Here is a 90,743-nt window from a genome sequence, read left to right as displayed (position 1 = left end):
CAGAGTTTGGCGAACGCCTCGTCGACGGCACGTTCGTCATCGCGCTCGCGGTCGGCATGAGCGTCATCGATATCTCGGTCAACGCCACGGCCAATCTCGGCTACGACGATATCCGCCACCACAGTCCCGTCTTCCACGGGGACACGATCTTCGCCGAAAGCGAGGTGTTGAGCAAGCGTGAACTCGAGTCCCGCGACCACGTCGGCATCGTCGAAACCGAACTCAGAGCGTACAACCAACACGGCGACCTCGTGCTCTCGCTCGAGCGAACCCCGATGGTCCTCAAACGCAGTCACGCCGAGCCGTCGGCCGCCGAGCCGCCGGGCTGGCCCGAGGGAATCGGAACGCAGCCGGAGGAACTCTAGCGTGCTCGCACTCGAGGATATCACGGTCGTCAGTCTCGAGAGCGGGATCAGCGCGCCGTTGTGTACCCGACTGCTGGGTGATTTCGGCGCGGAGGTCATCAAGGTCGAACGCCCCGGTGTCGGCGACGTCAACCGCCATTGGGATTCGGTCGTCGACGGCGACTCCTCGGCGCACGTCTGGGTCGACCGCAACAAGCTGAGTGTCGAGTTGAACCTCAAGAGCGACGAGGGAACTGCAATCTTTCACGAACTCGTCGACGAGGCCGACGTCGTCGTCCAGAACTACTCGCCGGGCGTCGTCGACCGCCTCGGTGTCGGCTACGATGATGTCGTCGAGACCACCGAGGACATCATCTATCTGAACATCTCCGGCTACGGCCGGGACGGTCCCTACAGTGATCGGAAAGCCTACGATATGGTCATGCAGGGCGAAACCGGCCTCATTCTGATGAACGGCTCGCCGGACGATCCAGCGAAGATTCCGCTGAGCGTCTGTGACATCAACGCCGCGACCTACGGCACGATTTCGACCCTGCTCGCGCTCTTCCATCGCGAACGCACCGGCGAGGGACAGGAACTCGACGTTACGATGTTCGGCGGGATGCTCTCGTGGCTCGGCTACTTCCCACAGAAGTACTGGCACAACGACGAGCTTCCGGAGCGAATCGGAATGCGCCACCACCTCTTGACACCCTACGGCCCACACGAGACGGCCGACGACCAATACATCAACTTCGCCATCCTCAGCGAGGCCCATTGGGAACTGCTCTGTGAGGCCGTCCTCGAGCAACCCGACCTGCTCTGTGACGAGCGATTCGCGACTAACGAGGACCGTGTCGAACACCGCGACGTCCTCGAGCCGACGATCGAGTCGCTCATCGTCGACCAGCCTCGGGACTACTGGGCCAACCGACTCGACGAGGTGGGCATTCCGTGGGGTGACGTCAACCAGCTCGACGACGTCCTCGAGCATCCACAGACGGACCATCTTGACCTGGTCAAAGACCTCGAGACCGAGGACGGTCCGATCCCCTACATCGACACGCCAATTGACTCGGATACGCTCGAGTTTGCAGCCGAACCGATGCCCAACCTCGGTGAGGATACGGACGACGTGTTAGCGGCACTTGGCTACTCGAGTGAGGAGATCGAACAGTTGCGGGCCGACGACGTGGTCTAAGCGTTGTGGATAGCTGGACTAGGTAGGTTGAGACACCCCCGATTTTCAGTGAAACGTGTTCGGGGACACCCCTCGTTTTCAGTGAAAAACAATACCTATATAGATAACTGGCTCTGGATATCTCGCTGTGTTTCTGAAGACTCGATACAGGCGGACATGACAACGTCTGGATCATGCAGCAGTCGATGGGTTCGATAACTTCCTTGCCCTTTCCCACCGCCCGTGTGACGACTTTCCGTAATTTCAGGGAGTGTCCACTTTTTCATTAAATCCAAGACACGTTGATGGGTAAGCGATTCCCCGACTGCGATTTCAGCCACGATACAGTAGGCATCGTATAGTTCGCCAGTTGAAAATGAATCCGCGAGTCTTGTTTTGGTAAGATACGCAAGTGCATACAGTGCGTACCGCGAGTGTGGTGTTCCATTCTTAATTACCTGAATTGACCGATTCAGATCACTGTACTCGTCGGCATCGCGAACGTGATCCTCGGTTACATGCTCACTGTCATCTTTTTCTGCGAGTTTACCAGCTGATCGGAGAATGTCAAGTGCGCGACGTGCATCACCGTGATCACGAGCGGCGAGCGCAGACGCTAGCTCGATCACGCCGTTCTCGAGCACATCATCCTTGAACGCGTCGCTACGACGCTCAAGAATCGCTTGTATTTGATTGGCGTTATAGGGTGGGAAAATAATCGGATCGTCCTGAAAACTCGATGCTACACGCTCATCAGGAGCATCGGTGTAATCGGTCTTGTTGCTGATCGCGACAACTGAGATATAACATCCTGTTTTCCCTGCTTCTTCCGATCGAGAGAGTTTCGAGAGGATTTCAGCAGTGTCATTTCCAAGTTTGTCAATTTCGTCAAGGATGACTATCAGCGAATCGGACTCGTGAAGTAGTCCATCAGAATCCCATAGAGAATCATAGTAGCGACTTGCACCTACTCCCTCTTTCGGAATATAACGGTCGGGATCTATGGCGTCTCGGACCTCAAACGCCATTTTTCGAGCGGCTCGTGTTTCGGTGTTGTATTGATCACAGTCAACATAGGCAGCAGTCAAATTCGTGCCCTGCAGTTGTGCAACTCCTCGAGCACGACCTGTGACGTGTTTCGCCACAAGTGATTTACCAGTCCCTGTCTTTCCGAACAGAAATCCGCTCTCGGGCGGATCACCGAAAGCAGCTGGTTTGAGTAGAGCTTCTACAGTCTCTATTTCGCGGTCACGACCGACGATCCGGTCTTTCTGTGGAACGTGCTGTGGCCGAAGAAGTTCTCGTCGTCGAAAAATAGATGTGGCCGCGTCAGCCAGTGGATCATCTTGAAGATCCTCGACCGATGGTGTCGGGATTGGATCGTTTCCCATTAGTACAACAATTCAAAACAACCAACATAAATTCACCGAACCTCATTTTCAGTGAAAGTAGCCTTGACTGTTTCTTTGAGGGCTAAAAAGGCTATTTTAAGAAAGTGGTCTGCAACACACCCACCCCTCGTTTTCAGTGAAAGCGTTCGAAAACGCATACCTGCTTTTCCACTTGAGTTCGAATAGCCTAATCGCATTATTATATTTGTTTTGGTATAGGTAAAGTAGAAATGATAGAATGCATAGAGAGTCGATCTATCCTATACATTGGTAGACCTATCTTCAGTTCACCCAGTCTTTTATTATCGCTGGCTTTGGTAACCGTGATTGTAGTTAGACTGTTCACGGCTTTCACTGAAAACGAGGGGTGTGTCTGTTCCACCTCACCAGTGTATAATCGAATAATCCAGATAGAAACTCTCTACAGTGACTTTGGATCGGAAGTGAGGTGTGGTCAGAGAGATTTTCGCTCCACATCGACTCCATCTGTCCCGTCGCTTGGCACTCGAGACTCGAGCACCCAATCTCCAACCAGGTATGTCCCTGGAACAACATTAATGCGGACTCACGTGGACGGCCCACCATGTCCGATACTGAACCAGACATCGTCCTCGTTGACGGTGCGCGAACGCCACACGGAACGCTACTTGGCTCGATTGCGGACGTCGAGGCTGTCGACCTCGGCTGCACGGCCATCGATGGCTTGCTCGAGCGCGTCGTCATCGACGGCGCGGACGTCGACTGGGTGAGTCTCGGCAACGCGATTCAGGCCGGGATCGGACAGGTGCCCGGACGACAAGCGGTTATCAAGTCGGAGTTGCCAAACGAGACACAGGCGACGACGGTCAACGAAGCCTCCGGCTCGGGGCTGCGGGCGATCACGCTTGCGGCCGATCGGATCGCGGCTGGCCGGGCGACGTTCGCGATCGCCGGTGGGTTCGAGTCGATGTCGAACGCGCCGTGGATTCTGCCCGGGTATCGAAAGGGACGCCGCCACGGCAACGTCGAACTCGAGGACTCGATGCTGTTGGACTCCCTGTGGGACGTCAATCTCGACCTCCACATGGGCGAGATCACCGAACGGCTCGTCGACCGCGAGGATGTCGATCGTGAACGCCAAGACGAGTACGCCCTCGAGAGCCATCGGCTGGCGGCCGAGGCGATCGACTCGGGCGAGTTCGACGACGAGATCGTTCCCGTCAAGACGCGCGCGGGCAGTGTCGAGCAGGACGAAGGGCCACGACCCGACTCGACGCTCTCGGAGCTGGCCGAGTTGCCGACGCCGTTTCGCGATGGCGGCACGATCACGCCCGGAAACGCCTCGAAGCTCAGTGACGGCGCGGGCGTGGTGTTACTGGCCGACGGCGACACAGCCATCGATCGCGGCCTCGAGCCGATGGCGACGCTCGTCGACTACGACCTGGTCTACCGAAATCCGGATGAGTTCAACGAAGCCGTTAGCGATGTCGTCGCAACCTTGCTCGAGCAAAACGACCTCGCGGTCGACGATATCGATGCGTTCTGGATCAACGAGGCATTTGCCGCCCAGTCGGTGTTCGTGATGGACCGCCTCGAGATCCCACGCGAGAAAATGAATCCCTGTGGCGGCGCAATCGCGTTCGGCCACCCGATCGGTGCCTCGGGTGGGATGCTCACTGCCAGTCTCGGTTATCAGCTGCGAGACGATCCCGACGTTTCGCGCGGGCTCATCGGCATGAGTGTCGGTGGCGGCGGTGCGATCATGGCTCTGTTCGAGGAGCGTTGACACCGCTTGAGTCGGATCGGCTGCCGTCCGATACTATATACCATTCCACGCAGATAGGACGAGCATGACAGATACAGACATGGGTCGGGCAGCTACGGAACTCGCGACGTTCACCACGTCGCTATCTCCCGACGACATTCCAGAACAGGCCCTTCGGCTCGCCGAACGGGCCATTCTGGACACGGTCGGGGTAACACTCGCAGGAGCGGCTGCCGATGCCGGTGCAATAGCGACAACAGCGGTCAGTGACGGGACCGGCGAGACGACGCTGCTCGGGCGAGACGAAACGCGTCCGCTTTCGGATGCCGTCTTCATCAACGGGACTGCTGGCCATGCGCTCGATTTCGACGATGTTGCGCTCGCGGCGATGGATGGCCACCCGAGCGTGCCGATGGTCGCACCACTGCTTGCCGTCGCCGAACGGGAGAACGCGTCGGGACGCGACGTCCTGACGGCCTTCGTCGCCGGCTTCGAGACCCAGTGTTATCTCTCGCGGCCGATCAGTCCCGGCCACTATGAGGATGGGTGGCACGCGACGTCGACGTTCGGCGTCTTCGGTGCCGCTGCGGCCGTTGCAAAACTGCTCGAGCTACCGCAGGTACGCGTCGAACACGCCCTCGGGATCGCCGCTTCCATGCCGGCTGGCCTCAAACGCAACTTCGGTTCGACGACGAAACCGATCCACGCCGGGCAGGCCGCCCGATCGGGGACAACTGCAGCCCTGCTCGCTGCCGAGGGCGCAACGGCGGACGCTGCGGCGATCGACGGCGAGCGCGGCTTTTTTGACTCCTATCAAGGCGATGGAAAACCGGACCTCGAGCGACTCCCCGAGTTGGGAACCCGATGGTCGCTGCTCGAGGACGGCATCGACGTGAAAAAATACCCCTGCTGTTACTACACCCACGCTGCAATCTACGCTGCGAGCGAGCTTACAGACACACACGGACTCGCGCCCGAGGAGATCGACGACGTAGTCGTCACGGCCTCTCAGGGTGCGGCTGACGCACTTGCTCACGACGATCCATCGACGGGACTCGAGGCGAAGTTCTCGATGCCGTATCTCATCGCGAGTGCCATCGCTCGAGAGCGCGTCGACCTCGCGGCGTTCGACGACGAGCGCATCCACGACCAGCCCGTCCAGTCAGTCCGCGAACGGGTGTCGCTGACCGTCGACGACGACCTTCCATACGACTCGAACGCAGCCACCGTCGAGATCACGATGCGCTCGGGGGAGCGCCACGAACAGTTTCGGGCGAAGCCGCCGGGAACGCACGACGACCCCCTTTCCGACGACGAACTCCACGAGAAGTTCCGGCTGTGTGCCGAGCATGCACCCGACGCTGTCGACATCGACGGCGCGTGTGCCGACCTCGATGCGCTCCGAACGCTCTCGGACGTGCGTCGCCTCCTCGAGAAACTGTAACCCACTCGCCTGGATGCGCCAGTCGTTCGACAGCTTCGAGACGTTTACTTAGCCGCCGGTCTGAATAGCTGCCAATGACGCTCTATTCGCGGGTTCGGCCGCTCGCATTCAAGCTTCCAGCCGAGACGGCCCACGACCTCGGCAAGCGGACGCTTCGGGCGGCGCAGTCGACGTGGCCGACACGCAAAGCGCTTGCAACGGCCTATCAGTACACCCATCCAGCACTCGAGGTCGATCTCTTTGGCACCACGTTTCCGAACCCGGTTGGCGTCGCCGCGGGCTTCGACAAAAACGCCGACGTGACCCACGCACTCGAGGCGCTTGGCTTTGGCTTCGTCGAAATCGGCACTGTTACGCCCTATCCACAGTCGGGCAACGATCGCCCCCGACTGTTCCGACTCCGAGAGGACGAGGCGATGATCAATCGGATGGGCTTTAACGGCCAGGGAATGGAGCGCGTCAAATCGCGACTCGAGACCGATGGCACGCCCGGATTCCCGCTTGGGGTGAACATCGGAAAGATGAACTCCTCGAGCGAGTCGGAAGCGATCGAAGACTATCGGCGGGTGTTCGACCGCCTGTCACCGTTTGCCGACTACGTCGTCGTCAACGTCTCCTGCCCGAACACGCCCGAGGAGTTCGACGAGGGCTCGCCCGAGCATCTTCGCGCGATCTTCGAGATGCTTGAGGCCGAAAACGACGCCGAGAAACCGATTCTGGTGAAGATCGGCCCCGATTCACCCGACGACTCGATTCTGGACCTCGTGGATATCGTCCAAGAGTTCGGCCTCGATGGGATCGTCGCAACGAACACCTCGACGACTCGCGAGGGCCTCGAGTCCCCGAACCGGGAGGAGTGGGGCGGCCTCAGCGGGAAACCGGTCGAGAATCGATCCACTGCGGTCATCCGAATGATCGCCGAGTACACCGACGGTGACTTGCCGATCATCGGTGTCGGCGGCGTCGATTCGGCGGGGGCGGCTTACGAAAAGATCCGTGCCGGCGCCTCGCTTGTCGAACTCTACACCGGGTTCGTCTACGAGGGTCCGTCGACGGCAAAACAGATCAACCAGGGACTCGTTGCGCTGCTCGAGCGGGATGGCTTTTCATCGATCGAAGACGCCGTGGGCGCGGACCTCGAGTAGCGACCAGTCGTTTCTCTTGGCCAATCACACCCGCAGTTAGTCGCTGGGGCCGGGATCGTCGATCGCATCGTCGAGTCCGTGTAACTCTGCTGGGCCGACGGCTTCGCTGGCGCGCTCCGTCTGGATTTCTCGACTCGGCGAATCCTCTTGCTGTGATTCGACCACAGGTTCGGCGTCGCCGGTTACGGAGAGATATACTGATCGGAGTTGTTCTGTTCGGGTCGTCTCGTCGTGTTCGGTGGATGATCCTGTCATTGGATGTGACCGCTGCCGGAACCAATTGGTTCGATAATAAATATAAACCGACTAGCTATTTCATGACGTGAGAACCGCTGTAAGCAGACTCGCCGATACTAACTGAACTGGCGCAATTTCTGGTGTCGCTTTGTGTTCACAATCACGTGTGACGAGAGTAATCTGCTCTGAACTGTCTCTAGTGACCACCAAACCGCCATATATCGTGGTCGATGACGTTCTACATAGCTCATAACTATTCATAATTGACGTGATGCTCGAGATATGGGGAGGAATGGACGAGCGAGCGAGCGCACTGCGACTGTGCTCTCCAAGGCTGTACTGACGTGGGGAATGACCAATTCGGGAGCGACTCTCTTGTGTCGACACTCGAGGCCATAATGTCGACGAGCGTTTCACAAGCGGCCAGTGACCCCGAATCGGTGGACCGAAGGCCACAGCTCTCACAGGACGTGGCCTTCGAGATGTTGAGCTGTCGTCGACGGCGATACGTGCTGCACTATCTCAAGCAAGCAGACGGGGTTGCCGACCTTCGTGAACTTGTCGTGCAGATCGCAGCTTGGGAAAACGACGTCTCGACGACTGAAGTGACCTACGAGCAACGAACGCGCGTCTACACCGCGTTGCGACAGTCACATCTGCCAAAACTGGACGACAGTGGCATCATCACGTTCGACGCAGATCGCGGAACCGTCGTCCTCACCGACGCCGCATCGGAACTCGAGGTGTATCTCGACGTCGTCCCACACAACGACATTCCGTGGAGCAAGTACTATTTCGGGCTAGGTGTCCTCTGTACTGGCTTCGTCGCCGGAACGTGGATGGGGCTGCTTCCGTTTTCGTTGCTTTCACCGCTGGTGGGGATGGCACTCGTGACGGCGTTGTTTACCGTTTCGGCCGCTGTTCACGTCCGGCATGATACCCGAATGCGCCTCGGTACGGACGGGATGCCGCCGAATAAGAACCGAGGTGGGGGCGAATGAACATGCACTCGAGCGTCAAAACCGGACTCACTGTCCTCTTCGGCGGCGGCCTGTTGATCCTACTGTTGCTCGTTGGCAGTATTGCTATGCCGGGGCTCGTCGGCGGCGACGATACGTATATCGTCACATCTGGCAGCATGAGCCCGACGATCGAGCCGGGTGATGTCATCGTCACGCAGGATGTCTCGCCGGACGAGATCGAAACCGGCGATGTCATCACCTTCCACGACGGGAGCAGCGCCGATTCGGGCTATGTCACCCACAGAGTCGTCGATATTGTCGAGGAAGATGGCGAGCGCTACTTCGAGCTACAAGGTGATGCCAACGACAATCCAGACGAGGGACTCGTCCCGGCCGAGTACGCACAGGGTGATCTCCACTGGCACATTCCGTATCTCGGCCACTTGCTCCTGTTCGCTCGCTCGAGTCTCGGTCTGCTCGTTCTCGTGATTGGGCCGGGACTCGCGCTCGTTGCATCGGGAAGCTGGCAGTTGCTCCGTGAACTGGGTGTCGTTGGCACCGATCCCATGCCAGAACTCGAGGCAGCCAAGGAGCCGCCAGCACTCGAACCCGCCGACAACGGAGCGCTCGAGGACAAGCCGAACGAGCAGACGACCGACCCGAACGCGGACGCCGCCAACGGACAGCCGAGTTCTACGGACACCGCCGACACAGAGACGGAGAACGACCAATGACCCACACGCATGCAACTCGATTCGTCGTCGCGGTCGTCCTCCTCGCTACAGTCGTCGCCGCAGGCTCGGTAGCCCCGACTGCCAGCCACGTTTCGGATTCGGAGTCCTTCGAGGGCAACCATATGAGCACTGCGGATGCGTGGGGGATCGACCTTGCCGTCGAAGCGGGTGAGCCCGACCTCTTGATGGCCGAACACAGCACCGATACTCTCGAGATCACGGCCACGGTCACGAACGATCACAGATACACCAAGGAGGTGACCGTTTCTCTCGAGGTTGGAACCGAATCCGAGACCGAGGTGATGACGCTCGAGGGTGGTGAGTCAGAGAGTGTCACGTTCGTCCTTGACGCTGACGAGCTGGGTGAGGGTGATCACGAGTACGTCGTTGCTGCCGCAGAGGAGGAAGACCACGGACAAGTGACCGTCTCCGGTAGCGAAGCGGATGACGATAACGACACGGAGCCAGACGAAGACGACAAGCAAGAGTCCGAAGGTGACGACCTCGAGGGTGATGATGGTGACGACGCTGATGGCGACGAATCGGACTCAGAAGATGAAACCGAGAGTGGTGATGACGAGGCGGAAATCTCCGACGATGGGCAAACGGACGGCAGTGATTCCGGCGAAGAGAACAACGATGCGGACAATGATGAAGAAAATCCGGATTCCGAGAACGCGGGCGGTTTTGAGGACGGCGAAGCCGATGACGAGGATGAAAGTTGAATCGCTGACCGGTCCCCGAACCGGATGAACGGCTTCGCTCCGGTTCCCAAGCCGTGTAGGTTCTCGCGGTCTCTCGGTCCATGTCCGAGCGTGATGGCCTTCGAGGCTGTTTTTCTCTTAGTTTGACGGAAATACCGTTTCAACTCTTGTTACATACCTCGTCCGTGAGGGTGCCTGCTGCTCGGAGCTCGCTATCCGCTGCGGGTTGGGTGACCCCTGTGAATCTTGGCTGGTACGGAAACGTCAGCAAACATCGTCGTAGTACCGTGTACTGATCGACCATGAGACGAGTCGTGCTCGTCGGAACGAACTCATAGTCGTGTCGTCCGGTCTGGACCTCCCTATCGTGAGGTGTGTCCGGCGGTGACAGTCGATAGGGAGGCAAACAGAGGTTGCGTGGACGAGATCGGAACGCTCGATGGTCTTACCGACGTCGACGTCACCGAGTGTGTCCGGCCGCCTCGCAACGATTGAGGAGACTAGATGGAACTGATCGTGGTATCATCCGAGAGAATGGATATGATCTGCCCGATTGCTCATTTCGTTACCGAACATAAATTGGTGAAGAAAACCGTGATATCGACGAGAGTCGCTCAGTCGCTTTCTTCTTCCATCCAGTACGGGGTCGGGTCGTCGTTGTGGCGGCACTGCTCAGTGTAGAACCCGAAGTCGAACTCGAGTGCGTCGCCTTGTACCTCGTTGCCGACGCCTTCCGGGAGACACCACTCGAAGCCGATGTAGTGGGTGGTCGATGCCTCGAAACACTCCGGTTCTTTCGGCTCATCGATGCCCTCACAATACCAGAACTGGAAGTTACTGACGCCGTAGCGTTTCGTTCCTTGTGCAGCACCGAACGGCGCGACTGACGTTCCTTCGAAGGCACAGTCCTCGACGGTGAACTCGCCACCTCTCGGCTCGCCGGGACCACCTTTCACTCTCGTCTGGCAGATTCCGTGGTTGCTCTTCCAGTCGAACCCGACGACATCCGAGGTATCATCTCCTACATCCTGGTAGACGAGGCCGGTGATCCAGATTCTGATTGTGTCGTCTCCTTCGCCCTCGAGTTCGATGGATTCTCCGTCCTGTCCATCGGCCTGGTAGGACGCAAAGAGGTCACGCAGGTACTGCTGGACGTCGTCGACGTCCTCGAAATCGTCGTCGATCGTCTCGAGTTCGACGCAGTCGTCGATTTTGTTCTCATCATTAGTATCTGGATCGACCAGCGGATCGGGCTCGAGAAGGAATCCACCGTTGGTCTCGTTGAGTTCCTCAAGCACGTCACGCAGCGATCCCTGGGCGATCACCGGTTCTTTCTCCTCTTGATGCTCGTTGTCTCCCTGTTCTATACCGTTGTCCTCGTTTTCGTACACGTCGTACCACACCTTCGCCTCGATCGCGTCGACGAGGTGTGGTTCTTCACTCGGCTCTGGGTAGTCCTTGTTTTTTGTTCGGAACCAGATCCACCCGTCGTTATCACAGAGGTGGTAGCTAAAGGTAATCTCGCCACAATCACCTGGCTTGATGTCGTCGAGCTCGATCAGTGAGTTTTGATTTTCGCCGAAGTAGAAATCTTGATCGAGATCTGCACAGTAGTCAATCTCGTCGTCGCCGATGTTTCGGCCAAGTTCATCGTATCTGTACTCCGTGTCGTTCACCACGATCGACTGTTCGCCGTCTTTGTCGTGGTCCGGGTGTGCGTTGACGTACGGCCGTCCTGCACCTCCGTAATCCTGCGGTCGCGTCTCCTGTGATGCACCGTAGTAGCGCTGTTGCCAGTCGAGTTTGAGCTTGAGTTCGCCAGCGACTAACTCGTTTGGCAGCTGCTGTTCATCACTGAAATATGCACTCGTGCCTGCACCCACGAGTGCCCCACCGACACCGATAGTACCGAGTCCTGCGAGCACGTTTCGCCTCGAGATCGAATTTGGTTCGTCTGTCATGGTTGTCTCCCCCACATCGGAGCCGGATCGCCGCGACACGATATCCCGCCGCGGTGAGCCGTCGGCAGTGCCGACGACGCCTAGCTCCGAGTGAGACACCAGAAGCAACCGGATGAAGGGGTGTATATATACACAGCCATGCAGACCGCTAGACGGAGCCTCGGAGGCATTCAAGAAACGGTAGCCGCCTCGTTACGAATTTCGTGACTGTTCTCGAGCGTGTCAATCACGGGCTACCGATACCGAACGCGACCGTTCGAGTGCCGTCGCTGCTCGCCATACCCACCGAAGACAGTGGCTGAAAACGATTCAGTTCAGTTATACGTCGTCGACGTCGACTCGAGTCCCGTGTCCAGCGTCGCCAACCACGGCGCCGTCCTCGTACACCACGTTACCGCGAACGACGGTCGTCGTCGCTTTGCCCGTAAAGGACTCTCCGATGAACGGTGTCACGCAGTTTTTCGAGTGGAGGTCGTCGCTGTCCTCGAGTGTCCACTCGAGGTCGGGGTCGACGATCGTGAAGTCGGCGTCGGTGCCGACCTGCAGCGACCCCTTCTTGGGGTACATCCCCCAGATCTGGGCGGGTCGGGTCGAGTGGCGGCGGACCCACTCCTCGAGGGTGAGCCGGCCCTGGTCGACGAAGGTCAGCAGCGCTGGGACTTCGGTTTCGAGGCCGACGAAGCCCGAAATCGCGTCCCAGGTGTTGCCGAAGGGGTCGTCGACTTTCTTTTCTTCGGGGGTGTGGGGTGCGTGGTCGGTCGCGATGCTGTCGATCGCACCGTTGTCGATGCCGACGTTCCAGAGCCGCTCGCGTTCGTCGGCGTCTCGAATGGGTGGTTGAATCCGTGCTGGATTTCCTTTCTCGCGCATGACCTCCTCGGTAAACCACAGGTAGTGGGGGCAGGTTTCAGCAGTGACGTCGACGCCGCGATCTTTTCCACGGGCGACGGCCTCGGCGGCTGAACCCGAAGACACGTGGTACATGTGGATCTTCGCGCCGGTCTCCTCGGCGAAGGTGATCATCCGCTCGACGGCTTCCTGTTCGGCGATGACGGGCCGCGAGTGGGAGTGGTCAATCGGGTCGTTCTTCCCGGCTGCTTTGAACTGCTCCGTGTAGTGGTCGATGATCTCGCCGTTTTCCTCGTGGAAGCCGAGTCGCTTGCCCGTCTCACGGATTCGCTCCATCGCCTCGAGGATCTCGCCGTCGTTCGGTGGCGGCACGTCGCCAACTGTGGAGCCGAGGAAGATCTTGTAGCCGAGCGCGCCGGCCTCGTCGAGATCCGGAATCAGGTCGAGGTTTTCGGACGTGATGACGACGTAGCTCTGGAAGTCGACGTGGGCCGACGCCTCCCCGCGGTCGAATTTCAACTCGAGGTGCTCTGGGCGGTCGATCACTGGATCGGTGTTTGGCATCCCGACGACGGTCGTCACGCCGCCGGCGGCGGCCGCACGCGTGGCCGACTCCCAGTCTTCTTTGTACTCAAGTCCGGGCTCGCGGTTGTGGATGTGGCCATCGACGATACCGGGGACCAGAACATTCCCGTTCCCGTCGAGAACTCGGTCTGCGTCGGGCAGTTGGTCGCTTCTGCCGACGGCAACGATGGTTCCGTCCTCGACAGCGACGCCCGCGTCGGGCGTTCGCCCGGCAGGGGTGACAACGGTACAGTTGCGTACGACGAGGTCGACACTCATTGCCGGAAGTTGCCAACCGTCGCGCATATACCTTCTGTTGACCGATCGAGCAGGGATTGGCGTCTTCGAGTCGTTTCCAGCGATCAAACCACACGAGTAATCGAGTCATACTCGAGCGATCCCCGTGGTACGAGTGTTATACTAAACGGAGCAGAGGTGATCGACCGAGTCAATGGACTCACAAGTGATTCGCGACAAGACGGTACTCGTGACCGGTGGTGCGGGTTTTATCGGCAGTCATCTCGTGGCCGCGTTGGAACCACACAATGAGGTTCGGGTCCTCGATAACTTCTCGTCGGGTGACCGCTCACACCTGCCCGAAGCGGTGACCGTCGTCAAGGGAGATATCCACGATCCGATCGCGCTCCAGCAGGCAGCCCGTGGCGTGGATATTATCTTCCATCATGCTGCGATGGTCAGCGTCTCCCAAAGTGTCGATGCGCCTCGTCGAAGCAACGAAACGAATCTCGATGCGAGTCTGCTCGTCTTAGAGCAGGCTCGACAGGAGGATGCGCGGGTCGTCGTTGCCTCGAGTGCAGCAGTGTATGGCCACCCCTCCGAACTGCCAGTTCCGGAGACGGCGTCGACCGATCCGACATCACCCTACGGCGTCCAAAAACTCGCTCTCGATCAGTACACTCGACTGTACGAAGACCTCTATGACCTACCGACGGTCGCTCTTCGATATTTCAACGCCTACGGGCCACGCCAGCAGGGACCCTACAGCGGCGTCATCTCGACGTTTCTCGAGCAGGCCCGGGCAGACGAGCCGATCACGGTCGAGGGTGATGGCGAGCAGACTCGTGATTTCGTCCACGTGAGCGATCTCGTTCGGGCGAATCTGCAGGCAGCGACGACTGACAATGTCGGCGAAGCGTACAACATCGGGACTGGAACCCGGACGTCGATCAGGGAGCTAGCTGAACTCATTCGCGACGCGACCGACTCGTCTTCCTCGATCGTCCACCAGGAGTCTCGTCCAGGGGATATCAGACACAGTGGCGCGGACATCTCCAGAGCGAAGCGGACGCTTGGATTCGAGCCACGGGTGAGCCTCGAGTGTGGAATCCAATCACTCGTCGAGGGGACACGACTGTCTCCGACAGGTGAGGACACAGACGTCGTCTTCGAGCCTGCCTCCGAGGAGCGCCCGTACAGCTAATTCGATTCCACATAGTTGTGCGCTATTTCTATGAGTGTAGGTGAAAGATAACTAACGGCAGCGACGGCCTCGGAGTGGTACATGATCGATAACCTCGTCGTCTTCGTCGTCAGCTTGCTCATCGGTGCGATCGGCATTTATGCTGGATCAAAACTGATCGTCGACGTCGAAAACTATACCTACGCCATTGTCACGGCCTTGTTAGGCGCGGTTGTCTGGAGCGTTGTCGGGCTCTTTTTCGGCTGGGTTCCACTCCTTGGTCCGTTGCTCGTTTTCATCGCCTATCTCGCGGTAATCAACGCTCGATACCCTGGTGGCTGGGTCGACGCCGCCGCGATAACCATCGTTGCATGGCTCTCAGTGTTGATCGTTCTCTACGTCCTTGCACTGCTTGGTGTCACCGGATTCGACGCTGTCGGTGTCCCAGGCACGTAATGTCGATCCGTGGCTCCATCGCTGGAAGCGGTCTGGAACCGAATCGGTAGTTATCGACGTTTGCGTTCGGCTTCAGCCTTGAGCCTGTGCGTACCGAGTCAGTATCGGGCAGGCGTTCCAGCATGTCTCGCTTTTGACTTCGTGTTGACACTGGTAGTGTGAGGCCATTCTGTCTAATCGGAGTATCATAGCAATACGCTCTTACCGACTGAATTGGAGAGAATCCGCGCTAGCCATTGCGAACGTCCGACTGAGTTTATCCAGTTCCCCAGAGTACGTCGCTTTGAAGTTCCACAGACCTGTCATGGCCGCCGAACTGTTGGTTGGCAACTATGACAGTCTATGTCAAGGATCAAATTCCATGACTCATCAACGCCAATGACCTACAGAATACTACCAATAAATGACTGATAGAAAACACTTTCACAAGTGATGTCGACGATACAGAGCAGTGTGAGTAGCGTTGATTGCCGGGACGACCGCTGCGTCGCGCCCGCGGCACAGGCTAGAGACGCCACTAGCCCCATCGACCCCATATGAATACTCACGTCCAAACCTCCACAACGATACTCGTTCTCACCGGGACAACGAGTGCGTTCTCCGGTACTGTGGGCGAGTACGCTGCGATACGTACCCTGCTCGACACATCCAGCCACGTGTATCCACTCCAGGTCGAATGGAGTGCACATCTTGCAGCTCTTCTCGGCATTCTTGCACTCGCGATTCTCGGTGGTGTACTCATGGCCCGGAACCGATTTGCCGAACAAAACGCACTCGTTGCTGATCCACATCCTCCGAACGAAGAGTACCTGACTGACCAAGAAAAAGTCCAGCAGCTCATTCGTGACAACGGTGGTCGGATGAAGCAGTCGAAGATCGTCGACTCTGTCGACTGGTCGAAAGCCAAGGTCAGCCGACTCCTCGCCGACCTCGAAGAGGAGGGTCGAATCACGAAACTCCGTCTCGGTCGCGAGAACTTGGTCTGCTTGCCTGGACACGAACCGCAAGCGTCACAGACACCCGAACAGCCGAAAGGCGAATGACTGCATCCGCTGTCGAATACTCGATTCTCGCCCCGGTCGCACACGAACGGCTACTGATGCCGACCGGTCGCTGTTGGACGCGGTCTAACGCTGGATCTGTTGTTCGACATCTGATAAGTGTCTCTGTCAGCAATCGTTGTTTTCCACTCGAGACAGCGTGTCTGAAGCCATCTCAGATGTCGTAGTATGTGATTAGAAGCCGGAAGCGTTGTCTCAGTTTATGCAGTGAACTCGCGAGTACCGACTGCCCTTAGGCAATAGACATGACTGCACGCAATCAGCTACTTGTGGTCCTTACTGTGTTGATGCTCGTGTGCTCGAGCGGGGCGATGGTTGCCGGTGCGACACCGGCTGCAACCGTCGATGAGGACACAGATACCAACGAGAGTGAGGATCCTGAACCTAGTGATGAGACAGAGACAGCACCGGATGAACAGCCTGATGACGAAGCGGTAATGGAGGATGATGAAGACGATGCTCAAGACGCCACCGTAACGTTCTCCGACCAGACGACCGATGGCGAGACGGTCGTCGTTGATGAAGTCACGATGGCAAGTGGTGGATTCGTCGTCATCCACGACAGCAGCCTGCTCGTCGGCGAGGTCATCGAGAGCGTCATCGGCACCTCCGAGTATCTCGAACCAGGCACTCACGAGAACGTCGAAGTGACTCTCGATGAGCCACTCGAGGAGGACGAGACGCTGATCGCGATGCCACACCGCGATACGAACGATAACGAGACATTCGACTTCGTCGAGACCGAGGGTGAAGACGACGGTCCATACCTGACGGCCGATGACGAACCCGTGACTGACCGGGCTGTCGTCACTGTCGACGACCCAGCTGATCTCGAGGAAGAACCAGTTGAAGAGGAGCCAGTTGAGGAAAAACCGGTTGAGGAGGAACCAGTCGATGAGGAACCGGTTGAGGAGGAACCAGTTGAGGAGAAGCCAGTTGAAGAGGAGCCAGTTGAGGAAGAACCAGTTGAGGAAAAACCGGTTGAGGATGAACCAGTTGAAGAGAAGCCGGTTGAAGAAGAGCCAGTCGAGGAGAAACCAGTTGAGGAAGAGCCAGTCGATGAGGAACCGGTTGAAGAGGAGCCAGTCGATGAGGAACCGGTTGAAGAGGAGCCAGTCGAGGAGAAACCAGAGGAAGAACCAGTTGAGGAGAAGCCGGTTGAAGAGGAGCCAGTCGAGGAGATCGAAGATGACGTGATCGATATCGTCATCGAACAGGCGACTATCTTCGTGTACATCGGTGACCTGTCGGACGATGAGCACGCTGTTGCTGTCGATACTGCCAACGACGACGTTGACGCTGCATCCGGCGTGGACGACGACATGGCCACCGAAAACCATCTGAACGACGTGGAACTCTCTCTCACCACCGCTGACCTCGAGGTCACTGTCACTGTCACCGAACTCACGGTCGTCGTGGTCGATGATAAACAGCTGCCTGACATGGAAGACGAGTCCGGTGAGGATGCTGTCGATGGCCTCGAGGACGAGTCAGCCGACGATGAAGCTGTGACGGATGCGGATGATGAAATGCCTGCTGAGGCGGACGAAAATGCCGAAATCGTCATTGAACAGCTAACCATCTTCGTGTTCATCGAAGATGTCCACGACCTCTTCGAGGAACCGACTCACGAGGAGTCTGACGAAACCACTGCCGAGTCGATGATCGGCGTCGGCGCCGCATAATACACTGACGGCTACTGACGGACAGCCATCAGTGATCTCTGTTGACAGTCCCAGCGGTGACGGACTGCAACTCTGTCTGTCCGGCAGTATCCCCGTCCCCGTGGACAAATCCTGACGGCTTTTTCCGCGTCGAAGCGGCTGCGATGTCTCCACACCGCAAACACGAGAACCGAATCTCATTTCGAGTACAGCGATCATCCCATTAGCTGATAGAGACTGCTCGCGGCAACGACCAGCAACACGAGCACACTCGAGAGAACGGAATCGATGCTCGAGAGCAACGGCACCCCCAGTCCGGCGAGTGCGATCACTACGAGCCCGAGAACACAGAGTGCCAGGTGGAGTTTGAGGACTGACGAGTGACGCTCCTGGTGGCCGTCGATATACTGCAAGACGTCGTTGAAGTTGGGGCCTGGTTGGATCGTCTTCGCATCAGAGTCGTACTCGATCACGGCGTCTTCCTGCAGTTGTGGGAGGTGTGTTTGCTGCAAGGAGACGTAGACACTCTTGTAGAGATTGTTCGGAACGGGGGTTGTGTCGGCTTCGCTGGCGGCGATTTCGGAGGCAATCTCCGAAACGTCTACCTGACCGGATTCGTCGCCAAGCAACTGGACGATGGCTCGGCGTCTGTCATTACCGAGGATGTGAAAGACCTCACTTTCAGCAAGTGACTCGGTACGATTGGTTTGGACAGACATCGGTCAGGAAGAGTGAAAGTTATCGACGGATCGTCCACCACCAGCTACCATGCACAGTAGCAGTTCGTAGACCACTAACTTTAACTTTTGCAGACTAACCCTCGCCTGTTAGGCTGCTGTTGAAGATAACAGCACGAGCAGTAGAGTAGGTGTGGGATACGCTCGACATCGTTCCAGAAGAAGCCTGCCGTATTGGCAGTTGGCCGCAGTGGCTGTCACTCGAGCCGTCCGACAGGATCTCACTCGCCCGGGAGATGGTTTCCGGATTGCATTTCGCGATAGGTCGTGCAGGATGGACAGCCATGGACGATATCACCGTTGTCACCGAAGACACGAGCGAACTGTTGGGTGACGTGTGTACCGCAGTTTCGACAGCGTGCGCCTGCTGTCGACGATTCCATGGGTTTCCAGTCTTGGCGTGTGGATTTCATGGGTGTGGTGGGGGTGGTACGCGGACGAATTGTGGCAGTATCTTCTTGCGTGGTTGGTCGTCGGTCCGCGCTGGGAACCCAACGGGGCCATCGAGACCAGCAATACTGCCACGGCCGTCCGAGCATCGTCATATCGAGGGGGGCAAATGCGAATAAAGGACGTAGACTGTTCACTCAGAGAGGGGGTATGAGAACCGCGAAATACGCAATTTCTGGCCAATAAATCGCAATAGAAGCGCTGAGACGTCTGTTGACGGCGTTTCGACACAGAAATTGCTGCGTCGAATTTAGCTGTATTGGCCTGTATTTGGACCCCCAAATATAATATTGATCGATCTGGGAGGGTTCGAAAGCAGTTATTTCTCGATAGAAATATAGAATTTCGCCAAAGAACGATCTTATTTCTCTGGATAAGGTACATCGTTATAAAATACCACTATCGCTTACCGATCGTTGTGCTGGAACATAATGGTGGTGCCCGCGATCGAGATGGATTGTTCTCTGAGCCGATCTGTACCGACTCCTCTCGTCTGAGAGCGAAGAGTGCCGTGCTTCCAAAAACTGATACCGACGAAAATGTCAATGCACGCAAGTAACACACGATCGGAATCGACACCTGACCCATCAGCTCAGCTTGATGTCCTTGGCGACGAATGCGCACGAACGATTCTCATCGCTACAAGTGACGGGCCAAAGACTGCAAAGGAGTTGACGAAACGAACGGACAGTTCGTCAGCAACGGTGTACCGACGAATCAATAATCTCCTCGAGAGCGATCTGCTGGCGGAATGTGTGCGGTTCGATGAGGACGGCTCACATACGACGGCGTACGAGGCGACGGTCGAGACGCTTCAGGTCCAGATCGGTGCGGAGGGAATCGATGTTTCGGTATCGCGGACCGACGACTGAGCGAGACGAGCGGTCCCACCGATGGGTGAAAAAGCTCAGTTTAGTTCTTAGAATATGTTTTGAAAGGATCTCTAACGTTGCTGTATGGTCCGGATAACAAATATCTATTCAGTGGAATGGTCACTGTGATTGATCAATGCACGATCTGACCGGCTTCCAACGCGACCTCCTGTACGTGATCGCAGGCGCTGATCAACCGTCCGGACAGACTGTCAAAGACGAGGTCGAGAAGTACTACAGTTCGGAAATCAACCACGGTCGGCTGTATCCGAATCTCGATACACTCGTCAACAAAGAACTGGTCGAGAAAGGCCAACTCGATAGGCGAACAAACTACTACGCGATCACGGGTGCTGGTCGGGATCAGATCGACGAACGTCGCGAGTGGGAAGAACAGTACGTCGATTTCTAGGTGAGGGTTGCTCTGACTGAACCGAAGTCAGTTACATCGCCGAGAAGCGTGTTGCTCGCCCACGATATATATTAATACCAATAGGTTTTGAATTCGCTATTGTGGTAATTACTTGATCTGGCGGTAATACGGGCATAACAAAGCAATAGAGAGTGCATTGAACTAATGATTCGAGAATGACATTCACGTCGCCGTTAGTGAGGCTGATGGCTGACACTCTCGACCAAACATCAGCTGCGCCGGTCAGCAACCCGATCGGTCGACGGATCTTCAGTTGGGATGGTCGATTGTCTATTCAGCAGTATCCGGTGTCCAATCGATGAGTCACGGAACGAGTACGCTCACACGGTTTGGAGCTGTTCGGGAGTATCCCGTTGATCTCGCAGCCGTCTCAATCGGGGCACTGCTAGCCTATGGAATCGTCACATCGTTTCAAGACGGCAGCACGCTGCGGCTGCTGGTAACGTTCCCGCTTGCGCTCTTTTTACCCGGATACGCACTGATCTCCGTGCTGTTTCCGGCAACCAAACGGAGTGCACGGGAGGCAACGTCGACGGCAGTCGACACCCGCGGGATTGACCTTATCGAACGACTCGGGTTATCGTTTGCACTCTCGCTAACGATCGTTCCGATCGTTGCAATTGTCCTGCCTTTCACCCAGTGGGGATTCAACACTGTTTCGACTGCTGCAACACTCGCTCTCGTTACCGTCGTGCTGGCTCAGATTGGTGTCGTCCGTCGACTCAGAACGCCGAAAGAAGATCGATTTACCGTCTCCCCCATGGCGTCGCTTGCACGTCTTCGGCGGGACGAAAGCGCTGCTGTGACCGCGTCATCCGTTGTTTTGATCCTCGCAATCGGGCTGGCAGCAGGCGCACTCCTCATCGGATTTCTCGCCCCGATGTCGACGGGCGGCTTCTCCGAACTGGCACTGTATGGTGAAAACGAAGACGGCGATCTGATTGCCGGTGACGTCGAGTCGGAAATCGAACTCGGCGAGTCAGTTCCGGTCACCGTTTCAGTTGAGAATCAGGAAGGTGAGGAAACCGAGTACACGGTCGTCGTCCAGGAACAACGCCTCGAGGACGGTGACGTCGTCGAGCGAACCCAACTCGAGGCATTCGAGACGACACTCGCCGATGAGACGACAGAAACCAGTGAGGTGAGCGTCACGCCAACGGCCGTGGAGGGCCAGACCGTCCGTATTAGCGTGTTGCTGTTCCACGATGAGCCACCAGCCCAGCCGACGAACGAAAACGCTGCGGAAGATACCTACTTCTGGGTGACGATTGAAGAGTAGCTGCTCGTGCGACTCGACTCGGCTGGTGAGCGTCTCACCGTGTTCAGCTGCTGGTGGGCGTAGCCAGCCGACGCGACGATGATCCGACACACCTTGCTATCGTGTCTTCTCTCTTTTTCTCGACTTGACGACGAACCTGTCGAGCGTCGGTTTCTCGACTCGCGGTGCTGGCAGCGCGGTCGACCGAACAGAGCGAGATCGGATCTGGGGACGAACAACGGACACGGACCGTGCTGAGGTTCAGAGAGCGTCGAAGCGGTTCGATGACAGCGCCTACAAAGACATGAAACACCGTCTCTGAGTGGGTGGACACGACACGCCCTGATCAGCGCGGCGAGACAACGTCAGTGATGGAAACTCGAGGGGTGAACGACCTATATCCTACCTGTGGTACGGGAAGCCTCGCCGTTGTCGGGCTTTGCCCGACTGCTTGAGGGATCTCTGATCCCTCTCCGTTTACGGCGAGGAGGATGTCACTCACAGGGCCGTGGCATGGAACCTGGGTCGTCGCGAGACGTGCTGTGCGACTGAGACTGCGAGAACAAGAAGACACAGCGCCAGTGCAACCGCCGGTGCAGCAGTCGCCGTCAGGGGACCGACCGAAAGCCAGGATAACGCGAGTGCGATCACACCAAGTGTCGTCACCGACATGTAGACCTGATGCCACGGACGGTCGTCCTCGAGTCGCTGATCGAGGTACGGTTCGAAGACCTCGTCGCCTGGAAGGAGCTCGATGGCGTGGTCGTCGGGGTCCCAGTCGACGATGCCGTGTTCTTCAAGCATCGGAAGATGGGTCTGATACAGTGAGATGTACACTCGCCGACGCTGTGTGCGTGTTACCTCGTTTGGATCAGTCTTGTTCTCCCAGGCGGCGACCTGCTCGACGAGTGGTGAGAGCTCACAGGAGCCGCCGTGTCGTTTGAGATACTGGACCGTCCGTCGTCTCCGAGCGTTGCTGAATACGTCGAACAGTTCGGCTTGTGTTAGTTTGTGTTCAGACATAAGCGTCCTCGCGTTCCCGAATCGGCGCCCATTTTGGGTGTATGGGTGTGTTCGGATTCCTCACGTCATTGAATGACAGACTGTGACACTTTACTATCACTCGGCTACCCGATCGAAAGGGGATTATACCAGTTAGCGTTCATGACTGACGCCCAATCCAATATTTCTTTGTGGATAACTACCGGAAGCGCCCGAACACGGGTGTGAGCGGCTGTTTCACAGCTGTTTCCATGTGTCTGGGTTGATACTGGTGTAGTTCGTGACTACAGATCCGTCAGGTCAGGGATAACAAAGCCGTGTTACCGGTTGTATCTGGACGACTGCCCACACGGGTATCGGGTATCAATCATGTATCAACGACACATACGGTTTCGGCGATCTGTCATCGACTCGAATTACACTACTGGAGGTGTCGTCCAATGAGCCGGTTTGTCCACGGTGATGACTGTCTCATCGACGACGATGCGACGGTCGGGCACGGCGAGTTCGACGAGCCGACACGAATCGGTGACGACGCGACGATTAGGTCGGGTTCGATCGTCTACGGAGACGTCACGATCGGCGACGGGTTCACGACGGGCCACGACGTTCTGGTCAGGGAAGCAACGACCATCGGCGACGACGTCCTCGTTGGAACCAAGACGGTTATCGACGGCCAAACGACGATCGGTTCACACGTCAGTCTGCAGACGAACGTGTATGTTCCGACTGAGACGACGATCGAGGACAACGTCTTCGTCGGACCGGGTGCTGTCATGACGAACGACGAGTACCCGATCAGGACGGACAACGGTCTCGAAGGGCCGACGATCAAAGCGGGGGCATCGATCGGCGCCAACGTGACGTTGTTGCCCGGGGTGACCATCGGCGAGAACGCTTTCGTCGCAGCTGGATCGGTCGTGACCGAGGACGTTCCCCCTGATACACTCGCTGTCGGAGCGCCAGCAACAGCCCAGACGTTACCAGAGCCACTCGAGGGTGCAAACCAGCTCGCATGACTGATACGAACATCGATACCGAGATTGGCATCGACACTGGAACGGAGGCTGAAACCAACCAGCGAACGTCGGAGACTGACCGGGTCGATGGCTCCGTCTCGATTGCAGACCCTGATATCGGGTCGGATGCCATGCAGCGAGTCCAGTCCGTTCTCGAGAGCGGCATGCTCGCTGATGGGCCCGAAGTGAGAGCCTTCGAAGAATCGTTCGCTGCCTACTGCGGGGCTGATCGGGCCGTCGCGACGTCCAACGGGACGACTGCGTTACACACCGCACTCGAGGCCGTTGGTCTCGAGGAGGGTGATGCAGTCATCACGTCGCCGTTTTCGTTTGTCGCGAGTGCAAACGCGATCAGACTCGCCGGCGGAAAGCCGGTGTTTGCGGATATCGACCCCGAGACGTACACGCTCGACCCGGCCGATGTCGAACGAATACTTGCGAAACGAGATGACATCGCCGGCCTGGTTCCGGTCCACCTCTACGGGCTGGCAGCCGACATGGACTCGCTGTGTGCAATCGCTGACGACCACGACCTATTCGTCGTCGAGGATGCCTGCCAGGCTCACGGTGCTGCCATCGACGGCGATCGTGTCGGCGCGCTCGGTGACGCTGCGTGTTTCTCGTTTTACCCGACGAAAAACATGACCACTGGCGAGGGTGGGATGGTCACCACCAACCGTGACGATGTTGCCGACCGGGCTGCGAGCTTCGTCAACCACGGCCGGGACGTCGGCGACGGTGGCAGCTACGAACACGTCGCTCTCGGCCACAACTATCGGCTCACGAGTCTCGCCGCCGCAATCGGGCGTGCCCAACTCGAGCGCCTCCCCGAGTTCAACCGGGCACGTCGAACGCACGCGGCGTACTACGACGATCAGTTGGATTCACTCCCACTCGAGACACCGACTGAACCGGCCGGCTATCGGCACGTCTATCACCAGTACACCGTCCGGACCGAGAACCGCGAGGCGCTTGCAGCGACACTCGACGATCACAACGTCGATACTGGTGTCTACTATGAGACACCGATCCACCAGCAGCCAGCGTACGAAACCGTGAGTACGGCCGCTGCAACACTGCCGAACGCGGAGCGGGCAGCCAAGACCGTCCTCTCTCTTCCCGTCCACCCGACTCTTTCGGAGCGCGACCGGCGGACGGTCGTCGAAGCAGTGCGAGACCACTACTCCCAATGACCCGAACCCCCTCCTCACGCCCGATCCAGGCCGGCGTTGTCGGCGTTGGATCTATGGGTGCGAACCACGCGCGCGTGTACAGAGACTTACCAATTGTCGATCTTGCCGGTGTCACTGATCACGACGACGATATTGCACGCCGGGTTGCCAATGAGTACGACACCGAGGCCGTCTCGTTCGAGACACTCCTCGATCGTTGTGACGTCGTCACCGTCGCCGTTCCGACACGGGCACACTACGAGGTCGTCTCGGACTGTCTGGAGGCTGGCGTCCACGTGCTCGTCGAGAAGCCGATCGCTGAGACGGTCGATCAGGGCCGAAGATTGGCAGCGCAGGCCCGAGAACGTGGACTCGTCTTGCAAGTCGGTCACATCGAGCGGTTCAACCCGGCCGTTCGGACCGTCACCGACCTGATCGACGACCTCGAGGTGATCAGCCTCGAGGCCGAACGGCTGGGGCCACCGATCGATCGAACGGCTCCGGGGAACGTCATCTTCGATCTGATGGTCCACGACGTCGACATCGTCGATTCCATGCTCGATGATCAGCTGGATTCGGTGACTGCAATGGGGACTGACGATGGCCAGTACGCCACGGCGACGATGCAGTACGACGACGTCGTCGCCTCGCTGACTGCGAGCCGCGTCACCCAGAAGAAAGTCCGGAAACTCACCGTCACCGCCCACGACTGTCTCGTCGAAGTGGATTACTTACAGCAGTCGGTTCTGATCCACCGCGACTCGTACCCAGAGTATCTGACGGACGACGGCACGCGTCGCTATCGCCACGAGAGCGTCGTCGAACGACCACGGATCGACAACGGCGAACCGCTTCGCCACGAACTCGAGGCGTTCGTCGAGGCCGTCCGTACCGGTACGGAGCCGGTCGTCACTGCCGAAGACGGCATCGATGCCCTCGAAACGGTCCAACTAATCGATTCGATCATCGGCAACGGAAAACAGAAACACGAGGTGAAAGTGCGATGAGTCCTGACGACACGATTACGGGACTCTACGACTCCGGAGCCTCGCCTGACCGACAGCGCGAACTGCTGACGGCCGGCGACGTCCCTGTCGCCGTCTACGGGCTCGGAAAGATGGGGCTCCCACTCGCTGGCGTCTACGCCGAAATGACGGGGAACGTCACCGGCGTCGATATTGACCCGGCTGTTGTCGAGACGATCAACAGCGGAACGAGCCACGTCGTCGGCGAGCCGGGACTCGAGACGCTCATTGCCGAGCAAGTCGAGCGCGGTCGACTCGAGGCGACAACAGATGGGCCGACTGCGGCGGCCAACGCAGCCATTCACGTGATCATCGTGCCGACGCTGCTCGATGACGACGGCGAGCCGAATCTCACGACCGTCGAAGCGGTGATCGACGATATCGCGGCTGGACTCTCACCCGGCGATCTCGTTATCGCCGAATCGACGCTGCCGCCGGGAACCTGCCGCGACGTTCTCGAGCCACATCTGGTCGAGAAAAGCGGACTCGAGACTGACGAGTTCGGGCTCGCCTTCTGCCCGGAGCGAACGTCCTCGGGGACGGCGCTGCGGGACATTCGCGGCCAGTATCCGAAGGTCGTTGGTGGCATCGACGAGGAGAGTACACGGGCCGCGACAATCGTGTACGATGAACTCTCTGACAACGACGTCCACCCAGTTTCGGACGCGACGACAGCGGAGTCCGTCAAAGTGTTCGAAGGGGTTTACCGCGACGTCAACATCGGACTGGCGAACGAACTCGGTCGGCTCGCCGACGAACTCGAGATTTCGGTCCGCGAAGCCATCGAGACGGCAAATGATCTGCCGATGTGTCAGCTCCACGATCCTGGCCCGGGTGTCGGCGGCCACTGTATCCCCTACTACCCACACTTCCTGTTGTCCCAGATGGACGAGCCAATGGCGCTCACACGGACTGCCCGACAGGTCAACACCGAGATGCCGTCGATCGTCGTCGACCGGCTCGAGCGCCAACTCGCGGCGACCGGGACTGACCTCGCCAACACATCAGTGGTCGTCCTCGGCATAACGTATCGACCAGGCGTTGAGGAGACACGTGCCTCGCCGGCACTCGACGTTATCGACGAGTTGGCTGCTCGCGGTGCCGAGGTCGCTGGCATCGACCCACTCGTTGACCCGGCTGAGTACGGCGCTCGCCCGGTCGAAATCGGTGACCTCGCTGATGAGGCGTTCGACGCAGCCGTGATCGTCACGCCACAGCAGGCGTTCGAAGAGATCGCCTGGACCGATCTCGAGCCGATGGTCGTCGTCGACGGCCGAGACGCAGTCGATCTCTCGGGAACGCCACACCAGGTGTACACACTTGGGGGCACAGCAAGCGGTCGAGCACCAACGGGTGGGAACGATGGCGACGAGATCGGCACGACTGATGACCAGTCGCTGACGGCAGATGGCGGCTCGACCGACCGATCAATCGGGTCCCACACCGACCGCGACACGACTGAGGGAGCAAACGATGTATAAAGGCAACCGAATCGGCGTCGTCGTTACGGCCTACAACGAAGACGCGTTCGTCGGCAGTGTCATCGAGACCGTTCCTGACTTCGTCGACCGGATCTACGCCGTCGACGACGCATCGCCGGACAACAGTTGGGACGTGATCCAGCGGGTTAGCTCACGGATCAACGAGTGTGCTGAATCGGAACCCGAGCTTACGGTTACTGACGGTGGTGAAGGGCGACGTGTCGTCCCGATCCGCCACGAGGAAAATCGGGGGTACGGCGCTGCGGTCAAGACGGGATACAAACACGCCGCTGCGGACGAAATGGACGTTGTCGCTGTGCTGAACGGCGATGGCCAGATGGATCCCGAAATCTTAGACCGAATCATCGACCCGGTCGTCGAAGGAGAGGCAGACTACGCCAAGGGCAACCGACTGCTCAACCCCGAAGACCGCGATGGCATGTCGACGTTCCGGTTTTTCGGCAACGCGATGCTGACCGGGCTCTCGAAGTTCGCGTCGGGATACTGGACGATCGGTGACCCCCAAAACGGCTACACCGCGATCTCTCGAGAGGCGATCGAAGAACTCGATCTCGAGGCAATCACGGATCGGTATGGGTTCCTGAACCATCTCCTCACGCATCTCAACGTCCACGAGCGCCGTGTCGCAGACGTTCCGATGACTGCGATCTACGGTAACGAAGAAAGCAGCATCCGGTACGTTCCATTCATCCAGTTCGTGTCGCTGTTGTTGCTGCAGAGCTTTCTCTGGCGACTGAAGAGACGGTATGTGGTCAAGGAGTTTCATCCAGCCGTCGTCTTTTATGCCACTGGCGCTGCCGGACTTGCCGGTGGAGTCGCTGGAATCGCTGGGTCTGTCGCTCGTGCGCTCCGTGGAGAAGACGGCTTCGCCGGCGTGGTCGGCTCGTTCGTAGCTACGTTGCTCGGTCTGATCGCACTCGGAATGGGGATCTGGCTCGATACGGAAGAAAACAAATCACTCGAAGTAGTGAGCGACGAGCACGCCGGGGCGGGGCTTGACACCGAACCGACGCCGTCTCAGTCGATCGAGTAGCGTACGATATCGTCTCCGGCACACGCCGGACAGCAATCCGTGTCGGCCGACACGTTCGTCCCGCAGTGTCGGCACTCGTAGATGACTGTCGTTGTGTGCTGATTTTCATCATCCTGGACCGTCGCAGGCGATTCAGCACTCGGTTCTGATTCGGAGAAAAATCCGGAAAGGAGGCGAGAGAGACTCATTGAACGTGAATATCCTCAGTACCTTCGATTCGTTGATAAGTCTTTCGCGATTTACTGTCAGGTTTTATAGAACATCCCCTCCATTTGAGAAACACTGACGTCTCTGTCTGTTTTCGTCTCTTCGTCGATCGAATCCTCGCGATCAACAGTATCATGTACTGTGGTGCCCTTCCACCGCACGAACCCTCTGTGTTCCATGGGGATGATAGCTATGGACGACTCTAACTCACCAGACGAGAACGACGAGCCGGACGTCAGTGCCGAGTGGATGGCCCCCGTCGACGGCGACATCGTCGAGCTGATGCAATCGGACGATATCTTTACGCCCGACCACCTCAGCGACGAAGACGTCTGTCGTGCCCCCGACGCAGCCTACCGCTGTCGGGAGCTCACCAAATACGGACTGCTGAAAAAATATGCACCGGGAATGTACGACATTACGGAACTCGGTGAGCAGTATCTCGCCGGCGAGGTCGATCCGAGCGACCTCGAGCCCGACGAGTAAGCGACCGCGCGATCAGGCGTGGTCGACGGCAGCCGGAACGTGTTCTTCGAGAAAGTCGACGACGCCATCGCCACCGATAAATCCCTCCGCACGTCGTGCGATTTCGGTTCCGTCTTCGTACAGCAGTAGCGTCGGCACCGAACTGATCTCGAGTCGCTCGAGAAGCTCGATATCGTCGCCTGGGTTGACCAGTCCGATAGGGATGCCAGTCGCTCGAGCGACGTTGCCTAACACCGGCTCCATCGCCTGACACTTCGAGCAGCCCCTCGTATAACATTCGACGAGTGCGACATCGTGGTCGTCGACGAACGCATCAAGCTCGGCACCGCCCTCGAGATGAGTCGGTTTCGCTGTCATACGACCTGTACTGGCTCCATCCAGAAACCGATATCGCATGAGATTGGTTGTCAGTGGCTAAGTGCAGTAGACTCACTTCTCATCTGCTAACACGGTCAAGAGTGCGAACAACCAGAGATAATCTACTCAACAGAGAATTTGAATTGTCTAATACAAAAATATAGTTTGTAGGGTCCAACTTTAGTAGCTTGCTACCCAAAGAAAGACTGTAGATGGTAGAACAAGCAAATCGAATTGACGAAGCGACGACTGACGTACCTGGCATTGGAGATACGTTCCCCGAACTAACCGTCGAGACAAGCATGGGTGAGCGCTCGCTGCCCGACGACTACGAGGGCAAGTGGCTCGTCCTGTTTAGCCACCCCGGTGACTTTACGCCTGTCTGTACTTCCGAGTTCGTTGCTTTCGAGCAGCGCCGTGAGGAGTTCGAGGAGCTGAACACCGAACTGCTCGGGCTGTCGATCGACCGTGTCCACTCGCACATTAAATGGACGGAGTGGATCGCCGAAAATCTCGACGTCGACATCCAGTTCCCGATCATCGCCGACGATCAGGGCACGATCGCTCAGCAACTCGGCATGCTCCATCCCGGTGCAGGGACGGCAACCGTTCGAACCGTTTTCCTCGTCGGTCCTGAGGGAGCAGTTCGCCTGCGGCTGACCTATCCGATGGAGATCGGCCGTAACATCGACGAAGTCCTCCGCTCGCTGCGCGCGCTCCAGAAGAGCGACGACGATGGCGTCGCTGCCCCCGCAGACTGGCCGAATAACGAGAAGTTCGGTGACCAGGTCCTCCTGTCACCGCCGGGTACCGAATCGGACGTCGAGGATCGAAAAGCAGCTGCTGCTGACGATGATAACCTGAACTACTACGACTGGTGGTTCGTCACCCGCGATCAGTAACAGATTTGCGGCCCCTCTGACCCACGAATGGCAGTCTGCTGGTGACACTCGAACTCTCGTGTCGTCACAAAACAATACCACTCTTTTTCGGGTTCGGTAGTACCGTCGTTCGAGGCGTCACACCAGAACGACCGTGACTGCACTCTCGAGGAATCCAGCGGTGACAAACCGATTAACCAATCTGAGAAAGACAGCCAGACACTACATCCTGACATAGTCTGGCGATCCACTAACCCCAATGAACGGACTGGGTTCTGGTTCACTCGAGTGAATTCACCTGAACCGTGCCAATATCGGGAACGCGAGTCGACCGTCTCATAACTGCTCGACGACGCTGGTTCCGTCAGAGAGCCGGTCTTTCGAGGACTTCGTTTGCGCTGTTTCAGCCGTAATATGTGATGTATTCGGTGGACGGAACACAAGGATAGACAGGTGCTTTAACGCTCAGCCACTAGATACTGTCAATGACCCCTCCCGAAGCCGCCCACGACGATCAGCTGCCAGTCCGTCGAAAATCGACGCTGTTTTGCTGGGGCTGTGACCACGAGAGTCCTGCCGACGGCGACTGGATCCATCGAACGACAGCACACGATGTCGAGTACGTCTGCCCGGTTTGTGAGACAACGATTGCAAACCGTCCGCTGCCCGACGCGCCCACATGCGAACGGCAGACACCATCGGCGGCGTGGCACCGCACACTCCGCACGGCGATGACGGTGTGGCAGGCACACGTCTCCATCGGTGTCTCCAGCGTAACAGCTGCCGCTGCCTGCCAGCCGCTGTACGCGAGACAGTAAGCGACGGTCAGCCACAGCTACTCGAACTGTTTTCTTGAACGTCCGTTCTCAACCGGACACAACAGGCCGATCAGTATGCTCCTGTGTCAGTAGGTTCACGATTATCCAATTCGAGCGCTCGGTTTCCGGCTACTGTCAGTCGTATGTATTCATACACCTTATTCTAACCCACATATGTCTACTTTTTTCTCGCTCTGCGTATATTCGCCCACAACAGTAGAGCTTTAATAGTAGAATCCAATGTCTTACTCGAGCAAAAGATGACAAGCGGAAACCTGACGTCTACAGAAGAAACGGTGCTGGACGAAATCGAAGAGAAAGAGATCGACTTCCTCAGACTGCAGTTTACGGACATTTTGGGAACGGTCAAGAACGTCTCTGTGCCTGCCCGACAGGCAGAGAAGGCGTTTACCGACGGAATCTACTTTGACGGCTCTTCGATCGAGGGCTTCGTTCGTATCCAGGAGTCGGACATGCGACTCGTCCCTGACCCGGACACGTTTGCCGTGCTCCCATGGAGGCAGAGCGAGGAGGGCGCGTCGGCCCGGATGATCTGTGACGTCTACGACACCTCCACGGGCGAACCGTTCGAGGGCGACCCGCGCTACGTGCTCAAGCAGGCACTCGAGCGCGCCGACGAGATGGGTTACGACGTGAACTTCGCGCCCGAGCCGGAGTTCTTCATGTTCGAGGAAGATGAGGACGGTCGGGCGACGACCGAGACCGCCGACTACGGCGGCTACTTCGACCTCGCACCGAAAGACCTCGCAAGCGACGTGCGCCGTGACATCATCTACGGATTAGAGGACATGGGCTTCGAGATCGAAGCCAGCCACCACGAGGTCGCTCGCGGTCAGTACGAGATCAACTTCGAGTACGACGATGCGCTCGCGACGGCCGACAACGTCGGTACGTTCCGTACTGTCGTTCGTGCCATTGCGGCCCAGCACGGCTACCACGCGACGTTCATGCCGAAACCGATCCCGAAGATCAACGGCTCGGGGATGCACACCCACATGTCGCTGATGGACGAAAGCGGTGAGAACGCCTTCCACGATGAGGACGACGAGTTCAACCTCTCGGAGACCGCCCACTCGTTCCTTGCCGGAGTGCTGGAACACGCACCCGCGATCACGGCCGTCGCAAACCCGACGGTCAACAGCTACAAACGCCTTGTCCCTGGCTACGAAGCTCCCGTCTACGTGGCCTGGTCCGACCGCAACCGCTCGGCCCTCGTCCGTAAACCAGCCGCCCGCGTGCCTGCAGCCTCGCGTATCGAACTGCGCTCGCCTGACCCCTCGTGTAACCCATACCTCGCCTTTGCCGTCATGATCCACGCCGGACTCGACGGCATCGAACAGGGTCTCGAGGCTCCCGACCCAGTCCGTGAGAACATCTACGAGTTCGACGAAGCGAAACGTGAGGAGTACGGTATTGAGACGCTGCCGTCGAACCTTGGTGCAGCCGTCGACGCCCTCGAGGAAGACGAGGCGATCTACAGCGCACTTGGCGAGCACATCGCGCCGAAGTTCGTCGAGGCCAAACGCCAGGAGTTCGAGGAGTACCTCATCGACGTCTCCGACTGGGAACTCGACCGCTACCTCGAGACGTTCTAAGGCCCCGTCGCGAACTGCCCAAGACTGTCCCACCTTTTTGACGCTGTGTGAGATCGGTTGAACTACTGTCGAAAGCGATGCAAAGCGGTGTCCCGGGCTCGACCCAGTAACTCACGACTGACAAGTAATGCCACTGATGGTGACGCCTCTCCAGTGTGTTGGTACGCCGCCACCCGACAGTATCCGATCAGTTCGAAACGACGTACTCGTCGCCGTCCTGTTCGACGATTCCGGCACTCGAGAGCGTGTTCAGGACGCTCAAAATCGAGAGTTTTTGCATGGCCAGTGTTGCTCCTAACTCTTCGACTGTCGCGCCATCAGTTGCCTCGAGATAGATGTAGACGAGTTTCGCCTGGGCCGAGTCGAGGGTGTCTGGAACGGGGTCGATCCGTGATGCGGGTCGCCGTTTCTGTGTTTTCAGTGTCATCACCAACATGGACCTCGTTCCTGTATATAAACGCACACGTCGATTGTGTATATATGCCATGGGGGGATCTAGAACTGTCTGTCGGTACCGATTCTCATGACCCTCGAATCCAGACCGTCGGTGGCACGAGTCGCATCGACCAGCGTCGGGACCAAGACCGTCGAGTGTTTGAGGCTCCCCACACGAACGTTGCGTACGAGTCATGACGAGTCAGAATCGGCCTACGCCACCATCGACACTTGAGCAAAACATCGCTGACTCACTCGCGACGCTCGAGGACAGCGACGCCGAACAGCTTCGTGCCGCGGCCAGCTATCTCGAGGCGCTTGCGGCGTGGACGGAGTCACGCGACGACGAGCAGGGTTCGGACGCGACTGCGGACGCCAGCGTCGACGAAGCGGGCGATGCCACTGGCGACGCCGAGTATCCGCCGGACGTCCCGGAGCGAGCGAGTGTCACGGTCAAGGAAATCGCCGGGACGACCTATCACTACTACCAGTGGCGCGACGGCGACCGGATCGAATCGAAAACGGTCCAACGATAGCATCGAGCGCGACTGACTGCTTCCGACCGGTCGTGTTCTGTCAGCAACACTTACATTGGCGTATGGAAAATACTCGAGTATGCTCGCTGCCATTTACGGCCTCTTCTCGCTCGTGCTCGTCCTCGGTGGTGGCATCGTCGTCTACGATTCCCAGTTGTACACCGAGGCACAACGCGCTCGAGCGCCGCGACTCTCGCAGGCGTATCTCGGCTCCGGCGTCCTGCTGGTCCTTGTCGGAGCGATCGGACTCCTGTGGATCTCGAGCGGGCGTTCGGTCTGGGCACTGAACGCTGTCCTGGTTGTTGTCGCTGCGCTCCCATCTCTCGTCCAACATCTGCTCCACCGTCGACTGGATCTCGATCGGAGTCCACTGGAGAACCGGATCAGAAGTGCTACTGGACGGACAACACCGAACTCCGAATAGGCTTTTGAAGCCGCCTCGAGTCGCACTGCGGACGGACAACGCCCCCTCTGGTCGCCGTCGCAGTCGTCTGCGGTGGCACGCTTTCAGTTTGGCCCCACTATAGTAATAACTGAAACTGTTTGCACACCGATCGCACAGCTGTCGTGCCATCGGGTGCGCACTGACTTGCAGTGGCTACTATAGATTTCAAACGCCGACTCACACCGACTCGTAGGGGCCGAGTCGCGTCCCGTCTAACAGGTAGACATCGGCGGACGCCAACCCGGACGGTAGAAACGGCGAAAGAAACGATTGCTCTGAGAGATTCACCCACGTTCCCCCGACGAGATCGTTGAACGCCGGCATGACGATGACTCGAGGCGACGAGTCACTGCCCTGCTCGAGCCATGGAATCCCATCGTACTCGGGCCGGTCGCGAAACGGTGCCGGGTTGAGACGGCCACGAAGCCACGCTCGCTCGATGCGACGTCCGCCGATTTCGTCCTCGAGCCGAACACAGGGATGTTCGTGTCCGAGACAGATCACGTCACACTCGAGGACTGACGGTGCGGGCCACGTATGGCCATGGCAGACACCGACGGCGGCGTCGCCGAGCGCGATGCCGTCGCCGGGAACGACCGTCACGGATTTGGTCTCGAGAGTGGGATCGTCGCCACCGGTGAGCCACGTCTCGATTCGGCCGTCATGGTTGCCTTTGACGACCGTCACGTCCAGTGTCGGCGGCAGCGACTCGAACAGGACCTCGAGTTCACCACGTTCGGCCCCGCCCGGATCGCCGATCGAGTGCATGAGATCTCCGAGCACGATGAGTCGGTCAGGATCGGTCCGTTTGAGCAGCGAGCAGAGTCGTTCCCGGCGTTCTGGGGCGCGACTGGGGATGTCGACACCGCGTTCGTCTCGCAAGCCGGCCTCGTAGCCGGCGTGGTAGTCCGTGATGAGTAGCGCGCGTTCTGTCCCGATGGTCGCCGTCGCGGCTGGCTCGCCGGGAACGGGTTCGACACGGGGCGCGCTGGGACGGGACCGCTTGGACATCGAGAGCCGTTAGATTGCCTTGAGCATCTCGTCGTTTGGCTCGTAACACTCACCGCCCATCAGTGCATCCTGAATGGCGTCTTCGATCTCGGCTTCAGGGACACCGAGCTCTTCGGCGACCGTCTCGACGAGTTCGGTTCGATCAGCGCCCTCACCCGCGTCGAGCTCTTCCATCGTTTCGACGACGTACGACTGGAGATCGACGTCGTCCGCGGGCGTTTCGTCGGGCTCGTCACTCTCGGAGTCGTCAGCGTCGGTTTCGTCGGCGGTGCGCTCTTCGGCGTCGGACTCGTCGCTCACGTCGTCAGTTTCGTCAGCCTCGAGCGCTGCCGACTCGTCCGCAAGATCCTCGGGCTCGGTTTCGGGCTCTGGCACGTCGATGTCGGCTGCACCTGGGTCGTCGACTTCGCTCCCGGTCGTGAACTCGGCGCCGAACTCTGCCTCGAGCTCTTCGCGCTCTGCTTCGTCCATCTCGTACATGCCACTGTCACCGGCGTCGAAATCTTCGAGTTCGTCGTCTCCGCTGCCGTCGTCATCAGTGGTGGCGCTCTCGGCGGTGTCGAGAGCGTCGTCGAGGTCGGTGGATTCGTCGACCGTCGTCGGCTCGTCGTGGCTGTCGTCGACAGCCGTCACGCTGTCGTCGGGCTCGGACGCTTTGGTGTCGTCCGATTCGGCATCGCTGTCGAGAGTCGATTCCGCCGACACGCTCGAGTCGGTTCCGAGGTCGGTGGTGGACGCAGTCTCGGCTCCGTCGTCGGCTGTGGTCTCTCGGTCCATACTCGTTGCCGTCCCGGTGGCTGCGGCGGTGCCAACCGGCTCGCTGTCGACATCAGCAGTGGTGTCAGTACCGGCAGCTGTCGTCGAAGGTGCCTGCTCTGGCTGTGTACCAGTGTCCACGTCGGAAGTCGACTCGATTCCGGCGTCCGAAAGCGCCACGAGCGATTCGAACGTCGCAGACTCGTCGGTAGAGTCACCGGGTGAAAGCGGGAGGCCACTGACCTGATCTCGGTCACCAGCAACGACTTCGACTGCCTCGAGGGCGCAATCGCGCAGGGCTGTGAGATACGACGGCGTCGTTCCGTAGTGGTCCTGTGCAAGCGGGACACCCGCAGCGAGCCCGGATTCGACGCCGGCCTCGCGGAGCGTCTCCGTCAGGACGTCGCCATCGGCCTCGAGTTGGCTGGCCTCGGCGTAGGTGCCGATTCGGTCGAGGGTCTGTTCGGCTGCGTTGATGACCCAGCGGTCGCGGGTGTCGGCGTCGACCGTCGCGATGCTCTCGGGGCGGATTGAGGTGTACACCTGATCCGAATCGTCGGGCTGGAAGGTCCGTGCCTTGCCCGTTACCGCGACGAACGCGGGTGGCTCGAGCTGTTCTAACGCTGCCAGCTCGTCGGGCTGGTACTGGCCGGCGTAGACGACGAACGCGCCAGTCGGATCGACGACGCGGGCACGGACCATCTCGTCGTTAACTGCGGTCACTTCGGTGAGCGTACCGACGACGAACAGTCGGTTGAGTCGTGCTCCGGTCGGTGAGATGACGTAGTTCGGCGCGCGTTCCTCGTCGCTTTCGGCGTAGGACAGCGATGCGTCGTCGTACTCGGCGGCAAAGAGCCGGTAGGCGATTTCACGCCCTGGGATCTCCTCGTCGCCGGTGTCGGATGTGCTCATGAGTGCACCTCCTCGAGGAAGGCACTCGCACGGACGGTCGGATCGTCAGTGCGCTCCTCGAAGGACTCGGCATCGAGATTGGCTCCATACTCGTCAACTGAGAGATGTCCGCGCACGCGATACTCACGACCGACGATGTGTTCACGGATCGTGTCTGCGACGACTTCTTGATCCATTGCCTCGCGGGCCTGTTCGAGTGCATCCTCGAGCGTGCCGTCGTAGACCTGCTCTGTGAGTTCGTCGTCGAGAACGACGGTGACGGCTCCTGTGCCGTCGTCGAGGATCGCTTTGACACGGAGGTCATCGATCCCGTCGACATCGCCGTGGGTTCGACACTGCCCTTTCTGAATGACACGGTAACACTCCGGACAGCGCTGGATCAGCCCGGACCCCTCTCGGACGGCGAGTACGTTGCCAGTAACTTCGACGTCGTAGATCCCGCCAGTGTGGACGGCCGCGCTGATATCCATCGTCGTCGTTTCGACGCCAACGTCGACCGCACGCTCGAGGGCGGTGACAGTCGAAAACTCGGAGACGTTGACTTCGGGAACGCCACGGAACTCCTGGACGTAGGCGTTCTCGATGCGAACGGTGCTTCCCGCTTCGATCTCCGGTGCGGGGTCCCAGTTCGTGAAGGGAAGACGGCCACTTTCGTCGCCGAAGACGCCGCTCAAAATTTCGGTTTCACCGTCTCGGCCGTCGATCGTTCGCCGTTCACAGTCGACGACTGCAACTTCGACGTTCACTGCGCGATCGCCCGTCTGGAGATCGGCGAGTTGGGCGTCGCCACCGGTTTCGTAGGGGACTTCGATCGAGTCCGCTTCGAACGACAGCGAGGTGCTCTCGCCGAGATTGAGTTCGGGTTCGCCATCCCATTCGCGGACGCTTGCGTTGCCCGCGGTGATCGTATCGCCTGCCGAGAGGCCGAAGTCCTCCCAGGCGGTGTAGTCGATCGTGCCAGTCTCGTCGGCCAATCGGCCTTCCACGATGACGTGATCGTCGCCCTGATATCTGATCGATCGCTTCCCCGTCGTTAGCACGACGCCCGTTACGGTGACGTTGCTGTCTTCGGGCGTGATCTCGGCGATCTCCTTACTCGAGGGCGCGCTGCTCCCGCCGCTGCTCCCATCGCCGTATTTCCGGCGAAGGCTCTGTTTGGCTTCGTCGATCGGGACGCTGTACTCCACCAGATTCTGCAGGTCGGCTTTGACCTCCTCTTTGTCAATACCGAGGTCGGAGGCGAGATCCTCAGCATGGTTATCGAGTTCCATCACTCGGTTTTTTGTTCGGAGGCTTAAAAAGCGTTCCCGCAGCGGAGTGAAAGTAAACTGAGCGCTGAGGCCGTACTGGACAGCCAGCAGTAGGTTCATTTCGTTGCCGGCGAACGTGACTGTATGGAACGTGTCGGCGCCGCACTCGGCGGGCTTGCGTTTGTCGTCGCGATTTTCGGTGGTATCGTGCTCATCAGAATCCTCACTCGAGCCCTGTATGCCGCGATCTGGTTCGCCGAAACCGTCGCAACGTTTGCGTTCGCGTTGCTCGTCGGCTATCTCGTCTATCGGATCTTGCTCGGCTCGAGCGACGATCCTCGTCGGATCGGATGAGGGGAGTACACTGAACTGTTCTGCCGTGGAACGAACACTGAGCAGCCGTGACCTCTCTCGTCGACGTCGTCTGGATCGCGTTTCTTGCGGGTGCAGCGACCGGGCTCGGTGCACTGCCAGTGTTCGTGACGGATCGCATCAGCCATCGGTTCTACGACGCTGCAGTGGGGCTCGCTGCCGGCATTATGGTCGGCGCGGCCGTCTTTGCACTCGTGGTTCCGGGCCTCGAGCTTGGCTCGCTGTGGGAGGTCGCTGTCGGCTTACTCCTCGGTGCCGTCTTCTTGCTCGTGGGAAACTGGGCGATTCCACACATCCATCTCGTCGTCGCCGGCGAAGGAGAGGAGACGTATCCGTCCGCGGCTCGGTCCGAAGCAGTCGTCGAAGCCGATATCGAATCCGACACTCCGATCACGACCGACGACAGTGAGGACGACGGTCGACGGGCGCTGCTTGTCGGCAGCGCGGTCACCATCCACAACGTTCCGGAGGGGCTAGCGATCGGTATCGCGTTCGCGGGCGGGCTCGAGGGTGTCGGTACCGCACTCGCGATTGCCATTGCGATTCAGAACGTTCCCGATGGGTTTGCGATGGCGATTCCGGCGAGTCGCACAGGGTTGTCGAACGCGAAAACCGTCCTCTATACGACGCTTTCCGGGGCGTTCCCTGAGCCGATTGCAGCCGCGTTCGGCTTCGCTCTCGTTGCCGTCGTTACCGGCCTCTTCCCCATCGCTGCCGGGTTTGCCGCCGGGACGATGATTGCCGTCGTCTTCCGAGAAATGATCCCCGCCAGCCACGGGCACGGCTACGCCGATATCGCGACGCTGACGTTCGTCGTCGGCTTCGTCGTGATGGTGATCGTCGATGTTGGATTGGCCGTCTGAACTGGACTGCGAACGTACTGAACCGCGAACGTACTGAACCGCGAACGTGTTGGTACACAGGTGAGGCCAGCTGTGGCCGCCGAATATACAGCTATTTCACGCTGTTGTCCTAACCGCACACATGGGATTTCACACGTTCCCGATCGATCGGGCCGACGCCCTCGAGGACCCGTCTCGTTACCGCTTCTGTTCCCGGGAAGAGTTGCTCGAGATGCTCGATCTCGACGATGACGCCGTCGTCGCCGATCTGGGCTCTGGTACTGGCTTTTACACATCTGACGTTGCGCCGTTTGCAGGGACAGTACACGCCGTCGACGTCCAGTCGGAGATGCACGATCTCCACCGAGAGAACGGCATGGAACCGAACGTCGACCCCGTGACGGCCGACGTCTCGTCGCTGCCGTTTGATGATGGCCAACTCGACGCCGCGTTCTCCGTCATGACCCATCACGAGTACGCCACCGAGGAAACGATGGCAGAACTCGCCCGCGTCGTTCGCTCGGGCGGGCGGCTGGTCACAGTCGACTGGTCAGCCGACGGCACCGGCGAGGACGGCCCATCGATGGACGAACGCTTCGGCTGTGAGGACGTGACGGCTCATCTCGAGGACGCTGGATTCACCGTCGAGTCCGTTCGAGATCGCCCCGAGACGCTCGCCATCGTCGCGCGTCGGTAACAACACCGCTGGTCAGCGACCGGGCCAAATGGCACGGACGCCCTCTCGAGGAGGAGCCGGCCAGTACGCGGTGTCTTCTTTAGGGTCCACCACGCAGCCACGTGTATGCACGTCGTCGTCAATGCCGCCATGAGTGCGGACGGCAAACTCTCCTCGCGCCAGCGCGATCAGATCGCGATCAGCGGCGAGGCGGATTTCGCTCGCGTCGATCGACTCCGCGCCGACAGCGACGCCATCGTCGTCGGCGTCGGCACCGTTCTCGCGGACGATCCACACCTGACTGTCAAAGACGAGCAGTTATGCCAACAACGTCTCGAGCGCGGCGAGCCCGAACAGCCGGCTCGAGTCATCGTCGACTCGAACGGGCGGACACCGGACGATGCCGCGATCCTCGACGACGCGGCGACGACGTACGTCTGTCTGAGTGAGACGGCACCGATCGACCGACGCATGGAGCTCGCCGATCACGCGGAACTCGTGACTGCCGGCGATGATCGGGTACATCTCCTGCGGGCGTTCGCGACGCTTCAGGAACAGGGTCTCGAGCAGGTCATGGTCGAAGGCGGCGGCGAACTCATCTTCTCGCTGTTCGAGGCCGGGTTGGTCGACGAACTCCTCGTCTTCGTCGGGCCGAAGGTGATCGGCGGTCGCGACGCGCCGACGCTGGCCGATGGCGACGGGTTCATCGACGAGTTCCCGCTGTTGAGCCTCGAGCGCGTCGAGCGACTCGACGATGGTGTGTTGTTGTGCTGGACGGTCGATAGCTAAGTAGCAACTGAAAATCTAATGCTGGTGGGTGAAACGGCCAGAATATGTGTATTTGTCGTTGCATCATAACTGATGTGTATGGATTGGTCGGGGGGACCCGGGGTCGTCCAGAAAAACCGGGAGAATACACCCCTCTCCCAGTATTCTAATTCTATTTTTTTGCTAATTTAACCTATAATATACTAAAACCCATTTTAAATTCAAAAGATATAAATATTGCACTACGGTAGAAGACCGTAGTACAGACAAGAGAATGCAAGGGAGGATGAATATCCGACCGCTTCCAGTTGCTGTTCTCTAATTCCCAGTGTTCCGAGTTACCAGCAGAGTCGATATTTTATCCCTGGTCTTCGACAGCTGGCTCACTCGTTTCTGTGGTGGTCTCTTTTCCCGCTAATTCCGGACGCCCCCGGGGGTGGGGGCTAGTTTGAATCCATTCTCGTATTTCTGGACATTCCGGGGTATTCTAGACACTACGGTTATTTATACAATGAGTGTTTTATTCCCTATCATGACCGAGTACTTTCAGGACAGATCAGCAATCTTCGAGAGTGAGCGCATCCTGAAAGAAAGCTATACGCCGAACGACCTTCCAGAACGGGAAACACAGCTCAAACGACTAGGATTGGAGGTCCTTTCTCCCGTTCTGAACGATGCGCCACCGCATAACGCGTTTCTGTATGGTAAGCCTGGACAAGGGAAGACGGCGGCCGCACGATTTCTCCTCGAGGAACTGCAGGACGAAGTCGAAGACCGGAGCGAAATTAGCCTGACCACAATCTTTCAGACGTGCAAAGGCCATCATTCCTCGTATCAGGTCGCGTGTGATCTTGTCGAGCAACTAACCGGTGAGAACCCAAATGGCCATCCGAAGCGAATGGTGTTCACGCGGCTGTATGATGCGTTTCAAGAGATCGGTGGAATCGTCGTTATCGTCCTCGACGAGGTCGACAATATTGGCAACAAGGATATGATCCTGTATGAACTGCCACGGGCACGTGACAATGGCCATATAGAGGACATGGATGTCTCCGTGATCGGAATCAGCAACGACATGACGTTCTACGACGAGCTTGACCCCCGCGCCAAGGATTCGCTCTGTGAGGTCGAAATTCACTTCCCACCGTACGATGCCAGTCAGTTACGGAGCATTCTCAACCGTCGATCAGAGAAAGCATTTGTCGATGGTGCCGTCACGCAGGAGGCGATTGCACTGGCGGCGGCGCTCGCTGCTCAAGACTTGGGCTCGGCGCGGCAGGCGATCCGGTATCTGTACAAGGCCGGCGAGTTTGCCGCACTCAACGACGAATCGAACGTCTCTGAAGAGCACGTCCGCGAAGCTGAAGACCACGTTGAGCAGATGAATATCGCACAGAGTATCCGCGACCTGACAATACAGGATCAGTTGGCGCTACTCGCACTCACTTCATTAACGGCTGAGGATGAGACTCCTTCTCCAACACCAGAGGTGTACTCGCGGTACACGGATATCACGTCGCACGTGGATACGAACTCGATTGCAATGCGAAGAGTACGGAGCCATCTTCATGATTTGGATATGATCGGTGTTGTCTCGGGTGCAAAACGAAGTGGCGGGTCACGCGGCGGTCCGAAGTACTACTGGGAAATAAATACGGACCTCGATACTACGGTCAACGTCTTGAGGGAGAACAACCGGTTTGACGATGTTCTTGATCTAATAGATATATCTTAACAGACTTTCCGGACATTCTGGGGTCAACTGGACATAACTGTTCTATCAGTTCGAATTTCGACCACCCGTTCAAGTGATTCAACTGTAGCCGCTCTTTTATATACTTCCACCATGCTTTGTGTCCCCATCGTTCGAGTGAATTCGTTTCAACTCATGGGGTCGGATATGGTGGAATTTATAATATAGTACCAACCGAACCGATTTACACACGTATCGCACAGCCACCGTGCGGTGTGGTGTTCATTGATTTTCAGTGGCTACTGTAACAACTGATACGGTTGGCTGTCAATTAGTGCCGGCGCGACCGCACGCGGTTCGCGGTCGCGCCGGGAAACAGGGACAGCAAACCATGTGAAACGATCCATCACATTTCGTCGTTGCAGTGTGATAGGCGTGCAGTACCGTTCAGCGACGTGCCGTCGTTACTCGAACTCTGGATCTCGATTCTCGACGAACGCCGTCATCCCCTCGCGCTGGTCCGGCGTACCGAACAGACTGGCGAAGGCGCGCTGTTCGTATGTGAGTCCGGCCGCCTGTGGGCCCTCGTGGCGCTGGTTGATCGCCTGCTTGGCCGCGCGCATCGCGACGGCTGGCTTCGCGGCGATCTGTTCGGCGAGTTCGGTGACGGTGTCCTCGAGATCTTCATCAGCGACGACCTCACCGAACAAGCCGGCTTCGGCGGCCGATTCGGCGTCGAGTCGCTCGCCGAGGAAGATCATCCGCCGTGCGGTCTCGTCGCCGACGAGTTCCGGCAGGCGCTGGGTGCCACCCCAGCCGGGAATGATGCCGAGATCGATCTCCGTGTTGCCGATCAGAGCCGACTCACTCGCCACGCGCAGATCACAGGCCATGGCCATCTCACAGCCGCCGCCGAAGGCGTAGCCGTTGACGGCGGCGATCGTCGGCGCGGGGAACGCCTCGAGGGCGTCTGCAACGTCGTGGCCGAGTTCGCCCCACTCCTGGGCTTTCGGTGTCTCGAGGTCCTGCATATACGCGATGTCCGCCCCGGCGATAAACGCATCATCGCCAGCACCGGTCAACACGAGTGCGCGAGCGCCCTCGTCAGCGGCTTCGGTGAGCGCTTCGCCCATCGCCTCGAGCGTTGGGACGTTCAACGCGTTAAGCGCGTCCGGTCGGTCGACGGTCAGTGTTGCAACGGCTCCATCCCAGTCGAGTTGTACGGTTTCCCATGACATACGTCCGGGTTTCTCGGCCACCGTGAAATTCCTTGCCACCGAGGCAGAAACGGAAGTTGGGGCAGCCGTCACATCTTTCCTCCAGCGTCCCCGAAAGCCGATATGGAACGTGCAACGTTCGGCGGCGGCTGTTTCTGGTGTGTCGAAGCGGCGTTCGAGGAACTCGACGGCGTCGAATCCGTCATCTCTGGCTACGCGGGTGGGCATACCGACGATCCAAGCTACAACGCGGTCTGTTCGGGCCGGACTGGCCACGCTGAGGTCGTCCAACTTGAGTACGATCCCGAGACGATCGCGTACGAGGATCTCCTCGAGGTCTTCTTTACGATCCACGATCCGACCACGAAAGACCGCGAAGGACCCGACATCGGCTCCCAGTACCGGTCGGCGATCTATGCCCACAGCGACGACCAACTCGAGACCGCTGAGGCGTTCGCTGCAGAACTCGAGACGGAGGGACTGTACGAGGGGATCGTCACCGAAATCGAGCCACTCGAGACGTTCTACGAGGCAGAGGAGTATCATCAGAACTACTTCGAAAAGAATCCAAACGACGCCTACTGCTCAATGCACGCAGCGCCGAAAGTCGAAAAAGTTCGCGAGAAGTTTTCGGAGAACGTGACACCACGTTCTCACTGAGCGCTTGAGCATCCAACGACTTTCCGTCGGACCCGATTCGACTATCGTAACAACTGAAACTGTTTGCACACTGATCGCACGACAGTTGTGCGATCGGGTACGCACTGACGGTCAGTGGCTACTGTAGCCCTCGATACGGCCGCTTTCTCGTCGCATTTTTGTTCGACCGCGTACGACCACACCGACTCTCGGATCCCGGCCAGTGAACACGTGACTGCACAGTGGCTGTGTGGTCGGTGTGTCCCGTCGATGCTGTTGGAGTGTTGCTTAGAGGCCATGACGGCGTTGCCAACAGGCTGTTACGACGTTGCCAACCTAACAACCGAGTAAAAATCAGCCACTAATCAGTCCGAAAAACAGTTATCGGATTCCTCAAGCGCTATCTGTGGACAAACATCTATCTTAAACTCGGATAGATAGATACTGCCTAATCAAAAAGATTTATTATTGGACGTATACTAACTGTGGTTGAGGTGGTGATGATAACGAAGCACAACACAACGACCCCACCGAACCGATAACCATTTCAGCCTGTGAGATTGTCCCTCTGTGGATCCCGAAAACGGAAACACGATGGGCATGTCAGCCCCAGACCATCATGCGATCCTCAGCTTTTGCTTTCAGCACTGTTCGTTCGACGGCTTCCCAGCACAGCTCGAGTTTGTATACACCGTATTCTGGAACAACGTTTTGAGAAACTGAACGGCGTTCACTCGAAAGCTGTAGGTTGAATACCATTCCTGCCATCGGTGCTCGTGACTATGTCTGTCGGCAAACTCGGTCCCGAAACCGTCGTAACGACGAATCGAGACAGCGAACTGAGTGACGTCACTGAGATGTTGGACAGCGAAAACGTCGGGTCAATCGTCATCACAGAGGACGACGAACCCGTCGGAATGATCACCGACCGTGACGCCGCGCTTGCGATCCATGAACACGATGACGTCGGGTCCGTCTCGGTCGAAGACGTGATGACCGAAAACCCGGCGACGATCCACGAGGAAGAAGACCCGATCGCGGTCTCGAACGCGATCGCCGAACACAACGTTCGCCGGTTCCCGATCGTCGACGACGACGGCGAACTTGTGGGGATCGCAACGCTCGACGATCTCATCGCGACGATCGGTGAAGAACTCGACAACGTCGCCGAGACGATCGAAGCCCAGTCGCCGGAGTACAGTCCCTAGAGGCGCTATTTTCGACACCGACCGACTCGCTTCCTCGCCGCTCGAGAGCCAGAACAACGATGCCGTCCATCTCGCCGGCAATGAAAGGTTCGTCCGTCTGGAACCCGTCGTTCGAATATGACTCGCCAAACGGCCGTCCTCGTCATCGGTGGTGGCGCGACTGGGGCAGGGATCGCGAGAGACCTCAGCCTTCGAGGCGTTGATGTGACGCTCGTCGACCGTGACGGGCTCTCGGCTGGCGCATCGGGTCGCTCGCATGGGCTGCTCCACAGCGGTGCTCGCTACGCTGAGAGCGATCCCGAAGGCGCACTCGAGTGCCTCGAGGAGAACCGAATCCTCCGCGATATCGCAGGGGAGTGTCTCCGGGAGACAAGGGGCTTGTTCGTCCAACTGCGCGAGGACGACCCTGCCGTCTTCGAGGCAAAACGTACGGCGTGCGAAGAGCTTGGGATCCCAATCGAAGTGGTCGACGGCAAGACGGCTCGAGCCGCGGTTCCAGGCCTCACTGACGCCGTCGAGCGAGCCATGTGGGTTCCCGATGGCGTTGTTCTCCCATCTCGACTGGTTGCAGCGAACGCCGCCGATGCTCGCGACCATGGTGCGCGGATCTATCCACACGCACCGGTGACGGAGATGACCGTCGAGAACGGACGAATCGCGTCAGTCTCACTTGGTGGCGACGTCGACGACACCATCGAACCGACGTACGTCGTGAATGCAGCCGGTGCTCACGCCGGAGCAGTCGCCGGGCTGGCAGGTCTCTCAGTCGAGATGCGGCCGACGAGAGGTGTCATGATCTCGGTCGAATACGACGGTCTCGAGCCGGTGCTCAACCGATGTCGCGATCCGGCCGACGGCGATATTATCGTGCCACACGACGACGAGGTCGTCCTCGGAACGACGAGCGTCCCGGTTGACGATCCGGACGAGTACGAACGGAGCGACTGGGAGGTCGAACAGACGGTGACCGAGTGTGCGGCGATGCTTCCGTCGGTCGCCCAGGTCGACCACGTTCGAACGTGGTGGGGTGTCCGACCGCTGTACGAGCCAGAGGAGGCCGCTCAGGGTGGCCGTGGAATCTCTCGCGGATTTCACCGACTCGATCACGCCACTGACGGCGTCGAAAACTTCGTCAGTATCGTCGGCGGCAAGCTGACGACGTACCGAGCGATGGCGGAGGCGACGGCCGATCTCGTCTGTGACCGACTCGGCGTGGATGCGGCGTGTTCCACGACAGAGACACAACTTCTGGGTGCGACGAGGCCGTCGAAACTGGATGCCTTCGTGGACGAATTCGATGGGCAGGGACCGACAGATTCAGATCTCGTTGGCCGGCGTGGAATGTGATCACGAGGGCCAAACGTTATTCGGCCAGCGTCCCTAGCTTGCATGATGAACATCTTGTCACTCGGGCCCTTGCAGGTCGGTGATCCACTGCTGACTGTCGGGGCGATCGCCCTCGTGGTTGTCGCCATCACCGTCTGGCAGTTGGTCGAGATCGTTGACGCCTATAACAAGGGTGCACTGACCGTCTTCGGTGAGTATCGCAAACTGCTCGAGCCAGGGCTCAACATCGTGCCGCCGTTCGTCTCACGGGTCTACACGTTCGACATGCGGACCCAGACGATTGACGTGCCGAGGCAAGAAGCGATCACCCGCGACAACTCGCCGGTGACTGCCGACGCTGTCGTCTACATCAGAGTGATGGACGCCAAACGAGCGTTCCTCGAGGTCGAGGACTACGAACTCGCGGTCTCGAACCTCGCCCAGACCACGCTGCGTGCCGTCATCGGTGACATGGAACTCGATGATACGCTCAGTCGGCGCGAGATGATCAACGAGCGGATTCGGACCGAACTCGACGAGCCCACGGACGAGTGGGGTATCCGCGTCGAAAGCGTCGAGGTTCGCGAGGTGACGCCATCTCAGGGCGTCAAAGGTGCGATGGAGCAACAGACCTCCGCCGAACGCCGACGTCGAGCGATGATTCTCGAGGCACAGGGAGAACGCCGGAGCGCCATCGAGAAAGCAGAAGGAGACAAACAGAGCGCGATCATCCGCGCACAGGGTGAGAAACAGAGCCAAATCCTCGAGGCACAGGGTGATTCGATTTCGACGGTCCTGCGCGCTCGTTCGGCCGAATCGATGGGTGAGCGTGCCATCATCGACAAAGGGATGGATACCCTCGCTGAGATCGGTCACAGCGAGTCGTCGACGTTTATTCTCCCACAGGAACTCTCCTCGATGGTCGGCCGCTACGGCAAGCATCTCTCCGGGAGCGATGTCAAGGCGGATGGCCAGCAACTCGAAAGCCTCGAGTTCGATGCGGAGACGCGCGAACTGATCGGCCTAGATGATATCAGCGAGATCATCGGTGAGATTGAGGATACCGAGATGGATATCGAGGCGATGGAACAGGAAGCGCAGGCGATCAAGGAAGGACAAGATCTCGGGATGGAGTCGTCGTCGACCGACACTGGCGCTGGTGCCGAGTCGGACTCGTAGCGAACTCCCCATCTGGCAATCAAAACTTCCGTGTGGCGTTCGACCAGATCTCGAGTGACTGATCGTCCGAGCGACCGATATCGACACAGAGCTCCTGTTTATCGTCGAAGCTGATCGAAATCTGGTCGAACGTCGACACGTAGCGTGATTTGTGATGGCGGCCCTGTCGAACCCCGACGGTTTCGTTGACCAGTTCGGCCTCGGTCAGCCGGTCGAGTTTGCGATAGGCCGTCGAGAGCGGAAGGTCGGCCTCGTCTGCGATTTTGTGGACGGTCTTTGGCTCCTCGAGTACCGAGATAATCTTCCGGCAGTCGGCATCGTCCAGCACGCTAATGACGCGCTCGAGGTCGGGCGTGTCGCCGGACGATGAGAACTCGAGTGGCATCTGGGTGCCACTACCTTCGCGGTGGAGACTAAAGACGTATTTGGTCCGTCCGATCCGGGTGGTCGGGACACGGATCAATGGGCTACTTACATGTGCAACCGGCCCGACGGCAACCGTATGAGCGACGATCAGCCATCCAAAGCGGGGATCGAAAACACACCTGGGCAGGGACGAACGCCGGAAGCCGAAGTAATCGAACCGTCCGCACCCGAGGAGTTCGGCCTCGTGCAGGTCTGGTGGGGTGATGGCAAAGGGAAGACGACAGCCACGCTCGGGATGGCACTGCGCGCTGCCGGCCACGGCTACCGCGTCCATATGCTTCAGTTTATGAAAGGCGGGGCCTCGAGCGTCGAAGCGGTCCGTGGTGAGTACAACGCGATCGAGGCGCTGCCAGGGCTCAGCTACGAGAATCTCGGCCACTACGGCTGGCACGGCATGGCCGATGGGAGTGACGAAGCGGATCACGAGGTGGAGGCGCGGGCGGGCCTCGAGCGCGCCCACGAACTGCTCGAAGCGGCTACAGACGCCGACCTTGACGCGCCGATCGACCTCGATTCGCCGCCGGAAGATGGGGTGCACATGCTGATCCTCGACGAAGTGCTGTACGCCGCGGACCGTGGACTGCTCAGTGAGGATGACGTCCACGGCCTGATCGACGCCAAGCCTGCGGGGCTCGAACTCGTCCTCTCTGGGAGCCACGCCGAGCCGTCGTATCTCGAGGAACGGGCAGACCTGATCACGAACGTCCGGAAAATGAAACACCCGATCGACGATGGCCAGCGGGCACGTCGCGGGACGGAGTTCTGAATCGGCCTGCCGAACGTGTGGCTAGCACGCTGTGGAGTTCGGTGCTTATCGATCTCAGTATTGTCCACAGCCAGTAACAGCCGACAGTATAATTATCAGCTCCTGTGAACCATCGCCCAGTCAATGGGTGTGATTCAGGTCGATGGGCTGGTGAAGTCCTATGGTGACGTTCGGGCAGTCGATGGATTGAGTTTCGGCGTCGAACGGGGCGAACTGTACGGCTTTCTCGGTCCGAACGGAGCCGGCAAGACAACGACGATTCGTGTTCTGACCGGCCAGATTCGGCCGGACTCTGGAACGGTCCGAATCCTTGGAACAGATCCCGTCGCAGACCCACTCGAGACGCGACGTTGTGTCGGTATCGTCCCCGAGCAGGGATCGCCGCCGAGCTTTCTGACGCCGCGGGAGTATCTCGAGTTCGTCGGCAGCGTTCGCGACCTCGACCCCGACACTGTCGCCGAGCGAACCGATCGCTGGGCGACCCGACTCGGGTTCGAACGCAAACTCGAGACGCTTCACACCGATCTCTCGCGGGGCCAACAGCAGAAGGTGATGCTCACACAGGCGTTCTTACACGAACCCGACGTCGTCGTGATCGACGAGCCGCTGGCGAACCTCGACCCGCTCGTCCAGGAGCAAGTCAAGCAGTTTCTCGTCTCCTATGCGGCCGGCGATAACGCTGTCTTCGTTTCCACACACAATATCGACGTCGCCGAAGAGATCTGCACGCGGGTCGGCATCGTCGCCAACGGCGAGCTTGTGGCCGAGCGCTCGCTTGAGGGACACACTGCGCCACGTTCGACGACCAGTCGTGCATCGACTGCAGATGCCGGCGACGATTCGTTGCTCGAGGTATTTCTCGAGCAGGTCAATGAGACGGACGTCCGCGATGCGCCGTCGCTCGAACAGCTTGGGTCGGACCGATGAGTGGCGCGTCCGCTCGCCAGGGGCCGACGACCTGGCAGCTGTTTGCCGTCCTCTTTCGTGAGGAGTGGCGGCTCCACACGCGTCTGTTCGGCGGTTGGCGATTCGCACTCTTTCCGGCTGTGATCGCCACCCTCGCTGTCGGCGCGACGATTGCGCTCCGTGAGACTGGCACCGCAGACGGGACGATCGTAACCGGACTGCACGTTCTCGCGCTCGGTTTTGGCCTCTACAGCGGGACCGCCGGCTTCGCGGGCTCGGATATGCTCGAGAACGTCTTTGGGAAGCTGTCGCTTGTCCTCTCGACGCCAGCGACGCTGCCGCTGTCTCGGCGTCGGCTGCTGGGGCTGTTCTTGCTCAAAGACGCCCTGTTCTACGCGGTCGCGTTCGTGTTACCGATGGCGGCCAGTAATGCGGTGCTGGTCGGACTCTCGGCACGGACGCCGGTTGCCGTGGGTGCGCTCTGGCTCTCGCTGTCGCTGTCGTTCGTCGCCGGCATGGTCTTGACTGTCGCCCTGATCGCGCTGCGGACTCGCGGCGTGCCGGCGTGGGCACTTGTCGGGACGATCGTTTTCAGTGCTGGCAGTCTGTGGGCGATGGGTGGGACTCGAGCGGCCTGGACCGTCTTCGTCCCGATCACTGGCTCGGTGGCCAGCGCGGGCGGGTTGGTACTCGGAACCGTTCTCATCGGCGCAGCATCGCTGACGCTGTATGATCCCACCTACGGGCGTCCAGCACGCACGGCCGGTGATCGGTTCGCCCAGCTCAGCGACGGACTGTCACTCGAGGCGGCGACGAGTGCTCTCGTCTCGAAGACATTACTCGATCTGGCGCGCTCGTCCGGCGGCGTCTGGAAACCGTTCGTCTCGGCTGGGATCCTGCTCGCGCTCGTCGGCCTCGTCGAGACGATCACCGGTATCGCACCCGCGCCGGGGATTTTCTTCGGTGGCGTCCTCGGGCTGACCGCCTTTACCACGTACAACTGGCTGACCCAGTTCGATTCGCTCGAGGCGTATCTCATCTACCCGGTCTCGATTGCGGATGTGTTCCGGGCGAAGCGGATCGCCTTCGTCCTCGTCGGTGCGCCGACTGTCGCGGTGCCGTATCTGGGGGCAGTCTACTGGTTCGAGGCGACCCTGCTCGACGCCGTTGTCGGCGCGATCCTGCTGGCGGGCTATGCGCTGTACTACTACGGGCTGACCGTCTACATTGCTGGCTTCGATCCTAACGAGTTCCTCTTCGATGCCGTCCGCTTTACGCTCTTTACCGTCGGCGTCGCCGTCGCGCTCGTGCCGACGCTGGTCGCCGGTTTCGTCGTTGTGCCGCCGTCGACGACGGTTGCACTCGCACTCGTCTTTTCCGGGTTCGGGTTCGGTGGGATCGGGTTCGTGCTCTCGAGTCGTGCCGGACCGCGGTGGGATGAGCGGTATCGGAACCGGGACTGAGTCCCACAGCGAAACATGACCTGTCCGATTTCGGCGTTCGGCTCCCTGATTTCTCGCTGGTTCAGGTAGACAAAATCCATGGTACGATCCATCGAAAATATACTAGTGGGTAATAGTGGGCAAAACTTATTCGGTAGTAGAATCTATCCAGTAACATGACGAAAGTGGATGCGCGAGACCTCCAGACCAACGAGACTGACGACCGAGGCCGAATCTACCTCGGGACGGAGTACGCGAACAAGCGTGTAACCGTCGCTGTCGTCGAAGTAGAATCTGACCATCCCGACGAGGACGAACTGGCTGCCGCATATCGCGAGGCTTCTGAAAGTGCGGAAGAGCTTGCAAAAGAGTGGGACGAGGCGTCGGACGGGGCGTGGAGCGGGCTGGATAAATGAGCGAGGGCTCCGAAATTCGTCGCGGCGACGTTGTTATCGTTCGGTTTGATCCTGCTGAAGGGCACGAGATGAAGAAAACTCGCCCCGCAGTAGTCGTCCAGAACGACGTTGGGAACAAAAATGCCAGCACGACTATCGTTGCGCCTGCGACAGGGACGTACAGGGGCTATCCGTTCGAGGTTCTCGTCAAAGCAGCGGAGTCACCGTTCGAGAAAGATTCCTCGATCCGCCTCGACCAGATTCGTGTCGTCTCTATCAAAAAACGGATTCACTCAGTGCTTGGAAGCCTCGACGGGGAGACGATGGAGGCGGTGGACGGGGCGTTGAAACTGAGTCTCGGACTGGACTGACGTATCTGCTGTGATCAGTTTAGAGCGTGCGTGTACTGGTTGGCACTCCTTGGTTTACAGAATGATTATAATTCAGTCTACCTAATCAAACAGTATGTCCGCGCTTCGGTCCGCCCTTTTTGATTGGAACCTGAATCGAGTGGCAAGAGTTGCTGTGAGCGGTATTGCAGTCTTCCTCGCAATTCGACTCACGGATGGGTTACTGGTTGGACTCGGAGTAGCAGTCGCACTGGCTATGGTACTTGATGTTCCGTGGTGGCTGTACGACCGATACGCTCACTCAGACAAGTGATGTATTTGCACGTGTAGTGTCCGCTGGTTCTGGTGATCGGTCTACTGCTCAAACCATTCAACACGAACCAACTGAACAGCAACCGGAAGATTTCCAATCGCTTATTGGGCGTTACACGCGCTTAGAAACTCGATTAGTGCTATCTACTATCCCTTTGTTCGACCTTGTTCAACTCGATCAGCAGTCGGAAGATCGCTTTCACAAGGTTGGCGTCGACGTCGAACTGCTCTGCGTTGTCGCCTGCCCGATCCATGACCTGCTGTTCCTGTGTTTCGTCGGTCGTCGGCAGTCCCTGTTCGTCTTTGACCTGGGCAATCGTGTCCGCGACGTACGTTCGCTGGGCGATCAGTTCGACGATTTCGCGGTCGATCGTTTGAATCTCCTCGCGAAGTTCGTCGAGGCTCATTTCGTCCGGCGTTCGGTTCTCCGTCCCTTCGTTCGTGGCTGTTTCTCGAGTCATTGGATCTGTGTCCCGTCGGTTCGCGTCTGCAGTAATCGTGTCGTTCCGTCGCGTTCGTTCCATCGGTCCTGTACCGTCTCGAGCGTCTCGCGCTCGCCAACGGCGACGTAGCTCGGCCCGGTGCCGGACAGCGAGACGCCGGCGACATCGGGCAAGGCATCGATCATCGGCCCGGTCGAAAAGTCGAGGGCACCGCAAAATGCGAAGCCGTTGACCGTCATCGCCTCGCCGTAGCGCCCATCCAAGGCGAGCTCCGCGACGAGGTCGGCCATCGGTGCGATTCGCTCGCAGGCGGAGACGTCGGCGTCGGCGCTAAATGACTGTTCGGGTGGCGTGTAGACCAGTGCGTGCCAGTCGACTTCTTCGCGGGCGAGCAGTTCGTCGGCCGTGTTGTCGGTGACCGTCACGCCGCCGAGCATGCTCGCGCTGGCATCGTCGAACGCGCCGGTGACGGTGACGCCGGCGTCACGGGCTGCTCGGACACCGAGCCGACAGGCGTCAATTCGGTCGACTGTGTCGGCAACCGCGAGTGCATCGAGCGTCGCCATCACGGTCGCGTTCGCCGCAGCGCTTGAACTCTTCAATCCCGAAGCCATCGGGACGTCGCTGTTCGTCTCCACTCGAGCACCCATAGCTGATTCGTCGACTCCTGCAGCGTCGGCGTAGTCAGCGATCGTGAACTCGGCACAGCGCTCGACGAGTGTCGTATCAGCGTCGGGCTGGCCGGCGATCTCGGCGTCGACCTCACCATCGTCGGTGAGTTCGACTGTGGCTGTCGTCTCGAGATCGATCGCAAACGCCGAGCCGGTTCCGGTTGCAAGCGCGTTGAGAACCGTCCCAGCTGCTGGGGCAACGGCGCGGCCGTCCATACCGGAATCGTCTCAGAGCGCGTATTTACGGCTGACGGTCTCGACGTCGCAAGCCGACGTGGCGATGGAACCGGTCGCTTTTCCCCATCCCGGCCGAATCGGTGGCTAATGAGCGCACGAAACAACGTCGCCCCGAGTACGATCGGTGTCGACTTTGTCGAGGGTGGCATCGTCGTCGAGTATCTCGACGGCCGGGACGTCTTCTATCACGGACCGCCCAAACCTGTCGAAGGTGGTCTCAAGACGCCACCAGGCAAAGAGGTCCACGTCCTCGTCACCGACCCCGACGGCGTCGAAGGCGTGATGACGTACGTCAACGATCGCAACACCCACGACGAGATCCTCGAATCAACCGGCGTCGGTCGCGTAATGCTCGAGGGCGACGACGAAGAGGTCCTGTTCCCCGGCGTGACGGTGTCGACGGCAGCGTACTCGATCCGTGTCGAGGCCGACCTCTCGCTGGTCGATGGTCGGGTGTTCGTCTTCGCTGAAGACGAGATGAGCGAACACGCCTACGAACTCGTCGCAAGCGAGGACAGTTCCGACGACGTCGACCAGCACGACTGAATATCATGCCGCTTCAGAAACCATGGCGCGACCTCGATCGAAGCGCCGTTGCCAGCGCCCCTGATCGGCCGGGCGTCTACGAACTCGGCGATGGGTCGGGAACGGTGCTCGCCGTCGACCACGGTGTCCTCCGCGACGAACTCAAGACGGTCCTCGCCTACGGCGACGGTGATCGCGTTCGCTGGACAGAGACGCACACCCTCGAGCAGGCTCGCGAACTCGCTGCCGAGCATCGCACCCGACTCGAGTGACGGCCTTTCTTGAGACGGCACTCGCGATCAGTCCCGTTGTTATGATAGCTGTGTAACTCGGTTGTACTCGCTGAAACGCATGCTGACATCGTTGTACAGCATTTTTCGAGTGACCTGTGAGACAGGAGTGTGTCGAACAGCGCAAAACAACCAGACGGAACGGTGTTACGGCAGATCGAAGAATGCTGTAACACTCACCGGTCGGGGAGACAATGGCGTACATCCTGTAAAGCCGCTACAGAACGGCCAGAATGCCGGCTTTCGGCATCTGTTACGGCAAAAACCAAGTGAATAAGACCGGGAGGTGGCCATTGGAACTGCTCTTGAGACGGCGCACACTGAGGACGACCGATTTCGACGCCCATTGATGGGACAATTCTCAAGATGACCCGCCCGAAAGGAACAGTGTATGAGCCAGTCGGATTCGGATGGCGTGTCGCTGACGGTCCGCGCCGCCGAAAAACGGGACGCTGGACGGGGTGTCGCACGAATCCCGGAACTGGCACGCCGACAACTCGGCGTGTTGAGCGGCGACACCGTAGTAATCGAGGGTGAACAGGCGACAGTCGCGAAGATGTGGCCAGCGGATCCGTCGGTGCCGGAGAACGTCATTCAGATCGACGGCGACACCCGCGCAAACGCCGAGGCACACGTTGGTGATACGGTTACTGTCCAAACGAAAGATACGTCGACGATCGCCGAAGCGGAGCAGGTGACACTCGTTCCGCCGGCGTCGTTTACCGCCAGCCAGCAAGGTGTTGCCGAACGCAAGGCGGCTAAGACGCTCCGAAATCGTCCGGTGCGGGCCGGTGAACAGATCCGGATCGAAGGGCTCGACCAGAACCCGTTCAAAGTCACCGAGACCAATCCTGACGGGGACGTTCGGATTACGAGTACAACCACGGTTCGAATCGTCGGAACTGGCACGGAGTCGGAACGGAGTGGTTCCTCGAGTGCCAGCCGAGACCGGAAGCAAACGCAGAGCGACAAACCCAGTTCGGCGAGTTCGTCATCCGACGACGCCGAAGCGACGCTCTCACCTGGTGTCACGTATGAGGATATCGGCGGGTTAGACGAGGAACTCGAGCTCGTTCGCGAGATGATCGAGCTCCCACTGTCGGAGCCGGAGCTGTTCCAACGACTCGGCGTCGAGCCGCCATCCGGTGTGTTGCTGTATGGGCCGCCCGGAACGGGCAAAACGCTCATCGCCCGCGCCGTCGCCAACGAGGTCGATGCGCACTTCGAGACGATTTCCGGCCCGGAGATCATGTCGAAATACAAAGGCGAGTCCGAAGGGCGACTCCGTGAAGTGTTCGAGACGGCCGAAGCGAACGCACCGACGATCATCTTCTTCGACGAAATCGACTCGATCGCCGGCACCCGCGACGATGAGGGTGACGCAGAAAACCGGATCGTCGGGCAGCTACTGACCCTGATGGACGGCCTCGACGCTCGTGGCGAGGTGATCGTCATTGGGGCAACCAACCGCGTCGATACGATCGATCCTGCACTCCGCCGTGGCGGCCGATTCGACCGTGAGATCCAGATCGGTGTCCCCGATGTTGCGGGCCGCAAAGAAATCCTCGAGGTCCACACGCGCGGGATGCCACTCGCAGATGACGTCAGTATTGACGCGATTGCTCGCCGAACGCACGGCTTTGTCGGCGCGGATCTCGATGCAGTCGCAAGCGAGGCAGCAATGGCTGCGATCCGTGATCGGCCGACCGACGCCGACGACCGCACGGCGTGGAATCGCGACCCTGCCGTCACGAAAGCCCACTTCGATGCCGCGCTCGCGGCCGTCGAACCCTCCGCGATGCGCGAGTACGTCGCTGAATCGCCGACGACAGACTTTTCGGACGTTGGCGGCCTCGAGGAGGCAAAACAGGTCCTTCGAGAGTCTGTCGAGTGGCCGCTGACCTACGAGCAACTCTTCGAAGAGACGAACACCAGCCCACCCTCTGGTGTCTTGCTCTATGGCCCGCCGGGAACTGGAAAGACGCTGCTTGCACGAGCACTGGCAGGTGAAACCGACGTCAACTTCGTCCGTGTGGACGGCCCGGAGATCGTCGACCGCTACGTCGGCGAGAGCGAGAAGGCGATCCGCGAGGTGTTCGAACGCGCTCGTCAGTCCGCGCCGTCGATCGTTTTCTTCGACGAGATCGACGCGATCACTGCCACTCGCGGGGAGGGCAGCCACGAGGTCACCGAACGCGTCGTCTCGCAACTCTTGACGGAACTCGACGGGATGCGCGAGAACCCGAACCTTGTCGTGCTGGCTGCGACTAACCGCAAGGACCACATCGACCCTGCCCTCCTTCGACCCGGTCGGCTCGATACGCACGTGCTCGTCCCCGAGCCAGACCACGACGCTCGCGAGAAAATCCTCGAGGTCCACACGCGCGGGAAGCCACTCGACGACGATATCGACATCTCGGCGCTGGCGGCGGATCTCGAGGGATACACCGGTGCAGACCTCGAGGCGCTGGTTCGAACCGCCTCGATGAAAGCCATCAGGGAGGTCGCCGACGCGTACGACCCCGAGGAGGCAAACGCCAGGGCTGCGGAGGTCGTCATCGAACGCCGCCACCTCGAAGCGGCACGTCAAAAATAACACTGAATAGGTAGTTACGAGTTCGTATATTGTTTTCGATACGATGTTTCGGAACTGCGTTTCGTCGCTCTAATTGATACCTCGAGCGAACGGGTTTCGGTGGTGTTGGGACTCGTGAGTGCTGTATTCAACGGATTGCGCCCCTCGAGCGTGGGAACAACGCTGTAATGGATTCGAACGAATTTCGTGTGTTTGACGCTCGAAACGGTGTGGAAGTCTGTTTCTCGACTGCTCCAGAGCTGCTTTTTGTGGTTCAACGATCGAGTGGATCCGTTCCGGACCGATGCCAATCTCGGTTCCCTCGGTCCTCGTTTCGCCTTTTGAAAGCTAAACTATCATGTCTGAATACTACTCGAAGACTCGAAACTTCTATCGGTAGCTGTCACGACCGTTGGGCTATTCGTCGGCCGTGAGCACGAAGAACTTCAGATCACCCTGAAAGACGACGGTCTCGTCTTGTGTCGTCATCTCCGTTTCGAAGACGACCAGTCCGACGTCGTCACGACTGTCCAGTGACTTCGTTTCGGCAACTTCGATCTCGAGTGAGACGGTATCGCCGATGTGGACCGGATTGGGAAGGTCCATATAGTTCATGCCGAGGAACGCGTAGGCAGTTCGCTCGAGGATACCGATGCGCATGACCATCCCGATCGCTTGGACGAACGTCATCGGGCCGTGGACGATTCGTTCGCCGAAATCGCGCTCTTTGGCGTGTTCTTTGTTCGTATGCAGCTCGTTCCAGTCGCTGGTCATCGCGGAGTGCATGACGACGTCCGTCTCGGTGATCGTTCGGCCAGGGCTCAGGAACGTCTGTCCTTCCTCGAACTCCTCGAAGCGGTGTGGCTCGTAACTGTATGCCATACCGAATCTGTTCTAGGCCATCGCACATATTCTTTCGCGAGGTCCAGCGTCGCTCGTCAGCGGACGGGCCGAACTGTCACTGCGACGGCTTCCCAAAGAGGAAAATCTATACGAAAGACGTGTGAAGTATGGGACATGGACTTCAGTCTCTCAGCCGAGCAGCGCCAGATTACGGAGATGGTCACGGAGTTCGTCGACGAGGAAATCGTTCCTGTCGCCGACGAAATCGATAAAAAAGACGAGTTCCCCGAGGACATCGTCGACGAACTCGCCGAACTCGGACTGATGGGGATGCCGTTCCCAGAAGAGTACGGCGGGGCTGGACTTGATTACCACACGTATCCGGCAGCCCTCGAGGAGATTTCGCGTGGCTCCGGCGGTCTGGGAACGATCGTCGCCGCCCACATCTCGCTTGCAGGGAACATGCTGTATGAGTTCGGCAGCCACGAACAGAAAAAAGAATATCTCACGCCTGTCGCAGAAGGAACTGACATCGGTGCGTTCGCACTTTCGGAGGCCGGTGCTGGCAGTGACGTGCCAGCGATGGAGACGACAGCCGAGGAAGACGGCGACGGCTACCTGATCAACGGCGGCAAGCTCTGGATTTCGAACGGTTCGGTCGCCGATACGGTAACGGTGTTCGCCAAGACCGATCCTGAGGCGGGCAACAAGGGAATCTCCTCGTTCATCGTTCGTCCCGAGGAGGATGACGGGTTCATCGTCGAAGGGACGGAGGAGAAACTCGGCGACAAGGGCTGTCCAACCGCTGAACTCCGGTTTGACGACCTCTGGATTCCGGAAGACCGGCTCCTTGGCGATGAGGGCGACGGCTTTGTGCAGGCACTGAAGACGCTCAACGGTGGCCGTATCACGATCGCGGCTCGTTCGATCGGGATCGCACAGGCGGCTCTCGACGAAGCAACCAAGTACAGCCAGGACCGCGAGCAGTTCGACCAGCCGATCAGCGAGTTCCAGGCGATCCAGCACAAGTTGGCCGACATGGATACGAAGACGCGGGCTGCCCGCCTGCTCATGCACGACGCCGCTGACAAGAAGATTCGTGGTGAGGACTATATCAAGGAGGCCGCACAGGCGAAACTCTACGCCTCCGAAGTGAGTCGCGAAGTCGCGAACGAAGGAATCCAGATCCACGGCGGCTACGGCTACACCAAGGACTTCCCTGCCGAGCGGTTCTACCGCGACGCTAAACTCAACGAGATCTACGAAGGGACCAGCGAAGTGTTGCGAAACACGATCGCTCAGCATCTGCTGAGCTAACGACGGCGTCAGCTGACCGACAGCAAGACGCGTCTCTTATTTGGACAGACTACGCAACTACCTAGTTGTTTGATACAGTTCGCTCTCGAGTTGCTGGGCCGACCTCTGTGGCTGCTCCAGATAACACGCCTCGAGTCTCCCTCCTCGCCGGTCACCGCTTGGGTGCGTTCTCACGGACGAACTCGATCGTTTCCTCGATCGACGTTCCGGGACCGAAAACGGCTGCAACACCCTCGTCCTTGAGAGTCGCTCGATCTTCATCCGGAATCACCCCACCGGCGAGGACGAGCGTATCCTCTTTTGCGCCGTACGATTCTAACCCGTCCATGATCTTCGGGACGAGCGTGTCGTGGGCTCCGGAGAGAATCGAAATACCGAGGACGTCAACGTCCTCCTGGACCGCTGCCTGAACGATGTCGTCGGGGGCCTTGTGTAGTCCGGAGTAGATGACCTCGAAGCCGGCGTCACGGAACGCTCGAGCGATAACGTGTGCGCCACGGTCGTGTCCATCGAGTCCTACTTTCGCGACCATACACCGGATACTCTGCTGTTCGCTGTCAGTACTCATATTCCTGCGTTTCACTGGGAGAAGTATGATTCTATCGGAATTTGTGGTGTCTCGACTCGACACACGTCGAACTGCGTTGAGCCAGCAAGATGAGGATAAACGTTAATTCAACATGGGTCCTTGTCATCATATGACAATCCGCGAAGCAACTACCGACGACATCGATGCGATTCAGGACGTAGCCCAATCCTCGTGGACTGATGACTATCCCGATATTTTGAGCCGTGAATCTATTGAAGACGGGCTCGACGAATGGTACTCCGACGACCTGATTCGTGACTCGATTATCTGGTCACGGGCGCTCATGTTGGTTGCCGAGCACGACGGCGAGGTCGCCGGCTTCGCCCACGCAACTATCGATTTCGATGAGAACGAAGGCACACTGCTCCGTGTCTACGTTGCACCAGCATTTCGCAATGAAGGTCTCGGCCGGCAGTTGCTCGAGGAGACACGCGATCGGCTGGTCGACCAGGGCGTCGAGCGCATCAAAGCGATGGTACTCGAGGCCAACGAACTGGGCAATGCGTTCTACCGCGGGTTTGGATTTGAGCAGGTCGCGACGGAAGCAGTCAAAATCGGCGGGGATACGCATACAGAGTGCACGTACGTTCTCGAGACCGAAGCGACGACCACCGAGTAGCGCCTGTCGGTTCTGTCGGCTATTCGAAGCGCAGGTTAGACTGGACTGAGCTCTTCCTGGTAGGCGCCGTGGTGGTCTTCGAACACTTGCATGATTTCGCCCATCGTTACGTAGGCTTTGACCGCGTCGATGATGTACGGCATGACGTTTTCCTCGGCGTCGATCGCATCCGAAAGCGCCTCGAGGGTGGCCTCGACTTCCGCGTCGTCACGCTCGTCTTTGACGCGCTCGAGGCGGTTGAGTTGGCGTTCGCGCGTCGTCTCGTCGATCTTGAGGATCTCCGGGGAGGTGTCCTCTTCGATGGTGTACTTATTGACGCCGACGACGACCTCTTCGCCGCGTTCGACGCGCTGTTGGTACTCGTAGCTCGACTCCTGAATTTCGCGCTGGAAGTAGCCCTGATCGATGCCCTCGAGGACGCCGTCACGGACCGAACCATCGCCGATATCTTTGATCTCTTCAATGTAGCCCATGATCTCGGCTTCCATCTCGTTGGTGAGTTTCTCGATGGCGTAGCTCCCACCCATCGGGTCGACGATGTCGGCCGCGCCGGACTCGTCGGCGATGATCTGCTGGGTTCGCAACGCGACACGGACGGCCTTCTCGCTTGGCAGCGCTAGCGCCTCGTCGAAGCTGTTCGTGTGCAGTGACTGCGTGCCACCGAGGACGCCGGCGAGCGCCTGAATCGTAACGCGGGCGATGTTGTTCAGCGGCTGCTGGGCGGTCAGGGACTGCCCGGCGGTCTGTGTGTGGAACTTCAGCCGTTTCGATTCGGGCTTGTCTGCGTCGTACCACTCGTCCATCACGCGGGCGTAGACGCGACGGGACGCGCGGAACTTTGCGATCTCTTCGAAGATGGAGTTGTGTGAGTTGAAGAAAAACGAGAGGAGGGGAGCGAAGTCGTCGACGTCGAGGCCGCGGTCGAGCGTGTCCTCGACGTAGGCGAAGCCGTCGGCGAGCGTGAACGCAGCCTCTTGAGCGGCTGTCGAGCCAGCTTCCCGGATATGATAGCCCGAAATGGAGACGGGGTGGAACTTCGGCGTCTCGTCGACGGCGAACTCGATCGTGTCGGTGACGATCTTCAGCGAGGGGCTCGGTGGAATCACCCATTCTTTCTGGGCGATGAACTCTTTGAGCATATCGTTCTGGAGCGTTCCGCGCACTTTGTCGCGGGGGACGCCCTGCTGGTCGGCCAGCGCGATATACATCGCGTAGATGACTGCCGCAGACGGGTTGATCGTGAACGAGGTGGAGACTTCGTCGATGTCGATCCCATCGAAGAGGATCTCCATATCAGCAAGCGTGTCGACGGCAACACCCTCTTTGCCGACTTCACCCTCACTCATCGGATGATCCGAGTCGATCCCCATCAGCGACGGCATGTCGAACGCCGTCGAGAGACCGGTTTGGCCTTCGTCGATCAGGTAATGAAACCGTTCGTTGGTCTCTTCTGCGGTGCCGAAGCCTGCGAACTGCCGCATCGTCCACGTCCGCCCGCGGTACATCGTTGGGTACGGCCCACGCGTGTACGGCGGCTCGCCGGGAAAGCCGAGATCATCCTCGAAATCGAGGTCCGCGATGTCTTCGGGCGTGTAGAGCCGATCGACCTCGTGATTCGAAATCGTCGCAAACCGGTCTTTTCGTTCGCCATGATGCTCGAGAACAGGGTCGAGTGTCTCGTCCACCCACTGGTCCTGTTGCTCACGGATACCCTCGAGCTCGTTATCGTCGAACATTGGTATGACCATGAGTGCCAAGATTCTAAAGTCTTGTTATCGGTCACCTATTCGAACTGTCATATGCTGCCGTCTGTGATCGGAATGTACAGAAACGACACCAGTTTCGCCTGCAGACACCATGTCTTCCCAAATGATTAAGTGATGTTGAACCGACTGTCAGTCATGCACACGATTTTGCTTCCGGTCGATGAGAGCAAAGAGCGGGCAATGCGAGCGGCTGAAACCGTCCTCGAACTTCCCGGCGGACCGGAAGAGAAAGCGGTCGTCCTGGTGAACATCTCCGAGTCGACCAAACAGCCCTGGCTGCGTGAGTTCGAAACGCAACGCGCTGAGGGAAAGGCGGACCCAGAACTGCCCGAAAGCACGAACGCAGCGTATGAACTCCTCACGGACCACGGGATCGACGTCGAAACCCGATTCGAGCGAGGGAGCGTGACTGACCAGATCCTCGCGGTTGCCGACGAGGTCGACGCCGACAACATCATCATGAGTGGCCGAAAGAAAAGTGCGGCCGGAAAGATGCTATTCGGGAGTGTCACTCAGTCGGTGCTGCTCGAGTCGACACGACCGGTTACCGTGTTATTAGACGAGTCGTGACCGCTTGAGACTACTTGGGCCAGTTTTTATTATCACTTGCACACGACCGTACGGCCTTCGTCGAAATTGACGTTCGAGTCCGGCATCATATTTGTTCAACTGAAGCTCCACCTATACATACACTCGCGATAGCTGGAGAAGGATTTAATCCGTGTCGAATGTGAACTATAAACATGTACACCGCGCTACTCCCCGTCGATGACGACGTCGATCGAGCACGGAGAGCAGCAAGGGCCGTTACGTCGCTTCCAGGGTCGCCCGAGGACATTCATGTCGTCGTTCTCAACGTTTCAGAGCTGAAACAGCAGCCGTGGCTCGTCGAAGCTGAGACGCACCTGACCGACGACAGTGAACTGGATGAATCAGCGGTCCCTGAGAGTGTTGCTGTCGCCCACGACGTGCTCGAGGAGTACGGAGCAACGATCGAAAAACGGTTTGAACACGGTAATCCACCTGACAGGGTCATCGCAGTCGCAGCGGAGATCATGGCGGATGGGATCGTCATGTGCGGGCGCAAACGGAGCGCCGCTGGCAAAGCACTCTTCGGAAGCGTCACACAAAAAGTGATGCTCGAGTCACAGCGTCCAATCCTCCTCATCAGAGACGAGTAGGCGCACGGCTCGAGTACTCAGCGCCGACGAAAACGAGTCTGCGAGTTAGTTATCTTTCCGATACTCGGCCCAGCTGAACACGGCGAGGGTGATCCAGCCGACGGCGATGAGTGCCGTTAGCTGGTTGTCGTTGTGGACCGCAATCGCAGCGGTGCCGACACCGATGAGCAGCCATACCATCGTTCCGAGTTTGGAGCCAAAGAGTTGCATAGAGAGCAGAGTAGGTTACCAGGGCTGGATCCCCCACCAGAGGATCGGGAGCATCAATGCGGCGAGGATGAGCAGCGGCATCGCGCTGGTAAAGCGGTCGACGTCGTCGTCCGGGTAGCCGTGCATCTCGTTGATCAGGTTGCGGTTCGATTCCGGGTCCACGTTCAGCGAATCGACTCGCTCCGCGAGCAGCGAGACGACGACGAACGTGAGAATCGACAGTGGGAACGCGATCATGATCGCGTCGATACCCAACTGTGCTGTCAGTCCCTCAGCGCCAGCCCCAATACCGCCGATAGCGTGTGGCGAGAGCACGACAACGGAACCGAATCCAACGACACTCGAGGCGATTGCCCCGTATCGGTTCACGCGGGCCGACCAGACGCCGAGGACGATCACTGGCGTAATCGCGGCGGCACTGATCGCGAACGCCCAGAGGATACTGACGACGAGGAACGCGGGCGGGCTGAGTGCGAGCAGAGCAACGACCAGTCCGGCCCCAATGACGGCAGCGTAACCGAACTGCGTCTTGCGGTCCTCAGTGACGTCGAGTTCGAAGGCTTCGATGACGTCGTTTGCGACAGCGGCACTGATCGCGAGCATGTGACCGCTGACGGTCGAGAGTCCGCCGGCAATCGCACCGGCAACGACGTATCCGGTGATCGAGTTCCCGCTGAACGCGAAGTTCAGGTAGAAGATCATCTTGTCGAAGTCGGCTTCGGCGACTTCGAATCCTTCCTGACCGAGCCAGTAGACGCCGGCGAACGCAACGGAGTAGATCGTTGCGAACATCAGGCCCGTCACGAGGACGAACCAGAAGACGGTCTTCCGACCGGCTTCAACGCTACGGCTAGTAAAGATCCGCTGGGCGAGGTGTGGCATCCCGATCGGCCCTAGCGCCATCGCCAGGAACATGGCGAAGTACCACCGCGTATCGAACGTCATGTCGAAGAAGTCGGGATTGGTCTGTTGCATCTCCGGCACGAGGTCACCGTAGCCAAGCGGCGGGAAGAACCAGCCCGAGGAGCCGAGTTGGTTCAGGACGACCATCATCGGAATAAAGGCCGCGGTGAGCATGATCCAGAACTGTAGAGCAGAGTTGTACGACACACCCCACATCCCGGCGATCACCACGTACCCGGTAACCAAGGTCGCAATGACGAACAGCGAGAGCGTGTAGTCCCACCCGAACAGAATTTCGGCGACCTGGGCCAGGCCGATGAACTGACCGAGTGCATACATCAGCATGACGAACACGATGAGCAGCGCCATCACGGCGGACATCGTGTTACCGTAGCGATCCTTACAAAACGTCGCTGGAGTGTACGAACCGAGTCGACGCAGTGTCTGTCCGTAGAGGATCACGATCAGTGGGATCGAGAGCAGGAAGTTGGTCCACATTGCCAAGAATGGGATCTGGACCTGCACCATGAGGGCGACGACACCCATGAACGTCGCCAGACTCTCCCAGGTCGCCGAGACCGCAGAGCCGTTGACGAACGGGCCAATCGTCCGTCCAGCGACCATGTAGTCGTCGCTGCCCTGGATGTTGCTCTTCATGTAGTAACTGATCCCGTAGAACACGAGGAACATCACGACGATGATTCCAACCGGGATTACGAGATCAGTGAACGTCTCCTGGAACGGGTATTCGCCAGCCTGTTGTAACGGCTTAATCATCGTCATCACCTGCTTTCGCACTAATATCGTCAGATGCCCCAGCGGGATCTGTAGATGCGTTCAATCGTTCTTTTTCCTCCATAATCGAGGACGTGATGTACTGGTAGTAGATCCAGTACAGGACGAACATTGCAATCGGACCACCAGCCACCAGCCAGAAGTAGTGGAAGGGGAACCCCAACACCATGAGATCGGGAGTCCCGAACATCGTGAACCAGATCCCGGCATGGATGACACCAACGAGTGCTAATGCAGCAGTCAGTGATGCCAGTGCTTCCTTGGTATGTGTCTGCATACACTACTCATCGTCATATCGCAGGTATTAAATTGTTATGAATAATCTGGATCCTTTTCTCCGACTCAGTGCGAATACGACAGCCAAAATGAAGTATTCCTTCTCGAACTACTAAGATAATATATTCTTATAAATGGAAATATATCTGGTGCACGATTTGCGCTTCGGAAAGCGGGTGCCATCCATGAGCCATGCGTCTCTGGATGGCGCGTGGCGTCGTTACACACCAAGTTCGGTCGCGAACTCATCAAACGTCTCGATGGTCAGGTGCGGTTCGGCAGCAAATGGATCCCAGAGACCAGCTGTTCGATTGATCCAGACTCCCTGCATGCCCGCATGCATCGCCCCCTGGACGTCGAATGTCGGGCCGGCAACGTGCGCGATCGACTCGAGCGGTGTCTCCGTTTGCGCCGCCGCATGTTGATAGATGTCTGCGTCGGGTTTGAACGTCCGAATCTCGTGTGCGCTGATCGTCCCCGAGAGTATTGAGTCGAGAGCTGCCGTTTCGACCATCGACTCGAGCATCGCCGGATTTCCGTTCGACAACACGAAGACCTCGTATCCGGCGTCAGTAACGGCCTCGAGTCCGCACCGGACGTCCTCAAACGGGTCGAGATCGTGGTACGCCGAGAGGATGTCCTCGATTGTCGCAGATGGGAGGTCGACACCATGATCCGCGAGCGAGACTCGAAGCGCATCGCGGTTCATGTCGTAAAACGGCTGGTAGCTGTCGGTGAAGTTGCTCACCATCGTATACATGAGCGAGCGACTTCGCCACTGATCGGAAATGGACTGTGCATGCTCGGCGTCGACAGCTGTCTCGAGCGCCGTTTCAACGGCAGCAGGGTCGACGAGGGTTCCATACGAGTCGACAGTGATCGTTTCAACGGCGGTTGGGTCGAATGACATACTGACTCGATTCGCCCACGCAATAAGAGACTATGGGTGAGTTGCACACGATCTGCATCGAACGCTGAAACCGCGACTCGTTTACTCGAGCGAACGGCTGCCAGCGGCGGCGACCGTCGTCGCATACACTGGGAGCGCTGGAACGACAGTCTCGATCGCACCCTGATTGAACTCCCGGAACAGCGTCTGTAGTTCCTCGATTGCCGGCTCGTCGATTCCGTTCCGCTCGAGCGATTCGGGACCCAGTTGTGGTGTGTAGGGCAGGGAATCGACGTACTCGGTCACCGCTGTTCGGGCATCGACAACAGCCGTCGAAAACCCATCACTCCGAAGAATTGGCTCGAGGTCGTCCCACATCGGGACCAGATATCCCGGCCACTGGGCGAGCGTCCGGTAGATACTCGGCAGTCCGTCCTCGAGTCCGTGAAACGACTGGATCGCTGGAACGACGTCGACCAGCTCGGCCGGCGTCTCGTCGAACGCGACCATCGTCGGTGGCCGGCCCCGCTCAGCATCGAACTCGGCTGGAAGCGGCGCGGTTGCGTCTCGAGTGCGATCGGGTGCAGTACCGATCGGCTCGTCGGAAAGCGCCCGGTCGACGAGTTCGAAGAGGACGGCAAGTCGCGGCGCCACGATGTCGTAGGTGGCGAGTTGTCCCCGAAGCTCACCGTACTCAGCGGGAGTAATCTCGAGTTCGTCACAGCGATAGGTTGGAATCGGTGTCTCGTCGGACACTGCCGAGAGAACAGTGTCTCGATAGCTGACCGAGAGATGCCCGAAACGAGCCGTCTGGAACGCCGGTTTCACCTGTCCCCAGGCATACCGGAGGAACTCGGGGTAGTTCGCAATCGTCGTTCGGAAGATCCAGTTGACGATCGGTGCCCTGAACGTTCGTTTGATGTCATCGTACAGCCCCCGTTTCCATCCGGTCGCATCGATTTCGTACAGTTGCTTGCTCGTGTCCATAGCTGTCTGATGTCACGGGTCATGGTAAATGTGTACATTATCTTCCCTCCCAAACGGAACCAGTCTCACCGTGGTACAGCACGGCATTCCACGGCGTTACTCCCGATTGCTTGTGCACACGGCCGTCCGTCGAGACAGAACATCAGCTGTGCACCAGCAGACAGTAGCAGGTCGCATCAGCACCTCATATTTATACCCACTGCTATCGGCGAGAAATCTGGGAGCAGCAAAACATTAAAGCAGACATAGTATGATTGATCCGGTATGGGTATGAATTACAATGCCATTGTTGAGGAGTTCGAATGGGAGATTCCGGAATCATATACCGTCACGTCGACTGTCGCCGACCATGCAGCGTCGTTCGGTGACCGAGTCGCTGTTCACTTTCTAAACGCGGACGGCTACCGCGAGGAGCGGACCTATAACGACCTTCACGAGGAGATGAACCAGTTTGCGAACGGCCTCGAAGAACTGGGTGTTGAAAAAGGCGACCGCATCATGCATCTGCTCCCGCGCCATCCGGATACGTTTGGCATCCAGCTTGGTGCGCTCGCGACGGGGTCGCTGTTGGTCCCCTGTTCGTCGATGCTACGAGCGAAAGACATCGAGTTCCGTGCAAATGACTGTAACGCGACGACGATCGTTGTCCACGACTCGCTCACTGATATGGTCGAGCCTATCCTCGAGAACACGCCACTCGAGCGCGTCATCGTTCTCGAGGGCGACGAGAGCGACCTCGACGACGAGCAGTGGTCGACGTTCCAGTCGGTAAGCGACGGCCAGTCAGCCGAGTACGACGGTCCTGCCCTCACGTCAGAAGATCCGATGTCGATCAACTACACCAGTGGGACGACCGGCCAGCCAAAGCCCGTCTTGCACAAACACCGCTGGCAGTACTGCTTCAACCAGATTAACGGCCCATACTGGTGGGGTATCGACGAAGAGACCGACCTCGAGGAGGAACTGCTGTGGGCAACGACCGGCACCGGCTGGGCCAAGTGGTTCTGGAGCCCGGTCGGTGTTGGCCTGACCACTGGCGCAACACAGCTCATTTACGACGGTGACTTCGAGCCGGAAACGTTCCTCGAGATTCTCGAGGACGAAGGCGTCACCAAACTCTGTGCAGTCCCGACCCAGTATCGGATGTTCGCAAACGCCGATCTCGATGCCTACGACGTCCAGTTGAACGACACGCTGTCGGCGGGCGAGCCGCTCAACCGCGAGCCGATCGAGCGCATTCAAGATGCCTGGGGTGTCACGCCACGCGACGGCTACGGCCAGACCGAGACGGTCGCACTCGTGACGAACTACCCGGGTATTGACGTCAAGATCGGTAGCATGGGGAAACCGACCCCCGGCGTCGGAGCGACAATCATCGAAGTGGACGACGAAAAAGAAGTCGAGCCTGGCGAGATCGGCGAAATCGCAGTCCCCGTCGACTCACCGGCGATCTTCGACGGCTACTACGAGAAGCCGGAACTCGACGAACAGAAGCTCTCCGGAGAGTACTACCGAACCGGTGACCTTGCCTCCCAGGACGAGGACGGCTACTTCTTCTTCGAAGGCCGCGCCGACGACATCATCATCTCCTCAGGCTACCGGATCGGCCCCTTCGAAGTCGAAGACGCACTCATCAGCCACGACGCCGTCGCCGAAGCTGCCGCCGTGGACAGTCCACACGACGAGCGTGGCAGCGTCGTCAAGACCTACGTGATCCTCGCCGAGGGCTACGAAGGCAGCGACGACCTCAAAGTCGAACTACAGGAGTTCATGAAAGAGGAGACAGCACCCTACAAGTACCCACGCCGGATCGAGTTCGTCGACGAACTTCCCAAGACCTCGAGTGGCAAGATCCGACGCGTCGAACTGCGAGAACAGGAGCAGGAAAAACACAGCTAGACCCACGCCGGTAGGGTCTTTTTTAGCGCTGCCCGGAGTCCCGGTCACGAGACCCGATCACACGAAAATCACGACGGAACCTGTGTCACCGACGCGTCCCGTCAGTCGATCACGTCACCGCGCTCGTGAATACACGCGTGTATCGCATCCGGGAGCGGTGTCGCCTTGAACGTCTCATCAACGAAGACGAACGATACCTCGCCGCCGGCGACGTGTTCATCAGTCGATGGTCGGCTAATGTCGAACGAAACCGTCAGCGAGGTAGTGCCGCTGTCGACGACAGTCGTCTCGAGCAATGCCGTGTCTCCGGCACGGAGCGGTGCGTGAAACGACGCCGACGCCTCGACTGCGGGGAGCAGATACCCATCCTTTCGGTAGGATTCCATCGGATGCTCACCGTCAGTGGCTGGACTGAAGTAGTCGTTCAGGCCCACGATCACGAAATGAAAGAACCGTGGATAGTAGATGAGCCCGCCAGCATCGGTATCGCTCCAGTCGACGGTGATCGGCGTCGTGTGTGACATCGGATTAGTCGTGCGGGTGGAACGTAATCGTCCGCTCGTCCGTCGTCTCGGCCGATTCGACGGCGACAGTGACTTCCTGGCCGATTTCGACGTCGTTTGGGTCGACGTTCTGGAGGATTCCAGTCAGTTTGACTGACCCGAACGTCGCGATCGCCGTAACGTACGGTGCATCGTCTTCGAACTGCGGCGTCGGAACGGCAACAGTCGTGTGCGTGACGAGTTCACCTGTTTCGGGTAGCGTGACTCGTTCGAGTTCGCGGTCACCGCAGTGTGGACAGACACGCCGTGGTGGCACCATCGCATGGCCATTCAAACACTCGTAGTAGTAGCCATCTCCAGCCTCGAGTGCATCGAGGAACGCGTCGTAGCTACCATCCTGTCGGCCCGTCATCGTGTCACCTCCAGTACGTGTACCGCTGCACTGGCAACCGTCCCACCCGCGTTGTGTGCGAGGCCAACGGTGACGTCGTCGTCGACAGCGTCGGCTCGTGGATGGGTTCCATTGAGGAGGTTTCTGACGGCTGCGACCTGCGCTGCGCCGGTTGCACCGACTGGATGCCCCTTCGCTTTGAGTCCACCGGAGAGATTCACTGGGAGGTCGCCATCACGTCCCGTCTCGCCGCGTCGAGCCGCTCCAATAGCTTCTCCGTAGCTGTAGAGCCCAAGCCCCTCGAGAGCGAGCACCTCGGCGATCGTAAAGCAGTCGTGAACCTCGACAAGCCCGACGTCGTCGGGATCGATGCCAGCATCGTCGTAGGCTTCTTCGGCTGCGTCGCGTGTTGCTGGAGCCGTCGCAAGCGACTGGCGATCCTGTAGAGCCATGGTGTCGCCGCCATGGCCCGAGCCCGTGATCGCAACGCCGCTGTCAAGGCCGTGTTCCTCGGCGTAGGATGGCGACAGTAAGACGAGTGCGGCTGCCCCGTCACTGATCGGACAGGCATCGTACAGCGTGAGTGGGGCCGCAATTTCTGGTGACTCGAGGACGTCGTCGACGGTGATCTCCTCTTGGAGGTGTGCGTGATCGTTGACGAGGGCGTTGTCGTGGTTCTTGACGGCGATGTGAGCGAGATCCTCGGGACCGCCGCCGAACTCGTCGAAGTACGCTCGTGCCATCAGCGCGTACGCTGCGGGGAACGTGACGCCGGCTCGGATCTCGAAAAGGTCGTCGGCCGCACGAGCCAACCCGTCGGTCGCCCCGGCGGTTCCCATGTTGCTCATCCGTTCCATCCCACCAGCGACGACGACGTCTGCCTCGCCGGTTCGGACCGCACGAACGGCGTCTCGGATCGCGATCCCACTTGAGGCACACGCACTTTCGACCCGTCTGGAGGGCGCGGTCGTCCCCAGCGCCTCAGCGGCGAGCGGTCCCTGGTGGCCCTGGTTTTCAGCGAGTGTACCGACGAAATTGCCGTAAAACACCTCGTCGATGTCCTCGGGCCCAACTCCAGCGTCGTCGAGTGCTGCAAGCCCAGCTTCCGCAAACATGTCTCGCCCTGTCCGCTCGGGGAACGTTCCGAACGCAGTCATCCCTGTTCCGGCGACGAATGCCTTCGACATTAGCTACCACGCTACTGTTGAGCAGACGGGACTATATGTGTATCGAACGACTCCCGACAGCCGAGATCTATCGAGTCGGCACACTTATAGGTATAGTCGGAACAGACACTGGTGATGGACGTAGAGACAATCGACCGCGTCGGCGTTATCGGCGCGGGGACGATGGGCAGTGGTATCGCACAGGTTGCCGCCACACACGGCTACGACGTCGTGATGCGGGACATCGAACAGGAGTTCGTCGAGAACGGGTTCGAAACGATCGATGACAGTCTCGGCCGACTCGTTTCGAACGAGACGCTCACGGAAGACGAGGCCGCAGACGTTCGTGACCGGATCACCGGGACAACGGACCTCGAGGACCTCGCAGACTGTGACCTCATCGTCGAAGCAGCGCTCGAGGATCTCGACATCAAACGCGACATCTTCGGCGACCTCGACGAGATCGCAGCCGATGACGCCGTCCTCGCGACGAACACGAGTACGCTCTCGATCACGTCGATCGCCAGCGCGACGGAGCGACCGGAGTCGGTCGTCGGACTCCACTTCATGAACCCCGTGCCGGTGATGCCGGGTGTCGAGATCGTCGTCGGCGAGCAGACCGATCCTGAACTCGTCGATGTCGCCCACGAGTTCGCCGAAGACCTCGGGAAGACGACCTGGGAGTCGGACGACAAGCCCGGCTTCGTCACGAATCGCATTCTCATGCCCTGGATCAACGAGGGCATTCGCGCGTTCGACGAAGGCGTTGCGACGAAAGACGACATCGACGCGGGGATGGAACTCGGAACGAACGTGCCGATGGGGCCGCTGACGCTCGCCGATCACATCGGCCTCGATATCTGTCTGCACGCCACCGAAACGCTTCACGAGGAACTCGGCGATCGGTACAAACCAGCCTACCTCCTCAAGCGGAAAGTCGAAGCGGGCGAACTCGGCAAAAAGACGGGTTCTGGATTCTACGAGTACGAATAGAGTCGACTCGAGCGATTCGAAGTAGACATCCCGTCCGCTCTACTGTTTGAGGTGGCGGGCGATGATCTTTTTCTGAATCTCGGAGGTTCCTTCGTAGATCGTCGTGATCTTGGCGTCGCGGTAGTAGCGCTCGACGTCGAAGTCTTTCGTGTAGCCGTAGCCGCCGTGGATCTGGACCGCTTCGTTTGCGACGTCGACTGCTGCCTCGCTGGCGAAGTATTTGGCCATCGCCGCAGCCTTCGCTGCGACGCCGTCCTCGTTCTTGCGCGCGGCATCACGAGTCAGCAGACGGGCTGCCTGCACGTCGGTCTGCATATCGGCGAGTTTCTGGCTGATCGCCTGATGTTCGATGATCGGCTCGCCGAACTGCTCGCGCTCGTTGGCGTACTCGACCGAGTCATCGAGGGCGGCCTGTGCGACGCCGACTGCCTGGCTCGCGATCGCCACACGGCCGCCAGTCAGAATCGAGAACGCGGATTTGAGCCCGCGCCCGACCTCAGTCAGGCGGTTTTCGGCTGGAATGCGGACGTCGTCGAAGATGAGCGTCGTCGTGTCGCTCGCTCGAAGGCCGAGTTTGTCCTCTTTTTTGCCGACCTCGAGGCCCTCAACGTCTTTCGGCACGAGGAACTGCGTGACGGTGTCGGGGTCGTCACGGTCAGTTTTGGCAAAGAGGATGACGACGCCCGCGCGCTCGCCGTTGGTGATCCACTGTTTCTTGCCGTTGATGACGTACTCATCTCCGTCGAGTCGGGCTTCGGTCGACATCTCGGCAGGGTTCGAGCCAGCGTGGGGTTCCGAAAGCGCAAACGCACCGACGGGACGGCCACGGGCCATCTCTGGGAGCCACTCCTCTTTGTGGGCTTCGGAGCCGAACTGACGGATACACGACGTCGCGAGACAGTGCACCGAGAGCGCCGTTGCGACGGCGAGGTGGCCGTAGGCGAGTTCCTCGTTGATGATGCTGTAGGTGAGTTCGTCGACGTCGAGGCCGCCGTACTCCTCGGGCACCGTCATCCCTGTAAAGTCCAGTTCCGAGAGTCCATCCCAGACGTCTTCCGGGAATTTCTGGTTCTCGTCAGCGTCGTGGACGTCGGCGCCGACCTCGTTTTCGACGAAATCCTGTACCGTGTCCTGGATAAGCTGCTGTTCGTGCGTAAGCTCCATACCACGGTATTCGAGAGTGGCCTACTAAAGGGTGCGATCCGTCGACAAATAGATACATAGAAATGGGCGCTCGCACGGAGAGTGATATGTATGACACGTATCCAGTCACGGGAGGCGGCAGTGGATCGTATCGACGACGGCGACACCGTCGGAATCGGGGGCTTCGTGGCCGTCGGTATTCCGGAGTATCTGCTCGAGGCACTCGGCGAACGCTACGCAGAGACTGGCGCGCCCGGCGATCTCACGCTGTATCATCCGGCAGCGGAAGGCGACCGACAGGGGAACGGCATCTCTCATCTCGTCCAAGACGGGATGATCAAGCGGACGATTGCCAGCCACTGGGGCTTTACGCCGGATCTGATGGAACGGATCGTCGAAGAGGACGTTGAGGCGTACAACCTCCCGTTCGGCGCGATGGATCACATGCTTCGGGATACGGCTGCGGGCAAGCCCGGCACGATCACGAACGTCGGGCTCGGAACCTTCGTCGATCCACGCCAAGACGGCGCGAAGGCAAACGACATCACGACCGAAGATCTCATCGACGTCGTCACGCTCGACGGCGAGGAGTATCTGTTCTACCGCTCGGTCCCCATCGACGTCGCGATTATCCGGGGAACGACCGCCGACGAGAACGGCAACATCACGATGGAACGGGAGGCCCTCGAGTCGAACGTGCTGACGATGGCACAGGCAGCCCACAACTCCGGTGGCACCGTGATCGCCCAAGTCGAGCGTGTCACCGAGACGGGCACACTCGATCCGCGATCGGTTGCCGTTCCGGGCGTCCTCGTCGACGCTGTCGTCGAAGCACCAGCCTCACACCACCCACAGACGTACGCCGAGCCGTACAACCCAGCCTACAGCGGCGAGATCAAACCGCCCGCAAGCGACTCGCCAGACGACGCACCCCTGTCGGCACGAAAGATCATCGCCCGACGGGCCGCAATGGAGCTCTCGAGTGATGCCGTCATCAACCTCGGCGTCGGTGTTCCCGAACTCATCCCGGCCGTCGCAGCGGAAGGTGGCATCGACGACGAGATTACTCAGACCGTCGAATCCGGCCCCGTCGGTGGCTCCGCCTCGGGCGGGATCAGCTTCGGAACCGCGACGGGCCACGAGGCACTCGTCGCCTCCACTCAGCAGTTCGACTTCTACGACGGCGGCGGCCTCGACTTCGGCTTCCTTGGGATGGCCCAGGCCGACCCGGCCGGCAACATCAACGTGAGCCGATTCGGCTCGCAACTGCCCGGCTGTGGTGGCTTCATCAACATCACCCAGAACGCCGAAACGGTCGTCTTCTGCGGGACGCTGACGACCAACGGCCTCGAACTCGACGTCGGCGACGGCGAACTCGCGATCGAACGCGAGGGCGACCAGCCGAAGTTCATCGAGTCCGTCGAACAGATCACCTTCAGCGGGGAGTACGCCCGCGAGATCGACCAACCGGTTCGCTACGTCACCGAACGAGCCGTCTTCGACCTTCGTGAAGACGGACTCACGCTCGTCGAAGTTGCACCCGGTATCGACCTCGAGACGGATGTCCTCGATCAACTCGAGTGCACGCCAGCGATCGCAGACGACGTCGCCGAGATGCATCCGGATCTCTTCCGGGCGGAGCCGCTCGATCTGACCGAGTACGTCGACTGATCAGCGCTCCAATCTCGTCCGTTTTTGTGGCCGCTGTGAGCGAACCCAGGGATCAGTATCGTTAACAGCTATTGCGAGAAACCGACTGGCATGGCTTCGTACGAAAACCTCTCTGTCGACCACGACGACGGCGTCGCGACGGTCACGCTCGAGAGCACGGCTGGCCGAAACGCACTCACGCTCGAGATGGCGAACGAACTGGTTTCGGTTGCCACGACACTCGGGGACGATCAAGACACCCGGTGTATCGTGTTGACCCACGAAGGGACCTTCTTCGGTTCCGGGGCAGATCTCTCGCAGCTCTCGGGCGATGCCTCCGACGCACCCCACCTTCGAGAACTGGCCGGTCGCGCCCACGAGGCGATCACGCAGTTCCATCGAGCAAAGACACCTGTCGTCGGCGGGATCAACGGTATCGCCGCCGGGATCGGCTTCAGCCTCGCACTGATGCCGGATCTCGTCGTCCTCGGCGAGGATGCAACGCTGAAGTTCGCCTATCCGGGCATTGGACTGACGGGCGATGGCGGTGCGACCTTCTTCCTGCCACGATTGGTCGGGCTTCGAACGGCCAAAGAGATCGTCCTCCGTGATGAAGCGATCGCTCCCGACGAAGCCGTCGAAATGGGGCTTGCAACAGAGGTCGCACCCGCCGACGAGTTCGACGAGCGACTCGAGGCAATCGCCTCGGGGTTAGCAGCCGGCCCAACGCATGCGCTCGGGACGGCAACGCAGCTGCTGACTGATAGCTACGAGCGCGGCCTCGAGGGGCAGTTGGCCGTGGAAGCCGATGCAATCGCCGACGCATCCAAGACTGAAGATTACGAAATCGGGCTCGAGGCGTTCTTCGGCGATGGCGACCCCGAGTTCGTCGGCCGATAGTAACGAGACGCGACAGACTCAGGAGATTACATCCGAAGAATGATTTATCACGATAAATCTCAAACGTGGTGGTATGCATCTTGGCCTGGTGATCCCACGAACTGGCGCACACGACCCGACCGATCTCGCGATCGATGCGGAACAACAGGGGTATGACTCCGTCTGGATGGGGGAGCTCTGGGGGACGAGCTCCGTCGTCAAGCTCGCTGAAATCGCGGCGCTGACCGACGAGGTCGAGATCGGGACGGCCATCGTAAACGTTTTTTCACGGACACCGGCTGTGCTCGCGATGACAGCAGCGACGCTCGATCAGGTGTCGGATGGCCGCGCGTCGTTCGGCGTCGGAACGAGTACGCCGACGGCTGTCGAAAACATCCACGGGATGACGTTCGAACAGCCAGTTCGTCGCTCTCACGAGACGATCGAGATCATTACAAAGATCCTGCGAGACGACGAGCGAGTCGACTACGACGGCGAACTGCTCAGCGTCACCGGGGTCCCGCCGGTAAACGCCGATGTTCCAGTCTATCACGCGGCGCTCGGCCCGGCCAACCGACGTGTCGTCGGGCGACTCTGTGATGGCTGGATGCCCCACAACATCCCGTTTTCCGAACTCGAGAGCGCCTTCGAGGTCGTCGAGCGAACGGCTCGTGAGTCCGATCGTGATCCGGACGAGATTACGATCGCACCATACGTTCCAGCGGCGGTAAGCGATGACGAGTCTGAAGCCTACGACGCTGTTCGTGGCCATATCGCCTACTACGTCGGCAGTGGCGAAGGCTACCAGAACGCGGTCGCAACCCAGTTCCCTGACCAAGCAGAACGCATCGCCGAGGCGTGGCAAGCGGGCGACAGGGGGGAAGCAACCGGGCTCGTGACGGACGAAATGGTACACGACCTCGGTGTCGCCGGGACGCCAGACGCTGCACGCGAACAGCTCTACGAGTTAACCGCCGAGACCGCGATCGATCGGCCGCTGGTGACGATTCCAGAACAGGCTGCTGACGAGCTAGCCGAGGGGACGATCGAAGCGCTGGCTCCGGTGTCAGACCCGTAATCGACCGCACCAGTCACGAACCAGATCCGGTTCGGTCGGCTACACGTAGTCCAGATTCACCTGCGTCACGTTTGCTGCTCGCTTGACGACGTCTGCAATTTCGTTGCGGCGCGTCTCATCGATTCGACTCTGTGGCCCACAGACACAGATCGATCCACGAACCTGATCGCTCTTGTCGAGGATCGGCGCTGCGATACAGACCATTCCTGCGATGCGTTCGCCTTCGTCGACTGCATACCCCGCTTGGCGAATCGACTCGAGTTGCTCGAACAGGACATCGGAATCAGTGATCGTCTGTGACGTCACTGCAACCAGACCATGTCGATCGATGATCTCATCGACTCGCTCAGCGGGCATATGCGCGAGCATCGCCTTTCCCGGAGCAGTGGCATGGAGCGGCATCCGAGCACCAGGATACGCAAAGAGATTGACTGCGTCGGGTCCTTCCTGAACCGCGAGGATCACTGCCTGGTCGTCTTCCTCGATAAGGAGGGTTGCGTGTTCACCGGTCTCTTCAGCGACGTCCTCGAGTTCGTCACGGACCGCTTTGAAAACCTCTAGCCGGTGTCGATGCCGGTGGCCAACCTCGAGAAATCGCGTCGTCGTCTGATACTCTTTGTCATCCATGGTCACGTATCCCGTCGCGACGAGTGCTTGCAGGTAGTCGTGAACGGTACTGACGGGCATATCGAGCCGGTCAGCGAGTTCCGAGACGCCACCACCGCCATTTTCTGCGAGCTCATCGACGAGCCTGAAGGCCCGTTCGACCGACCGATTGGGTGTCCCAGTCATAGACAGACCTACGTTCGAAGGCTACAGAAAGCTTTCGGCCTGTCCGGATATCCTTTCGAGAAGAGTCTGAAAGTGACATAAACATTTGTGAGATTCTTTCGGGAACTATACACTGGAACAGGAAGAGAGACGGTAAAAGAGTTCAGAAATAATAGCTTTGGCCGGAGTTGTGGTATGTTAACATAGTGCTGTCAGCTGTCGATCGTTCCGGGAGAGTCGAATTCCCTTTAGGTGATTATATTGTAGTAACATCCTCTTATTCAGGGGCAAATGCACTGGTATAGAACTGATCGTCGAATGTGCTGATAATCGCTTCGACAGCAGGCTGCAACTGGCGGTTCGTATCCACAGTGGTTCTGCGGCCGCCCCAACAGAACACACCCGAACAAACTTCCGAAGGAGCCGGAAAATGTTTCAGACGACCCGGTCCCGGACGGCCAATCGAACGACGGCTGTCTGATCGGTAGAAAGCCAGTCAGTTAGCATGACGTCACTGGGAACCGTGATTGACGAGTATCGGCCTGCGATTACAAGCATACTCGTGTAATCAGTTGTGCAGGGCTGAACGTCAGATCGATCCATCGCTAGTCCCTCATACATCGACTGTACGTTCAACGCAATCCAGTCCGGATTCGCCTCCGCAGTACGGGCGTGAAGACAACCAACGATTAGATATCCGTAATCACACCGTGGCCGCCTTCGACTGCCTGTGCGTCCTCTTCTAACAACGCCACGACGAGATACGGAACGTACGACTCGAAGTACTCGACGAGCGTTGCAATTCGTTCAGCATCGATCGCCTCGAGCGAGTCCAGAAGCATGACAGGGACCGTTTCGTAGACGTCGTGAACGAGGTATCCGGCCAGCGCGAATACGAGCCCAGTCACTTCCCGTTCGCTCTCACTCAGGTGGTCGATCGTGTCTTCGTAGGCCGCACCGTCGTCGGTGCTTCGAACGATTTTGAGATCGAACGACGATTTCGAGACTTTCCGGCGTCCCTCACGGACCTCGCGAGTAGTCCGATCGATCCAGATCCGATCGAGATTCTCATACTGGAGTGTCTCGAGGAGGTTTTCCATGTGCTCGTTGAACGCCTCGACCGCATTGGCCTCGATCTGATCGATTCGGGTGCGAAGCGTCGTCAGTTCATCAGTAACGTCCTCTCGGCGGGCCTTGAGTCCCTCACGGTCGTCGAGACGGGCCTCGATTTCTGCGATCTCGGATTCGATCTCGTCGCGCGTGCGCTCTTTGCGCTCGAGTTCGAACTCGAGTTGGTTGACTTCCTTGTGCTGGTCGAGAACGCCGCTGTACTCCTCGGTCTCGAGGTCTTCGATCTCGGCCTCGAGCACATCGATTTCGTCGGCGAGCTCCTCACGCTCTTCGGTCAACGCTTCGATTCGATCGCTTCGACGGTCGATCTCGTTGCTAATCGACTCGAGTCGCCGCTGGGTCTGTTGATACTCAGTGCGGTTTTCGTTGATGCTGGACAGTGTCTCTCGCCGATCGTTGAGATCGGCGCTGATTTCGGATCGCTTCTCGAGTCGCTCCTGGCGTGCGGTTCGGAGCTGTTCGATCGTCGTGTCGATTTGGTCTCGAGCAACTGACGAGCCACAGGTCCAGCACGTGACTGTCTCGGACTCGTCGAGCAACTGATCCGTCAGGGGACCGTCGTCAGTTTCGGTCGTCTCTGCGAGGAACGAATCCGGCTCCTCGAGGAGCTGTTCGTTGAACTGAATGGTGCTCTGTAGCTGAGAGATCTCTTCGGAAAGGTCAGCTTTGTCGGCCTGAAGCGTCTCGATTTCCGCCTCGAGCCGGCTGATTTCCGTCTCGTCACCCGTCGAGAGTGACTCGAGTTTGTCCTCGACCTCGTCTCGCTCTTCTTCGAGCGCTTCGATGCTGGCCCGTTCGGTCTCGATCCGGTCGCGGGTGTGTTCGATTTCCGACCGCGTCTCACGCACGTCATCGAGTCTTGCCTCGAGTTCGGACTGTTCCTCTCGGCGCTCTTCGACGTCGACGTTCGTTTCCTCGAGTTTCTCCTGTGCCGCCTCGAGTTCTGCTTCCAGTGTCTCGATTTCGTCAGTTACGCGTGTCCGCTTTGCCTCGAGGTCAGGGAGGCGCCCCTCGAGGTCGTCGAGTTCTGCGAGCTGGTCGTCGAGGTCGCGCTTTCGCTGCTCGTGTTGTTCGATCTCCGATTGGATGGCAGCGGTGTCGACCGGCCGCATGATCAGTTCGCGGAGATCATCGCCACGAGCGACGGCCTGTCGCGCCTCGTTGGATTCGAGCAGAAACGCGAACAGATCGGCGAGTTCCGGGTCCTCGAGGTATGGCTCACCGTCGGTGACAATGGTCCCGTTTCGACGCTCGAGTGTGCGTCGGTAGGTCTCGTCTCCGAACTCGAGCGTTGCACTCCCTTCTGCGGCGTCGGCTTTCAGGCTGACCTGATTGCTGCCGAGTGCAGCCATAATCGCCTGCAACAGCGAGGTTCGGTTCGTTGCATTTCGACCGGAGAGAACGGTGACTCCCTGCCGAAATGACACCGTCGTTTCGTCGATACCACCAATGTTGTCCACCTCGAGCGTTGCCTCCTCTGGGATGTCTCGTTTCTTCGAGTCCAACTGATGTTCCATATCCCGTTGTTTCAGCTACTGACAGATAGGTATTACCACTCCAGTTCCGGTGACAGAATACCAGATGATTTATGAATCAGTCCCCAACCGATTGCGGGTTCGGTGTGCTACAGTAACACCTGAACCGATGGACACATAGATCGCATAGCCGTTCTTCGATCTGGTGTGCAGTGACGTTCAGTGGCTATTACAGTCACAGGCGCGCTCGTCGAGGAGATCCCTGATGGTGTACTCCTGAAAACACTCCTCACACGTCACCGTGATCGAGACAGTCACGTTGTACTCTCCAATGTCGAGGATTCCGTTTCGTTTGAGTTGGGCAACGGTATCTGCCGTGACGGCGGCGGTTCGATTCTGGAGTGCGCCAAGTTTCTCAGCGCTTCGCTCGAGTCGCTCCTCGTCACTTGGCGTCTCGAGTGACACATCGAGACAGTCCGTCAGATGATTGTAGACCGTCTGGTGGGAGACGAAATCCGACTCGACCTCCTCGATTGGGACACCATCGCGTTCGAGTTCAGTACGGGTCTGCACCTGTGTTCCGCTACTGACGTCGTCATCCGTGAGTAGCCGGTACGTGTTTTCGACTTCGCCTTCTTTGACAGTGATCGCTGCCTCCTCGAGGGCCGCCTCGAGAATGCGCTGGTTGAGATACGCTGCGAGTTCACGGGTACTGTACTGTTCAGCAGCCTCACCGGTCCAGTATGCAGCGAGGTCGTCATCGAGCGTCGACAGTTCATATCTGTCCGCAACCCGTCCGATTTTACATCCACACGAACGGTCCGATTCCGGTTCGTGATCCTGATTGGCCATGGTCATAATAACTGTATCACCTATAAAAAGCACTTCGGGTGGCACGTGGTCGATCAGCTATCGGTTTGCATATTCGCTTCGATATGCCTCTTTTTCTGATTAGTACTACAATTGATCTTTCAGAGACACGTCTCAATCGGGTTTAGAAACGGTTGTAACGACAGAAAGTCAGAGTGATGAATCAGATAGCTACTGGGATTAGGTGCACTATTACGACGGTACGGAGCCTTTCGAGGTTGTTCTATGACAGACAGCCAGAATCAACCGAATGTATTACTCAATTCTGATAGTTCTTCAGTCATATACTTTGAACGGTACATCGGTACTCGACCTTGGCTAGATAACCGACCGACAGACCATCCTCGAGCCGAACGACACATCGTCGTGTTTTCGGTCCCCCACTCGAGGTGAACGAAATCGGTTTACCCACCCCGCGGTTAGACCAGCCAGTGACCGACGAACGTTCCCCGGATGCAGCTGGTGACGATCAACAGCCCGGCGTGACAGCCAACGGCGAGACGACAGTTGATGATGAGGGCAAACAGCAACTGACGCTCGCAGCGTTCCACGACGCGTGCCAGCAGGCGGGACGGCCCGTTCTCACCGCGGCATCCGTCGCGCAAACGCTCGAGATACCCCACGAAGCGGCCAGCGAAGCGCTCGAGGCGCTCGCAGACCACGGCGACGTCGAGCGACTTTCCGTCGAGACGGATCCCGTTGTCTGGTACCCGAGCGAACTCGAGGATCTGACCGACCGAGAACGCGTAGTCGTCTTTCCGAAGCGACGTGAGATTATCGTCGACCGGCCAGATCAGTTCACGCGAGCACAGCTCTCCCAGTTCGCCCACCTCGCAGACGGCAACGGGGACGACGGCTACCGATACGTCGTCCGTCCGGAGGACATCTGGCAGGCCCCTCACGACAGCTTTGCAGCACTCACTCGGACGATGCGACAGGCGCTGGGCCAGCGATCCGACGCGCTCGAGGAATGGGTCGAAAGCCAGTGGGATCGCGCTCACCAGTTCCGGCTGGCGACCCACGAAGACGGCTACACGGTGCTCGAGGCCAAGACACCCGAAGTGATGGGCAACGTCGCCCGGCAGAAACTCGACGAGGAACACGTCCACGCGCCGATCTCCGAGACCGAAGACTGGGTGCGGGAAGGTGCAGAAGCAGCGATCAAGCGCATCCTCTACGAAGCGGGCTATCCGGTCCAGGACCACCGAGATCTCGAGGCCGGTGAGTCGCTCTCGATCGACCTCGAGGTGCGACTGCGGGAGTACCAGCAGACGTGGGTCAATCGATTCGCCGAGGCCGGTGAGGGCGTTTTCGTCGGCCCACCGGGAAGCGGCAAGACGATCGCGGCGATGGGGGCGATGGCCCATGTCGGGGGGGAAACGCTCGTCCTCGTCCCGAGTCGGGATCTCGCGCGCCAGTGGGCCGAGTCGATCGCGGAGTACACCTCCCTCGAGCCCCATCAGATCGGCCAGTATCACGGGGGCCGAAAAGAGGTCCGCCCGGTCACGATCGCGACTTACCAGATCGCCGGCATGGATCGCCACCGATCGCTGTTCGACGACCGCGAGTGGGGGCTGGTCGTCTTCGATGAGTGTCAGCACGTCCCCTCGGACGTCTACCGACGGAGTACACACCTCCAGTCTCGCCATCGGCTCGGCCTCTCTGCCAGCCCGATCCGGGAGGACGACCGCCAGACCGAGATCTTCACGCTCGTCGGCCCACCGATCGGCACCGACTGGGAGGCGCTGTTCGAGGCCGGCTTCGTCGCCGAACCGGAACTCGAGATCCGCTACGTTCCGTGGGGTGACGACGAGCAACGAAACGCCTACGTCTCCGCCGAGGGTCGCGAAAAGTACCGTATCGCTGCGAAAAACCGCGGGAAAATCGACGACGTCCGATATCTGCTCTCGGCCCACCCCGACTCGAAAGCGATCGTCTTCGTCGACTATCTCGAGCAGGGTCGCGACCTCGCGGCTGCACTCGACGTGCCGTTTCTCAGTGGCGAGACACCCCACCACGAGCGACGCCGACTGCTCGAGGAGTTCCGACGAAACGAGCGTGATCTGCTGATCATCTCTCGCGTCGGCGACGAGGGGATCGACCTGCCGACAGCCGACCTGGCGATCATCGCCTCGGGACTGGGCGGCTCGCGACGGCAGGGAACCCAGCGGGCCGGCCGAACGATGCGGCCGGCCGGCGGCGCGCTCGTGTACGTGCTCGCGACCTACGGCACACGCGAAGAGGACTTTGCCCGGAAACAGCTCCAGCACCTCGGTCGCAAGGGAATGACGATCCGCGAGCAGACGGTCGACCGCAGTCGCGAAACCGACAACAGCGACGACGAGTAACGCAACGGGTTACTCCTCGCGGGCCTCGAGCAGTTCCTCGATCAGGCCGTCGGTATCGGCGGCTGCGAGCCGGAAGACCGCATCGTAGAACTCCCGACCAGTCAGATCGCGAACGTCGTGGTCAGTTCGCAACTGGGCGTCGACCAGCGCCTGCGCGTCTTCTAACTCCTCGATCGTCTCGGGACGGACGTACACCGTCTTCTTCTCCGTCGCGTCGAACGGAAACGCGGTGGGGTCGTCGGCGTCGGCCGATTCTCCGTCGGAGCCGTCGTCGGACGACTCGGTGTCGGTCTCCGTCTCGTCGGCGGTTGAATCGTATTCGACCGTCGTTGCATTCGAGTCACTGTCGGCCGATTCGGCGTCGCTCGCCGACTCGCCAGCGGAGTCGTCGGCGTCCTCGTCGACAGCCTCGCTGAGGCCGGCAAACCGATTATCCTCAGGCATCGTCGACACCTCCACGCTCGACGATCGCTGCCAGTTCGTCGAGTCGCTCGAGCATGTCGTTGTCCGGGTCGTACGCCGCAAGCGGGACGCCCTCGCGCCACGCCCGTTTGAACGCAATCCGCTCGCGTAAGCCGGGGCCGGGCGAATCAGGATCATCGAAGTGGTCCGACTGCGCAAACGACGGGAGGAACTCACCGAACTGAGAGTCTTCCAAGTCGCCGATGATGCGCTTTTCTTCATTATCGCCAGCGAGCGAGTTCGGTACGATCGCGAGAATGTCGAGATCGATCTCCTTGCGGATTGGGCCGATCTGCTGGGTGTACATCCGCTCGAAGCCGCTGACACTGGGTTCGCTCATCCGCAACGGGACGATGACGTTCTGGGTCGAAATCAGCGAGGCGTCAGCGAGCGGGCCGAGGTTCGGTGGCGAGTCGACAACGACGTAGTCGTACTCGTCGCCCAACACTGGGTCGACGATTTCGTTTCTGATCCACAGCTCACCGAAGGTCGCACTCCGAATGCTGTTCTCGACGCTATCTAAGTCCTCGTGGGCCGGCAACACGTCGAAGGCGTCGGTCGAGCGGATCACGTCCTCGAGGGTCGTCTCCGAGCCGTCCTCCAAGACGTCGCCGAGGTGGACGTCGCTCGTGTAGGCCTCACTCAGCCCGACACCTTCGGTGGCGTTGCCCTGCTGATCTAAGTCGACGAGCAGGACGTCGTTGTCTCGGTTTGCGAGTCGTTCCGCGAGATTGATCGCGAGGGTCGTTTTGCCGACGCCGCCTTTCTGCAGGGCGACGCTGACGGCGCGTGGGGTCTGTGTTGTCATTTGTAGGAACACCGCAGTCGCCACAGCAACCGCTTTGACAGTGACGCCTGTCCGGAGATTGAGCACCGTGCTTGGACTCGAGACGGTCGACACAGTGTAGACCGTGTACACTGTTCGACTGAATACCGCCAAGACAGGTATGGACCGAACGGTATCGAACGGAAGAGCCGTCTGCACGGTGTACACCGTGCGGGATGTGTGGACAGTCTGAAGCGCGTAAACCGTTCGGACAGCACCGATCTCGAGCAATCACCGAACTGTTCAGACCGGCTCCGATGTGCAAGCGGCGAACAGCGTGTATACGGTGGAAACATTGTACGATGTCCGGTTGAAAGCGGCTCAGTCTGCTGTGGTGGGTAACACGCCTATCATTCAAGTAATCGGACTTAACAGTAGCGGAAGACCGTCTGCACATTTTACACAGTCTACACCGTGTGCTTATCGGGTTGATCTACACCGTGTAAACTTTGTTTTGGAAATAGTGTCTGAACCGCCTCTGGACACATACAACGTAGCTCTGTGTTGAAAAGTTCTGTCGAGGAGGTGTGAAAACCTCAAACGGTGTACAAATTGTAGACTGTCTACAAAGTGTAGACCGTGCAAACTGTAGAGAGCGTTCGGACAGTTCGTCGCCCGGAATCCAGCCACGGTCGGCCCCCGCTCGAGACCAAGTGTCGTCGTAGCTGACTGTGAATGTTTGTGGGACAGTGCACACAGTCTAAAATGTCTACACAGTGTAGCGTGGCAGTCGGATAGGCAACGACGAACAGTTAGTGATGTCCAGACAGTGCCGGCATCTTACACCGTGTACAAAGTGTAGACTGTTTGGTGAGGAACAGCCGAGCGAACATCCCTCATAGATTACACGCATGGAACAACCTCGCGAGGCCAATATTCAAGGGTCAGTGTTCGGAGTATAAGATATATGAACGCGTCGCAGGTGTCGACGGTGATGGGGCGGTGAGCGACCAACGTGAGATTCTTGTTGGCGAGACGGCTGACAGAGAGGAGTTGCATCTGCCGGTCGTGGAACTGCTAACCGGCCGTGGATTCATCACCGGAAAGTCGGGTTCCGGAAAGTCGAACACGGCGTCAGTCATCGCCGAGGAGTTACTCGAGGCCGGCTTCCCGCTGTTGATCGTCGACACCGACGGCGAATACTACGGGCTCAAAGAGGAGTACGAAATGTTACACGCCGGAGCCGATGAGGAGTGTGACATCCAGATCGGACCGGAACACGCCGAACAGATGGCGTCGCTGGCACTCGAGGAGAACGTTCCAGTGATCCTCGACGTCTCAGGCTATCTCGATTCGGACGTTGCGGACGAACTCCTGCGAAAAATCGCCCGTCAGCTATTCATCAAAGAAAAGAAGCTGAAAAAGCCCTTCCTGCTGGTCGTCGAGGAGGTCCACGAGTACATTCCGGAAGGTGGTGGCGTCGGCGAGACGGGGAATCTGCTGATCAAAATCAGCAAGCGCGGGCGCAAACACGGCCTCGGTATCCTCGGCATCAGCCAGCGACCAGCCGACGTCAAGAAGGATTTCATCACGCAGGCGAACTGGCTCGTCTGGCATCGACTGACCTGGGACAACGACACCAAAGTCGTCGGGCGAATCATCGACACCGAGTACTCGGAACTCGTCTCGGAGCTCAACGACGGACAGGCGTTCGTCCAGACTGACTGGACCGAAGTCGACGTTCGAAAGGTCCAGTTCCGTCGCAAGCGGACGTTCGACGCGGGTGCGACACCCGGGCTCGACGACTTCGAGCGGCCCGAACTGAAGTCCGTCTCCGATACGCTCGTTGGCGATCTCCAAGACATCTCGGAGCGAAAGCAACGCGAAGAAGATCGCATCCTCGAACTCGAGAACGAACTCGAGAAAAAGGAAAAACGCATCGAGACGCTCGAGGCCGACCTCGAGTCGGCACGGGACGTCTCGAGTGCGGCCAAGCAGATGGCGGACGCACTCATGGGGCCGAACACCGTCCAGACACAGCTGCCAGAAGACGAGCAGCGTCGGCTTCACGACGAAATTCTCGAGTTGGAAGCCGATCGAGACGAACTCGAGGCCGAACTCGAAGACAGAGATGAGCGGATCGAGACGCTCGAAGCGAAACTCGCGTCGCGAACGGACGCGATGGAGCGGCTGCGCGAGGAAAACGAGCAGCTCCGGGAACGGGTGGCGAATTTCGAGACGGCCCAAGAGGCAGCGACTGAAGCAGCATCGGAGTCGGCGACGGAATCAGAATCGGCGATTATTCAGGCCGGTGGTGACGAACTCGATTTCGGTTACATGTCGGCCAGTGAAACGTCAGAGACGGACACCGAGGATCGATCACCGATCACGACTGCGACAGTTCACGAGGAGTGGTTCGAAGGCGAGTGGATCGACGACCGACTCGAGCGCGCGGCCGAACAGTCACAGTGTACGGTGGCGACGGCACGGAACGCACTCGCCGTGCTGGCTCGAGACGGCGCCCTCGAGTCTGCGGCCATTGCCGAGGAAGTCGCTCGGTCGACGGTTGCAGTCCAGGGGCTCTTGTCGGAGTTACGGACCGAAGGCATCCTTGATCGGCCTACCGAGCGGACGTACACGCTCGATGACGACATCCGGTCGGAACTGGAGACAATGGTGAGCACTGAGTAGGCTGTCACCGGGGCAAGCGATCGCCGACGGCTTCGATCGTCGAGGGATCGATATGCTGGTGGACTGGAAGAACGAGAATTTCTCGAGATAACGTCGTCGCACGGTCGTACTCGGGGTTCTCGAAGACGGTACTCGAGAGTCGCGGCCAGGTGTGAGCACCATCGACGCCACAGCATTCGAGGTCCTCGAGGACCCGTTGTGGAATACTCGTTCGAAGCGGGAAGACCTGTGGACAGATTCCCGCAGGAAGCGAGTCATAGAGGACGTCGACGTCGTCATGGGAGTCGAAGATGCGTTGCCACGCACGGTAGTTCTCGCGACGGGCGTTTCGGATCGCGACGGGGTCTGCACCGTTGACGACGTACGCCGAGAGTTTCGACATCGGGGCTTTCCCCTCCTCGTACCGGACACTCGGTTCCGGAACGGAAGGCGACATCCCTCGATCGTCAATGAGCGCATCAACTGACCGACTGACAGTGGGGCTCATGTTCAACAGTCCAGCAACGGCCGATTTGAGGAGGAATCGACAGTCATCAGCGCCGAACTGCTCGCGAACACCAGCGAACGATGACGGGGCGAGGTGTTCGGCAACGACAGCATCGTTGCAGTAGAGGACCGCACCATCGGGAATCGGCAACAGTTTCCAGAGACTGGTCACTCCAAGATGGCCTCGAGTTCCAAGCAGTGTTCCGTTGTCGACACTGATCGGAGCGTGAGCGTTGTCGTCGATATGGTAGCAGTCGTATTCGTCGACAAGGGACATAAATTCCCCAAGACCGGGCTGTGGAAATCCGAAGTAGTTGACCGACATGATCGCGACCGTGTCGTCATCGAGCCGTCGTTCGATGTCAGCCAGATCCGGCGCGAGGTTCGCTTCGAGACGATAGTATCGGACTGCAAGTCCGAGATCCAAAAACGGCTCGGCGACTGCGTCTGGGAGGTAGGCGGGAACAAGCACGTTCTCACCGGCGTCGACAAGCCCGGAAAGACCATCATACAATGCGGCCTTTCCGGAGCCATACAGCGAAATATCGGTCGAAAAACGCTCGAGAACCGACCTGATATTAGACGGTTGTGGCCCGGATAGCGACCGGATAGAAAGCGATGGATGCTCGCTGATCATCCGTTTCGTTGCAAGTGGCTAACCGTCAGCACATCCTCAATCAGGAGCCGGCACCGCGGTCGATCGAGTGTTCGTTTTGACTGATAGTCCCCTGCAGAACCGGTTCCACCTGTCGACAAACCCACCATAGCCGGGCATAGACGAACACGACCTATAGTGATTGAGACGATACTAACGTCGCGATTACGAACAGGGATTGCTTACACACCAGATTCGGTTACTGACACGATTTGATGTCATGACTGCAGCCTTCGCCTACAAGAGAAAACAGTCGGATAACAAAATCAGGGTAGGGTGTGGGAGTTCAGTATGAGAGATTCGACCGACGAAACTGACCTTCGCCTCCTCGTTGTCGGGCTCGATGCTGGCTGCCGTTCGATTCTCGAGCCACTGTTCGAGGCGGACGAAATTCCAACGCTCCAGCGGCTGTTCGAGACCGGAACCAGCGGGGGCCTCGAGTCACAGATCCCGCCGTGGACGGCAAGCGCCTGGCCGTCGATGTACACCGGAAAGAACCCGGGAAAACACGGCGTCTTTGATTTCCTCTCGTTCGACGGCTACGACTGGGACGTCGTCAACTCGACCCACGTTCGAGAACGGCCAGTCTGGGAGTTGCTGAGCGAACACGGAATCTCGAGTGTCGTCGTCAACGTCCCTGTCACCCATCCACCGCGAGAGTTCGATGGCGCCCTGATTCCCGGCATGACCGCGCCGGAAGATCCAGCCTGTCACCCCGACGGGATCCTCGAGGACGTCAAGATGGCCTGTGGGGAGTATCACGTCTACCCACAGAGCACTGACGCACCTGATCGATCGATCGAGGGCTACGAACAGACGATCGACCGCCGCGGAGAGGCGTTCCGATACCTGTGTCGACGAGTCGATCCCGGCTTTGGCTTTCTGCAGTTCCAGCAAACCGACACCGTGTTCCACGAACGGCCAGGGGACAAGGAGGCGATTGAAGCCGTCTACCGTTCGGTCGACCGGCAGCTGGCAGAAACCATCGAGGCGACCGATCCAGACAACATTCTGATCGTCAGCGACCACGGGATGGGGAAGGTGACCGGAACGGAGTTTCGGGTCAACGAGTTCCTTCGAGAACGGGGCTACCTCGAGACCAAAAGCGGTGGCGAGGGGATGCCGACCTGGTCGAAATCGTGGGAAAACGACCTCCTCGAGGGCGAAGACGCCGGCAAGCACGACGAAAGCGTCCTCGAGCGGGTGATGAACGTGGCCGCGACGTTCGGAGTCACGACCCAACGGGTTGCAAGCACCCTCGAGACGGTTGGCCTGAAAGAGCCGATCGGGAGTCGCGTGCCAAACGACATGATTCGGGCAGCCAGCGAGCAAGTCGACTTTCCGGAATCGAAGGCGTACATCCGTTCGAAAAGCGAACTGGGCGTCCGGATCAACCTCGAGGGACGGGAGCCAAACGGCCAAGTTCCCGATTCCGAGTACGAGACGGTCCGATCGGAGCTCATCGAGCAGCTGTCAGCCGTTCGAACGCCTGACAGTGAGCCCATGTTCGAAGCTGTCGAACCGCGAGAAGCATACTTCGACGGTACACAGATCGACAACGGACCCGACATTCTGACAGTCCCTGCCGCGTTTAATAATGCGATCGTTGCCGATGTCGGTGTCGAACAGTTCGGCGAACCGATGGAGTCGTGGAATCACAAGCAGACCGGCGTCGTCGCG

88 protein-coding genes (1 of these 88 only partly in view) are annotated in these 90,743 nt (G+C 58.9%); 55 read left to right on the top strand and 33 right to left on the bottom strand.

The genetic code is table 11. The annotated features are described in order from the left end of the window. Nucleotides 1-365: MaoC family dehydratase (locus ACERJA_RS15920; protein WP_373609231.1), on the top strand; the 365-nt coding region annotated here is incomplete at its 5' end. 1 nt (nucleotide 366) lies between these two features. After that, nucleotides 367-1,545 carry a CaiB/BaiF CoA transferase family protein gene (locus ACERJA_RS15915; protein WP_373609230.1) on the top strand — a complete coding sequence of 393 codons (1,179 nt, stop codon included), beginning with the start codon at nucleotides 367-369 and terminating at the stop codon, nucleotides 1,543-1,545. A 95-nt stretch (nucleotides 1,546-1,640) separates the two neighbouring features. Here ACERJA_RS15915 and ACERJA_RS15910 read toward each other — a convergent pair whose 3' ends face one another. Further along, nucleotides 1,641-2,915: a Cdc6/Cdc18 family protein gene (locus ACERJA_RS15910; RefSeq protein WP_373609229.1), complete on the bottom strand. Its 1,275-nt coding sequence runs from the start codon at nucleotides 2,913-2,915 to the stop codon at nucleotides 1,641-1,643. A gap of 583 nt (nucleotides 2,916-3,498) precedes the next feature. Between ACERJA_RS15910 and ACERJA_RS15905 the strand changes: the two genes are divergently transcribed. From ACERJA_RS15905 to ACERJA_RS15895, 3 genes are all read left to right on the top strand, one after another. Continuing rightward, nucleotides 3,499-4,680, top strand: coding sequence for an acetyl-CoA C-acyltransferase (locus ACERJA_RS15905; RefSeq protein WP_373609228.1), 1,182 nt, complete (start codon nucleotides 3,499-3,501; stop codon nucleotides 4,678-4,680). Between the two features lie 64 nt (nucleotides 4,681-4,744). Further along, nucleotides 4,745-6,103, top strand: coding sequence for an MmgE/PrpD family protein (locus tag ACERJA_RS15900; RefSeq protein WP_373609227.1), 1,359 nt, complete (start codon nucleotides 4,745-4,747; stop codon nucleotides 6,101-6,103). A gap of 74 nt (nucleotides 6,104-6,177) precedes the next feature. Next, nucleotides 6,178-7,248, top strand: a complete 1,071-nt coding sequence (locus tag ACERJA_RS15895) for a quinone-dependent dihydroorotate dehydrogenase (protein WP_373609226.1) — start codon at nucleotides 6,178-6,180, stop codon at nucleotides 7,246-7,248. Between the two features lie 36 nt (nucleotides 7,249-7,284). On the opposite strand, the gene ACERJA_RS15890 is transcribed toward ACERJA_RS15895, so the two are convergent. Beyond that, on the bottom strand, nucleotides 7,285-7,503 hold the full coding sequence (locus ACERJA_RS15890; RefSeq protein ID WP_006067394.1) for a hypothetical protein: 219 nt from the start codon (nucleotides 7,501-7,503) through the stop codon (nucleotides 7,285-7,287). 380 nt (nucleotides 7,504-7,883) lie between these two features. Here ACERJA_RS15890 and ACERJA_RS15885 point away from each other — a divergent pair, with 380 nt between their 5' ends. Genes ACERJA_RS15885 through ACERJA_RS15875 form a run of 3 tightly spaced genes read left to right on the top strand, consistent with a single transcriptional unit; the run spans nucleotide 7,884 to nucleotide 9,906 of the window. Further along, nucleotides 7,884-8,486, top strand: coding sequence for a hypothetical protein (locus tag ACERJA_RS15885; protein WP_373609225.1), 603 nt, complete (start codon nucleotides 7,884-7,886; stop codon nucleotides 8,484-8,486). Further along, entirely contained in the window at nucleotides 8,483-9,181 is a 699-nt protein-coding gene (locus tag ACERJA_RS15880) for a signal peptidase I (RefSeq protein WP_373609224.1), read from the top strand. The genes ACERJA_RS15885 and ACERJA_RS15880 overlap by 4 nt, the downstream gene beginning before the upstream one ends. Continuing rightward, on the top strand, nucleotides 9,178-9,906 hold the full coding sequence (locus ACERJA_RS15875) for a hypothetical protein (RefSeq protein ID WP_373609223.1): 729 nt from the start codon (nucleotides 9,178-9,180) through the stop codon (nucleotides 9,904-9,906). Before ACERJA_RS15880 ends, ACERJA_RS15875 begins: the two co-directional genes overlap by 4 nt. Nucleotides 9,907-10,499: 593 nt before the next feature. On the opposite strand, the gene ACERJA_RS15870 is transcribed toward ACERJA_RS15875, so the two are convergent. After that, nucleotides 10,500-11,846 (bottom strand): SipW-dependent-type signal peptide-containing protein, encoded by a 1,347-nt coding sequence (locus ACERJA_RS15870; RefSeq protein WP_373609222.1) that lies wholly within the window; start codon nucleotides 11,844-11,846, stop codon nucleotides 10,500-10,502. A 318-nt stretch (nucleotides 11,847-12,164) separates the two neighbouring features. Continuing rightward, nucleotides 12,165-13,538, bottom strand: a complete 1,374-nt coding sequence (gene allB, locus ACERJA_RS15865) for an allantoinase AllB (RefSeq protein ID WP_373609220.1) — start codon at nucleotides 13,536-13,538, stop codon at nucleotides 12,165-12,167. Between the two features lie 172 nt (nucleotides 13,539-13,710). On the opposite strand from allB, the gene ACERJA_RS15860 reads away from it, so the two are divergent. The 4 genes from ACERJA_RS15860 to ACERJA_RS15845 all read left to right on the top strand — a co-directional run bounded on the left by ACERJA_RS15860 (nucleotide 13,711) and on the right by ACERJA_RS15845 (nucleotide 17,881). Continuing rightward, complete coding sequence (locus ACERJA_RS15860) at nucleotides 13,711-14,700, top strand: NAD-dependent epimerase/dehydratase family protein (protein WP_373609219.1); 990 nt, start codon at nucleotides 13,711-13,713, stop codon at nucleotides 14,698-14,700. Between the two features lie 81 nt (nucleotides 14,701-14,781). Further along, entirely contained in the window at nucleotides 14,782-15,135 is a 354-nt protein-coding gene (locus ACERJA_RS15855; protein WP_373609218.1) for a hypothetical protein, read from the top strand. A 536-nt stretch (nucleotides 15,136-15,671) separates the two neighbouring features. Next, a complete protein-coding gene (locus ACERJA_RS15850) occupies nucleotides 15,672-16,178 on the top strand; it encodes a helix-turn-helix transcriptional regulator (protein ID WP_373609217.1) in 507 nt (168 codons plus the stop codon). A 263-nt stretch (nucleotides 16,179-16,441) separates the two neighbouring features. After that, complete coding sequence (locus tag ACERJA_RS15845; RefSeq protein WP_373609216.1) at nucleotides 16,442-17,881, top strand: hypothetical protein; 1,440 nt, start codon at nucleotides 16,442-16,444, stop codon at nucleotides 17,879-17,881. A 194-nt stretch (nucleotides 17,882-18,075) separates the two neighbouring features. Here ACERJA_RS15845 and ACERJA_RS15840 read toward each other — a convergent pair whose 3' ends face one another. Beyond that, a complete protein-coding gene (locus ACERJA_RS15840) occupies nucleotides 18,076-18,579 on the bottom strand; it encodes an ArsR family transcriptional regulator (protein WP_373609215.1) in 504 nt (167 codons plus the stop codon). A 1,007-nt stretch (nucleotides 18,580-19,586) separates the two neighbouring features. On the opposite strand from ACERJA_RS15840, the gene ACERJA_RS15835 reads away from it, so the two are divergent. The 3 genes from ACERJA_RS15835 (at nucleotide 19,587) to ACERJA_RS15825 (ending at nucleotide 21,631) form a co-directional block, all read left to right on the top strand. Continuing rightward, complete coding sequence (locus tag ACERJA_RS15835) at nucleotides 19,587-19,919, top strand: helix-turn-helix domain-containing protein (RefSeq protein ID WP_373609214.1); 333 nt, start codon at nucleotides 19,587-19,589, stop codon at nucleotides 19,917-19,919. Between the two features lie 136 nt (nucleotides 19,920-20,055). Then, nucleotides 20,056-20,331 carry a PadR family transcriptional regulator gene (locus ACERJA_RS15830; protein WP_006067380.1) on the top strand — a complete coding sequence of 92 codons (276 nt, stop codon included), beginning with the start codon at nucleotides 20,056-20,058 and terminating at the stop codon, nucleotides 20,329-20,331. Between the two features lie 319 nt (nucleotides 20,332-20,650). Continuing rightward, on the top strand, nucleotides 20,651-21,631 hold the full coding sequence (locus tag ACERJA_RS15825; RefSeq protein WP_373609213.1) for a DUF1616 domain-containing protein: 981 nt from the start codon (nucleotides 20,651-20,653) through the stop codon (nucleotides 21,629-21,631). A 477-nt stretch (nucleotides 21,632-22,108) separates the two neighbouring features. Here ACERJA_RS15825 and ACERJA_RS15820 read toward each other — a convergent pair whose 3' ends face one another. Continuing rightward, nucleotides 22,109-22,633 (bottom strand): hypothetical protein, encoded by a 525-nt coding sequence (locus ACERJA_RS15820; RefSeq protein WP_373609212.1) that lies wholly within the window; start codon nucleotides 22,631-22,633, stop codon nucleotides 22,109-22,111. A gap of 419 nt (nucleotides 22,634-23,052) precedes the next feature. Between ACERJA_RS15820 and ACERJA_RS15815 the strand changes: the two genes are divergently transcribed. The 6 genes from ACERJA_RS15815 (at nucleotide 23,053) to ACERJA_RS15790 (ending at nucleotide 29,056) form a co-directional block, all read left to right on the top strand. Further along, nucleotides 23,053-23,631: a DapH/DapD/GlmU-related protein gene (locus ACERJA_RS15815; protein ID WP_373609211.1), complete on the top strand. Its 579-nt coding sequence runs from the start codon at nucleotides 23,053-23,055 to the stop codon at nucleotides 23,629-23,631. Continuing rightward, a complete protein-coding gene (locus tag ACERJA_RS15810) occupies nucleotides 23,628-24,824 on the top strand; it encodes a DegT/DnrJ/EryC1/StrS family aminotransferase (RefSeq protein WP_373609210.1) in 1,197 nt (398 codons plus the stop codon). Before ACERJA_RS15815 ends, ACERJA_RS15810 begins: the two co-directional genes overlap by 4 nt. Next, complete coding sequence (locus ACERJA_RS15805) at nucleotides 24,821-25,810, top strand: Gfo/Idh/MocA family oxidoreductase (RefSeq protein WP_373609209.1); 990 nt, start codon at nucleotides 24,821-24,823, stop codon at nucleotides 25,808-25,810. The genes ACERJA_RS15810 and ACERJA_RS15805 overlap by 4 nt, the downstream gene beginning before the upstream one ends. Then, nucleotides 25,807-27,309: a nucleotide sugar dehydrogenase gene (locus tag ACERJA_RS15800; protein ID WP_373609208.1), complete on the top strand. Its 1,503-nt coding sequence runs from the start codon at nucleotides 25,807-25,809 to the stop codon at nucleotides 27,307-27,309. The genes ACERJA_RS15805 and ACERJA_RS15800 overlap by 4 nt, the downstream gene beginning before the upstream one ends. Further along, nucleotides 27,302-28,363: a glycosyltransferase family 2 protein gene (locus tag ACERJA_RS15795; RefSeq protein WP_373609207.1), complete on the top strand. Its 1,062-nt coding sequence runs from the start codon at nucleotides 27,302-27,304 to the stop codon at nucleotides 28,361-28,363. The genes ACERJA_RS15800 and ACERJA_RS15795 overlap by 8 nt, the downstream gene beginning before the upstream one ends. 399 nt (nucleotides 28,364-28,762) lie before the next feature. Further along, nucleotides 28,763-29,056: a hypothetical protein gene (locus tag ACERJA_RS15790; RefSeq protein WP_373609206.1), complete on the top strand. Its 294-nt coding sequence runs from the start codon at nucleotides 28,763-28,765 to the stop codon at nucleotides 29,054-29,056. Nucleotides 29,057-29,068: 12 nt separating this feature from the next. Here the strand turns inward: ACERJA_RS15790 and ACERJA_RS15785 are convergent, their stop codons facing one another. Then, nucleotides 29,069-29,413, bottom strand: coding sequence for a thioredoxin family protein (locus tag ACERJA_RS15785; RefSeq protein ID WP_373609205.1), 345 nt, complete (start codon nucleotides 29,411-29,413; stop codon nucleotides 29,069-29,071). A gap of 212 nt (nucleotides 29,414-29,625) precedes the next feature. On the opposite strand from ACERJA_RS15785, the gene ACERJA_RS15780 reads away from it, so the two are divergent. From ACERJA_RS15780 to glnA, 3 genes are all read left to right on the top strand, one after another. Next, nucleotides 29,626-30,315 (top strand): peroxiredoxin, encoded by a 690-nt coding sequence (locus ACERJA_RS15780; protein ID WP_373609204.1) that lies wholly within the window; start codon nucleotides 29,626-29,628, stop codon nucleotides 30,313-30,315. Nucleotides 30,316-30,779: 464 nt separating this feature from the next. Then, nucleotides 30,780-31,112, top strand: a complete 333-nt coding sequence (locus ACERJA_RS15775) for a hypothetical protein (protein ID WP_373609203.1) — start codon at nucleotides 30,780-30,782, stop codon at nucleotides 31,110-31,112. Between the two features lie 260 nt (nucleotides 31,113-31,372). After that, nucleotides 31,373-32,728 (top strand): type I glutamate--ammonia ligase, encoded by a 1,356-nt coding sequence (gene glnA, locus ACERJA_RS15770; RefSeq protein ID WP_373609202.1) that lies wholly within the window; start codon nucleotides 31,373-31,375, stop codon nucleotides 32,726-32,728. 187 nt (nucleotides 32,729-32,915) lie between these two features. Here glnA and ACERJA_RS15765 read toward each other — a convergent pair whose 3' ends face one another. Next, nucleotides 32,916-33,155, bottom strand: a complete 240-nt coding sequence (locus tag ACERJA_RS15765) for a MarR family transcriptional regulator (protein ID WP_373609201.1) — start codon at nucleotides 33,153-33,155, stop codon at nucleotides 32,916-32,918. Between the two features lie 202 nt (nucleotides 33,156-33,357). Here ACERJA_RS15765 and ACERJA_RS15760 point away from each other — a divergent pair, with 202 nt between their 5' ends. After that, nucleotides 33,358-33,699 (top strand): hypothetical protein, encoded by a 342-nt coding sequence (locus ACERJA_RS15760; protein WP_006067367.1) that lies wholly within the window; start codon nucleotides 33,358-33,360, stop codon nucleotides 33,697-33,699. A gap of 79 nt (nucleotides 33,700-33,778) precedes the next feature. Then, nucleotides 33,779-34,123, top strand: a complete 345-nt coding sequence (locus ACERJA_RS15755) for a hypothetical protein (RefSeq protein WP_373609199.1) — start codon at nucleotides 33,779-33,781, stop codon at nucleotides 34,121-34,123. Nucleotides 34,124-34,321: 198 nt separating this feature from the next. Here ACERJA_RS15755 and ACERJA_RS15750 read toward each other — a convergent pair whose 3' ends face one another. Genes ACERJA_RS15750 through ACERJA_RS15740 form a run of 3 tightly spaced genes read right to left on the bottom strand, consistent with a single transcriptional unit; the run spans nucleotide 34,322 to nucleotide 38,094 of the window. After that, nucleotides 34,322-35,155 (bottom strand): metallophosphoesterase, encoded by an 834-nt coding sequence (locus tag ACERJA_RS15750; RefSeq protein ID WP_373609198.1) that lies wholly within the window; start codon nucleotides 35,153-35,155, stop codon nucleotides 34,322-34,324. 9 nt (nucleotides 35,156-35,164) lie between these two features. After that, nucleotides 35,165-36,823, bottom strand: a complete 1,659-nt coding sequence (locus ACERJA_RS15745; RefSeq protein WP_373609197.1) for a hypothetical protein — start codon at nucleotides 36,821-36,823, stop codon at nucleotides 35,165-35,167. Then, a complete protein-coding gene (locus tag ACERJA_RS15740; protein ID WP_373609196.1) occupies nucleotides 36,820-38,094 on the bottom strand; it encodes a Single-stranded DNA binding protein in 1,275 nt (424 codons plus the stop codon). Before ACERJA_RS15740 ends, ACERJA_RS15745 begins: the two co-directional genes overlap by 4 nt. A gap of 123 nt (nucleotides 38,095-38,217) precedes the next feature. On the opposite strand from ACERJA_RS15740, the gene ACERJA_RS15735 reads away from it, so the two are divergent. The 5 genes from ACERJA_RS15735 to ACERJA_RS15715 all read left to right on the top strand — a co-directional run bounded on the left by ACERJA_RS15735 (nucleotide 38,218) and on the right by ACERJA_RS15715 (nucleotide 42,466). Then, complete coding sequence (locus tag ACERJA_RS15735) at nucleotides 38,218-38,427, top strand: hypothetical protein (RefSeq protein ID WP_373609195.1); 210 nt, start codon at nucleotides 38,218-38,220, stop codon at nucleotides 38,425-38,427. Between the two features lie 47 nt (nucleotides 38,428-38,474). Beyond that, nucleotides 38,475-39,308 carry a ZIP family metal transporter gene (locus ACERJA_RS15730; RefSeq protein WP_373609194.1) on the top strand — a complete coding sequence of 278 codons (834 nt, stop codon included), beginning with the start codon at nucleotides 38,475-38,477 and terminating at the stop codon, nucleotides 39,306-39,308. Nucleotides 39,309-39,429: 121 nt separating this feature from the next. Next, nucleotides 39,430-39,984, top strand: a complete 555-nt coding sequence (locus ACERJA_RS15725) for a class I SAM-dependent methyltransferase (RefSeq protein WP_373609193.1) — start codon at nucleotides 39,430-39,432, stop codon at nucleotides 39,982-39,984. 105 nt (nucleotides 39,985-40,089) lie between these two features. Further along, nucleotides 40,090-40,752, top strand: coding sequence for a 2,5-diamino-6-(ribosylamino)-4(3H)-pyrimidinone 5'-phosphate reductase (locus ACERJA_RS15720; protein ID WP_373609192.1), 663 nt, complete (start codon nucleotides 40,090-40,092; stop codon nucleotides 40,750-40,752). Nucleotides 40,753-41,179: 427 nt separating this feature from the next. Beyond that, entirely contained in the window at nucleotides 41,180-42,466 is a 1,287-nt protein-coding gene (locus tag ACERJA_RS15715; protein ID WP_373609191.1) for a Cdc6/Cdc18 family protein, read from the top strand. A gap of 422 nt (nucleotides 42,467-42,888) precedes the next feature. On the opposite strand, the gene ACERJA_RS15710 is transcribed toward ACERJA_RS15715, so the two are convergent. Further along, complete coding sequence (locus tag ACERJA_RS15710; RefSeq protein WP_006067357.1) at nucleotides 42,889-43,662, bottom strand: enoyl-CoA hydratase/isomerase family protein; 774 nt, start codon at nucleotides 43,660-43,662, stop codon at nucleotides 42,889-42,891. 102 nt (nucleotides 43,663-43,764) lie between these two features. Between ACERJA_RS15710 and msrA the strand changes: the two genes are divergently transcribed. The 4 genes from msrA (at nucleotide 43,765) to ACERJA_RS15690 (ending at nucleotide 47,993) form a co-directional block, all read left to right on the top strand. Then, on the top strand, nucleotides 43,765-44,301 hold the full coding sequence (gene msrA / locus ACERJA_RS15705) for a peptide-methionine (S)-S-oxide reductase MsrA (protein ID WP_373609189.1): 537 nt from the start codon (nucleotides 43,765-43,767) through the stop codon (nucleotides 44,299-44,301). A gap of 761 nt (nucleotides 44,302-45,062) precedes the next feature. After that, complete coding sequence (locus ACERJA_RS15700) at nucleotides 45,063-45,488, top strand: CBS domain-containing protein (protein ID WP_373609188.1); 426 nt, start codon at nucleotides 45,063-45,065, stop codon at nucleotides 45,486-45,488. Nucleotides 45,489-45,605: 117 nt separating this feature from the next. Next, nucleotides 45,606-46,835 carry an FAD-dependent oxidoreductase gene (locus ACERJA_RS15695; RefSeq protein ID WP_373609187.1) on the top strand — a complete coding sequence of 410 codons (1,230 nt, stop codon included), beginning with the start codon at nucleotides 45,606-45,608 and terminating at the stop codon, nucleotides 46,833-46,835. A 45-nt stretch (nucleotides 46,836-46,880) separates the two neighbouring features. After that, the gene (locus tag ACERJA_RS15690) at nucleotides 46,881-47,993 is read left to right on the top strand and encodes an SPFH domain-containing protein (protein ID WP_373609185.1); all 1,113 of its coding nucleotides are present in this window, start codon (nucleotides 46,881-46,883) and stop codon (nucleotides 47,991-47,993) included. 19 nt (nucleotides 47,994-48,012) lie between these two features. Here the strand turns inward: ACERJA_RS15690 and ACERJA_RS15685 are convergent, their stop codons facing one another. Then, on the bottom strand, nucleotides 48,013-48,378 hold the full coding sequence (locus tag ACERJA_RS15685; protein ID WP_006067352.1) for a helix-turn-helix domain-containing protein: 366 nt from the start codon (nucleotides 48,376-48,378) through the stop codon (nucleotides 48,013-48,015). A gap of 117 nt (nucleotides 48,379-48,495) precedes the next feature. Here ACERJA_RS15685 and ACERJA_RS15680 point away from each other — a divergent pair, with 117 nt between their 5' ends. The 5 genes from ACERJA_RS15680 to ACERJA_RS15660 all read left to right on the top strand — a co-directional run bounded on the left by ACERJA_RS15680 (nucleotide 48,496) and on the right by ACERJA_RS15660 (nucleotide 52,299). Then, nucleotides 48,496-49,185 (top strand): cob(I)yrinic acid a,c-diamide adenosyltransferase, encoded by a 690-nt coding sequence (locus ACERJA_RS15680; protein WP_006067351.1) that lies wholly within the window; start codon nucleotides 48,496-48,498, stop codon nucleotides 49,183-49,185. Between the two features lie 123 nt (nucleotides 49,186-49,308). Further along, nucleotides 49,309-50,112 carry an ABC transporter ATP-binding protein gene (locus tag ACERJA_RS15675; RefSeq protein WP_373609184.1) on the top strand — a complete coding sequence of 268 codons (804 nt, stop codon included), beginning with the start codon at nucleotides 49,309-49,311 and terminating at the stop codon, nucleotides 50,110-50,112. Further along, nucleotides 50,109-51,554: a hypothetical protein gene (locus ACERJA_RS15670; RefSeq protein ID WP_373609183.1), complete on the top strand. Its 1,446-nt coding sequence runs from the start codon at nucleotides 50,109-50,111 to the stop codon at nucleotides 51,552-51,554. Before ACERJA_RS15675 ends, ACERJA_RS15670 begins: the two co-directional genes overlap by 4 nt. 155 nt (nucleotides 51,555-51,709) lie before the next feature. Continuing rightward, nucleotides 51,710-51,949, top strand: coding sequence for a hypothetical protein (locus ACERJA_RS15665; RefSeq protein ID WP_373609182.1), 240 nt, complete (start codon nucleotides 51,710-51,712; stop codon nucleotides 51,947-51,949). After that, the gene (locus ACERJA_RS15660) at nucleotides 51,946-52,299 is read left to right on the top strand and encodes a type II toxin-antitoxin system PemK/MazF family toxin (protein ID WP_373609181.1); all 354 of its coding nucleotides are present in this window, start codon (nucleotides 51,946-51,948) and stop codon (nucleotides 52,297-52,299) included. Before ACERJA_RS15665 ends, ACERJA_RS15660 begins: the two co-directional genes overlap by 4 nt. Nucleotides 52,300-52,730: 431 nt before the next feature. On the opposite strand, the gene ACERJA_RS15655 is transcribed toward ACERJA_RS15660, so the two are convergent. After that, the gene (locus ACERJA_RS15655) at nucleotides 52,731-53,051 is read right to left on the bottom strand and encodes a chorismate mutase (protein ID WP_373609180.1); all 321 of its coding nucleotides are present in this window, start codon (nucleotides 53,049-53,051) and stop codon (nucleotides 52,731-52,733) included. Further along, nucleotides 53,048-53,920 (bottom strand): shikimate kinase, encoded by an 873-nt coding sequence (locus ACERJA_RS15650; protein ID WP_373609178.1) that lies wholly within the window; start codon nucleotides 53,918-53,920, stop codon nucleotides 53,048-53,050. The genes ACERJA_RS15655 and ACERJA_RS15650 overlap by 4 nt, the downstream gene beginning before the upstream one ends. A 108-nt stretch (nucleotides 53,921-54,028) precedes the next feature. Here ACERJA_RS15650 and ACERJA_RS15645 point away from each other — a divergent pair, with 108 nt between their 5' ends. The 3 genes from ACERJA_RS15645 to ACERJA_RS15635 all read left to right on the top strand — a co-directional run bounded on the left by ACERJA_RS15645 (nucleotide 54,029) and on the right by ACERJA_RS15635 (nucleotide 57,352). After that, complete coding sequence (locus ACERJA_RS15645) at nucleotides 54,029-54,487, top strand: DUF5796 family protein (protein WP_373609177.1); 459 nt, start codon at nucleotides 54,029-54,031, stop codon at nucleotides 54,485-54,487. 5 nt (nucleotides 54,488-54,492) lie between these two features. Then, nucleotides 54,493-54,738 (top strand): hypothetical protein, encoded by a 246-nt coding sequence (locus tag ACERJA_RS15640; protein ID WP_373609176.1) that lies wholly within the window; start codon nucleotides 54,493-54,495, stop codon nucleotides 54,736-54,738. Nucleotides 54,739-55,147: 409 nt separating this feature from the next. Continuing rightward, on the top strand, nucleotides 55,148-57,352 hold the full coding sequence (locus tag ACERJA_RS15635) for an AAA family ATPase (protein WP_373609175.1): 2,205 nt from the start codon (nucleotides 55,148-55,150) through the stop codon (nucleotides 57,350-57,352). A 396-nt stretch (nucleotides 57,353-57,748) separates the two neighbouring features. Here ACERJA_RS15635 and ACERJA_RS15630 read toward each other — a convergent pair whose 3' ends face one another. Then, nucleotides 57,749-58,213 carry a MaoC/PaaZ C-terminal domain-containing protein gene (locus tag ACERJA_RS15630; protein ID WP_373609174.1) on the bottom strand — a complete coding sequence of 155 codons (465 nt, stop codon included), beginning with the start codon at nucleotides 58,211-58,213 and terminating at the stop codon, nucleotides 57,749-57,751. 135 nt (nucleotides 58,214-58,348) lie between these two features. Here ACERJA_RS15630 and ACERJA_RS15625 point away from each other — a divergent pair, with 135 nt between their 5' ends. After that, complete coding sequence (locus ACERJA_RS15625) at nucleotides 58,349-59,491, top strand: acyl-CoA dehydrogenase (protein WP_373609173.1); 1,143 nt, start codon at nucleotides 58,349-58,351, stop codon at nucleotides 59,489-59,491. A 151-nt stretch (nucleotides 59,492-59,642) separates the two neighbouring features. On the opposite strand, the gene ACERJA_RS15620 is transcribed toward ACERJA_RS15625, so the two are convergent. Then, nucleotides 59,643-60,059, bottom strand: a complete 417-nt coding sequence (locus ACERJA_RS15620; RefSeq protein ID WP_373609172.1) for a cobalamin B12-binding domain-containing protein — start codon at nucleotides 60,057-60,059, stop codon at nucleotides 59,643-59,645. A gap of 130 nt (nucleotides 60,060-60,189) precedes the next feature. On the opposite strand from ACERJA_RS15620, the gene ACERJA_RS15615 reads away from it, so the two are divergent. Next, entirely contained in the window at nucleotides 60,190-60,699 is a 510-nt protein-coding gene (locus ACERJA_RS15615; RefSeq protein ID WP_373609171.1) for an N-acetyltransferase family protein, read from the top strand. 35 nt (nucleotides 60,700-60,734) lie between these two features. Here the strand turns inward: ACERJA_RS15615 and ACERJA_RS15610 are convergent, their stop codons facing one another. Further along, entirely contained in the window at nucleotides 60,735-62,435 is a 1,701-nt protein-coding gene (locus tag ACERJA_RS15610) for a methylmalonyl-CoA mutase (protein ID WP_373609170.1), read from the bottom strand. A gap of 165 nt (nucleotides 62,436-62,600) precedes the next feature. Here ACERJA_RS15610 and ACERJA_RS15605 point away from each other — a divergent pair, with 165 nt between their 5' ends. Together ACERJA_RS15605 and ACERJA_RS15600 are read left to right on the top strand one after the other, a co-directional pair. Continuing rightward, entirely contained in the window at nucleotides 62,601-63,035 is a 435-nt protein-coding gene (locus tag ACERJA_RS15605; RefSeq protein ID WP_006067330.1) for a universal stress protein, read from the top strand. A 173-nt stretch (nucleotides 63,036-63,208) separates the two neighbouring features. Next, nucleotides 63,209-63,646 carry a universal stress protein gene (locus ACERJA_RS15600; protein WP_006067329.1) on the top strand — a complete coding sequence of 146 codons (438 nt, stop codon included), beginning with the start codon at nucleotides 63,209-63,211 and terminating at the stop codon, nucleotides 63,644-63,646. A gap of 45 nt (nucleotides 63,647-63,691) precedes the next feature. Here the strand turns inward: ACERJA_RS15600 and ACERJA_RS15595 are convergent, their stop codons facing one another. The 5 genes from ACERJA_RS15595 to ACERJA_RS15575 form a co-directional block, all read right to left on the bottom strand. Next, nucleotides 63,692-63,826 (bottom strand): hypothetical protein, encoded by a 135-nt coding sequence (locus ACERJA_RS15595; RefSeq protein ID WP_373609169.1) that lies wholly within the window; start codon nucleotides 63,824-63,826, stop codon nucleotides 63,692-63,694. 45 nt (nucleotides 63,827-63,871) lie between these two features. Then, nucleotides 63,872-65,542: a sodium:solute symporter gene (locus ACERJA_RS15590; RefSeq protein ID WP_373609168.1), complete on the bottom strand. Its 1,671-nt coding sequence runs from the start codon at nucleotides 65,540-65,542 to the stop codon at nucleotides 63,872-63,874. Then, nucleotides 65,529-65,831: a hypothetical protein gene (locus ACERJA_RS15585; RefSeq protein ID WP_373609167.1), complete on the bottom strand. Its 303-nt coding sequence runs from the start codon at nucleotides 65,829-65,831 to the stop codon at nucleotides 65,529-65,531. The genes ACERJA_RS15590 and ACERJA_RS15585 overlap by 14 nt, the downstream gene beginning before the upstream one ends. Nucleotides 65,832-66,050: 219 nt before the next feature. After that, nucleotides 66,051-66,740: a haloacid dehalogenase type II gene (locus ACERJA_RS15580; protein ID WP_373609166.1), complete on the bottom strand. Its 690-nt coding sequence runs from the start codon at nucleotides 66,738-66,740 to the stop codon at nucleotides 66,051-66,053. An 81-nt stretch (nucleotides 66,741-66,821) separates the two neighbouring features. Further along, a complete protein-coding gene (locus ACERJA_RS15575; protein ID WP_373609165.1) occupies nucleotides 66,822-67,706 on the bottom strand; it encodes a halocarboxylic acid dehydrogenase DehI family protein in 885 nt (294 codons plus the stop codon). Nucleotides 67,707-67,970: 264 nt separating this feature from the next. Here ACERJA_RS15575 and ACERJA_RS15570 point away from each other — a divergent pair, with 264 nt between their 5' ends. Continuing rightward, on the top strand, nucleotides 67,971-69,605 hold the full coding sequence (locus tag ACERJA_RS15570) for an acyl-CoA synthetase (RefSeq protein WP_373609164.1): 1,635 nt from the start codon (nucleotides 67,971-67,973) through the stop codon (nucleotides 69,603-69,605). A 101-nt stretch (nucleotides 69,606-69,706) separates the two neighbouring features. Here the strand turns inward: ACERJA_RS15570 and ACERJA_RS15565 are convergent, their stop codons facing one another. Genes ACERJA_RS15565 through ACERJA_RS15555 form a run of 3 tightly spaced genes read right to left on the bottom strand, consistent with a single transcriptional unit; the run spans nucleotide 69,707 to nucleotide 71,686 of the window. After that, on the bottom strand, nucleotides 69,707-70,129 hold the full coding sequence (locus ACERJA_RS15565) for an acyl-CoA thioesterase (RefSeq protein WP_373609163.1): 423 nt from the start codon (nucleotides 70,127-70,129) through the stop codon (nucleotides 69,707-69,709). 4 nt (nucleotides 70,130-70,133) lie between these two features. Further along, nucleotides 70,134-70,520, bottom strand: coding sequence for a Zn-ribbon domain-containing OB-fold protein (locus ACERJA_RS15560; RefSeq protein ID WP_373609162.1), 387 nt, complete (start codon nucleotides 70,518-70,520; stop codon nucleotides 70,134-70,136). Next, entirely contained in the window at nucleotides 70,517-71,686 is a 1,170-nt protein-coding gene (locus ACERJA_RS15555; RefSeq protein ID WP_373609161.1) for a beta-ketoacyl synthase N-terminal-like domain-containing protein, read from the bottom strand. The genes ACERJA_RS15560 and ACERJA_RS15555 overlap by 4 nt, the downstream gene beginning before the upstream one ends. Before the next feature lie 114 nt (nucleotides 71,687-71,800). Here ACERJA_RS15555 and ACERJA_RS15550 point away from each other — a divergent pair, with 114 nt between their 5' ends. Then, the gene (locus ACERJA_RS15550) at nucleotides 71,801-72,658 is read left to right on the top strand and encodes a 3-hydroxyacyl-CoA dehydrogenase family protein (protein ID WP_373609160.1); all 858 of its coding nucleotides are present in this window, start codon (nucleotides 71,801-71,803) and stop codon (nucleotides 72,656-72,658) included. A gap of 39 nt (nucleotides 72,659-72,697) precedes the next feature. On the opposite strand, the gene ACERJA_RS15545 is transcribed toward ACERJA_RS15550, so the two are convergent. Next, nucleotides 72,698-73,822: an acyl-CoA dehydrogenase family protein gene (locus tag ACERJA_RS15545; RefSeq protein WP_006067318.1), complete on the bottom strand. Its 1,125-nt coding sequence runs from the start codon at nucleotides 73,820-73,822 to the stop codon at nucleotides 72,698-72,700. Nucleotides 73,823-73,912: 90 nt separating this feature from the next. Here ACERJA_RS15545 and ACERJA_RS15540 point away from each other — a divergent pair, with 90 nt between their 5' ends. From ACERJA_RS15540 to ACERJA_RS15530, 3 genes are all read left to right on the top strand, one after another. Continuing rightward, nucleotides 73,913-75,472, top strand: a complete 1,560-nt coding sequence (locus ACERJA_RS15540) for an acyl CoA:acetate/3-ketoacid CoA transferase (protein WP_373609159.1) — start codon at nucleotides 73,913-73,915, stop codon at nucleotides 75,470-75,472. Between the two features lie 90 nt (nucleotides 75,473-75,562). Beyond that, on the top strand, nucleotides 75,563-76,351 hold the full coding sequence (locus ACERJA_RS15535) for an enoyl-CoA hydratase/isomerase family protein (protein ID WP_373609158.1): 789 nt from the start codon (nucleotides 75,563-75,565) through the stop codon (nucleotides 76,349-76,351). A 73-nt stretch (nucleotides 76,352-76,424) separates the two neighbouring features. After that, nucleotides 76,425-77,408: an LLM class flavin-dependent oxidoreductase gene (locus tag ACERJA_RS15530; RefSeq protein ID WP_373609157.1), complete on the top strand. Its 984-nt coding sequence runs from the start codon at nucleotides 76,425-76,427 to the stop codon at nucleotides 77,406-77,408. 39 nt (nucleotides 77,409-77,447) lie between these two features. On the opposite strand, the gene ACERJA_RS15525 is transcribed toward ACERJA_RS15530, so the two are convergent. The 3 genes from ACERJA_RS15525 to rdfA all read right to left on the bottom strand — a co-directional run bounded on the left by ACERJA_RS15525 (nucleotide 77,448) and on the right by rdfA (nucleotide 81,637). Continuing rightward, nucleotides 77,448-78,200 carry an IclR family transcriptional regulator gene (locus tag ACERJA_RS15525; protein ID WP_373609156.1) on the bottom strand — a complete coding sequence of 251 codons (753 nt, stop codon included), beginning with the start codon at nucleotides 78,198-78,200 and terminating at the stop codon, nucleotides 77,448-77,450. A gap of 668 nt (nucleotides 78,201-78,868) precedes the next feature. Continuing rightward, nucleotides 78,869-80,827, bottom strand: a complete 1,959-nt coding sequence (locus ACERJA_RS15520) for an archaea-specific SMC-related protein (RefSeq protein WP_373609155.1) — start codon at nucleotides 80,825-80,827, stop codon at nucleotides 78,869-78,871. 177 nt (nucleotides 80,828-81,004) lie between these two features. Next, nucleotides 81,005-81,637, bottom strand: a complete 633-nt coding sequence (gene rdfA, locus ACERJA_RS15515) for a rod-determining factor RdfA (RefSeq protein ID WP_373609154.1) — start codon at nucleotides 81,635-81,637, stop codon at nucleotides 81,005-81,007. Nucleotides 81,638-82,137: 500 nt separating this feature from the next. On the opposite strand from rdfA, the gene ACERJA_RS15510 reads away from it, so the two are divergent. Then, a complete protein-coding gene (locus tag ACERJA_RS15510; protein ID WP_373609234.1) occupies nucleotides 82,138-84,003 on the top strand; it encodes a DEAD/DEAH box helicase in 1,866 nt (621 codons plus the stop codon). A gap of 9 nt (nucleotides 84,004-84,012) precedes the next feature. On the opposite strand, the gene ACERJA_RS15505 is transcribed toward ACERJA_RS15510, so the two are convergent. Together ACERJA_RS15505 and ACERJA_RS15500 are read right to left on the bottom strand one after the other, a co-directional pair. Continuing rightward, a complete protein-coding gene (locus ACERJA_RS15505) occupies nucleotides 84,013-84,447 on the bottom strand; it encodes a hypothetical protein (RefSeq protein ID WP_373609153.1) in 435 nt (144 codons plus the stop codon). Further along, a complete protein-coding gene (locus tag ACERJA_RS15500; RefSeq protein ID WP_373609152.1) occupies nucleotides 84,440-85,273 on the bottom strand; it encodes a ParA family protein in 834 nt (277 codons plus the stop codon). The genes ACERJA_RS15505 and ACERJA_RS15500 overlap by 8 nt, the downstream gene beginning before the upstream one ends. A 960-nt stretch (nucleotides 85,274-86,233) precedes the next feature. On the opposite strand from ACERJA_RS15500, the gene ACERJA_RS15495 reads away from it, so the two are divergent. Beyond that, nucleotides 86,234-87,922, top strand: coding sequence for a helicase HerA domain-containing protein (locus ACERJA_RS15495; RefSeq protein WP_373609151.1), 1,689 nt, complete (start codon nucleotides 86,234-86,236; stop codon nucleotides 87,920-87,922). Nucleotides 87,923-87,926: 4 nt separating this feature from the next. On the opposite strand, the gene ACERJA_RS15490 is transcribed toward ACERJA_RS15495, so the two are convergent. Next, the gene (locus tag ACERJA_RS15490) at nucleotides 87,927-89,045 is read right to left on the bottom strand and encodes a DegT/DnrJ/EryC1/StrS family aminotransferase (protein ID WP_373609150.1); all 1,119 of its coding nucleotides are present in this window, start codon (nucleotides 89,043-89,045) and stop codon (nucleotides 87,927-87,929) included. A gap of 309 nt (nucleotides 89,046-89,354) precedes the next feature. On the opposite strand from ACERJA_RS15490, the gene ACERJA_RS15485 reads away from it, so the two are divergent. Continuing rightward, nucleotides 89,355-90,743 carry the 5' portion of an alkaline phosphatase family protein gene (locus tag ACERJA_RS15485; RefSeq protein WP_373609149.1) on the top strand. 237 nt of this gene lie beyond the right edge of the window, so the window shows 1,389 of its 1,626 coding nt (coding positions 1-1,389); its start codon is at nucleotides 89,355-89,357; its stop codon lies off the right edge, out of view.

This window comes from Natronorubrum sp. A-ect3, assembly GCF_041821125.1.
Classification (GTDB): Archaea; Halobacteriota; Halobacteria; order Halobacteriales; family Natrialbaceae; genus Natronorubrum; species Natronorubrum bangense.
This window is presented reverse-complemented; position numbering and strand designations above follow the sequence as displayed.

Bases quoted from the DNA above. Each gene is read 5' to 3' on its own strand.
- ACERJA_RS15600 (WP_006067329.1), top strand. From the start codon at position 63,209: ATGTACACCGCGCTACTCCCCGTCGATGACGACGTCGATCGAGCACGG.
- ACERJA_RS15820 (WP_373609212.1), bottom strand. From the start codon at position 22,633: ATGTCTGAACACAAACTAACACAAGCCGAACTGTTCGACGTATTCAGC.
- ACERJA_RS15695 (WP_373609187.1), top strand. From the start codon at position 45,606: ATGACTCGCCAAACGGCCGTCCTCGTCATCGGTGGTGGCGCGACTGGG.
- ACERJA_RS15750 (WP_373609198.1), bottom strand. From the start codon at position 35,155: ATGTCCAAGCGGTCCCGTCCCAGCGCGCCCCGTGTCGAACCCGTTCCC.
- ACERJA_RS15550 (WP_373609160.1), top strand. From the start codon at position 71,801: ATGGACGTAGAGACAATCGACCGCGTCGGCGTTATCGGCGCGGGGACG.
- ACERJA_RS15490 (WP_373609150.1), bottom strand. From the start codon at position 89,045: ATGATCAGCGAGCATCCATCGCTTTCTATCCGGTCGCTATCCGGGCCA.
- ACERJA_RS15775 (WP_373609203.1), top strand. From the start codon at position 30,780: ATGACCCCTCCCGAAGCCGCCCACGACGATCAGCTGCCAGTCCGTCGA.
- ACERJA_RS15560 (WP_373609162.1), bottom strand. From the start codon at position 70,520: ATGACGGGCCGACAGGATGGTAGCTACGACGCGTTCCTCGATGCACTC.
- allB (WP_373609220.1), bottom strand. From the start codon at position 13,538: ATGAGTGTCGACCTCGTCGTACGCAACTGTACCGTTGTCACCCCTGCC.
- ACERJA_RS15800 (WP_373609208.1), top strand. From the start codon at position 25,807: ATGAGTCCTGACGACACGATTACGGGACTCTACGACTCCGGAGCCTCG.
- rdfA (WP_373609154.1), bottom strand. From the start codon at position 81,637: ATGGCCAATCAGGATCACGAACCGGAATCGGACCGTTCGTGTGGATGT.
- ACERJA_RS15625 (WP_373609173.1), top strand. From the start codon at position 58,349: ATGGACTTCAGTCTCTCAGCCGAGCAGCGCCAGATTACGGAGATGGTC.
- ACERJA_RS15630 (WP_373609174.1), bottom strand. From the start codon at position 58,213: ATGGCATACAGTTACGAGCCACACCGCTTCGAGGAGTTCGAGGAAGGA.
- ACERJA_RS15685 (WP_006067352.1), bottom strand. From the start codon at position 48,378: ATGCCACTCGAGTTCTCATCGTCCGGCGACACGCCCGACCTCGAGCGC.
- ACERJA_RS15535 (WP_373609158.1), top strand. From the start codon at position 75,563: ATGGCTTCGTACGAAAACCTCTCTGTCGACCACGACGACGGCGTCGCG.
- ACERJA_RS15665 (WP_373609182.1), top strand. From the start codon at position 51,710: ATGACGAAAGTGGATGCGCGAGACCTCCAGACCAACGAGACTGACGAC.
- ACERJA_RS15760 (WP_006067367.1), top strand. From the start codon at position 33,358: ATGACGAGTCAGAATCGGCCTACGCCACCATCGACACTTGAGCAAAAC.
- ACERJA_RS15810 (WP_373609210.1), top strand. From the start codon at position 23,628: ATGACTGATACGAACATCGATACCGAGATTGGCATCGACACTGGAACG.
- ACERJA_RS15860 (WP_373609219.1), top strand. From the start codon at position 13,711: ATGGACTCACAAGTGATTCGCGACAAGACGGTACTCGTGACCGGTGGT.
- ACERJA_RS15805 (WP_373609209.1), top strand. From the start codon at position 24,821: ATGACCCGAACCCCCTCCTCACGCCCGATCCAGGCCGGCGTTGTCGGC.
- ACERJA_RS15720 (WP_373609192.1), top strand. From the start codon at position 40,090: ATGCACGTCGTCGTCAATGCCGCCATGAGTGCGGACGGCAAACTCTCC.
- ACERJA_RS15790 (WP_373609206.1), top strand. From the start codon at position 28,763: ATGGACGACTCTAACTCACCAGACGAGAACGACGAGCCGGACGTCAGT.
- ACERJA_RS15690 (WP_373609185.1), top strand. From the start codon at position 46,881: ATGAACATCTTGTCACTCGGGCCCTTGCAGGTCGGTGATCCACTGCTG.
- ACERJA_RS15890 (WP_006067394.1), bottom strand. From the start codon at position 7,503: ATGACAGGATCATCCACCGAACACGACGAGACGACCCGAACAGAACAA.
- ACERJA_RS15795 (WP_373609207.1), top strand. From the start codon at position 27,302: ATGTATAAAGGCAACCGAATCGGCGTCGTCGTTACGGCCTACAACGAA.
- ACERJA_RS15735 (WP_373609195.1), top strand. From the start codon at position 38,218: ATGGAACGTGTCGGCGCCGCACTCGGCGGGCTTGCGTTTGTCGTCGCG.
- ACERJA_RS15765 (WP_373609201.1), bottom strand. From the start codon at position 33,155: ATGACACTGAAAACACAGAAACGGCGACCCGCATCACGGATCGACCCC.
- ACERJA_RS15870 (WP_373609222.1), bottom strand. From the start codon at position 11,846: ATGACAGACGAACCAAATTCGATCTCGAGGCGAAACGTGCTCGCAGGA.
- ACERJA_RS15835 (WP_373609214.1), top strand. From the start codon at position 19,587: ATGTCAATGCACGCAAGTAACACACGATCGGAATCGACACCTGACCCA.
- ACERJA_RS15605 (WP_006067330.1), top strand. From the start codon at position 62,601: ATGCACACGATTTTGCTTCCGGTCGATGAGAGCAAAGAGCGGGCAATG.
- ACERJA_RS15740 (WP_373609196.1), bottom strand. From the start codon at position 38,094: ATGGAACTCGATAACCATGCTGAGGATCTCGCCTCCGACCTCGGTATT.
- ACERJA_RS15555 (WP_373609161.1), bottom strand. From the start codon at position 71,686: ATGTCGAAGGCATTCGTCGCCGGAACAGGGATGACTGCGTTCGGAACG.
- ACERJA_RS15610 (WP_373609170.1), bottom strand. From the start codon at position 62,435: ATGTTCGACGATAACGAGCTCGAGGGTATCCGTGAGCAACAGGACCAG.
- ACERJA_RS15565 (WP_373609163.1), bottom strand. From the start codon at position 70,129: ATGTCACACACGACGCCGATCACCGTCGACTGGAGCGATACCGATGCT.
- ACERJA_RS15655 (WP_373609180.1), bottom strand. From the start codon at position 53,051: ATGACTCGAGAAACAGCCACGAACGAAGGGACGGAGAACCGAACGCCG.
- msrA (WP_373609189.1), top strand. From the start codon at position 43,765: ATGGAACGTGCAACGTTCGGCGGCGGCTGTTTCTGGTGTGTCGAAGCG.
- ACERJA_RS15670 (WP_373609183.1), top strand. From the start codon at position 50,109: ATGAGTGGCGCGTCCGCTCGCCAGGGGCCGACGACCTGGCAGCTGTTT.
- ACERJA_RS15855 (WP_373609218.1), top strand. From the start codon at position 14,782: ATGATCGATAACCTCGTCGTCTTCGTCGTCAGCTTGCTCATCGGTGCG.
- ACERJA_RS15590 (WP_373609168.1), bottom strand. From the start codon at position 65,542: ATGACGATGATTAAGCCGTTACAACAGGCTGGCGAATACCCGTTCCAG.
- ACERJA_RS15640 (WP_373609176.1), top strand. From the start codon at position 54,493: ATGCCGCTTCAGAAACCATGGCGCGACCTCGATCGAAGCGCCGTTGCC.
- ACERJA_RS15615 (WP_373609171.1), top strand. From the start codon at position 60,190: ATGACAATCCGCGAAGCAACTACCGACGACATCGATGCGATTCAGGAC.
- ACERJA_RS15840 (WP_373609215.1), bottom strand. From the start codon at position 18,579: ATGTCTGTCCAAACCAATCGTACCGAGTCACTTGCTGAAAGTGAGGTC.
- ACERJA_RS15825 (WP_373609213.1), top strand. From the start codon at position 20,651: ATGAGTCACGGAACGAGTACGCTCACACGGTTTGGAGCTGTTCGGGAG.
- ACERJA_RS15520 (WP_373609155.1), bottom strand. From the start codon at position 80,827: ATGGAACATCAGTTGGACTCGAAGAAACGAGACATCCCAGAGGAGGCA.
- ACERJA_RS15540 (WP_373609159.1), top strand. From the start codon at position 73,913: ATGACACGTATCCAGTCACGGGAGGCGGCAGTGGATCGTATCGACGAC.
- ACERJA_RS15530 (WP_373609157.1), top strand. From the start codon at position 76,425: ATGCATCTTGGCCTGGTGATCCCACGAACTGGCGCACACGACCCGACC.
- ACERJA_RS15570 (WP_373609164.1), top strand. From the start codon at position 67,971: ATGGGTATGAATTACAATGCCATTGTTGAGGAGTTCGAATGGGAGATT.
- ACERJA_RS15545 (WP_006067318.1), bottom strand. From the start codon at position 73,822: ATGGAGCTTACGCACGAACAGCAGCTTATCCAGGACACGGTACAGGAT.
- ACERJA_RS15850 (WP_373609217.1), top strand. From the start codon at position 15,672: ATGAATACTCACGTCCAAACCTCCACAACGATACTCGTTCTCACCGGG.
- ACERJA_RS15895 (WP_373609226.1), top strand. From the start codon at position 6,178: ATGACGCTCTATTCGCGGGTTCGGCCGCTCGCATTCAAGCTTCCAGCC.
- ACERJA_RS15680 (WP_006067351.1), top strand. From the start codon at position 48,496: ATGAGCGACGATCAGCCATCCAAAGCGGGGATCGAAAACACACCTGGG.
- ACERJA_RS15905 (WP_373609228.1), top strand. From the start codon at position 3,499: ATGTCCGATACTGAACCAGACATCGTCCTCGTTGACGGTGCGCGAACG.
- ACERJA_RS15710 (WP_006067357.1), bottom strand. From the start codon at position 43,662: ATGTCATGGGAAACCGTACAACTCGACTGGGATGGAGCCGTTGCAACA.
- ACERJA_RS15580 (WP_373609166.1), bottom strand. From the start codon at position 66,740: ATGTCATTCGACCCAACCGCCGTTGAAACGATCACTGTCGACTCGTAT.
- ACERJA_RS15815 (WP_373609211.1), top strand. From the start codon at position 23,053: ATGAGCCGGTTTGTCCACGGTGATGACTGTCTCATCGACGACGATGCG.
- ACERJA_RS15595 (WP_373609169.1), bottom strand. From the start codon at position 63,826: ATGGTATGGCTGCTCATCGGTGTCGGCACCGCTGCGATTGCGGTCCAC.
- ACERJA_RS15910 (WP_373609229.1), bottom strand. From the start codon at position 2,915: ATGGGAAACGATCCAATCCCGACACCATCGGTCGAGGATCTTCAAGAT.
- ACERJA_RS15725 (WP_373609193.1), top strand. From the start codon at position 39,430: ATGGGATTTCACACGTTCCCGATCGATCGGGCCGACGCCCTCGAGGAC.
- glnA (WP_373609202.1), top strand. From the start codon at position 31,373: ATGACAAGCGGAAACCTGACGTCTACAGAAGAAACGGTGCTGGACGAA.
- ACERJA_RS15900 (WP_373609227.1), top strand. From the start codon at position 4,745: ATGACAGATACAGACATGGGTCGGGCAGCTACGGAACTCGCGACGTTC.
- ACERJA_RS15885 (WP_373609225.1), top strand. From the start codon at position 7,884: ATGTCGACGAGCGTTTCACAAGCGGCCAGTGACCCCGAATCGGTGGAC.
- ACERJA_RS15700 (WP_373609188.1), top strand. From the start codon at position 45,063: ATGTCTGTCGGCAAACTCGGTCCCGAAACCGTCGTAACGACGAATCGA.
- ACERJA_RS15830 (WP_006067380.1), top strand. From the start codon at position 20,056: ATGCACGATCTGACCGGCTTCCAACGCGACCTCCTGTACGTGATCGCA.
- ACERJA_RS15780 (WP_373609204.1), top strand. From the start codon at position 29,626: ATGGTAGAACAAGCAAATCGAATTGACGAAGCGACGACTGACGTACCT.
- ACERJA_RS15875 (WP_373609223.1), top strand. From the start codon at position 9,178: ATGACCCACACGCATGCAACTCGATTCGTCGTCGCGGTCGTCCTCCTC.
- ACERJA_RS15845 (WP_373609216.1), top strand. From the start codon at position 16,442: ATGACTGCACGCAATCAGCTACTTGTGGTCCTTACTGTGTTGATGCTC.
- ACERJA_RS15745 (WP_373609197.1), bottom strand. From the start codon at position 36,823: ATGAGCACATCCGACACCGGCGACGAGGAGATCCCAGGGCGTGAAATC.
- ACERJA_RS15880 (WP_373609224.1), top strand. From the start codon at position 8,483: ATGAACATGCACTCGAGCGTCAAAACCGGACTCACTGTCCTCTTCGGC.
- ACERJA_RS15755 (WP_373609199.1), top strand. From the start codon at position 33,779: ATGCTCGCTGCCATTTACGGCCTCTTCTCGCTCGTGCTCGTCCTCGGT.
- ACERJA_RS15660 (WP_373609181.1), top strand. From the start codon at position 51,946: ATGAGCGAGGGCTCCGAAATTCGTCGCGGCGACGTTGTTATCGTTCGG.
- ACERJA_RS15505 (WP_373609153.1), bottom strand. From the start codon at position 84,447: ATGCCTGAGGATAATCGGTTTGCCGGCCTCAGCGAGGCTGTCGACGAG.
- ACERJA_RS15650 (WP_373609178.1), bottom strand. From the start codon at position 53,920: ATGGACGGCCGCGCCGTTGCCCCAGCAGCTGGGACGGTTCTCAACGCG.
- ACERJA_RS15620 (WP_373609172.1), bottom strand. From the start codon at position 60,059: ATGAGTACTGACAGCGAACAGCAGAGTATCCGGTGTATGGTCGCGAAA.
- ACERJA_RS15635 (WP_373609175.1), top strand. From the start codon at position 55,148: ATGAGCCAGTCGGATTCGGATGGCGTGTCGCTGACGGTCCGCGCCGCC.
- ACERJA_RS15500 (WP_373609152.1), bottom strand. From the start codon at position 85,273: ATGACAACACAGACCCCACGCGCCGTCAGCGTCGCCCTGCAGAAAGGC.
- ACERJA_RS15675 (WP_373609184.1), top strand. From the start codon at position 49,309: ATGGGTGTGATTCAGGTCGATGGGCTGGTGAAGTCCTATGGTGACGTT.
- ACERJA_RS15785 (WP_373609205.1), bottom strand. From the start codon at position 29,413: ATGACAGCGAAACCGACTCATCTCGAGGGCGGTGCCGAGCTTGATGCG.
- ACERJA_RS15585 (WP_373609167.1), bottom strand. From the start codon at position 65,831: ATGCAGACACATACCAAGGAAGCACTGGCATCACTGACTGCTGCATTA.
- ACERJA_RS15525 (WP_373609156.1), bottom strand. From the start codon at position 78,200: ATGACTGGGACACCCAATCGGTCGGTCGAACGGGCCTTCAGGCTCGTC.
- ACERJA_RS15575 (WP_373609165.1), bottom strand. From the start codon at position 67,706: ATGGACACGAGCAAGCAACTGTACGAAATCGATGCGACCGGATGGAAA.
- ACERJA_RS15645 (WP_373609177.1), top strand. From the start codon at position 54,029: ATGAGCGCACGAAACAACGTCGCCCCGAGTACGATCGGTGTCGACTTT.